At 67.7% G+C, this 112,012-nt stretch carries 106 protein-coding genes, 2 tRNA genes, 2 pseudogenes and 1 riboswitch (1 of these 111 cut by a window edge); of the genes and pseudogenes, 49 read left to right on the top strand and 61 right to left on the bottom strand.

All coding sequences use genetic code 11. From position 1 onward, the window contains the following. From pruA to MLE42_RS06465, 3 genes are all read right to left on the bottom strand, one after another. Positions 1-1,436 carry the 5' portion of an L-glutamate gamma-semialdehyde dehydrogenase gene (gene pruA, locus MLE42_RS06475; protein ID WP_243287069.1) on the bottom strand. 196 nt of this gene lie to the left of the window's left edge, so 1,436 of the gene's 1,632 nt are visible here — the first part of the coding sequence; the start codon lies at positions 1,434-1,436; its stop codon lies off the left edge, out of view. Between the two features lie 23 nt (positions 1,437-1,459). After that, complete coding sequence (locus tag MLE42_RS06470; RefSeq protein WP_243287068.1) at positions 1,460-2,296, bottom strand: ABC transporter substrate-binding protein; 837 nt, start codon at positions 2,294-2,296, stop codon at positions 1,460-1,462. A 77-nt stretch (positions 2,297-2,373) separates the two neighbouring features. After that, a complete protein-coding gene (locus MLE42_RS06465) occupies positions 2,374-2,733 on the bottom strand; it encodes a winged helix-turn-helix domain-containing protein (protein WP_243287067.1) in 360 nt (119 codons plus the stop codon). 62 nt (positions 2,734-2,795) lie between these two features. Between MLE42_RS06465 and MLE42_RS06460 the strand changes: the two genes are divergently transcribed. From MLE42_RS06460 to MLE42_RS06450, 3 genes are read left to right on the top strand one after another with little or no spacing between them, the layout of a single operon-like run. Further along, entirely contained in the window at positions 2,796-3,239 is a 444-nt protein-coding gene (locus MLE42_RS06460) for a hypothetical protein (protein ID WP_243287066.1), read from the top strand. Further along, positions 3,239-4,474, top strand: a complete 1,236-nt coding sequence (locus tag MLE42_RS06455; protein ID WP_243287065.1) for a molybdopterin molybdotransferase MoeA — start codon at positions 3,239-3,241, stop codon at positions 4,472-4,474. The genes MLE42_RS06460 and MLE42_RS06455 overlap by 1 nt, the downstream gene beginning before the upstream one ends. A gap of 35 nt (positions 4,475-4,509) precedes the next feature. After that, positions 4,510-4,896 carry a DUF488 domain-containing protein gene (locus MLE42_RS06450; RefSeq protein WP_243287064.1) on the top strand — a complete coding sequence of 129 codons (387 nt, stop codon included), beginning with the start codon at positions 4,510-4,512 and terminating at the stop codon, positions 4,894-4,896. Here MLE42_RS06450 and MLE42_RS06445 read toward each other — a convergent pair. Then, on the bottom strand, positions 4,886-6,088 hold the full coding sequence (locus MLE42_RS06445) for an amidohydrolase family protein (protein ID WP_243287063.1): 1,203 nt from the start codon (positions 6,086-6,088) through the stop codon (positions 4,886-4,888). The two genes, MLE42_RS06450 and MLE42_RS06445, sit on opposite strands and share 11 nt — an antisense overlap. A 72-nt stretch (positions 6,089-6,160) precedes the next feature. On the opposite strand from MLE42_RS06445, the gene MLE42_RS06440 reads away from it, so the two are divergent. The 3 genes from MLE42_RS06440 (at position 6,161) to MLE42_RS06430 (ending at position 9,976) form a co-directional block, all read left to right on the top strand. Beyond that, positions 6,161-7,525: an MFS transporter gene (locus tag MLE42_RS06440; RefSeq protein ID WP_243287062.1), complete on the top strand. Its 1,365-nt coding sequence runs from the start codon at positions 6,161-6,163 to the stop codon at positions 7,523-7,525. Between the two features lie 156 nt (positions 7,526-7,681). Continuing rightward, complete coding sequence (locus tag MLE42_RS06435) at positions 7,682-8,902, top strand: homogentisate 1,2-dioxygenase (RefSeq protein ID WP_243287061.1); 1,221 nt, start codon at positions 7,682-7,684, stop codon at positions 8,900-8,902. 156 nt (positions 8,903-9,058) lie between these two features. Continuing rightward, positions 9,059-9,976, top strand: coding sequence for a mechanosensitive ion channel family protein (locus MLE42_RS06430; RefSeq protein WP_243287060.1), 918 nt, complete (start codon positions 9,059-9,061; stop codon positions 9,974-9,976). A gap of 6 nt (positions 9,977-9,982) precedes the next feature. Here MLE42_RS06430 and MLE42_RS06425 read toward each other — a convergent pair whose 3' ends face one another. From MLE42_RS06425 to MLE42_RS06410, 4 genes are read right to left on the bottom strand one after another with little or no spacing between them, the layout of a single operon-like run. Next, a complete protein-coding gene (locus tag MLE42_RS06425) occupies positions 9,983-11,449 on the bottom strand; it encodes an amidohydrolase family protein (protein WP_243287059.1) in 1,467 nt (488 codons plus the stop codon). A gap of 26 nt (positions 11,450-11,475) precedes the next feature. Continuing rightward, positions 11,476-12,333, bottom strand: coding sequence for a flavin reductase family protein (locus MLE42_RS06420; RefSeq protein ID WP_243287058.1), 858 nt, complete (start codon positions 12,331-12,333; stop codon positions 11,476-11,478). An 8-nt stretch (positions 12,334-12,341) separates the two neighbouring features. Then, the gene (locus MLE42_RS06415; protein ID WP_243287057.1) at positions 12,342-13,376 is read right to left on the bottom strand and encodes a proline iminopeptidase-family hydrolase; all 1,035 of its coding nucleotides are present in this window, start codon (positions 13,374-13,376) and stop codon (positions 12,342-12,344) included. A gap of 32 nt (positions 13,377-13,408) precedes the next feature. Next, on the bottom strand, positions 13,409-14,428 hold the full coding sequence (locus tag MLE42_RS06410; RefSeq protein WP_243287056.1) for a fumarylacetoacetate hydrolase family protein: 1,020 nt from the start codon (positions 14,426-14,428) through the stop codon (positions 13,409-13,411). A 90-nt stretch (positions 14,429-14,518) separates the two neighbouring features. Here MLE42_RS06410 and MLE42_RS06405 point away from each other — a divergent pair, with 90 nt between their 5' ends. Continuing rightward, the gene (locus MLE42_RS06405) at positions 14,519-15,415 is read left to right on the top strand and encodes an MBL fold metallo-hydrolase (RefSeq protein ID WP_243287055.1); all 897 of its coding nucleotides are present in this window, start codon (positions 14,519-14,521) and stop codon (positions 15,413-15,415) included. A 4-nt stretch (positions 15,416-15,419) separates the two neighbouring features. Here MLE42_RS06405 and bioA read toward each other — a convergent pair whose 3' ends face one another. The 4 genes from bioA to MLE42_RS06385 all read right to left on the bottom strand — a co-directional run bounded on the left by bioA (position 15,420) and on the right by MLE42_RS06385 (position 20,113). Further along, the gene (bioA, locus tag MLE42_RS06400; protein WP_243287054.1) at positions 15,420-16,790 is read right to left on the bottom strand and encodes an adenosylmethionine--8-amino-7-oxononanoate transaminase; all 1,371 of its coding nucleotides are present in this window, start codon (positions 16,788-16,790) and stop codon (positions 15,420-15,422) included. 24 nt (positions 16,791-16,814) lie between these two features. Next, positions 16,815-18,680 (bottom strand): cache domain-containing protein, encoded by a 1,866-nt coding sequence (locus tag MLE42_RS06395; RefSeq protein WP_243287053.1) that lies wholly within the window; start codon positions 18,678-18,680, stop codon positions 16,815-16,817. Between the two features lie 147 nt (positions 18,681-18,827). Next, the gene (gene bioD / locus MLE42_RS06390; protein ID WP_243287052.1) at positions 18,828-19,448 is read right to left on the bottom strand and encodes a dethiobiotin synthase; all 621 of its coding nucleotides are present in this window, start codon (positions 19,446-19,448) and stop codon (positions 18,828-18,830) included. A 17-nt stretch (positions 19,449-19,465) separates the two neighbouring features. After that, complete coding sequence (locus MLE42_RS06385) at positions 19,466-20,113, bottom strand: tetratricopeptide repeat protein (RefSeq protein ID WP_243287051.1); 648 nt, start codon at positions 20,111-20,113, stop codon at positions 19,466-19,468. Between the two features lie 150 nt (positions 20,114-20,263). On the opposite strand from MLE42_RS06385, the gene MLE42_RS06380 reads away from it, so the two are divergent. Further along, complete coding sequence (locus MLE42_RS06380) at positions 20,264-22,864, top strand: PAS domain S-box protein (RefSeq protein WP_243287050.1); 2,601 nt, start codon at positions 20,264-20,266, stop codon at positions 22,862-22,864. A 25-nt stretch (positions 22,865-22,889) separates the two neighbouring features. Here the strand turns inward: MLE42_RS06380 and MLE42_RS06375 are convergent, their stop codons facing one another. Continuing rightward, entirely contained in the window at positions 22,890-24,032 is a 1,143-nt protein-coding gene (locus MLE42_RS06375; RefSeq protein WP_243287049.1) for an aminotransferase class I/II-fold pyridoxal phosphate-dependent enzyme, read from the bottom strand. An 89-nt stretch (positions 24,033-24,121) separates the two neighbouring features. Between MLE42_RS06375 and MLE42_RS06370 the strand changes: the two genes are divergently transcribed. From MLE42_RS06370 to MLE42_RS06345, 6 genes are all read left to right on the top strand, one after another. After that, positions 24,122-24,802: a Bax inhibitor-1/YccA family protein gene (locus tag MLE42_RS06370; RefSeq protein ID WP_243287048.1), complete on the top strand. Its 681-nt coding sequence runs from the start codon at positions 24,122-24,124 to the stop codon at positions 24,800-24,802. A 26-nt stretch (positions 24,803-24,828) separates the two neighbouring features. After that, the gene (locus MLE42_RS06365) at positions 24,829-25,896 is read left to right on the top strand and encodes a peptidylprolyl isomerase (RefSeq protein ID WP_243287047.1); all 1,068 of its coding nucleotides are present in this window, start codon (positions 24,829-24,831) and stop codon (positions 25,894-25,896) included. Beyond that, entirely contained in the window at positions 25,893-26,876 is a 984-nt protein-coding gene (locus MLE42_RS06360) for a peptidylprolyl isomerase (protein ID WP_243287046.1), read from the top strand. Before MLE42_RS06365 ends, MLE42_RS06360 begins: the two co-directional genes overlap by 4 nt. 4 nt (positions 26,877-26,880) lie before the next feature. Beyond that, complete coding sequence (locus MLE42_RS06355) at positions 26,881-27,204, top strand: RNA-binding S4 domain-containing protein (RefSeq protein WP_243287045.1); 324 nt, start codon at positions 26,881-26,883, stop codon at positions 27,202-27,204. Positions 27,205-27,255: 51 nt separating this feature from the next. Further along, positions 27,256-28,242 (top strand): 3'-5' exoribonuclease YhaM family protein, encoded by a 987-nt coding sequence (locus MLE42_RS06350; protein WP_243287044.1) that lies wholly within the window; start codon positions 27,256-27,258, stop codon positions 28,240-28,242. Positions 28,243-28,432: 190 nt separating this feature from the next. Then, positions 28,433-28,918, top strand: a complete 486-nt coding sequence (locus MLE42_RS06345) for a hypothetical protein (RefSeq protein ID WP_243287043.1) — start codon at positions 28,433-28,435, stop codon at positions 28,916-28,918. Between the two features lie 182 nt (positions 28,919-29,100). Here the strand turns inward: MLE42_RS06345 and MLE42_RS16060 are convergent, their stop codons facing one another. Continuing rightward, a complete protein-coding gene (locus MLE42_RS16060) occupies positions 29,101-30,465 on the bottom strand; it encodes a tetratricopeptide repeat protein (RefSeq protein ID WP_275975764.1) in 1,365 nt (454 codons plus the stop codon). A 149-nt stretch (positions 30,466-30,614) separates the two neighbouring features. Beyond that, complete coding sequence (locus MLE42_RS06325; protein ID WP_243287042.1) at positions 30,615-31,466, bottom strand: uracil-DNA glycosylase; 852 nt, start codon at positions 31,464-31,466, stop codon at positions 30,615-30,617. Positions 31,467-31,529: 63 nt separating this feature from the next. On the opposite strand from MLE42_RS06325, the gene MLE42_RS06320 reads away from it, so the two are divergent. Further along, positions 31,530-32,045 (top strand): RNA polymerase sigma factor, encoded by a 516-nt coding sequence (locus tag MLE42_RS06320; protein ID WP_243287041.1) that lies wholly within the window; start codon positions 31,530-31,532, stop codon positions 32,043-32,045. Further along, positions 32,032-32,553: a hypothetical protein gene (locus MLE42_RS06315; protein WP_243287040.1), complete on the top strand. Its 522-nt coding sequence runs from the start codon at positions 32,032-32,034 to the stop codon at positions 32,551-32,553. The genes MLE42_RS06320 and MLE42_RS06315 overlap by 14 nt, the downstream gene beginning before the upstream one ends. Positions 32,554-32,694: 141 nt before the next feature. On the opposite strand, the gene MLE42_RS16055 is transcribed toward MLE42_RS06315, so the two are convergent. The 4 genes from MLE42_RS16055 to MLE42_RS06295 form a co-directional block, all read right to left on the bottom strand. Beyond that, positions 32,695-34,605 (bottom strand): helicase-associated domain-containing protein, encoded by a 1,911-nt coding sequence (locus tag MLE42_RS16055; protein ID WP_275975795.1) that lies wholly within the window; start codon positions 34,603-34,605, stop codon positions 32,695-32,697. A gap of 108 nt (positions 34,606-34,713) precedes the next feature. Continuing rightward, positions 34,714-37,929, bottom strand: a complete 3,216-nt coding sequence (locus MLE42_RS06305) for an IPT/TIG domain-containing protein (RefSeq protein ID WP_243287039.1) — start codon at positions 37,927-37,929, stop codon at positions 34,714-34,716. 139 nt (positions 37,930-38,068) lie between these two features. Then, positions 38,069-38,653: a hypothetical protein gene (locus MLE42_RS06300; protein ID WP_243287038.1), complete on the bottom strand. Its 585-nt coding sequence runs from the start codon at positions 38,651-38,653 to the stop codon at positions 38,069-38,071. 11 nt (positions 38,654-38,664) lie between these two features. Continuing rightward, positions 38,665-41,886: a dockerin type I domain-containing protein gene (locus tag MLE42_RS06295; RefSeq protein WP_243287037.1), complete on the bottom strand. Its 3,222-nt coding sequence runs from the start codon at positions 41,884-41,886 to the stop codon at positions 38,665-38,667. A gap of 193 nt (positions 41,887-42,079) precedes the next feature. Here MLE42_RS06295 and MLE42_RS06290 point away from each other — a divergent pair, with 193 nt between their 5' ends. Then, positions 42,080-43,825 carry a DNA repair helicase XPB gene (locus MLE42_RS06290; protein WP_243287036.1) on the top strand — a complete coding sequence of 582 codons (1,746 nt, stop codon included), beginning with the start codon at positions 42,080-42,082 and terminating at the stop codon, positions 43,823-43,825. Between the two features lie 117 nt (positions 43,826-43,942). Here the strand turns inward: MLE42_RS06290 and MLE42_RS06285 are convergent, their stop codons facing one another. The 6 genes from MLE42_RS06285 to rimO all read right to left on the bottom strand — a co-directional run bounded on the left by MLE42_RS06285 (position 43,943) and on the right by rimO (position 51,383). Beyond that, positions 43,943-44,509 carry a phosphatidylglycerophosphatase A family protein gene (locus tag MLE42_RS06285; RefSeq protein ID WP_243287035.1) on the bottom strand — a complete coding sequence of 189 codons (567 nt, stop codon included), beginning with the start codon at positions 44,507-44,509 and terminating at the stop codon, positions 43,943-43,945. 28 nt (positions 44,510-44,537) lie between these two features. After that, positions 44,538-45,119, bottom strand: coding sequence for a hypothetical protein (locus MLE42_RS06280; protein WP_243287034.1), 582 nt, complete (start codon positions 45,117-45,119; stop codon positions 44,538-44,540). A gap of 559 nt (positions 45,120-45,678) precedes the next feature. After that, a complete protein-coding gene (locus MLE42_RS16275; RefSeq protein WP_243287033.1) occupies positions 45,679-46,923 on the bottom strand; it encodes an ABC transporter permease in 1,245 nt (414 codons plus the stop codon). Further along, a complete protein-coding gene (locus MLE42_RS06270; protein WP_243287032.1) occupies positions 46,920-47,594 on the bottom strand; it encodes an ABC transporter ATP-binding protein in 675 nt (224 codons plus the stop codon). Before MLE42_RS06270 ends, MLE42_RS16275 begins: the two co-directional genes overlap by 4 nt. 168 nt (positions 47,595-47,762) lie before the next feature. Continuing rightward, the gene (locus MLE42_RS06265) at positions 47,763-49,952 is read right to left on the bottom strand and encodes a DUF5916 domain-containing protein (protein ID WP_243287031.1); all 2,190 of its coding nucleotides are present in this window, start codon (positions 49,950-49,952) and stop codon (positions 47,763-47,765) included. A gap of 54 nt (positions 49,953-50,006) precedes the next feature. Then, positions 50,007-51,383 (bottom strand): 30S ribosomal protein S12 methylthiotransferase RimO, encoded by a 1,377-nt coding sequence (gene rimO / locus MLE42_RS06260; protein ID WP_243287030.1) that lies wholly within the window; start codon positions 51,381-51,383, stop codon positions 50,007-50,009. Between the two features lie 101 nt (positions 51,384-51,484). On the opposite strand from rimO, the gene MLE42_RS06255 reads away from it, so the two are divergent. From MLE42_RS06255 to MLE42_RS06245, 3 genes are all read left to right on the top strand, one after another. Continuing rightward, positions 51,485-53,098 carry an adenylate/guanylate cyclase domain-containing protein gene (locus MLE42_RS06255; protein ID WP_243287029.1) on the top strand — a complete coding sequence of 538 codons (1,614 nt, stop codon included), beginning with the start codon at positions 51,485-51,487 and terminating at the stop codon, positions 53,096-53,098. 110 nt (positions 53,099-53,208) lie between these two features. Beyond that, positions 53,209-53,499: a hypothetical protein gene (locus MLE42_RS06250; protein ID WP_243287028.1), complete on the top strand. Its 291-nt coding sequence runs from the start codon at positions 53,209-53,211 to the stop codon at positions 53,497-53,499. A 14-nt stretch (positions 53,500-53,513) separates the two neighbouring features. After that, complete coding sequence (locus tag MLE42_RS06245) at positions 53,514-53,924, top strand: DUF2752 domain-containing protein (protein ID WP_243287027.1); 411 nt, start codon at positions 53,514-53,516, stop codon at positions 53,922-53,924. Here the strand turns inward: MLE42_RS06245 and dcd are convergent, their stop codons facing one another. Both dcd and MLE42_RS06235 read right to left on the bottom strand, forming a co-directional pair. Further along, the gene (gene dcd / locus MLE42_RS06240) at positions 53,925-54,452 is read right to left on the bottom strand and encodes a dCTP deaminase (protein WP_243287026.1); all 528 of its coding nucleotides are present in this window, start codon (positions 54,450-54,452) and stop codon (positions 53,925-53,927) included. A gap of 2 nt (positions 54,453-54,454) precedes the next feature. Continuing rightward, positions 54,455-55,435, bottom strand: coding sequence for an FHA domain-containing protein (locus MLE42_RS06235; protein ID WP_243287025.1), 981 nt, complete (start codon positions 55,433-55,435; stop codon positions 54,455-54,457). 164 nt (positions 55,436-55,599) lie between these two features. Between MLE42_RS06235 and MLE42_RS16365 the strand changes: the two are divergent. The 16 genes and pseudogenes from MLE42_RS16365 to MLE42_RS06155 all read left to right on the top strand — a co-directional run. Next, positions 55,600-56,172, top strand: a pseudogene (locus MLE42_RS16365) (GTP-binding protein); the annotation flags it as partial. A 412-nt stretch (positions 56,173-56,584) separates the two neighbouring features. Then, positions 56,585-58,057, top strand: coding sequence for a glutamate--tRNA ligase (gene gltX, locus MLE42_RS06225; protein ID WP_243287024.1), 1,473 nt, complete (start codon positions 56,585-56,587; stop codon positions 58,055-58,057). Further along, on the top strand, positions 58,057-58,401 hold the full coding sequence (locus MLE42_RS06220) for a hypothetical protein (RefSeq protein ID WP_243287023.1): 345 nt from the start codon (positions 58,057-58,059) through the stop codon (positions 58,399-58,401). Before gltX ends, MLE42_RS06220 begins: the two co-directional genes overlap by 1 nt. A gap of 184 nt (positions 58,402-58,585) precedes the next feature. After that, positions 58,586-59,401, top strand: a complete 816-nt coding sequence (gene proC / locus MLE42_RS06215) for a pyrroline-5-carboxylate reductase (protein WP_243287022.1) — start codon at positions 58,586-58,588, stop codon at positions 59,399-59,401. A gap of 59 nt (positions 59,402-59,460) precedes the next feature. Continuing rightward, on the top strand, positions 59,461-61,170 hold the full coding sequence (locus tag MLE42_RS06210; RefSeq protein ID WP_243287021.1) for a glutamine--tRNA ligase/YqeY domain fusion protein: 1,710 nt from the start codon (positions 59,461-59,463) through the stop codon (positions 61,168-61,170). 223 nt (positions 61,171-61,393) lie between these two features. Then, positions 61,394-62,455, top strand: a complete 1,062-nt coding sequence (gene nuoH, locus MLE42_RS06205; protein ID WP_243287020.1) for an NADH-quinone oxidoreductase subunit NuoH — start codon at positions 61,394-61,396, stop codon at positions 62,453-62,455. A 10-nt stretch (positions 62,456-62,465) separates the two neighbouring features. After that, positions 62,466-63,029, top strand: coding sequence for a NuoI/complex I 23 kDa subunit family protein (locus tag MLE42_RS06200; RefSeq protein ID WP_243287019.1), 564 nt, complete (start codon positions 62,466-62,468; stop codon positions 63,027-63,029). A 10-nt stretch (positions 63,030-63,039) separates the two neighbouring features. Further along, complete coding sequence (locus MLE42_RS06195; protein WP_243287018.1) at positions 63,040-63,534, top strand: NADH-quinone oxidoreductase subunit J; 495 nt, start codon at positions 63,040-63,042, stop codon at positions 63,532-63,534. Between the two features lie 19 nt (positions 63,535-63,553). Further along, a complete protein-coding gene (gene nuoK / locus MLE42_RS06190; RefSeq protein WP_420843083.1) occupies positions 63,554-63,874 on the top strand; it encodes an NADH-quinone oxidoreductase subunit NuoK in 321 nt (106 codons plus the stop codon). Between the two features lie 7 nt (positions 63,875-63,881). Then, the gene (gene nuoL, locus MLE42_RS06185; protein ID WP_243287016.1) at positions 63,882-65,786 is read left to right on the top strand and encodes an NADH-quinone oxidoreductase subunit L; all 1,905 of its coding nucleotides are present in this window, start codon (positions 63,882-63,884) and stop codon (positions 65,784-65,786) included. A gap of 8 nt (positions 65,787-65,794) precedes the next feature. After that, complete coding sequence (locus tag MLE42_RS06180; protein WP_243287015.1) at positions 65,795-67,423, top strand: complex I subunit 4 family protein; 1,629 nt, start codon at positions 65,795-65,797, stop codon at positions 67,421-67,423. Next, complete coding sequence (locus tag MLE42_RS06175) at positions 67,420-68,919, top strand: NADH-quinone oxidoreductase subunit N (protein WP_243287014.1); 1,500 nt, start codon at positions 67,420-67,422, stop codon at positions 68,917-68,919. Before MLE42_RS06180 ends, MLE42_RS06175 begins: the two co-directional genes overlap by 4 nt. A gap of 113 nt (positions 68,920-69,032) precedes the next feature. Then, positions 69,033-70,529, top strand: a complete 1,497-nt coding sequence (locus tag MLE42_RS06170) for an efflux RND transporter periplasmic adaptor subunit (protein WP_243287013.1) — start codon at positions 69,033-69,035, stop codon at positions 70,527-70,529. Positions 70,530-70,541: 12 nt separating this feature from the next. Beyond that, positions 70,542-71,759, top strand: coding sequence for an ABC transporter permease (locus MLE42_RS06165; RefSeq protein WP_243287012.1), 1,218 nt, complete (start codon positions 70,542-70,544; stop codon positions 71,757-71,759). Between the two features lie 6 nt (positions 71,760-71,765). Beyond that, positions 71,766-73,013 (top strand): MFS transporter, encoded by a 1,248-nt coding sequence (locus MLE42_RS06160; RefSeq protein ID WP_243287011.1) that lies wholly within the window; start codon positions 71,766-71,768, stop codon positions 73,011-73,013. 118 nt (positions 73,014-73,131) lie between these two features. After that, positions 73,132-74,868: a nitrate- and nitrite sensing domain-containing protein gene (locus MLE42_RS06155; RefSeq protein ID WP_243287010.1), complete on the top strand. Its 1,737-nt coding sequence runs from the start codon at positions 73,132-73,134 to the stop codon at positions 74,866-74,868. Between the two features lie 52 nt (positions 74,869-74,920). Here the strand turns inward: MLE42_RS06155 and tpx are convergent, their stop codons facing one another. Then, positions 74,921-75,418: a thiol peroxidase gene (gene tpx / locus MLE42_RS06150; protein WP_243287009.1), complete on the bottom strand. Its 498-nt coding sequence runs from the start codon at positions 75,416-75,418 to the stop codon at positions 74,921-74,923. A gap of 186 nt (positions 75,419-75,604) precedes the next feature. Between tpx and MLE42_RS06145 the strand changes: the two genes are divergently transcribed. Continuing rightward, the gene (locus MLE42_RS06145) at positions 75,605-77,026 is read left to right on the top strand and encodes an FAD-binding oxidoreductase (RefSeq protein WP_243287008.1); all 1,422 of its coding nucleotides are present in this window, start codon (positions 75,605-75,607) and stop codon (positions 77,024-77,026) included. An 11-nt stretch (positions 77,027-77,037) separates the two neighbouring features. Here the strand turns inward: MLE42_RS06145 and MLE42_RS06140 are convergent, their stop codons facing one another. Then, on the bottom strand, positions 77,038-77,583 hold the full coding sequence (locus tag MLE42_RS06140) for a DUF4136 domain-containing protein (protein ID WP_243287007.1): 546 nt from the start codon (positions 77,581-77,583) through the stop codon (positions 77,038-77,040). A gap of 195 nt (positions 77,584-77,778) precedes the next feature. Here MLE42_RS06140 and MLE42_RS06135 point away from each other — a divergent pair, with 195 nt between their 5' ends. The 4 genes from MLE42_RS06135 to MLE42_RS06120 are packed head-to-tail and all read left to right on the top strand — an operon-like array spanning position 77,779 to position 82,218. Beyond that, positions 77,779-79,242 (top strand): aminotransferase-like domain-containing protein, encoded by a 1,464-nt coding sequence (locus MLE42_RS06135; protein WP_243287006.1) that lies wholly within the window; start codon positions 77,779-77,781, stop codon positions 79,240-79,242. Positions 79,243-79,275: 33 nt separating this feature from the next. Continuing rightward, positions 79,276-80,376 carry a branched-chain amino acid aminotransferase gene (locus MLE42_RS06130; RefSeq protein ID WP_243287005.1) on the top strand — a complete coding sequence of 367 codons (1,101 nt, stop codon included), beginning with the start codon at positions 79,276-79,278 and terminating at the stop codon, positions 80,374-80,376. Positions 80,377-80,401: 25 nt separating this feature from the next. Next, positions 80,402-81,784 carry a hypothetical protein gene (locus tag MLE42_RS06125; RefSeq protein WP_243287004.1) on the top strand — a complete coding sequence of 461 codons (1,383 nt, stop codon included), beginning with the start codon at positions 80,402-80,404 and terminating at the stop codon, positions 81,782-81,784. A gap of 59 nt (positions 81,785-81,843) precedes the next feature. After that, positions 81,844-82,218 carry a cytochrome c family protein gene (locus tag MLE42_RS06120; RefSeq protein ID WP_243287003.1) on the top strand — a complete coding sequence of 125 codons (375 nt, stop codon included), beginning with the start codon at positions 81,844-81,846 and terminating at the stop codon, positions 82,216-82,218. A 35-nt stretch (positions 82,219-82,253) separates the two neighbouring features. Here the strand turns inward: MLE42_RS06120 and MLE42_RS06115 are convergent, their stop codons facing one another. After that, positions 82,254-83,324, bottom strand: coding sequence for a radical SAM protein (locus tag MLE42_RS06115; RefSeq protein WP_243287002.1), 1,071 nt, complete (start codon positions 83,322-83,324; stop codon positions 82,254-82,256). A 418-nt stretch (positions 83,325-83,742) separates the two neighbouring features. Then, positions 83,743-83,832: transfer RNA gene (locus tag MLE42_RS06110), tRNA-Ser, on the bottom strand. An 83-nt stretch (positions 83,833-83,915) separates the two neighbouring features. Between MLE42_RS06110 and MLE42_RS06105 the strand changes: the two genes are divergently transcribed. Both MLE42_RS06105 and MLE42_RS06100 read left to right on the top strand, forming a co-directional pair. After that, positions 83,916-84,008: transfer RNA gene (locus tag MLE42_RS06105), tRNA-Ser, on the top strand. Positions 84,009-84,382: 374 nt separating this feature from the next. Next, complete coding sequence (locus MLE42_RS06100; protein WP_243287001.1) at positions 84,383-85,882, top strand: Sapep family Mn(2+)-dependent dipeptidase; 1,500 nt, start codon at positions 84,383-84,385, stop codon at positions 85,880-85,882. A 274-nt stretch (positions 85,883-86,156) separates the two neighbouring features. On the opposite strand, the gene radC is transcribed toward MLE42_RS06100, so the two are convergent. From radC to MLE42_RS06085, 3 genes are read right to left on the bottom strand one after another with little or no spacing between them, the layout of a single operon-like run. Next, positions 86,157-86,837, bottom strand: coding sequence for a RadC family protein (gene radC, locus MLE42_RS06095; protein ID WP_243287000.1), 681 nt, complete (start codon positions 86,835-86,837; stop codon positions 86,157-86,159). After that, positions 86,837-87,337: a pilus assembly FimT family protein gene (locus tag MLE42_RS06090; protein ID WP_243286999.1), complete on the bottom strand. Its 501-nt coding sequence runs from the start codon at positions 87,335-87,337 to the stop codon at positions 86,837-86,839. The genes radC and MLE42_RS06090 overlap by 1 nt, the downstream gene beginning before the upstream one ends. A 9-nt stretch (positions 87,338-87,346) precedes the next feature. Beyond that, positions 87,347-87,661: a ComEA family DNA-binding protein gene (locus MLE42_RS06085; RefSeq protein ID WP_243286998.1), complete on the bottom strand. Its 315-nt coding sequence runs from the start codon at positions 87,659-87,661 to the stop codon at positions 87,347-87,349. Positions 87,662-87,918: 257 nt separating this feature from the next. Further along, positions 87,919-88,007: riboswitch (S-adenosyl-L-homocysteine riboswitch) on the top strand. Between the two features lie 62 nt (positions 88,008-88,069). Here MLE42_RS06085 and ahcY point away from each other — a divergent pair. Continuing rightward, positions 88,070-89,479 carry an adenosylhomocysteinase gene (ahcY, locus tag MLE42_RS06080; RefSeq protein WP_243286997.1) on the top strand — a complete coding sequence of 470 codons (1,410 nt, stop codon included), beginning with the start codon at positions 88,070-88,072 and terminating at the stop codon, positions 89,477-89,479. An 82-nt stretch (positions 89,480-89,561) separates the two neighbouring features. On the opposite strand, the gene MLE42_RS06075 is transcribed toward ahcY, so the two are convergent. After that, positions 89,562-90,440, bottom strand: coding sequence for a caspase family protein (locus MLE42_RS06075; protein WP_243286996.1), 879 nt, complete (start codon positions 90,438-90,440; stop codon positions 89,562-89,564). Positions 90,441-90,656: 216 nt separating this feature from the next. Here MLE42_RS06075 and MLE42_RS06070 point away from each other — a divergent pair, with 216 nt between their 5' ends. Together MLE42_RS06070 and MLE42_RS06065 are read left to right on the top strand one after the other, a co-directional pair. Further along, positions 90,657-91,187 (top strand): DUF4337 domain-containing protein, encoded by a 531-nt coding sequence (locus MLE42_RS06070; RefSeq protein WP_243286995.1) that lies wholly within the window; start codon positions 90,657-90,659, stop codon positions 91,185-91,187. Beyond that, complete coding sequence (locus MLE42_RS06065; RefSeq protein ID WP_243286994.1) at positions 91,187-91,630, top strand: NUDIX domain-containing protein; 444 nt, start codon at positions 91,187-91,189, stop codon at positions 91,628-91,630. Before MLE42_RS06070 ends, MLE42_RS06065 begins: the two co-directional genes overlap by 1 nt. A gap of 20 nt (positions 91,631-91,650) precedes the next feature. On the opposite strand, the gene MLE42_RS06060 is transcribed toward MLE42_RS06065, so the two are convergent. The 3 genes from MLE42_RS06060 to MLE42_RS06050 are packed head-to-tail and all read right to left on the bottom strand — an operon-like array spanning position 91,651 to position 93,506. Then, entirely contained in the window at positions 91,651-92,187 is a 537-nt protein-coding gene (locus MLE42_RS06060; protein WP_243286993.1) for a DUF4199 family protein, read from the bottom strand. A gap of 8 nt (positions 92,188-92,195) precedes the next feature. Beyond that, entirely contained in the window at positions 92,196-92,954 is a 759-nt protein-coding gene (locus MLE42_RS06055; protein ID WP_243286992.1) for an SDR family oxidoreductase, read from the bottom strand. A gap of 51 nt (positions 92,955-93,005) precedes the next feature. Continuing rightward, positions 93,006-93,506 (bottom strand): DinB family protein, encoded by a 501-nt coding sequence (locus MLE42_RS06050; protein ID WP_243286991.1) that lies wholly within the window; start codon positions 93,504-93,506, stop codon positions 93,006-93,008. A gap of 43 nt (positions 93,507-93,549) precedes the next feature. On the opposite strand from MLE42_RS06050, the gene MLE42_RS06045 reads away from it, so the two are divergent. Next, positions 93,550-94,461: a glutaminase gene (locus MLE42_RS06045; RefSeq protein WP_243286990.1), complete on the top strand. Its 912-nt coding sequence runs from the start codon at positions 93,550-93,552 to the stop codon at positions 94,459-94,461. 47 nt (positions 94,462-94,508) lie between these two features. On the opposite strand, the gene MLE42_RS06040 is transcribed toward MLE42_RS06045, so the two are convergent. The 7 genes and pseudogenes from MLE42_RS06040 to MLE42_RS06010 form a co-directional block, all read right to left on the bottom strand. Further along, complete coding sequence (locus MLE42_RS06040) at positions 94,509-94,841, bottom strand: hypothetical protein (protein ID WP_243286989.1); 333 nt, start codon at positions 94,839-94,841, stop codon at positions 94,509-94,511. Between the two features lie 49 nt (positions 94,842-94,890). Then, the gene (gene rlmF, locus MLE42_RS06035) at positions 94,891-95,856 is read right to left on the bottom strand and encodes a 23S rRNA (adenine(1618)-N(6))-methyltransferase RlmF (RefSeq protein ID WP_243286988.1); all 966 of its coding nucleotides are present in this window, start codon (positions 95,854-95,856) and stop codon (positions 94,891-94,893) included. Position 95,857: 1 nt separating this feature from the next. Next, positions 95,858-96,412, bottom strand: a complete 555-nt coding sequence (locus MLE42_RS06030) for a hypothetical protein (protein WP_243286987.1) — start codon at positions 96,410-96,412, stop codon at positions 95,858-95,860. Positions 96,413-96,437: 25 nt separating this feature from the next. Further along, positions 96,438-96,911 (bottom strand): methyltransferase family protein, encoded by a 474-nt coding sequence (locus MLE42_RS06025; RefSeq protein ID WP_243286986.1) that lies wholly within the window; start codon positions 96,909-96,911, stop codon positions 96,438-96,440. Position 96,912: 1 nt separating this feature from the next. Beyond that, positions 96,913-97,734, bottom strand: coding sequence for a class I SAM-dependent methyltransferase (locus MLE42_RS06020; RefSeq protein WP_243286985.1), 822 nt, complete (start codon positions 97,732-97,734; stop codon positions 96,913-96,915). Positions 97,735-97,909: 175 nt separating this feature from the next. Next, a pseudogene (locus tag MLE42_RS06015) lies at positions 97,910-98,411 on the bottom strand (GNAT family N-acetyltransferase). Positions 98,412-98,476: 65 nt separating this feature from the next. Further along, the gene (locus MLE42_RS06010) at positions 98,477-98,665 is read right to left on the bottom strand and encodes a hypothetical protein (protein ID WP_243286983.1); all 189 of its coding nucleotides are present in this window, start codon (positions 98,663-98,665) and stop codon (positions 98,477-98,479) included. Positions 98,666-98,875: 210 nt separating this feature from the next. Here MLE42_RS06010 and MLE42_RS06005 point away from each other — a divergent pair, with 210 nt between their 5' ends. Beyond that, entirely contained in the window at positions 98,876-99,235 is a 360-nt protein-coding gene (locus tag MLE42_RS06005) for a hypothetical protein (RefSeq protein WP_243286982.1), read from the top strand. Between the two features lie 76 nt (positions 99,236-99,311). Here the strand turns inward: MLE42_RS06005 and MLE42_RS06000 are convergent, their stop codons facing one another. The 5 genes from MLE42_RS06000 to MLE42_RS05980 all read right to left on the bottom strand — a co-directional run bounded on the left by MLE42_RS06000 (position 99,312) and on the right by MLE42_RS05980 (position 102,202). Next, positions 99,312-99,818 carry a hypothetical protein gene (locus MLE42_RS06000; RefSeq protein WP_243286981.1) on the bottom strand — a complete coding sequence of 169 codons (507 nt, stop codon included), beginning with the start codon at positions 99,816-99,818 and terminating at the stop codon, positions 99,312-99,314. Between the two features lie 174 nt (positions 99,819-99,992). Next, complete coding sequence (locus tag MLE42_RS05995) at positions 99,993-100,436, bottom strand: GNAT family N-acetyltransferase (protein ID WP_243286980.1); 444 nt, start codon at positions 100,434-100,436, stop codon at positions 99,993-99,995. Positions 100,437-100,593: 157 nt separating this feature from the next. After that, the gene (locus MLE42_RS05990) at positions 100,594-101,013 is read right to left on the bottom strand and encodes an SgcJ/EcaC family oxidoreductase (RefSeq protein WP_243286979.1); all 420 of its coding nucleotides are present in this window, start codon (positions 101,011-101,013) and stop codon (positions 100,594-100,596) included. Positions 101,014-101,112: 99 nt separating this feature from the next. Further along, entirely contained in the window at positions 101,113-101,430 is a 318-nt protein-coding gene (locus tag MLE42_RS05985) for an SdpI family protein (protein ID WP_243286978.1), read from the bottom strand. A gap of 205 nt (positions 101,431-101,635) precedes the next feature. Then, positions 101,636-102,202, bottom strand: a complete 567-nt coding sequence (locus tag MLE42_RS05980; RefSeq protein WP_243286977.1) for a TetR/AcrR family transcriptional regulator — start codon at positions 102,200-102,202, stop codon at positions 101,636-101,638. Between the two features lie 170 nt (positions 102,203-102,372). Between MLE42_RS05980 and MLE42_RS05975 the strand changes: the two genes are divergently transcribed. Further along, on the top strand, positions 102,373-103,386 hold the full coding sequence (locus MLE42_RS05975; RefSeq protein WP_243286976.1) for a saccharopine dehydrogenase NADP-binding domain-containing protein: 1,014 nt from the start codon (positions 102,373-102,375) through the stop codon (positions 103,384-103,386). A 113-nt stretch (positions 103,387-103,499) separates the two neighbouring features. Here the strand turns inward: MLE42_RS05975 and MLE42_RS05970 are convergent, their stop codons facing one another. From MLE42_RS05970 to MLE42_RS05920, 11 genes are all read right to left on the bottom strand, one after another. Next, positions 103,500-103,997 carry a TspO/MBR family protein gene (locus MLE42_RS05970; protein WP_243286975.1) on the bottom strand — a complete coding sequence of 166 codons (498 nt, stop codon included), beginning with the start codon at positions 103,995-103,997 and terminating at the stop codon, positions 103,500-103,502. A 152-nt stretch (positions 103,998-104,149) separates the two neighbouring features. Next, complete coding sequence (locus MLE42_RS05965; RefSeq protein WP_243286974.1) at positions 104,150-104,746, bottom strand: hypothetical protein; 597 nt, start codon at positions 104,744-104,746, stop codon at positions 104,150-104,152. 159 nt (positions 104,747-104,905) lie between these two features. After that, complete coding sequence (locus MLE42_RS05960) at positions 104,906-105,445, bottom strand: DinB family protein (protein WP_243286973.1); 540 nt, start codon at positions 105,443-105,445, stop codon at positions 104,906-104,908. 319 nt (positions 105,446-105,764) lie between these two features. Beyond that, on the bottom strand, positions 105,765-106,541 hold the full coding sequence (locus MLE42_RS05955; protein ID WP_420843082.1) for an alpha/beta fold hydrolase: 777 nt from the start codon (positions 106,539-106,541) through the stop codon (positions 105,765-105,767). 377 nt (positions 106,542-106,918) lie between these two features. Further along, positions 106,919-107,671 carry an SAM-dependent methyltransferase gene (locus MLE42_RS05950; RefSeq protein ID WP_243286971.1) on the bottom strand — a complete coding sequence of 251 codons (753 nt, stop codon included), beginning with the start codon at positions 107,669-107,671 and terminating at the stop codon, positions 106,919-106,921. A gap of 181 nt (positions 107,672-107,852) precedes the next feature. Further along, on the bottom strand, positions 107,853-108,476 hold the full coding sequence (locus MLE42_RS05945) for a methyltransferase family protein (protein ID WP_243286970.1): 624 nt from the start codon (positions 108,474-108,476) through the stop codon (positions 107,853-107,855). Between the two features lie 148 nt (positions 108,477-108,624). Beyond that, a complete protein-coding gene (locus MLE42_RS05940; RefSeq protein ID WP_243286969.1) occupies positions 108,625-109,092 on the bottom strand; it encodes a GNAT family N-acetyltransferase in 468 nt (155 codons plus the stop codon). A gap of 131 nt (positions 109,093-109,223) precedes the next feature. Further along, entirely contained in the window at positions 109,224-109,847 is a 624-nt protein-coding gene (locus tag MLE42_RS05935; protein WP_243286968.1) for a TlpA family protein disulfide reductase, read from the bottom strand. A gap of 139 nt (positions 109,848-109,986) precedes the next feature. Next, the gene (locus MLE42_RS05930) at positions 109,987-110,571 is read right to left on the bottom strand and encodes a hypothetical protein (RefSeq protein WP_243286967.1); all 585 of its coding nucleotides are present in this window, start codon (positions 110,569-110,571) and stop codon (positions 109,987-109,989) included. A 159-nt stretch (positions 110,572-110,730) separates the two neighbouring features. Next, on the bottom strand, positions 110,731-111,153 hold the full coding sequence (locus tag MLE42_RS05925) for an energy transducer TonB (protein ID WP_243286966.1): 423 nt from the start codon (positions 111,151-111,153) through the stop codon (positions 110,731-110,733). Positions 111,154-111,299: 146 nt separating this feature from the next. Then, positions 111,300-111,854, bottom strand: coding sequence for a hypothetical protein (locus MLE42_RS05920; RefSeq protein WP_243286965.1), 555 nt, complete (start codon positions 111,852-111,854; stop codon positions 111,300-111,302). Between the last annotated feature and the right edge of the window lie 158 nt (positions 111,855-112,012).

Genomic DNA, 112,012 nt, shown 5'->3' with positions numbered 1-112,012 from the left:
GCGGTGTTGGCCAGGGCGTCCGTGAGGTGGTTGATCACGTAGCGGTCGCGGGCGAAGATGGCGCCGGTCAGCGCGTAGGGCGAAGTCTCGTCCAGCACCTTCAGGGTCTCGTCCAGCCTGGCGTCGTCGTAGACGTAGAGGGTGACCACCGGCGCGAAGATCTCCTCCTGCATGGTGACGAACCTGGGATCCGTGGTGACGATGATGGTGGGCTCCACGAACCAGCCCTTGGACTTGTCGCCCTTGCCGCCCACGAGGATCTCGGCGTCCTTCGAGGCCTTCGCCAGCTCGATGTACTTCATGGCGTTGTCGAAGGAGGCCTCGTCGATCACCGCATTGAAGAAGTTGCGGAAGTCGCGCACGTCGCCCATGCGGATTTCGCCCATCAGGCCCAGCAGGCGCGCCTTCAGCTCTGCCCAGCGGGAGGCGGGGGCGTAGACGCGGGAGCAGGCCGAGCACTTCTGGCCCTGGTACTCGAAGCCCGCGCGCACGATGGCCGCGGCGGTCTCGTCCACGTCCCCGGAGGCGTGCATGAAGACATAGTCCTTGCCGCCGGTCTCGCCCACCAGGCGCGGATAGCTCCGGTAGCGCTCCAGGTTGGCGCTGATGGTCTTCCACATGCCGTTGAAGACGCCGGTGGAGCCCGTGAAGTGGAGGCCCGCGAAGTTGGGGTCCTCCAGGGCGATCTTGCCGATCATGGAGCCGCGGCCGGGGATGAAGTTGATGACGCCGTCCGGCAGGCCAGCCTCCTTGTAGAGCTGCATCAGGTAGTGGTTCGACACCACGGAGGTGGAGGCGGGCTTCCACACCACGGTGTTGCCCATGAGGGCCGGGGCCGTGGGCAGGTTGGCGGCGATGGCCGTGAAGTTGAAGGGCGTCACGGCGAAGACGAAGCCCTCGAGGGCGCGGTAGTGGACGCGGTTCCACACGTGGGGATCGGAGATGGGCTGCTGCTTGTAGATCTCCTCCATGAACTTCGCGTTGTAGCGGAAGAAGTCCGCCGTCTCGCAGGTGCTGTCGATCTCCGCCTGGTAGGCGCTCTTGGACTGGCCCAGCATGGTGGCGGCGTTCAGGATGTAGCGGTACTTCGTGGAGATGAGGCTGGCCACCTTGTGGAAGATGGCCGCGCGATCCTCCCAGGGCGTGGCCTCCCAGTCCTTCTTGGCCTTCATGGCCGCGTCGATGGCCAGGCGCACTTCTGCCTCGCCAGCCTCGTGGTAGCGGGCCAGCACGTGCTGGTGATCGTGGGGGCAGACGGCCTTCTGGGTCTTGCCCGTGCGGACTTCCTGCCCGCCGATGATCAGCGGGATGTCCAGTTCCAGGGCGTACTGGCGCTCCAGCTCGGCCTTCAGGAGGGCGCGCTCCTTGGAGCCGGGCGCGTAGGGGAGGATGGGCTCATTGTGTGATTCAGGCAGGCTGAAGATGGCGTTGGACATGGGGTTCCCTCCGTCCGGCCCGCCTATTCCGGCTTGCCGGCATCAGGAAAGAATAACGGTGATCCAAAGGTTCCAATTCCGAATTCTTTGATGGTGGTCTGCACATCTTTCGACACCAGGAAGTCAGCAAAGGCGCGGGCTCCGGGGGTGTTCACCTTGGGATGCCGCGCCGGATTGACCTCGATGACATGGTAGACATTCAAGAGAGCGGCATCGCCTTCGCTGAGGATCTCCAGCCCGAGCTTTTTACGCAGGGCCAGGTAGGTGCCGCGATCTGACAGTGTGTAAGCCCGCTTCTCGGAGGCCACGGCCAGGGTCTGGCCCATGCCGAGGCCGGTCTGCTGGTACCAGGCCTGGCCCTCGGGCTTGAGGCCGGCCACGGCCCAGAGCTTCTTCTCCTGGGCATGGGTGCCGGAGTTGTCACCCCGGGAGATGAAGGGGGCGTGGCCCGCCGCAACGGCCTGGAGCGCCGCGGCGGCGGCCTTCCCGCGCACATGCGCGGGGTCCCCGGCGGGGCCCAGGAGGATGAAGTCGTTGTGCATGACGAGGCGGCGGTTCACGCCAGAGCCTTCGGTCATGAGTGCTTTTTCGGCATCCGGAGAATGCACGAGGAGCACGTCCGCCTCGCCCTTCTTCCCCATGGCGAGGGCCTGGCCCGATCCCACGGCGATGGTCTTCACCACGTAGCCGGTCTGCTTCTCGAAGCGAGGAATGAGCTCGTCCAGCAGGCCGGAGTCCTGAGTGCTGGTGGTGGTGGCGAGGATGACCGCCTTCGTGGCCGGCTGCCCCGCGCCCAGGCCCACACAGGCCAGGGATGCGGCGAGCAGCCAGGTCCAGCCGGTGAATCTCGGGATCCGCATGGGGCCTCCATCCAATATGTCCGAAAGAATACAACGAAAGGTAAAGCCGGACCGGGCCGGCCGGCGGGATTGTGACCTCAGTCCAGCAGCCGCTTCCGGAAGGCCCGCACATCGCCGGCGATGGCCTCGGCAGCCTTGGCCTGGATGACGCGGAAGCGGGCCAGGGCCTCCGCGCCGGTGGGGGTGAGGACCGCCCCGCCACCCCGGTGGCCGCCCTTGGCCGCGGCCACCACGGGTGCATGGAAGCACTGGTTCATCTCGTCCACCAGCAGCCAGGCCTTGCGGTAGCTCATCTCCAGGTGCCGGGCCGCCGCGGAGATGGAGCCCGTCTGGCCGATGGCCTCCAGCAGGTCCGCCTTGCCCTGGCCGATGGCGATGTCGGTGCCGTAGGCGATGCGGATGCGGATGGACGCGGCGGGGGAGGCGGGCTTGGCCATGGGGACCTCGGGGCGAACCCATTTCAGCACGGGCGGGAAGGGGAATCTGCTAGAAGGGAGGGATGGATGACAGGCGCGCGGACAAGCCGGCCCCTCGCACCCTCCGGGCGCGGCTCTTCCCGGAGCGACCCCGCTTCTTCCCCTGGGCGCGGCCGGTCCAGCTCATCCTTCGGAGCCTCCACATCGCCGCCATGGCCCTGGTGGTGGGGGCGCTGCCCTTCGGCGCCGGCTTCGAGGCCCTGCGAACACCCATCCTCGTCGCCGTGGCCAGCGGCGCCCTCCTCTTCGCCATCGACCTGGCCCGGGACGCGGGCATCCTCGTCCAGGGCAGCGGCGTGGCCGTGCTGGTGAAGCTGGTCCTGCTGGGCCTGGGCGCCCTCCAGCCCGCGCACCGCCTGCCCTGGTACCTGGCCGCCACCCTGGTGGCCTCGGTGGGATCGCACATGACCGGAAGCTGGCGGCACTTCTCCTTCGTCCAGTGGAAGGTCCTGAGGTACCCCGACTGATGCCGACCCCTGCCGAAGCCCTCGCCCTGATCCTGGACCGCGTGGCGCCCCTGCCCCCACGCCGCCTGCCCCTCGCGGAAGCCCAGGGTCTGGCCGCCGCCGAGGCCCTGGTGTCCACCGAGCAGGTGCCGCCCTTCACCAATTCCGCCATGGACGGCTACGCCGTGCGGGCTGTGGATCTCGCGGCGGCTTCCGCCGAGCATCCGGTCCGGCTGCACGTGCTGGGGGACCTCGCGGCTGGGGCCACGCCGGGCCGGGCCGTCGCGCCCGGCACGGCCTGGCGCATCATGACCGGCGCGCCCCTGCCCGAGGGCGCCGACACCGTGGTGCCCGTGGAGGACACCACGCGCGGCGAGGACGGCGGGGACTGGGTGGGCGTCCGCGCGCCCCTTCGCCTGGGCGTCCACGTGCGCCACGCGGGCGAGGACATCCAGGCCGGGCTCGCCCTGGTGCCGGCCGGGCGCGCCCTGCGGCCGGGCGACCTGGGTGTGCTGGCCGCCGTGGGGATGCCCGCCGTGCCGGTCCATCCGCGGGTCAGGGTGGCCGTGCTCACCACGGGGGACGAGCTGGTGGATGCCTCCGAGCGGCCCGGTCCCGGCCAGATCCGCGACGCGAACATCCACGCAGTCTGCGCCCAGGTGGCGGCCTGCGGAGCGGTTCCCATGCCCTTCGCCCGGGTGCGGGACGACCGGGCCACGCTGACGGCTGTACTGCGCGAGGCCATGCAGGCCGACGCCATCCTCACCACCGGCGGCATCTCCGTGGGCGACTACGACTTCGTGAAGCCCATCCTGGAGGAGCTGGGAGCGCGCCGCGTCTTCTGGAAGGTGGCCCAGAAGCCCGGCGGACCCCTGGGTTTCTGGATGTTGGGCGAGAAGCCCATCTTCGGGATCCCGGGCAACCCCGTGGCCGCCATGCTGATGGTGGAGGAGTACGTGCGGCCCGCCCTGCGGCGCCTCATGGGCTTCTCCGCGCTGCACCGCCCCGTGGCCGAGGCGGTGCTGGAGGACGGCTGGAGCGGCAAGCCCGGCGACCGCCGCACCACCTTCCTGCGCGTGGTGGCCCGCCGCGAAGGGGACCAGCTCCTGGCGCGCCTCACGGGGCCCCAGGGCTCCGCCATCCTCTCCTCCATGCTCCACGCCAACGCCCTGGCCGTGATCCCTGCCGGCATGGATCGCGTGGAGCCGGGCGGCTCGGTGACGCTCCACCTCACCGAGCTGGCGGAAGACCACTGACCTCATTGGTGCTACAACTGCGCGGGGAGGACGCCATGGCCATCCGCGTGGTGCGACTGGGGACGCCGAGGGTGCCGGGGGAGGGGCTGCGGATCGGCACGGTGCGTCGGCCGCCGCGGGGCGTGCCCAAGGCCGAGTTCGCCTCGCGCGACTTCTACGACGTGTGGCTGCCAGAGGCCGCCCCCAGCGAGGAGCTGGTGAAGCAGGCCCAGGCCGCCGAGAGCGACAAGGACTGGGCGGCCTTCAAGAGGAAATACCGGGCGGAGATGAGCCACCCCGAGAAGGCCCGGCTCCTGGATCTGCTGGCGGCCCTGTCGCAGAGGACGGACCTGGCCATGGGCTGCTACTGCGAGGACGAGGCGCACTGCCACCGCTCCGTGCTGCGGGACCTGTTGGCGGAGAGGGGTGCGGTCATCCGCTGAGGGCGGCCGGATCCCGCTGGAAGATGCTGGCGGCGAACTGCCGGCCGGTGCGGGGGTCCCGCAGGGTGCGCTTCAGCACGAAGTCGAACAGGAGCGGGTTGGCCTTCCAGATCTCGTTGAGGGCCTTCCGCTCGGCCGCCGTGATCAGCTTGAGCTGCACGAGGCCGCGGGTCCAAACGACGAGGTCCACGCCGGGCAGGGGGTAGTCGCTGCCGTTGAGCAGGCGGCCGTCCAGGTCGCGGGCCAGCAGGGTCCGGAGCGGGCGGGGCAGCCGGTTGACTTGGGTGATGGCGGAGAGGTCGCCGAAGAGGCGGCCCTGGTACTTCGGCTCGTCCATCAGGCGCAGGAACAGGTCGAAGTTGGCGGCCGTCTTCCCGGGGTGGTCCAGGTCCTCGTTGCGGCCCAGACTGGCGCAGTGGGCCACGATCACCGTGACGCCCAGGTCCAGGGGCCGGCGCAGGCGCAGGGGATTGCCCAGGGCCTGGGCGCCCTTTACGGCCACCGCCTTCTCCTCGCCGGCGTGGGTGAGCAGCACCACGCCCAGCTCCTTCATGCGGCGGTAGAAGGCGTCGTAGCGGGGATCGGCGGGGTCGATGGCCTGGGCGTTGGGCAGCCACTTGAGCATCCGGACCCCCTTCGCCGCGCAGGCCTCCAGCTCCTGGAGGGCATCCAGGCGGGCCGGGTGGATGGAGGCCACGGGGATGAAGACGTCCGGGTATGTCGCAGCGGCCTCCAGGACGTAGGCGTTGGGCACATGGAACTCCGTGCGCGCGGGATCGGGCGTGCCGTCGGCGTGGTAGGCGCGGTCCATGGCCAGGAGGTGGATCCGCACGGGCCTGGGGAAAGCCCGGGCCCGGGCGGCGAGGACATCCAGGTAGTCGCGGTCGAAGTGATCGAGCCCCTTCACGCCGGTGGCCTTCAGGTAGAGGTTCGTCTCCAGTCGCTTCGCGGGATGCCGGAAGCTCAGCTTCGCGGGGTTTACGAAGGTCCCATCGCCGTCCTGCCCGAGGCCGAGAGCATGGACATGGACGTCCACCACGGGATGGGCGGGATCCAGATCCGCGAAGGCACGGTCGACGAGGGCCCGGGCGTCAGGGGGGAGAGGCGGAGGGGCCGCGGCCAGGCAGGCCGAGGCCAGGACCAGGGCCAGGGCAAGGCGGGACCGGAACCAGCGGGATGGGCGGGGAGACATCCGCCAGAGATACCAGAATCCAGGAAACGGGGACACCTCGCCATGCGAGACTAATCCGACCCTGAGGTATCCATGACCGCCGAGCCCTCCTTCCGCGAGAAGTACTCCTTCCCTGCCAGCTACTGGAACGCCAACCTCACGGAGCTGTTCGAGCGGGCGGCCTACTACTCCATGGCGAGCTTCATCGTCATCTACCTGGGGCGGCTGGGGCTCGGCGACTACTGGCCCAGCACGCTGAACGGAGTGCTCTGGTTCCTGGTCTACTTCCTGCCCATCCTGAGCGGCACCATCGCGGATCAGATCGGCTTCCGCCGCAGCCTGCTCCTGGCCTGCGTGCTGCTGGTGGGGGGCTACTTCCTCATGGGCTATCCCGTCTGGTTCGGCGGGCAGACCCTGGCCCTGCAGGCCGGGAAGGAGGTCACGGCCGGAATGGGCGTGATGGTGCCCGTGGCGGCAGCCATCGTGCTGGTCGGCATCGGCGGCTCCTTCGTGAAGCCGTGCATCGCCGGCACCGTGCAGCGCACGCACCTGGGCAAGGCCACCCTGGCCTTCGCCATCTTCTACATGGTCATCAACATCGGCAGCGTGTTCGGGCGCCTCACCGCCTTCTTCGTGCGCACCAAGCTCGGCAAGCTCGACACCATCTTCCTGGTGTCCATGGCGGCCTCGGTGCTGGCCTTCCTGGTGGTGGCGCTGCTCTACCGTGATCCAGAATCCACCGTGGACCCCGCCAAGCCCAAGCGCACGATCTCCGAGATCCTCCTCGGCATGTTCAAGGTGCTGGGCAGCGGCCGCTTCGCGCTGTTCCTGCTGGTGAGCAGCGGCTTCTACTTCATCTACAACCAGGTCTACAACGTGCTGCCGCTCTACGTGAAGAAGACCGTGGAGCTGAGCCCGGCCATGGACCTCTACACCATGGCGAACCCCATCACCATCGTGCTGTTCCAGCTCCTCATCACCAAGCTCTTCGGCAAGCTGCCGCCCATCAAGTCCATCATCGTGGGCACGGTGATCATCGGCCTCTCCATGCTGATCAACGTGGCGCCCCTCTTCATGACGGGCGGCGTGACCGCGAAGGTGCTGCTCCCCGTGGGCAGCCTCTTCATCGTGATGACCGTGGCCCTCATCGCCTTCGGCGAGCTGTTCGCCTCCAGCCGCCTCTACGAGTACATCGGCTCGCTGGCCCCCAAGGGCCAGGAGGGCCTCTACCTCGGCTATTCCAACCTGCCCATGGCCATCGGCAGCCTGGTGGGTGGTCCCGCCGGCGCCTGGCTCTTCAACCAGGTCATGTGCGCGGGCGCCGTGAAGCAGCCGGACGGCCTGCTGAAGCTGGACCCCAAGGCCGCCGCCACCGGCTGGATCATCCTCACCCTCTTCGGTCTGGGCAGCGCGCTGAGTCTGTGGTTCTACAACCGCTGGCTGCAGAAGCAGGGCTGAAATAACAAAGAACTGATGTAAGCGGAGGAGAGCGGAGACAGGGAGGAAGCGGAGAAAGATCGGCCGATCTTTTCTCCCTTCTCCTCAGCCTCTCCGCTCTCCTCCGCTTATTAAATTCATTTTGAGAGATAATGGCTCCTCGTCCCGAGGTCTTCCATGTCCAAGAAGGAAACACCGCTCTTCCCCCTGCGCAAGGGCCTTCACACGCGCCAGGCGCATGTGGACCTACCCGCGGGCACCTTCGAGGAGGAGCACGCGCGCAACGGGTTCTTCGGGCGCACCACGCACCTCTACCGCCTGCACCCAGTGACGGACTGGACGCGCATCGAAGGCCCCTTGCGACCCCACAGCTACGACCTGAACGGGCTGAAGCCGGTCGGTGGCGTGGGCTTTGACCGCGCCACCGGCGGGGGGGCGGGGGTGGGCGCGCCAGCGCGGGACCCCCGGGGGAATGCGGCCGACGAGGCGATCCGGGCCTCCATGTTCGGTTCAGTGGAACCGTCCTTCGCGCCCATCTGCATCCTGCACAACGCGGATGTGGCCCTGCACTGGGTGGCGCCTTCGGCCATGGATTTCTTCTACCGCAACGCCGACGGAGACGACGTCTACTACATCCACGCGGGCGGCGGGAAGCTGGAGACGACCTTCGGCGTGATCCACTACGCCACCGGCGACTATCTGGTGATTCCGAGGGGCACCACGTACCGCTTCCTGCCCGCTGAAGGAGAGCAGCGCTACCTCCTCATCGAGGGTTTCAGCGAAGTCACCATCCCCGACCGCAACCAGCTGGGCCCCAACGCCATCTTCGATCCCGCCATGGTGGACACGCCGGAGCTGGAGGCCTACGACGCGGCACCGCGGGAATGGGCCGTCCACATCAAGCGCGAGAACCAGATCACGAAGGTGTTCTATCCCTTCAACCCGCTGGACGTGGTGGGCTGGAAGGGCGACCTGACGGTCTGGCGCATCAACGTGAAGGACATCCGGCCCGTCGTTAGCGCCCGCTATCACCTGCCGCCCAGCGCGCACTCCACCTTCATCGCCAATAATTTCGTCATCTGCTCCTTCCTGCCCCGGCCCTTCGAGGAGGAGGAAGGCGCCATGCGCGTGCCCTTCTTCCACTCCAACATCGACTACGACGAGGTGCTGTTCTACTCGGCGGGCCACTTCTTCAGCCGCGACGGCATCGGCGCGGGCATGGTGACCTGGCATCCCCAGGGCATCCACCATGGGCCGCACCCCAAGGCCATTCCCCTCAGCCGCACCAAGGACCGGACCGACGAAGTAGCGGTCATGGTGGACGCCTTCCGGCCCCTGAAGGCCACGCCGGCTGCGGGGCTGGTGGAGAACGTGAACTACTGGGCATCCTGGAAGTAGCTTCGAGCCCGCGTTGGCCATGGTGATTCACTTCCCGCGGGACCCCGCACCAGGCGCGGCGGGAGAGGACCTGGTGCGGCCCGCATGCATGAAGGCGCCCTGAAAGCAGGCGACGCCGGGCTCCCGCGCCTGTTCCGCTTCCAGTAGACTGAGGACGTGATCGACCTGTCCCTCCAGCCTCTTCTCAAGACCGAGACCCGCCGCTTCGACCATTTCCTGGCGTGGATGGACCGCACGGGCTGGTCCCGGCTGGAGCATCTCCTCATGGTGGCCCTCGCCTGCCTGGCCATCCTGTGGAGCGTGAAGCTGGTGTCCCGCGCCGTGCGCCGGGCCGTGGACGACGGAAACGCGGAAGTGACCTCGGACGCCGAGCGGCGGGCGGACACCCTGGGTTCCGTGCTCAACAACACGGCCCGCGTCCTGGCGGTGGTCTTCTTCCTGCTCATGACGCTCCAGGAATTCGGCGTGAACATCGGGCCCCTGGTGGCCGGCGCCGGCATCGCGGGCGTGGCCCTGGGCTTCGGGGCCCAGAGCCTGGTGAAGGACGTCATCAGCGGGTTCTTCCTGCTCATGGAGAACCAGTTCGGGGTGGGCGACATCATCAGCGTGGACGAGAAGCACACGGGCACCGTGGAGCGCATGACGCTGCGGGTGACCCAGATCCGCGACTCGGAAGGCAAGGCCCACTTCATCCCCAACGGCTCCGTGGTGCGGGTGGTGGTGCTCTCCAAGGAGTTCGCCCGGGCCAAGGTCGAGGTGGGCGTCGGCTACGACACGGACATCGATGCGGCCATCGCGCTGCTGACGCGCATCGGCCAGGAGCTGGCCGAAGCCTGGCCGGACCGGGTGCTGGAGCCCACCCAGGTGCTGGGTGTGGAGGACCTGGGAGAGAGCGCCGTGACCCTGCGGACCCTCACCAAGACCGCCCCGGCCAAGCAGTGGGAGGTGGCCCGGGAGCTGCGCCGCCGCATCCTCATGGCCTTCCGGGAGGCCGGCATCGACATCCCCTACCCCCAGCGCGTGATCCATCACCGGGGGGATGCGGCGCCCTCCACCGCGGGAACGAAGGACTAGGCGCTCTTACCGGATGCCCACGTGCCCCCGCACGGAGTCGAGGAGCTTCACGGGGTCGTAGCCGAGGCCATCCTTGAAGACGGTGACCACGTTCTCGATGTCCTCGATCCTCCGCGTGGGGTCGCCCTTCACCACCACCAGGTCCGCCTGCTTGCCGGGCTCCAGGGTGCCGATGCGGTCCAGGCGGCCCAGGAAGGCGGCGCCGTTGGCGGTGTAGATGCGGATGGCCTCCAGGGGCGTGAACCCGGCCTCCACGAGCAGCTCCAGCTCCCGGTGGTCGCCGAAGCCCGGCAATACGCCGCCCATGCCCGTGGGATCAGGCCCGGCCAGCAGCTGACCCCCTGCCTGGGCGAAGGCCCGCTCGAAGGCCATCTCCTTCCGGAGCAGCTGCTCGGCGCGGCTGTTCGGGACCGCGGGGATCCTGGCCCGGGCGGCGAGATAGCTGGCCTTGGATTCCGCGGACATGGCCGCGAGCATCCGCGCCTGCAGGGGCGGGCGCCCGGGCACCCCCAGCTCGAAGACCGGCAGGGTGGAGGTGACCGCCACTTTCCTCGCCACCAGCTCCCGGATGAGTCCCCGCACCTCGGGGCTTGCGATGTCCACCTTCAGCCAGGAACCCCAGGAGGCAGCCACCGCGGGGCCCGCATCGGGCTTCTTGCCGGGCGTGAACTCGGTGTCGGTGAATACGGGGCCGTGCTCGAAGTTGTCGATGCCCAGGGCCATGGCCTCGGGCCAGGTGACGGAGCCCAGGTGCCCGGTCACCTTGAGGCCCCGGGCGTGGGCCGCCTGGATGGCGGCGCCCAGATCGGCCCGCCGGATGTTCATGTAGGCCTTGAAGGAGGTCACGCCCGCGTCGGCCCAGAAGTCCACGAAGCGGCGGGCATCCTCGGGGCCCCGCAGGGCGTACATCTGCGGCGTCATGGGCTCGAGGCCCTCAAGGTAGGGCCCCGTCACGTCCATCTTCGGCCCGGGCAGGAGGCCCGCATCGATCTGGCGCTTCACATTGAGGTCCGTGTAGGGCTCCAGGCTGCCCGTGGTGCGGATGGTGGTGACGCCGCAGGCCAGGTAGAGGCGCGGGGCCGAGTAGGCGATCTCGGCGAAGAGCCGCCCCGGGGCCGGGGCGCCGCCCTTGTCGTCGCTGTGGATGGAGTGGGTGTAGAACAGGTGGTTGTGCATGCCCACCAGGCCCGGAAGCACCGTGTGGCCCGCGAGGTCCAGAACCAAGGCCTCCTTCGGCGCCGCCAGGTTGGCGCTGGCCCCCAGGGCCTCGATGCGGCCGTTCCGCAGGATCAGCGTCTGGTCCTCACGGGCAGGCGAGCCGGTGCCGTCCACCACCCGCGCATGCATCAGGGCCACCACGGGCGCCTCGACCTTGAGGTACTGCCGAAGCTCGGCCGATGGTGTGGAGACCTGGGCTCCCAACCGGAGCGCGAGGAGGGCGAGGAGAACCGTGATTCGCGTGCGAGGGCTCATGCAGTCTCCGGGATCGTGAGTGCCAGTTAGGGATGCAGCCGCAGGCCCGCCAGGCGCCAGGCCTCGCCCAGGTCGTTCCGCGCCAGGGCCGCCTGCAGGGCCCGCTCCAGGCCCTCGGCATCCGCGGGGTCGCCGAGTCGCCGCGTCATGGCGGCCAGGTCCGGCAGGCCGGGGCTGTTGGCGAGCTGGCCCAGGTCGTTGGCGGTGAGGATGCGGCTTTGCTTCAGGGCCCCGGGCAGGGCGTCGTAGCCCAGGGGCTTCCCGGCGGGCTTGGGCACCTGGAAGACGGCGGCTCCGCTGGCCCGGGTGTAGAAGGCGCCGCCGTTGCGGCCGATGAGGTCGAGGGCGTCCGCATGGAGGAGGCCGTCCACGAAGCAGTCCTCCCGCACATGGAAGGCCAGCACCTCGCCGAGGAGCATAAGGCCGGAACCGGGGCCAGTGCCGAGTTCCACCACCTGCTGGAGGCGGCACTCCATCTGGAAGGGGCTCTCCGCCACCAGGGCCGGCTGCACGAGCCGTGCGGGAAGGGGCGTGAGGCCGCTCTTGGGGAACTCGTCCACGCCGTCCGGCCACTCGGCGCTGGCCACGTTCATGGGGTGCAGCATGGCGTGGCTCACGGCGGCGATGACGAACTCGCCCGTGGCCACGGCGTTCAGGTAGGTGTGCTTCACGGTGCCGTCGCGGCCCCGGCGGTTGGGCGCGAAGGCCACCGTGGGCGGATTCGAGCCGAAGGCGTTGAAGAAGCTGAAGGGCGACAGGTTCCGGATGCCGTCCTTCGAGATGGTGCTGGCCAGGGCGATGGGGCGCGGGGCCACGCCGCCGCAGAGGAGGGCGTTGGTTTCGATGGGCGAGAGGTCGCCGGGGAGGATGGTGCGCAGGGCCATACGCCGGCTCAGGGCTTCCCGAAGGCGACGGTCGTCCGGCCCGCGTCCGTCTCCTTGAGGAACCGGATGAGGCCCTCGCAGTAGGTGCGCTGGTCGTCCCACATGGACATGTGGCTGCCGTGGGGGCAGAGCAGGAAGCTGCCGTGCTGCACCTGGGTGGAGACCCACTTCATGTGGGCGGGATCCATGGTGTCGTAGGTGCCGCCGATGACCAGCGTGGGCATGGCCAGCTTCGGCAGGTCGGCCTTGCGGTCCCACTTCTCCAGGCGGCCCGAGGCGCCGAACTCGCTGGGGCCCTGCATGAGCACGTAGATGTCGTTGTTTGAGTGGGCGCCGGCCCGCTTGAAGGCGTCGGGCCACTCGGGCAGGCGGCAGAGGTGCTGGTTGTAGAAGTTCGGGATCAGCAGCTCCATGTAGCGCGGGTTCTCGTACTGGCCCTTGGCCTCGAGCTCCTTCACTTCCTTCACCACGGCGGGATCCATCTGCTTGGCCAGCACCTCGGTCGCGTAGCGGTTGTAGTCGGGAATGCTCATCATCATGTTCGAGATGATCAGCCCCTTGAGGTTGGCGCCGTACTTCAGCGCGTACTCCGCGGCCAGGATGCCGCCCCAGGAGTGGCCCAGCAGGTAGAAGTTGGAGCGATCGAGGCCCAGCGCCTTCCGCACCTGCTCGACCTCCTCCACGAAGCGCTCGGTGGTCCAGAGGTCGCGGTCCTTGGGCTGGTCCGAGTAGGCCGAGCCCAGTTGGTCGTAGTAGATGAACTCGATGCCCTCGGCGGGGAGGTAGCCCTCCAGCGACTCGAAGTACTCGTGGGTGGAGCCGGGCCCGCCATGGAGCAGCAGCAGCTTGATGCGCGGATTGCTCCCGAAGCGCTTGGTCCAGACCTTGAACGTGCCCTTGGGCGTCTGGATGGGGATGAGCTTCACGCCGCCTTCCCGCACCTTTGCCGTGTCCGCGAAGTAGGCCTTCAGGGTGGGCTTCTGCGCGAGGACGGGGCTCGCGGCGGCCAGCAGGCCGAGGAGGAGGGCGAGGGCGCGGCGCATGGTCACTCCGGAGGGGGGATGCCCCAGTCTAGTCAGTCCCCGGCCTCGCCGGAGGGCGTGCCGGCATAGAGATCCGGAAGGGTTCCACCCACTAGGTGCGCCGACATGTCCACCAGCCGCTCGGGCACGTGGGTGACGGTGTTCACCAGCCGGCCCAGGCCCTCGATCTCCAGCACCACCTCGTCGCCGGCCTTGAGCCAGAGGTTGTCGGTGATCTTGGAGCCGTTCAGCTCCAGCAGGCAGCCCGTCCCCACGGTGCCGCTGCCGATGACCTCGCCGGGCTGTATCTGGATGCCGTAGCTGGTGCGCTGGAGGATCTGGGCGAAGGTCCAGTTCATGCTGTCGGCGTTGCCGTCGGACAGGCGGTGCCCGTTCACGTCGCAGGTCATGCGGGCGTGGAGCAGCTCGCCCGTGGCGGTCCGCTCCAGGCTCAGCTCGTCCTTGGTCACCAGCCAGGGGCCCAGGCTGGTGGCGAAGTCCTTGCCCTTGCAGGGGCCCAGGGAGAGCTTCATCTCCTCCATCTGGAGCATGCGGGCGCTCCAGTCGTTCATCACCATGTAACCGAAGATGGCGTCGTCCGCCTCCTCCAGCGTGGCGTTCTTCAGGGGCCGGCCCGTGACGACGGCCACCTCCAGCTCGAAGTCCAGGCGCGTGAGGTGGTGGTCCTGCACCCGCACCTCGCCGGGGCCCGTCACGGCCAGGTGATTGGTGAAGTAGGTGACGGGGAAGAGGTCGAACTCGGGGATCATGTCCAGCCCGCGGTTGCGGCGGGCCGTGGCCACGTGCTGGCGGAAGGCGTAGCCGTCGCGCATGGACACGGGCCGGGGCACGGGGGCCAGCAGGCGCACGGACGCAGCCTCGATCAGGGCCCCAGCCCGCGGGGCGTCCGCCAGGGCCCGGGCCAGGGGCATGAGTTCGTCCTGGCGGCGGATGACGGTGAGCATGTCCACGGCCAGGCGAGGCTCGGCGGCGGCGAAGTCGAGGATGCGGCCGTCCGCCATGACGGCGCCGATCCTCTCCGCGTCGGCCTTCAGGAACGTCACCAGCTTCATCGGATTCTCCGCAAAGACCCAGTGTAATGCCGGAAAAACACGACTCCTGCATCGTCATTCGCGGCGGGTGGAACGGGGTACACTCGGGCCATGCGCGCCCTCCTCCTCGCCACGACCCTCCTGCTGCCGGGAACCGCCATGATGCCCTCCGCCCCGACGACCGCTGCCCGCCTCGAGCCCCTGCGCCTGGGCCAGCTGCAGGTGTGGAAGCTGCAGGACGGGCGGATCTCCCTCGCCGCCTCGCTCCTCAAGGGCCTCGATGCGGCGGAGGCGCGGCGGATGCTGGGCGGCCAGGATGCGGCCGACACGCCGGTGAACGCCTTCCTCGTGCGGATGCCGGGGCACACCGTCCTGGTGGACACGGGCATCGGCAAGGATCCCGAGGAGGACTCGGGCCACCTGGCAGAGCAGCTCGCTGCCGCGGGTGTGGCGGCCTCGGACATCGACCTCATCCTCATCACCCACGACCACTTCGACCACATCGGCGGCCTGCTGAAGGCCGATGGCACGCGGGCCTTCCCCAAGGCGGTCCTGCGGGTGGCCCGTCGCGAGCACGCCTTCTGGACCGAGGACCCCTCGCGCCTGCCCGAACGCCTGCGGGACCGGGCGCCGAAGCTGAAGGCGCTCTTTGAGGTCTACGGGAAAGCCGGCGCCTTCCGCCCCTTCGAGGACGGCGAGGAGCTCGCCCCGGGCCTCCGCGCCATCCCGGCCCACGGCCATACGGGTGGCCACACGGTCTACGCCTTCAGCTCGGAGGGCCGTGAGCTCTGGTGCATCGGCGACCTCATCCACTTCGGCGCGGTGCAGTTCCAGCATCCGGAAGTGGGCGTCGCCTTCGACCTGGATGGGGACCGCGCCGTGAAGGTCCGGCAGGAGCTCTTCCGCGAAGCCACCCGCCAGAAGGCGGTGCTGGCAGGCGCGCACCTGCCTCAGATCGTGCGGATCACGCCGAAGGGTGCGGGCTACGAGGCGGTGCCGGTACCCTGAGGCCTCAGAGCAGGTCCAGCAGCGTCTCCGCGGCCTCGTGGATCCGCGCGGGGGGTGTGCTGAGGGGCGGCAGCAGGTAGAGGCAGTCGCCCATGGGGCGCACCAGCAGACCGTGGTCCAGGGCCCGGCGGTGGAGGCGCCAGCCGAAGCGGTCCTCCGTGTCGTGGGCCTGGCCGGTGGCGGGATCCACCAGGCGGCAGGCGCCGATGGCGCCCAGCACACGGGCCTGGCGCACGGCGGGATGGGCGGCCAGGGCCGTGAAGGCATTTTTCATCGCTTCGTGCAGGGCGGCGGCGTTCGCCAGCACGGGCTCGTCGTCGAAGAGGGCGAGGCTGGCGCAGGCCACGGCGCAGGCGGCGGGGTTGCCGGTGTAGCTGTGGCCGTGGAGGAAAGCCCGGCCCGAGGCGGGCGTGCCCCAGAAGTGCCCGTAGAGCTCCTCCGTGGCCCAGGTCATGGACAGGGGCAGGGTGCCGCCCGTGAGGCCCTTGGAGAGGCAGAGCAGGTCTGGCGCCACGTCCACCTGTTCGCACGCGAGGAAGGTGCCGGTGCGGCCAAAGCCCGTGGCCACCTCGTCGAGGATGAGGTAGACGCCGTGGGCGTCGCACTGGGCGCGCAGCTCCCGCAGCAGCTCCGGCGGCCACATGCGCATGCCGCCCGCGCACTGGATGAGGGGCTCGGCGATGAAGGCGGCGAGGCGCTCCCCGTGGGTGGCGAAGAAGGCGGCCATGGACTGGCGGGCCGCCCCCAGGCGTTCGGGCCAGCCGGCCATGTCGGAGGTCGGATCGGGCACCACCTCGAGCCGCGGATCCTCAGGTACCTCCAGGCGCTCGCAGGCCAGCAGCAGGGGGCGGAAGAGGCCGGTCATGAAGTTGTCCAGCTCGCCCACCCCCACGGCGCCGAGCGTGTCGCCGTGGTAGCCGCCGCGCAGGGCGCCGAAGCGGTCACGGCCCTTCTGCCCCCGCTGCAGCTGGGCCTGGAAGGCCATCTTGAGGGCCACCTCCACGGCGGTGCTGCCGTCATCCGAGAAGAAGGCGCGGGTGAGGTTCGGCGGGAGCTTGGGTCGCAGCCGGACCACCAGCTCCAGGGCGGGCTCGTGGGTGAAGCCCGCGAACATCACGTGGTCGAGTTTCGCCGCCTGGCGCTCCAGGGCGCTCACCAGCTTCGGGTGGCCGTGGCCGTGCAGGCAGGTCCACCAGCTGGAGACACCATCCAGCACCCGTTCCCCGTTGGCCAGCAGCAGGTCGCAGCCCTCGCCGCCGATCACGGGCACCGGCGGGTCGGCCTCATGCACCTGCATCTGCGTGAAGGGATGCCACACATGGGCGCGGTCCAGGGCGAGGCGATCGGTCCAGTCGGGGGGCAGGGGCGTCGGCATGGCTCCAGTCTAGGCCAGCCTTGTTCAGGTCTTGGGATCGGCGCGGGGGACTTCGGGGTAGAGCTTCCGGGCACACTCGGGGCAGATGCCGTGGCTGAAGTCGGCCTCGGTGTGCTCGGAGATATAGGTCTCCAGCTGGTTCCAGGAGCCCTTGTCGTCGCGGATCTTCTTGCACGAGGCGCAGATGGGGATGATCCCGTGGAGCGTCTTGATGGTGTCCAGGGCGGTCTGGAGCTCCTGGGTGCGGAGGGTGACCCGCTGCTCCAGCGTGTCCTTCAGATCGTTCAATTCGCGGAAGGAGACCCGGAGCGCGTCGGTCATCTGCTGGAAGCGGTCGTTGAGGTGCTGGATCTCTTCGATGCGGCTGGGGGCGAGGGCCAGGTCGGCGCCTGGAGTTCCGCTGAGGCGTCCGGGGAAGGCGCGAGTGGCCTCCTCCAGGCGGGCGATGGCCCGGGTGAACCTCCGGCTGAACAGGTGGGCCAGGGCGATGGTCAGGAGAATGAGGAGCAGGAGCGTGCCGAGGCCTTGGATGGTGATCCGGCTCAGGCTCGAGATCAGCGGGGCCTGGGGGGATTCCACCACCAGTTTCCAGGGGAGCTGCGGGCTCAGGAGGCCTTCCTGGACGATGAAGGATTCGCTCCACCGCTGCAGGGCGCTGCGCCCCGGCCTGGCCGGGGGGATGACGTGCCAGACCCCCTCGCCGCGCGGACGGCGCTCGCCGGGTGGGGGCGCGAAGGCCGACATCATGGCCAGGTCCTTCCGGGTGCTGGCGACCACGTGTCCGGAGCGGTCGAGGAGGGTCAGCTGGGCGTCGGCGGAACTGGCGACGATGGCGAGGACCTCCTGGATCAGGCTGGCATCCACGATGCCGATGCAGTAGCCGTCGTACCGTCCATCCCGGACCACGGGGACCACGAGGGAGATGACCGGCTCCGGTCTACCGATGCGGCCCATGACCACGTCGGCCACCCAGGGTTTGAGGGACTCCCGCAGGATCGGGATGTAGGGCCGATCGGCGAAGTTCCGTCCGAGGGTGGGATGCCCCAGGGCATCGACCAGGGGGCTGAAGACGATGACGTTCGCATGGACATCCAGCACGCCCGCCCGCTTGAAGGCCGGCATGGCCGTCCGGATGGCCTCCACCGTGCGCTGCAGATCCTCCCGCCGCTGGTTGGGTTGGGAGGCCAGGCTCGCCAAGGTGGCGATGCTCTGGTGGCGGTCCTCGATCCAGGTCTGGAGCACCTGGCGGGCCACCAGATCCAGTCCGGCGCTCTGGCGGATCATGTCCTGCTCGCCCCGACGGACCTCCTGGTGGACGAAGGCCGTCAGGTAGAGGAGGGCCGGGAAGGTCACCAGCGACACCATCGTGACGAAGACCACGGATCGGAAGGCCGGACGGGCCGCCTCGGTTCCACGGGAGCGCGCCCGCCAGGCCAGGTGGAGGATGCAGGCCAGCAGCGCGTTGATGATGCCGTTGGTGGCCTGCTTCAAGAAGACCAGCGCCGTCGTCTGGACCGGGGTCCGCAGCACGAGGTGATAGAACACCCAGATCAGGGGGATCCCCAGGGCGCCCCAGAAGACGAGGTCCGCCAGGAGGAGATCCCAGGAGCGGCGCCGCACGAGCCAACCCACGAAGAGGGCTTCGCCCACGAGGATCACCATGGCCCATGGGTGGTTCCAGAGGATCCAGGTGGCGCTGCCCGCGATGAGGGCCGCCACCACGCCGGGCCCCTCGCCGACGTGGAGGATCACGAGCATCACGAGGACCGATCCGAAGATGAAGTCCACGTTGAAGAAGATCTCGTAGCGCAGCAGGTTGACCAGCAGCCCGGCGACTCCGAACAGAAGCGGGAGCCACAGCCGGCGTCGCAGAAGAGTGGGGGCTGGCATGGGGTCCTTTCCGAGGGGAGAGGGAAAGGCTGAAGGGGGTGCCGGAAGGCTGTTTCAACCGAGGCGCGACGTACCCGAAGACGAAGACCTCAGTTGGCGCGGGCCGCCTGAAGATAGCGTATGGATCGGTTTGAGGTGCCCTGGAAGTTATTTCAGGGCATGGACAGGCATGGGAAGAAATCCCTGCAGAACAGTCGCATTCTCGTTTGCCGCGTCCTGAGTCGCGCCATCGGCGCCTGGGTTGAGGAGCACGGCCTCGATCCGCCAGCCGCGAAGCATGAGGGCCTCGGCACTGAGCAGGGTGTGGTTCAAGGTGCCGAGGCCGCCCAGGGCCACCAGCACGCAGGGGATCCGCAGGCCGGTGGCCCAGGCCAGGAAGTGGGTGTTCGGCCCCAGGGGCACCATGAGGCCGCCCACGCCTTCCAGCAGGATGCGGCCTTCGCCGGGATGAGGGGCGGGGCGCAGGCACCAACGGGCCGTGGCTTCCAGATCGAGGGTGCGACCTTCCCGCAGGGACGCGGCCAGGGGCGAGAGCGGCGCCCGCAGCAGGACATGGCTTTCAGCGGTGATGCCCGGTCCGGCCACCGCGCTGGCATCGGCTTCGGGGTGATCCGCGCGATCCACACCCGTCTGGAAGGGCTTGCGATAGCTGACCGGACCCCGCTCCGCCCAGGCCCGCGCGATGCGTGAAGCTACGAAGGTCTTCCCCACGCCCGTTCCGGTTCCGAGGACCCAGAGCGGGCTGGGGAGGGCATCGAGGTTCAGCATGGATTCAGCAGGGCGGATCAGCGGGGCGCGGCGCCCTTGTTGAGCTGGGCGAGCAACTGGCGGGCCTGGGTGGCCTGCTCGCTGTTCGGAGCGAGGACCAGCACCTTGTTGAAGGCCTTGGCCGCTTCATCGGGCTTGTTGAGGTCGCCGGCGTACACGATGCCGAGGTTGAAGACGCTGGGCACGTGGGAGGGATTGATCTTGCCCGCCTTCTGGAAGTTGGCGATGGCCTTGTCGAACTGGTTGAGCTGGCGGTACATCACGCCCTGGTCCGTGAGGATGTCGGGATCGTCGGGCTTCAGGGCCAGGGCCTTGGCGTAGGCGTCCACGGCCTTCTGGGGCTGATGGCTGTCGAAGTAGTCGTTGCCGAGGCCCACCCAGGCGTCGTGGTTCTTGGGCTCGGCCTTCACGACGGCCTCCAGCTTGATGATGCGGGCCTGCATCTCCGCGTTGGGAAGGCCCATGCCCGGCGGGATCTGCCCGGGGGCCGGGGCTCCCGCGGCCATGCCGCCGCCCAGGGAGGGCGCCGGCATCACCACGCCCCCAGTGGGGGTGGCGGCGGTGGGGGTGGCGGCATTCCTGTCGCCGCTGCCGCCGACGACGTAGCCCGCGAGGAATCCCACGGCAAGGCCTCCGATCAGGGCGAACACGATGTTCCGATTCAAAAGCCACCTCCTGAAGACCCTCCGGTCCCCTAGAATTCTCCCACAGGTTGCGCCCACAGCCCGGGGCTGATGGGAAAGACATGAGCCTCCCGGAATGGGGCGCGCCATGCCAGGATAATTCCGATCCCAAGCTACCTGAACGAGGTGTCCGTGGCCGACCCCATGCCCAGTCCAGCCACCCCGGGCCGGTACCCCGCCGCGCTCGTGCTGGCCGTCGGGGTGGTGCTCAGCCTGGTGGGATTCTTCGTGGCCCGGGACGCCAACTACCGCCAAGTGGAGGCGCAGTTCCACGAAGCGGCCCGCGACCGCGCGGAGAGCGTGGCCGAGGGGCTCCGGCACAGCTTCGAGGATGTCGGCGTGCTGCGGAGCTACTTCGAAGCCAGCGATGACGTGAGCCGGGCGGACTTCGAGGCCTTCACGGCGCCCACCCTCGCCCTCCATCCCTACATCCAGGCCTTCCAGTGGCTGCCGGAGGTGGGTCCGGAGAACCGGGGCGCCTTGGAGGCCGAGGGCAAGCGCTTCCAGCCGCAGTTCCACTTCTTCGGAAAGGGCGAGGGCGATCGGAATGTCCCCTTGCGTCCGGACCACCGCTTCTTCGCGATCCAGTTCGTGGCGCCCTACCGGGGCAACGAGGTGACCCTGGGTTATTCGGCAGAGCACCTGATCACCCGCCAGGAGACGCTGGCCCGCGCGTTGCGCACCGGGGACGTCTCCGCCAGCGGCCGGATCCGCTTGCTCCAGGAGACGGCTGCCCAGGCGGGGATCCTCGTCATGGCCGCGGTGCGGGACCGGCAGGGTCGGCCCGTGGGCGTGGTGCAGGGAGTCTTCCGCGCCGGAAACCTGGTCCAGAAATCCATCGCCATCCTGGAGCCTCGCGGCGTGGACCTGCGGCTCCTGGATGCCAGCGCGCCGCCTTCGGAGGCCCTCCTGCACCTGGAGCCTTCGCCGTTGCCTCCGGCCGGCCCGCCAGGACCCTCCAGGCTCCAGCATGTCCTGGGCTTCGATCTGGCTGGCCGGCGTTGGCAGGTGGTCGTGACGCCGGCCCCGGGCTACTACGGCCTGGCGGCCGGCTGGCGGGCCTGGGGCGTCCTGGCCGGGGGGCTCGCCTTCAGCCTGGTGCTCTCGGGCTATGTGCGCGCCCTGCTGGCCGGCCAGGCGGAGATCCGAACCCAGGTGGAGGTCCGGACGCGCGAACTGGCGCAGGAGACGGAGAGCCACCGGCGGGATGCGGCGGCGCTGAGGGAGAGCGAAGCGCGGTTCCGCCACCTGGTGGAGGTGATGGGGGAGGGCATGTGGGTGCTGGATCCGGAGGGGAGGACCACCTTCGTCAACCGGCGCATGGCCCAGATCCTGGGCTATGCCCCGGAGGAGATGATCGGCCGCCCCCTGTCCGACTTCATGTTCGAAGAGGACCGCGAAACCTCAGACCGCAACATGGCGCAGCGGAGGAACGGGATCAGCGCCCAACACGACTTCCGCTTCCGGAAGAAGGATGGCGAGGAGGTCTGGACCATCGTCACCGGCAACCCCGTGATGGACGAGGACAAGCGCGTGGTGAGCGTGCTGGGCATCATCACGGACATCACGGAGCGCCGCCGGGCCGAGCAGGCGCAGCTCCAGAGCCAGAAGCTGGAGAGCCTCGGCGTGCTGGCGGGCGGCATCGCCCACGACTTCAACAACCTGCTCACGGCCATCCTGGGGAACATCAGCCTCGCCCAGATGTGCACGCCGCCCCTGTCGCCCGCGCGGCCCTACCTGGAGAACCTGGAGAAGTCCGTCCATCGCGCCACCGGCCTCACTCGGCAGATGCTGGCCTACTCCGGCCGGGGCCGCTTCCTGGTCGAGCCCCTGGACCTGAACCAGGCCGTGGAGGAGATGTCCCACCTGCTGGGGGTCTCCATCTCCAAGAAGGTGGCGCTGCGGTTCCAGCTCCAGCCGGGCCTGCCGGCCCTCATGGCCGAGGCCTCCCAGATCCAGCAGGTGGTCATGAACCTCGTCACGAACGCCTCCGAGGCCATCGGCGACGGGGAGGGCATCGTCTCGATCCGCACGGGCACGCAGGCCTATTCGGAGGAGGACCTGGTCCGGGACTTCCCCGGGCAGGCCATCGCGCCCGGCACCTTCATCACCCTGGAAGTGTCGGACACGGGACAGGGGATGAGCCCGGACGTGCAGGCCCGCATCTTCGAGCCCTTCTTCACCACCAAGTTCACGGGCCGGGGTCTGGGGCTGTCCGCCATGCAGGGCATCGTCCGCGGCCACAAGGGCGGCATCCGCGTCTACAGCGAGGTCGGAAAGGGGACCACGTTCAAGCTGATCTTCCCGGCGGGGCTGGAGGCGGAACCGGGCCCGTCCGGGGAGGATGCCTCCGTGAGCTGGAGCGGGTGCGGGACCATCCTGGTGGTGGATGACGAGGAGAGCGTGCGGGGTGTGGCGGGCGCCCTCCTGCGTTCCATGGGATTCGACGTCATCGAGGCCAGGGATGGCCAGGAGGGCCTGGAACGGTTCAAGGCCGAGGGCAGCCGGATCAAGGCCGTGCTCCTGGATCTCACCATGCCGCACATGGATGGGGTCGAGGCCTTCCGCAAGCTGAGGGCTCTCGATCCCACCTGCCGGGTGGTGCTGATGAGCGGCTACAACGAGCAGGAGGCCGTCCACGAGTTCCTGGGCAAGGGCCTCGTTGCCTTCGTCCAGAAGCCCTTCCGGCGCGCGGGCCTGATGCAGGCCATGCAGAAGGCCTTGGGAGGCTGATCCGCGTTCCCCGACGTCCGCCGGATCAGGCCCCCGGGGCTTCCAGGGCCAGGGCCTCCAGGAGGGCCAGGATCTGCGCGTCCTCCAGGTGGGCGCCGGTGGTGATCCGCAGGCGCGCCGAACCCTCCGGCACCGTGGGGGGACGCACGGCCCGCACATCGAGGCCCCGGGCCTGGAGGCGGCCGGCCAGGCGCACCGCCTCGGCATCCGGCCCCAGGGGCACCGGCACGATGGCCGAAGGGGTCTGGGCCTGCCCCAGGGCCCGCCGGAGGAACGCCGCGTGGGCCCTGGCCCGTTCGCGCCGCCAGGGCTCCGCCCGGGCGAGGCGCACGCCCGCCAGGGCCGCGCCGACGACGGGCGGGGGCAGGGCCGTGGAGAAGATGAAGCCCCGGGCGGTGTTCACCAGGTGCTCGCGCATGGGGCCGTCGCAGCAGATGAAGGCGCCGAAGGCGCCCAGGGCCTTGCCGAGGGTGCCCATGACCAGCGGCACGCGGCCGTGGACACCCTGGTGCTGGGCCAGGCCGGCGCCATCCGCGCCGAGGAGGCCCGTGGCGTGGGCCTCGTCCACCAGGAGCAGGGCGCCGTGGCGGTCGCAGAGCACCAGCAGGGCGGGCAGGTCCGCCGCGTCGCCATCCATGCTGAATACGGCGTCCGTGGCCACCAGGGCCAGGGCCTGTGCCGGGGCCGAGGCGCGCCAGAGCTCGAGCTGCCGCGCGAGGTCCGCCAGGTCGAGGTGCCGGTAGATGCCCAGGTGGGCGCCTCCGGCGCGGGCCATGCGGCAGCCGTCCACCAGCGAGGCGTGGTTGAGGGCGTCGGAAAAAACGGCGTCGCCGGAGCCCGCCAGGGCGGGGATGAGGGTGGCGTTGGCCTGGAAGCCGGTGTTGAAGAGGAGGCAGGCCTCCGCGCCCTTCCAGGCGGCGAGGGCCGCCTCCAGCTCGTCGTGGAGGGGCGTGGTGCCCCGGAGGAGCCGCGCCCCTCCCGCGCCGGCTCCGTGCTCGCGGGCCGCCGCCGCCGCGGCCTCCGCCAGCCGCGGGTCCCGCCGCAGAGCCAGGTAGTCGTTGGAGCAGAAGTCCACGCCCGTGGCCGGGTGGATGGCCCGGTCCCGGCCCAGGGCACGGCGGCGATCCGCCTGATGCCGGAGGCGTTGCAGCCAGGGAGAGGGGATCACGGAACCTCGGGGTCCTTGGAGGCAGGGTAAGGGTGGGGGGAATGTTAGGATCTGAGGGGGATCCACGCGGATCCCCCTTGGAGCGTGGCATGGATTATCAGCAGTCGTGGCAGGGAGCTTCCACCGGAGCGCAGTCCCGCGTCGATTTTGTCCGAAGCGTCTACCTGTGGCTCATGGGCGGGTTTGCCGTGGCGGCGCTGGGCGCCTTCAGCGCCCCCCTGGTGGGGACCGCCCTGATCTCCGTGGCGGGCCGCTTCTGGTTCTGGGTGCTCTTCGGCATCCAGTTCGGATCGCTGATGTTCGCCTCCCGGGTGAGCCGGCGGAAGCCCCTCAACCGGGTGGCCTATGTGCTGTTCACCTTCATCTCGGGCGTCATCGCGGGCATCGTGGCCCTGGCGGTGGCCCAGGGAGCGGGGTTCATGCCCGTCTTCACCGCCTTCGGCCTCACGGGCGTGGTGTTCCTCACCCTGACGGTCACGGCCTTCGTGTCCAAGAAGGACTTCAGCTTCCTGCGGAACTTCGTCATCGTCGGCATCGCCGTGATGTTCTTCGGAAGCCTGGCGGCGGCCATCTTCCACCTGGAGACCTTCAGCCTGATCATCTCCGGCGTGGCGGTCATCGCCTGCTCGGCCAAGCTTCTCTGGGACACCTCCGCCATGCTCCGCACCAGCGATTTCGGTGATCCCGCCGGGTTCGCCCTGGCGCTGTTCGTGAGCCTCTACAACATCCTGATCTCCCTGATGAACCTTCTCGGCGGACGCCGCCGCTAGCGCCTTCCCGGCACCCAAGGAATCCCATGCTCCGTGCTTCCCTGATCTCCATGATCGCCCTCGGTGTCGTCGCACAGGAGCCCGCCAAGGCTCCCGCGCCGGCTCCGGCCCAGACTCAAGCCCAGGCCGCGGCAGCGTCGGCTCAGGCCGCGGCCCCGAAGCCCCAGGCCCCCGCGCCCAAGCCTGAAGAGGTGGTGCTGGCCAAGGTGGGCGGCGAGCCCATCACCGAGGCCGATTTCCAGGCCGCCTTCCGCCTGCTGAACCAGCAGGAGCAGATGCAGATCCTCATGATCCAGGGCGGCAAGGAGGAGTTCGTCAAGCGCATGGCCGAGAGCAAGCTCCTGGCCGTGAAGGCCAAGCGCATGGGGCTGGACCAGACCCCCGCCTTCCGGCAGGCCGTGGAGCGCACCAAGGACGATCTGCTCGCCCGCGAGTACCTGGCCAAGGAGAGCGAGGTCCTCCAGAAGAAGCTCGCGGTTTCCGACGATGATGTGAAGGCGTTCTACGAGAAGCACAAGGACCGCTTCAAGCAGCCCGAGCTGGCCAGCGTGCGCCACATCCTGGTGTCCGTGAAGCGCGAGGGTGAGGAGAAGGGCCTGAGCGAGGCCGCGGCCAAGGCCAAGATCGCGAAGATCCAGGCCGAGCTGAAGAAGGGCGCCAAGTTCGAGGCCCTGGCGAAGAAGTACAGCGACGACCCCGGCAGCAAGGAGAACGGCGGCCTCTACGAGGATGCCGACCCCTCCACCTGGGTGCCCGAGTTCGGCGCGGCCGCCCGCACCCAGCCCATCGGCAAGGTGGGGGCGCCTGTGAAGACCCAGTTCGGCTACCACCTGGTGAAGGTGGAAAGCCGCAAGGCGGCCCGGGAAGTGCCCTTCGAGGAGGCCAAGCAGGTGGCCGAGCAGGGTGCCCAGCGCGAGCGCCAGGCCGTCATCTGGAACGAGCTGATGGACAGCCTCCGCAAGGAGATCCCCTTCGAGCTGGCCAAGCCTTCGCCTTCGGAAGCCCCCGCGCCCAAGGCCCCGGCGGCGCCGAAGGCCGAGGATCCCAAGACCGCCCCCCAGGCCGCTGAAGCCCCCAAGGGAGGTGCCCGTTGAAGGCGCTGAACCCTGTCCTCGCCCTGGCGCTCCTGGCGCCTGCGGGGCTGACCGCCGAGGTGCGCGAGGAGATCCTCGTCATCGTCAACAGCCACATCATCACCCGCCGCGACCTGACGCAGGCCGTGGAGCAGCAGAACGCGGCCCTCTACCGCCAGTTCTCCGGCAAGGAGCTGGATGAGAAGCTGCAGACCGCCCGGGAGAAGACCCTGCAGGGGATGATCGACGCCTACCTGCTGGAGGACAAGGGCGACGAGCTGGGCTCGCCCATCACGGACGACTACGTCCGCGCCAGCATCGACGGCATCAAGAAGGAGAACAACTTCGCCACGGACGCCGACCTGGAGCGGGCCCTGAAGACCAGCCTCGGCATCGGCCTCCCGGAGTTCATGAAGCGCCAGAAGCAGCAGGCCACCCAGCAGTACGTCCTGCAGCGGGAGGTGTTCTCCAAGGTGGCCGTGGAGGACAACGAACTGCGGGCCTACTACGAGGACCACAAGGATGAGTACCGGCTCCCCAGCCGCTTCCGCATCCGGGAGCTGGTGCTGGCCAAGGGCGCCACGCCCGAGGAGCAGGCGGCGACCCGCGCGAAGCTGACGGAGATCCAGGCGGCGCTCAAGGCCGGGAAATCCTTCGAGGAACTGGCCCGTCAGAACTCCGTGAGCCCCAGCAAGGCCACCGGCGGTGACCTGGGCTGGATGAACAAGGGCTTCCTCCGCGCCAGCATCGAGGACGCCGCGGTGAAGCTCAAGCCCGAGCAGGTTTCGGCCCCCATCGAGACGGACAAGGACATCTACCTCATCCAGCTCATCGCCCTGGAGGACGCCCCGGTCAAGGACTTCGCGGAGGTGAAGGCCAAGATCCTGGAGAAGCTCCAGGAGCCCAAGGCCCAGAACGCCATCGAGCAGTACCTCGCCAACCTGCGGATGCGCGCGAACATCCGCTACCTGGTGCCCAAAGAACAGATCCTGAAAGGCTGATGCCGTGCGCCTCGACGCCTTCCTCAAGAAGAGCCTGCTCATCAAGCGGCGCGAGCTGGCCAACCAGCTCTGCGACGAGGGGATGGTGCGCGTGAACCAGGTGCCCCGGAAGGCCAGCCACGAGGTCAAGGTCCAGGACGAGCTGGAGTTCCCCCTGTACAACCGCGTGCTGAAGGTCCGGGTGCTCTCGCTGCCCGAGGGCAATGTGAAGAAGGCCGACCAGTGGTCGCTCTTCGAGGTGCTGGAGGACAAGCGGCTGCCCCTGGACCTGGGCTACGGCGACGAGGATCCCTTTGCGCCCCCATCCAAGCCGCCGCGCAGCCATTGACAGCCGTTGTCGCTGCGCTGGCCCCACCCTGATGCGGCGAAGGGAGTTCCCATGTCCGACCAGCCGCTCCTCCGGAGCCTGAAAGAAGGCGCAGCCTTCCAGGGTTTCCTCCTGGCCCAGGAAGCCGCCTACAAGGTGAGCGCCAAGGGCAGCGAGTACCTGGAACTCAAGCTTTCGGATGCCTCCGGTGACCTCAAGGCCTTCCTCTGGGACGTGCGGGCCATCGAAGGCGACATGGATGCGGTGCAACCCGACGCCTTCCTATGGGTGAAGGGCGCCGTGACCAGCTACAACGGGCGCCTCCAGATGAAGCTGGACAAGGTGCGCTTCGCCGCGGACGTGGAGGTGGGCGACTTCTCCCGCTTCTTCCCCGTCAGCGCCCGCCCCGTGCCGGACATGCTGGCCGAGCTCGATGCCCTCATCGCCTCCGTGGAGGACCCCTGGATCCGCCGCCTGCTGGAGGCGCTGTTCGTGGTGGACACGGACCTGCGGGCGGCCTTCGCCCAGGCCCCGGCCGCCAAGTCCATGCACCATGTGTTCCTGGGCGGCCTGCTGGAGCACACCCTGTCCGTGGCGGCCATGGCCGACCGGGCCTGCGGCCACTACCGGGCCTTGAACCGGGACCTGGTGCAGGCGGGCGTCCTGCTCCACGACGTGGGGAAGACGGCGGAATTGAGCTACCAGCGCAGCTTCGGCTATACGGACGCGGGCAACCTTCTGGGCCACATCGCCTTGGAAACCGACTGGATCAACCGGGCGGTGGGCAAGATCCCCGGATTTCCCGAGGACCTCCGCCTGCAGATCCTGCACATTGTCCTCTCCCACCACGGCCGGCTGGAATTCGGCTCACCCGTGCTGCCCAAGACCCCGGAGGCCCTGCTGGTCCACTACCTGGACGACCTGGACGGCAAGCTGGAGGTGATGTTCCGGGCCGCGCAGGACGAGTCGGACAGCGGGTCCTGGAGCCCCTACCACCGAGCCCTGGACCGCATGATCTACCGACGGCGGTGGCCCAAGGTGGACCCTGTCGAAAAGTGATCAATACGGCGAATAGACTGGCCATATCTGGACGCATCTGAGCGGATTTGTCTTCATGTGGGCAGGTCTGGCTCGGCAGAAGGTGAAAGGAAGTCCTGCCGATTCAGATGATGTGCTAAACCTGCCCTGAGCGTGATGCTCTGGCACGCCTCTGGCCCTATCGGAAGATCCCACCCTTCCGAGGTGCGCCATGAAGCTGTCCCGCAAGGCCAAACGCTACGACGAATCCGTGCTGCCCGGCGAGTTCCAGGGTTTCGTGCCCTTCCGCCAGGCCGACGCGGAGCTGGACAGCACCCTGGAGGGATTCCTCCGCCGGGACGATGATGGCGTGCAGCTGGGCGAAATGGTCCTGGAGTGCCACGCGCCCAAGCGCCTCAGCTTCGCCAAGCTGAAGACGAAGGCCGAGATGCTCTCCGAGAAGGTGGACTACCTGAAGGAGCGCCTGGAGATCGTGGACCACGACCGCCGGGGGATGTACATCCAGCTCCGCAGCCTGCCGCCCTACAAGGACGACACCCAGATCCAGTTCAACGAGATCAGCCTCGGCAAGAACAAGGTGGTGGTGAAGCGCATCGCCTTCTTCCGCAAAGAGGAGGTGAAGCAGCAGGTGCCCCTCAACCTCTCCGAGCTGGAGCTCAAGCGCCTCCTGTTCGATATTCGACAGGCGATTGCGTAGGGGGTATAAGTCTTTTCATTGCGTTTCATGAGATCAAAAAGGGCGCCCATGGCGCCCTTTTTGATCTCGCTGTGCTGGAACGGTGCAGCGCAAAGCCTGGGATGGGTGGCCGACCTGGTTGTGATGCTCTGCTCGACGGGTGCCCAAAGATGACGCTGCATTGCAGCGCCATTTTTGACCCGTCAGAGCATCGCCATCCAGCTCCCCGATTCTCCCCGGACGGGGTTCTCGGGCAGATCGCTTTCCTTGAAGAGGAAGTGGCTGCTGTTCCAGCTGCCGCAGCTGTCGCAGCGGTCCACGTAGTCCTGGGTCTTGTGGCCGCAGACGGCGCACTCGAAGCGGAACTTGAGGACGCCCAGGTTGCGCAGCAGCTGGCGGTACTCGTTGAGGGCGGCGTCCAGGCGGGCCCGGCGGCTGTGGATCTTGGCCATGAAGAAGAACAGGATGGGGCTATAGACCACCTGGCTGCGCACCTCCTGGAACAGGTCCAGGGCCTCGTCGAGGATCTCCAGGCGGTAGAGCATCTTGCCCAGGAAGAACTTGGCCGTGGTGGCGTGCTTGGAGGTGGCGGCCACCTTCCGCATGAGGGCGAGGCCGTCCTCGGGGCGGCCCAGCTGGATGAAGTAGTCCTCGATCTCCTGCAGGAAGGTGCCTTCGCCGGTCTTGCGGAAGCCCTCCAGCCAGATCTCCAGACCCTGGGCCTCCTGGTCCTGGAGGATCATGCAGCGGCCGAGGCTGAGGTAGGCGGGCACGAAGTCCGGCTCGTCCTTGATGACCTGCTGGAAGATCTGGGCGGCGTCCTTGAACTGGTCCGCCTCGACCTTGGCCAGGCCGGCTTGGTAGGCCAGGGCCGCGCCCTGGGCCTTCTCGCCCTGGGTGAGTTCGGCGGGGAAGTTCGCCTGCAGCTTCTTGTGGGTCTCCACCGCCTCGTCCCAGCGCTGGGCATCCATGTGGATGGCCCGCATGCGCCGCAGCGCGCGCAGGGCCTTCTTGGGTTCATCGGAGGCCAGCTTCTTGAGGACGCCCAGGGCCGCCTCGGGATTCCGCACGGCCATCAGGGCCTCGGCCAGCTGGTAGCGGGCCTCCACCTGATCGTGGTCCTCCTCGCAGAGGTCCCGGAAGAGCTTCACCGCCTCTTCGGGGTGGCCCGTCTTCAGGAGCACCTCGCCCATCAGCATGCGGGCCGGCACGTGCTCCTTGCGCTGCTCCAGGATGCCCTCCAGGATCGTCTTCGCCTCGCGCGGCAGGCCGTGGGCCACGAGGTCGCGGGCATCCTGCACGCGCTCCGAGATCCGCTTCACCAGGCGGGTGTCGGCGGATTCGCTCAGGCCTCGGATCAGGCGCACCAGCTCCATGATGCCGGTGTAGAGCACGTTCAGCAGGAAGCCGAGCAGGAAGGCCAGGAGGATCACGCTCTGGATCTTGATGTCCTCGCCGAAGATGACGACTTCGCGCACCAGCAGGTCGTGGTTCGTGAGGTACAGGTTGCCCAGCACGAAGAGCACGAAGGCCAGGAGCACGAAGAAGAACACGTTCACAAGACGCATGGGCCGACCTCGAAAGCTGGGCCTAGCATGACACAGGTGGGGACAGGCTCTCAGCTGTCGGCTGTCGGCTTGATCGATCCACGCCTTCGCCGCTTTCTTCGCCCTTCGGGCTCAGGCCTCTCCTCTGGCCGGGCCGGAGAAGTGGATGATTACGCGTCTGCGGCCTTATCCACCCACTCCTTCGCCGCTTTGAGGTCCTCCCACACGGCGCGGCGGACATCCTGGGTGTACTGGCGCAGCACGTAGGCGGGGTGGAAGGTGGGCATGACGGGGATCTCGCGGCCCCCGACCCGCACGCGCTTCCACTGGCCCCGCACCTTCGTGATGCCTTCGGCGACGCCCACCAGCTCCCGCAGGGGCGTGGCGCCGAGGGTGACGATGACGGCGGGCTGGATCAGTTCGATCTGGCGGTGCAGGTAGCCCAGGCAGGCCCGGGCCTCGTCGGGGGCGGGCGTGCGGTTGTCGGGGGGGCGGCACTTCACCACGTTCGCGATGTAGGTCTCTTCGCGTCTCAGCCCGATGGCGCCGATCATCTTGTCCAGCAGCTCGCCGGCCTTGCCCACGAAGGGGCGGCCCTGCAGATCCTCGTCCCGGCCGGGTCCCTCGCCCACGAACAGGAGCCGGGCCCTGGGGTCCCCTTCACCGAACACGAACTTCAGGCGCCCCGGGCCCAGAGGGCAGGCCAGACAGCCCTGGATGGCCCGCTCCAGGTCCGCCAGGGAGGCCGCTGCGGCCACCGCCTCCGGAGGCGGGCAGCCGATGGGATCCGTGGGGCGGACATAAGGTGCCGATGGGGCCGCCGACGGGGCCCCGGACCGGGGAGAGGCCGCGGCCGGCCGCGTGGGCGGCAGGGGGGCCGGCCGTGGAGTCGGGCGGGAGGCCGGGCGCGGCCCGGGGGCCGGAAGGGCCGGTTCCGGGGTGGCGGCCGGTTCGCGGATAAGGCCCATCACCCCCAGGTCCTCCAGGGTGTCGCGCCAGGCTTGAAGCGGGTGGTCCGTCACCCTTCCAGCCTAGCCCGGAACTTCGCCTCCGGTTGGGGCATCCTAGAGCGTCGGAGCCCTTGCATGGAGCAGTCCCCCCAGGAAACCCCGTTCGGCAGCGAGGAGGCCTTCCATGGCGCCTTCGCGGAGCTCTATCCCCGGCTGGTGAGCTATGCCCGCCGCTATGGAGCGGTCTTTCCCGAGGACATCGCCCAGGAGGCCTTCGTCATTCTCATGCAGCGGGAGGAGCGCGTGGAACACCCCACCGCCTTCCTGTATGGCACCGTCCGCACCCTGTCCCTCACCGAGCGCCGCCCCATGAAGAACCAGAACCTCAGCCTGGAGGCTGTATCCGAGCCCGGCCTGGCCGGCGGCGCGGACGACCTGGTGCTGAACCAGGAAGTCCGGGAGCGGATGCGCCTGCTGTCACCCACCTTCCGCGAGGCCCTGTGGCTCTTCGTGGTGGAGGGCCTGTCCATCCGGGAGATCGCGGACATCCTCGGCATTCCCGAGGCCACCGTGAAGACCCGCATCCACCGGGCCAAGGCCCAGCTCAAAGATCAGCTCAACCCCTCTGGAGGCGTGCATGTCCTGGTCTGATCCCGCCCGGCGTTTCGAACCCGCCGAGGATGTCCAGTTGCGGGCGGAACTCCGCGACCTTCTGGGCCTTGGGCCCGTCATCGCCAGCGCTCCCGCGGCCCCCACGGCCGAGCTGACCGCCCTGGCCAGCGACCTGCGCCGGGAGGCCCAGCGCCGCCGCCGCACCGAGCGCAAGCGGCCCACCTGGGGCTTGCTGGCCGCCGCGGCCCTGCCCCTGCTGGCCGTCCTGACCGGCCTGGGCGCCTGGGGCTTCCAGCAGAAGCACCGGGCCGACGGGCTCGCGCTCCAGGCCCAGCGCCAGGAGCAGGAAATGACCCGCATGGCTGCCGTCCACGCCGCCGAGGTGGCCAAGGAACGTCAGGCGAAGGAAGAAGTCCAGCAGCAGCTTCAGTTGGCATCGAAGCAGGGTGGCCGGAAGGCCGAACCCTACCTGGTCATTCCCGTGGAGAAGCCCCTGAGGTTCCAGGGTGACGACTACCAGCGGGTGAAGGGCAAGCCCCAGCAGTAGCCGCAGTACGGAGTCGATGGGGATGGGGGAAGAGAAGAGCCGGCCAAGCCGGCTCTTCTCTTGGGGGCCGGGGGCGTGCGCGAAGCGGGCCTCTAGACCCCAGCCACCCATGCGTGGCGGGGAGAGAGCCCCCGGAGAAGATCAACCTGCCTGGCTGTGATTGGCCGGAGTCCAGCCCCGCTCGTTGAGCAGCTTCACGCCCTGGATGCGGGTGAGCCGGAAGGCCATCTCCTCCTGGTGGAGGTGGCAGAAGGCCAGCAGGTGGTCCTCCTGGATGGTGCGGGGCGAGACCCTCCGCAGCTGCGTGCGGTGGGCGGCCGGGGGCAGGTAGGTGAGCTCCACCATGAGGGTGTGGCCCGCGGCGTATTCGAGGATTCGCTGCACCTCCTCGGCCAGCTGATCCTCGCCGCCCAGATGCAGCATGGGGATGCGCCGCTGGACCTCCTGGTAGAGGGCCGGATCCTCGTCGTGGAGCTTCTGGAGGGCCGAGCGCACCATCTGTTGCACGGGCTCCAGGTGGTGGTTCATGCCCTTCTCGTCCACGAAGGCCAGGGCCGCCAGGGCCCAGAGGTAGAACTTCTCGTCCGCATCCACGCTCAGGGCCAGGAAGCGGCCGGGCTTGGGCATGAAGCCTGCCTGCTTGAGCAGGGCATGGGCGTTGCCGTCGCCGCGCACCTCGAGCACCGTGTCGGACAGCGAGGCCAGCTTGAGCGGGGCCAGCTCGGGGCGCAGCTTCAGCTCGTCCGCCAGGTGGGTCGTGCGGGCCCGCACGAGGCGCACGCCCTGGTGCACCTCCACCTCGCCCACGCGGCGGGAGAGATCCTCCAGCAGCTGGAGCAGGGGCTGGGGCAGGGTCTGGGTGGAGGCGCCCAGGCGGCGGCCCAGCTCCTCCAGCGGCACGCCGGCATCCAGGGCGCGCACCAGGGTGGCGTGGGCCACGCGGAAGGTGCCCATGGCATCCAGGGCCTCCACGTCGGCCAGCTGGGCCAGCTGGAGCAGGCGGTGGGGATTCTGGAGCAGGGGCGTCAGAAGCTCCAGGGTGGGCTGGAGGATCATCGGCTGATCGATCTCCAGCGGCTGCCAGTGGGCGGCGGTGCCCTTCAGGTCCCGCAGCAGGTACTCATGGGCCAGGGCCTCGCCGTGCTCCGTGAGCTTCAGGTGCGCGAAGCCCTCGTCACCCTGGATGATGCCCATGCGGCCCAGGAAGGGCAGGAACACGGCGCGGGTGCGCTCCTCGTCGAGGGGATGGAGGGTCTTCAGGAAGGCGAGGAAGGGCTGGACGGCCAGGGCCTGGCCCCGCCGCTCCAGCAGGTGCTGCATGAGGAAGTGGCGGTCCTCCGCCGGGGGCATGCCCCAGGCCTTGAGGTCATGTTCCAGGAGGCTGGCGAAGGCGCGCTCGGCTACCCAGCGGGGCGGGTGGCTGGTCACTGCGGGGAGCAGGGTCTCCACGCGGCCCTCGCGGCTCCACAGCAGGCCCAGGCGATGCAGCAGGGTGAACAGCAGGGTGGCGTCCTGCTCTTCGTGCAGCATGGCGTTGCGCTGCATGAGCTGGCCCAGCTCCTTCTTGGCGGGGAGCCCGCCCTTCAGCACCCGGAGGCCCGCCACGCAGCGGAGCAGCACGCTGGTGAGGGCCAGGGAGAACCGGAAGGGTTCGGCGGGCCGCAGCTTCACGCCCTCCGGGGCCTGGAAGTTCAGGGCGCCGTCGTCGAAGTCGTCGAGGGCGTCGGCCACACGCTCGGCCACGGCCCAGTCCTCGCCATCGGGAAGGATCAATCCGAGGGCGTGGAGAGACTCGACCACCGGCGGGGCTGGCATGACGCCCTCGCCTGCCAGGTGCTTGAGGGCCACCAGGGATCCGCTGTCCAGGTCCGCGAGGGTGTCCGCCAGGCGCTTGTGGTCCTCCAGGTGGAACACCATGGTCTTGAGCAGCCGCACGCGCCCCTCGGCCTCATCCTCCCACCGGAGGGGGATGGGCAGCCGGCGTCGCTCACAGATGGTCCTGAGCTGCTCATCCGAGCAGTTCGAGAGGAGCTGGTAGTGGGTAAGCGCCATGGACACCTGAATACAGATGATCCTCCAGTGTCCCACGGAACCCCTGAACGCTCACGCGGAAAAAATGTCCGCCACGCTGGATGGTTTTTCTGCGTGAGCGCAGACGCCCTATTCAGGGGCCTTGAGATGGAGCGTCCGCCCCGCCACGCCATCGCTGAGGACCAGATCGAACCGCTTCGACCGGGTCGCGAACGTCTGACGGCCTCCCGAGAGGATGGCGACGACTTCGCCGGAATCCGCCTCCCGGACCAGGATGGCCGGATGGACCGACACATCCCAGGTGACCTGCACCTTTCCGTCCTGCAAGCGCCGGAATTCGGGTGCCGGCGCTTCCGCGGACGTGGCGCGGAGGCTGGTGAGGATCTTGCCCTCCTTCACCACTCGCAGCCCAGTGATGGCGTCCAGGGTGGCCGCCTCGAGCGGCAGCGCCATGACGAAGTGGCGTTCCCGGCCCTTGGGCCAGCAGCCGAGATCCATGAGCTCGACGGGCGTGGTGAAGACCGTCTGGTTCTTCGGATCCACGCCTTCCAGCGAGTAGTCCCCCGAGCGGGGAGCGATGGTGGGGAGCGACCGGGTGCGGAAGGCTGGAAGGAGGTCGACCTGCCCGTCCGCGTGGACGATCCCCCGGACGATCAGGCACTCCCGGGGCGTGGACTGGGTCTGAGGAAGCGGCGCGTCCTCGTCGGTGCCCCTGATGAGGCCGCCGGGGCCGCTCCTGAAGTCGAGGATCTTCTTGTAGACGTAGTCGCTGACCCAGTTGGGCGAGCAGTAGCCCATGATGTCTTTGTAGGTTGCCGGAGCCTTCAGCAGGCCCGCCGTGGTGTCGTAGCCCCATGCGCCGATGTTCCCGCCCGCGTAGGGGTAGTCCGGATCGACATCGGCCGCATTGCCGCAGGGGCTGTGGTGCCGGCCCATGTTGTGGCCGGTCTCGTGGGCGAACACTTCGGGGAAGTTGCCCCCGTCCTGGTAGCCGGTCTTGTCCCACCCGATGGCGGTGCGGTACTGGAAGGGGCTGCTGGCGTAGGGTGCCCACCCGACACCGGCGACGCCGGAGCTGTAGGAGATGTCCAGGGCGCCGAAGTAGTAGCGGCCGCTTACGGTGGGGTCGATAGCGGCATCGGCCAGGTGCTTGGCCGTGAGGTCGCTGAGCAGCGTGTCCCAGCCGGTGCCGTCCTCCTTGAGGGTCACCGAGGAGGTGAAGGTGGCGCCCACGGCGACGTCCACGCCGGCCACGGGATACATCTTGGCGAGCCGGGCGACCCATGTGCCCTTGTTGGCCTCGGTGATGTTCCCGGTGCCGGTGGAAAGCGCGACCGGGAAGATGGTGGTGCGGAAGATGGGGACGGCGATCCCGCTGAAGCTGCGCACCTGGGTGTTGTTGGATTTGTCGGCCTCCGGGATGGCGCCGGCCGCGTCCACCTCGGCGCTGATCAGGTAGACACCGTTGGGTCCCGTGGTCGTGAGATCCGTCCCCGGAACGGCCAGGTTCCAGCTGGAGGTGAGGCTGGATTCATCCAGCGCGGTGGGGACACTGGACCGGACGGGCGTGACGACTTTCGGATAGCCCGGGACGGCCACCGCGTTGTTGTCCATGATCGAGATCTTCACGGAGGGGGCCGCGGTGTTGGCCTGGTTGGCCAGCACGAAGACCCGGATGAGGGCATCCTTCCCGGCCACGATGGGGACGGATCCGTTCAGGTCCTGGGTGCTCTGGGTGAGTTGCACGGCCTCCACGTGGAGGTCGAGGGTGGTGCTGGCAGTGTTGACCGTGAATGGCTGCGTCACCGTTCCGCCCGGGGTGGTGATGACGAGGTTGCCGCTCGTGGCGCCGGGAGGCACCGTGAACGTGATCTGGGCGGGGCTGAGGCTGGTGGGCTGGATGGTCTGGCCGCTCAAGGTCAGCGTGGTGCCCGGATAGCCCAGGTAGCTGCCCGTGATGACCACCGGCGTTCCGACCGGGCCCTGGGTGGGGTTCATGCCGGTGACGGCCGGGGTGCCATAGACCACCGAGAAGGGTTGGGCGGAGGCGCCCGTGCCCTGGGCGTTGGTGATGAGGATGGGCGCGCTCCCGACGGCGGCGTTGGTCGGCACCGCGGCGGCCAGGCTCGTCCCGTCCGTGAGCGTCGGAACCACGCTGGCGCCCCCGATGGACACGCCCGTCACCCCAAAGAAGTTCATGCCCGCGATCTGGACGGTCGCTTCCCCGGGGACGCCGGAGGCGGGCGTGAAGCTGGAGATGATGGGAGCGAGATCCGCGCCCGGCGCCTGGATATTGGCCACGACATCGTCCAGGAGGAAGCTGGTGGCCCGCTGGGAATCCTCCTGGCTCTTGAAGGACAGGCGGAGGATCCGGCCCTTGTAGGGGAGCAGGTCCACGGCATAGGCCTTGTAGTCGGACGCGTCCAGGTTGGTCTTGCTGAGCAAGGTTCCCAGGAAGCTGCCGGAGGCATCCAGCGCCTCCACGAAGACGTAGTCCTTGGCCCCGCCGGCGCTCGGCTCCGCCGTGACGATCTTCATGTAGAACGTGGCGGTGGCGCTCAGGGCGGTCGCCGGGACATAGAGATCCTGGGTGATCCGATCCGATTGCACGGATCCGTATCCGCCCAGCCAGGAGAATTGGGTGCCACTGTGCGGCACCACCTCGGGCTGACTGCTCGACGCGCCCTGGATGGTGCCGGTGTCTCCTTTCCACACGACGGGGGAGGCCTGCTCGAAGCCCGTGTTCATGAGCACCTGGACCTTGCTGCTCACGGTGTACGAGGTGGCGGAGGTGGCGGTGCCGCCGGGCGTGGTCACCGTCAGTAAGCCCGCGGTCAGGCCGGCGGGCGCGGTGGCCCGCATCCCGCTGTCGCTGGTGACCGTGAAGGCGGCGGCATCCACGCCGTTGAACTGGACCCGGGAGGCGCCTACGAGGTGCGTGCCCGTCAGCGTCACCACGGTGCCCGTCTGGATGCTGGAGGGCGTGAACGACACGATGGTGGGGGCCTGGAACGCGTCGACCGTGAAGGCCGGCGAAGTGGCCGAGCCATTGGCTGTGGTGATCGTGATGGCGCCGGTCGTCGCATTGCCGGGCACCACCGCATCGATCTCGGCGGCGCTCACCACGTTGTAGGAGAAGGCGGGGTGGCCGTTGAAGGAAACCGCGGTGGCGCCGAGGAGGTTGGCTCCGGAGAGGGCCACCGTGGTTCCGGGGCTGCCATGGCTGGGAGTGACGCCGCTGATGGACGGTCCCGCGGGTGGCGGGGTGGAGGAGCCTCCCCCGCCTCCGCAGGCCAGGAAGATGGCCAGGGCCAGGAAGCAGGTACATCGGACGAGCAGGTCCATGGCGGCTCCGGAACCAGGGCGTCGCGGATCCGGAATGGCTGGGTCCGGGAGAACCGTGGGGCGATTCGATTACTGCATGAGTTGATGCAGGAGGCACCTGATGATACACGCGGGCCGGATCGCGGGGCCTCAGGTCCGTTTACTGGGCGGCGAGGGCCCCCACGGTCACGGCGATGGGGGCCACGATGGCTCCGGTCCCGTCGATCATCTGGCACTTGGACCCGTCGGCGCCGAGGGAGACGGCCCCCGGCGACTGGGAGGCCCGGAGGTCCAGGGCCACCCGCAGCAGGGGGGCGTTCAGGGAGACGGGGCTGGCCGTGCCCTTCTGCGCCGCGGTGACCTGGAGGGTCCCACCGGAGACTTTGCCCTTGAGGATCGGGAGCCCGGTTCCGAGGCTGAAGGCCGTTCCGTTCTGCACGAAGGTGTTAGCAGGGTCGCCGGCGGCGACATTGGCCCAGGCCACCCGGGTGGCATCGGCGGTGAAGGTGGCCGTGATACCGGTGCCTGTGGTGGACGCGGGTCCCACCAGGTCGAGCACGAGGTGCGTGGCGGTGGAGAGGGCCGCGTTCTTCTTGAGCAGGTAGGTTCCGGAAGTCGGGTCCGTGTAGCCCAGGCTGGTGGCCGTGGCCGGGGCGGAGGATCCGCCGCCCCCGCCGCCGCAGGCGAGCAGGGCCATCAGCGCCAAGGCGGCGGAGCCGGAGAGGAGCTTGGTCATCGGGGTCATGGGCTTCTCCATCACAGGCCGCCGAGGAGGATCGCGAGGTCCTTGTCATCCACCGTCCCATCGCCGTTCAGGTCGCAGGTGGGGTTGGTGGTGCCGTAGAACTTGGCGAAGAAGAGCAGGTCCCGCAGATCCACCACGCCGTCGCCGTTCAGATCCAGGGACTTCACCGTGACGGAGGCGGTCCCGGGGGTGGTGCCGGGCCAGATGCTGGTGGCGGTGATGGTGTAGGTCCCGGCCGCGGCAGGAGCCGTGTAGACTCCGCTGGCCGTGATGGTGCCTCCGCTGGCGGACCAACTGACCCCCTGGCTCGGGGCGTTCGTCACCGTGGCAGTGAAGGTGGCCGTGCCGCCCATCAGGAGGGACGCCGTGGCGGGGGAAACGGATACGGTCACGGACAGGGGGTTGTAGACCGATACGGTGGCGGAGGCAGAGGCCGAGGGGACTTCGTTGCTCGCGGCGGTGACGGTATAGACTCCGGGCGTGGCCGGGGCCGTGTAGGTGGCGGCGCTGCCGCTGGTGGTCTGGGCGGGGCTGACGCTGCCGCCTCCGCTGGACACGGTCCAGTTCGCCTTGTTGTCGGTGGCGTAGTTGGTCACGGTGGCGGTGAAGGTCGTGCTGGCGGAGGGGCTCACCGTGGCCGTGGTCCGGTCCAGCGACACGGTGACCTGGGCGGTCTGCAACTCCCACACTCCGCGGCCGAAGGTGGCGGCGCGGAGGAAGCTGCCGTCCGGCGCGATGTAGAGGTCGCGGGTGGCGACCAGGGGCAGGTTGCTGCCGAACCGGCTCCAGGTGGCGCCCCCATCGCTGGTCACGTAGACGCCGAAATCCGTGCCCACGTAGACCTTGTTGGCGACCAGGGGATCGGCCTTCACCACGTGGACCGGGATGCCGAAGGGGAAGCCGTTGCTGGCCGCTGGGCTGCCGTCGATGGCTGTCCAGCTGCCTCCGCCGTTGGTGCTCTTCCAGAGGTGGTTGGCGGTGCTGCTGGGGGCCACCGATCCCACGTACACCGTCGTGGGGGTGGTGCGGTCGAACTCGATGCAGCTGAGGTAGGACGCGCTTCCCGGGAGGGTTCCGCCCTTGGTCCAGGAACTACCGCCGCTGGACGTCAGGTAGACCCGCGACTGGTTGGCCGCGATGCCCAGGGTGTTCGGATCGCTGGCGGAGGCAGCCAGGTTGCGGATGAACAGCTCGTTGGTCGTGGTGGTGGAGGACATGTCCAGCGGCGCCGGAAGGCCGCCGGTGCCGAGAGCCACCCAGCTGGATCCGAAGGTGGTGCTCTGGTAGACCTTCCCGTTGGTGGAGGTGTAGACGGTCGAGGCGTGGGCCGTGTCGCCGGGGACGAGGTAGGGTGCGAAGGGGGCCAGGTCCTTGTTGTTGGCCTCCACGATGCCCGAGATGGATTCGGAGAACGACGTGCTCCCGTTGGTGTTGGGATAGCCGCCGTTGGTGCTCTTGTAGATGTCGGTGTAGTAGATGCTGCCGAGAACCTGGTTGCCGTCCACCGGATGGAAGAGGGTGGCGAACCCGTCGCCGCCGATCTCGTCTTCGAAGATCCCCTCCGTGCCGGTGAGGGTGCCGCCGGACACCGCCGGCTGGCGCAGCCGGGTGCCGTTGTCCTGCATGCCCAGGGAGATCCGCCACTTCGAATCCGAAGGGCTGGCGGCGGTGGTGGAGCCCACGTTGTAGGTCAAGTGCGAGGCCAGACCCTTGTTGCGCCGGTTGTCGAGGAAGGAGGTGTCGAAGGAGATGGTGGGGATGATCGCGCGGAAGGGATCCCGCACCACGGCCAGGCCTCCGTCGTTGCCCACGTAGAGGGTGGCCCCATTGGGCGACCAGGCGGTGGCGTGGAAGTCCGCGTGCGCGTAGACGTGGCCGCTGCCATACCAGTGGGTGAGCTGGACCCAGCTCAGGCCACCGTCCGTCGAGCGGTAGAGGGCGAGGTTGGCCCCCACGAAGACCCGCAGCGGGTTGTTGGGATCCACCGCCAGCCCGTGGTTGTACCAGCCCTGGCCGCCGTCACTGCCCATCTGGGGGCCCGTGCCCTGGAAGAGGCCGCCGCTGATCGTAGGGGCGGCCTGCCAGGTCCAGGTCACGCCCTTGTCGACGCTCTTGAGGACGCCCCGGGCCACGGTCGTGCTGCTGCTGTTGGTGGTGGTGTCCTCCAGGATGGCGTAGGCGGTAGCGCCGTCGCCCGCGGCCCGGATGGTGATGCGGCCCGGCGTGAAGGTGAGGCTGGGCAGGGTGGCCAGGGTCCAGGAGGCGCCGGCATTGGTGGAGTAGTAGATGCTGCCGGTGCCGTTGGTGGCACCAGAGGGGGTGACCTCCACGGAGCAGAGGAGATCGGTGCCCGTCACCTTCTGGAGGGACCAGGCCTGGCCTGTGGCAGGACCGCCCCCGGCCGCGGTGAAGGTGGATCCCCCGTCGGTGGAGATCCGCAGGCCGGCGTTGGTGGCCCAGAGGATCCGGTTGGCGTCCAGGGGCAGGATGGCGTAGGAGCGGGTGGCGGTGCCGAGGCTGCTCAGGGGGGCGGCGGTCCAGGTGGCGCCGCCGTCCGTGGTCTTGAAGAAGCCGCGGCCTTCGGCATCGAAGAAGTCCCCGGCCCCCATGTAGAGGGTGTTCGGATCCACGGGGCTCATGGCCAGGGCGCCCACGGAGACGTTGCCTCCGCTGCTGCTGGTGGGGAGGGCATCCGTGACCGAGGTCCAGGTCCAGTCCGTCGTGGAGGTCGGGTCCGCGTTGTCGCAGCGGAACACGCCCCCGCCGCTGGTGGCCAGGTAGAGGGTGGGGGCCGTGGGGTGGGCCACGATGGCCACGGGGCGCCCGCTGTCGATGTCGGGCGTGGTGCTGGTGAGCTGTGAGAAGGGACCCAGGTTCGTCCAGGCGCCTCCGATGCCGGCCGGCCCGCTCGCCAGGGCTGCGGGAAGTGTGCCTGCAAGGGGCTGGACGAGCGGGCCCGCGCTCTGGAGGCGCCGCGGCGCCCAGAGGCGGGTCTGCTGCTCGGCGAGCTGGTTCTTGTAGTCCAGATAGGCCGGGCTGGCCTTTCCGCCGAACCAGAAAAGGTTCCACTCCCTGCGCAGATCCGCCCGGTCGTGCCCGCCGAGGGCGTGGGGGCTCCGGCGATAGGGCAGGTCCAGGCGCCGCTGGCCGGGGTTCCCCTCCTGGGCGGCGAGTCCCGACAGGGAAGCCGATAACAGGAGGAGAGCGAGGAACTTGGTCGCCCGGTGGTTCATGGCGTCTCCAGGAAGAATCCCCGGGGGCCGGGATGGAAACGAGATCGGGGGCCTTGGGGGATCCCAAACTATACGACACTCAAAGGACCGCGCCAGTTGGCTTTTAGATGGTTCCGCCGGGGCCTCCTCCGCTGCCTCACGTTGACCCTGCCGCCCGGGGCCCCTAGGCTGGAGGTTTGGGTCTGCCGCCACCGTGATCGCCCTCCGTCCCGACAATCCCCTGATCGTCCAGAGCGATCGCACCCTGCTGCTCGAGGTGGCCCATCCCGCCTTCGAGCAGGTGCGCGACGAGCTGGCTCGGTTCGCGGAGCTGGTGAAGAGCCCCGAACATATCCACACCTACCGCATCACCCCGCTGAGCCTGTGGAACGCCTCGGCCTCCGGCGTGGCCTGCCAGGACATGATCGAGACGCTGAACACCTGGTCCAAGTACCCGGTACCCCAGAACCTGCTACAGGAGATCGAGGATCACGGCACGCGCTACGGCAAGCTGCGCCTGGTGGCCAAGGGGGACCGCCTGGCCCTGGAGATGGACGACCGGGGCCTCTTCTGGGAGCTGGAGAACCAGAAGTCGCTGCAGGGAATGCTGGCGGAGCCCTACCCGGACGAGAAGGGCATCTTCCTCCAGACGGGCATGCGGGGCGAGGCCAAACTCCAGCTCATCCGCCTGGGCCATCCCGTGCAGGACATGGCCGGCTACAAGCCCGGCGATCCGCTGCCCTTCGAGTTGTCGCCCATCACCAAGCAGAACGGCAAGCCCTTCGGCCTGCGCCACTACCAGCAAGCGGCCGTGGATGTCTTCCACGCCGGAGGCGGGCCGGATGGTGGCGCCGGTGTGCTGGTGCTTCCCTGCGGAGCCGGCAAGACCGTCATCGGCATCGGCTGCATGGGCAGCCTGCAGACCCACACCCTGGTGCTCACCACCAACGGCACCGCCGTGAAGCAGTGGAAGCAGGAGCTGCTGGACAAGACCACCCTCACGGAAGACCAGGTGGGCCTCTACACGGGCGACACCAAGGAGATCAAGCCCGTCACCATCGCCACCTACCAGATCCTCACCTACCGCAAGAGCAAGACCGGCCCCTTCGAGCACTTCAAGCTTTTCGAGGCCGCCAACTGGGGCCTGGTGATCTATGACGAGGTGCACATGCTGCCCGCCCCGGTGTTCCGGGCCGTGGCCGAGCTCCAGGCCAAGCGGCGCCTGGGTCTCACGGCGACCCTGGTGCGCGAGGACGGCAAGGAGGAGGACGTCTTCAGCCTCATCGGCCCCAAGCGGGTGGACGTGCCCTGGAAGATGCTGGAGAAGGACGGCTTCATCGCCACGGCGCACTGCCTGGAGATCCGCGTCCCCCTGCCCACGGACGAGCGGATGGAATACGCCGTGGCGGACCAGCGCCAGCGCTTCCGCATCGCCTCCGAGAACAGCCTGAAGATGGTCGTGATGGACGAGCTGTTGGCGGGGCATCCGACCGACAACATCCTCATCATCGGGCAGTATCTCGAGCAGCTCCGCATCATCGGCGAGCGGCTGGGGGCGCCGGTGCTGACCGGCCAGACGCCGGAGAAGGAGCGCGAGACACTCTTCCGGCAGTTCCGCGAGGGGGACCTCCGCATCCTCATCGTCAGCAAGGTGGCCAACTTCGCCATCGACCTGCCGGATGCCAGCGTGGCCATCCAGGTGAGCGGCACCTTCGGCTCGCGGCAGGAGGAGGCCCAGCGCCTGGGCCGCATTCTGCGCCCCAAGGGCGAGCGCAACGTGAGCTATTTCTATTCGCTCATCAGCCGCGACACCACCGAGCAGGAGTTCGCCCGCAACCGCCAGCTCTTCCTCACCGAGCAGGGCTACCGCTACCTCATCGAGAGCCGCCACTTCGACGAAACGGGGCGGCTGAGCGAGCCCGCCGTGTGGAAGCGGCTGTTGGAAGAAACCGCAGGTTGAAGCTGGACTGAAAAACTCGTGCGGAGCGCGCGGAGGATGGCGGAGGCACGCGGAGAGAGGCGTTCATGCTCCGCGTTCTCTGCTCCCTCAGCGATCTCTGCGAGAGTGGTTTTGTTGCTACCGCCACAGCCCCGGATGCAGGAGCGACTGGGCGCCCAGCCAGCGGTCCAGGGGCCAGACGATGAGCGCGGCCAGCAGGCCGGCCAGCACGTCGTCCATCACCACGCCCCAGCCCCCCGGGAGCTGCTGGGCGCGGTCCACGACCCCGGGTTTCCAGATGTCGAAGAGGCGGAAGAGCAGGAAGGGGGCCACCAGCCGCGCCGCCCACAGGCTCCAGGCCTGGGGCTGGGCCGTCACCGTGAACAGCAGGGGGGTGAGGGCGACCCAGAGGCCGGCCCATTCGTCGATCACGACGAAGGAGGGATCCTCCTGGCCGGTTTCCTTCACCACCTCATCCGCCGCCCACACGGCCATCAGGGCGAGGGCCGGCGGCGCCGCCAGGAGGACCCAGGACGGGAGGGACCAACCGCGGACGATCCACACCAGCAGGAGCCAGGCCACCAGTCCCGCCAGGCTGCCCCAGGTGCCCGGGGCGGGTTTCAGGTAGCCGCTGCCGAAGCCCGTGGCCAGCCACCAGGCGGGGCGAGGGGCCCTCCGGGTTGATCGGGGTTGGGTGGCGTCCATGTGTCATCCCCTTCAGGGGTCGCAACCTTCAAAGGCGGGAAGGACGGCCGAACCGCATGCCGAACTGGACGGAGGCCTCCCATCGCGGAGCCATTCGGCGAAGCAGGCCATTGGGGCCCTCACCCCCCTGACGCCAGAGGGGCACGGCCAATTCCAGACGGGTGAAGGGGTGCGCGTAGGTGCCGCCCCGGGTGAGAAGGGCGAGGAGGTCACCCGTTCGGCCAGGAAGGAAGGGGATGAGAATGCCGCGGAACCCCGCTTGGGCCCGCAGCCAAGGTCGGACCATCCAGGCGCGGTCGCCTTCCAGCGGGGAGGGGCCGGTCGCGAGGCTGCTGTGGCCCTCGTATCGCTCCAGGCGGAGTTCGGCCCCCAGGGCCCCCTGGAGGCCATGTTCCTCCGTCCACCAGCTTCTCTGCCATCCGGCGCCTGCCATCGCGTACTGGAGGTCATGGCTGGATCCGGCCTGGGCCAGCGCCTGCCACTGATCCATCTCGATCTGGGAGGCCGCATGGTCCCAGCCCACCCGTGCCTGGAACGCGGTCGTGTTGTCGCCCGAACTCCCCGGGGCCGCCCCCCGTGCCGTGGGACCCACGGAAACGCCGAGGGCCACCTCGACACCGTCGGCCCTAAGGGGGAGGCCGAGGAGAAGAGTCAGGAATGCGATTCGAGGCGACATGTCAACAGTCTAAGGTAATAGCGCTTCCACTCAGGTCGACGCGCGATGGATCGGCTCGAATACCGGTTTCCCAGCCTGTCGCGTCCCCGCCATCGTGACTCTGGGCCTCCTCGGGTCCCGACTTCGCAGGCTGTCGCAGCCTGCTCCGACCCACACCGTCGTGACTCTGAGCCTCCCCGGGTCCCGACTTCGCCGGCTGTCGCAGCCTGCTCCGACCCACACCGTCGTGACTCTGAGCCTCCTCGGGTCCCGATTTCGCCGGCTGTCGCAGCCTGCTCCGACCCATACCGTCGTGACTCTGAGCCTCCTCGGGTCCCGACTTCGCAGGCTGTCGCAGCCTGTTCCGACCCATACCGTCGTGACTCTGAGCCTCCCCGGGTCCCGACTTCGCAGGCTGCCGCAGCCTGTTCCGACCCATACCGTCGTGACTCTGAGCCTCCTCGGGTCCCGACTTCGCAGGCTGCCCCGCAGCCTGCGAAGTCACCCGAGGGGCTCAGACATGTCTCAATGCCTCCACGATGCGGAGCTTCGCGGCCTTCAGGCCGGGGAACAGGGCGCTCACCTGGAGCGTGGCCTGAAGGCCCAGGGCCACCAGGGCGTAGACGCCGGGCACGAGGTGGATGTCCAGCTCGTAGCCGTGGCTGGTGCCCGGTGGAGCGGGCATCTGGAGGTGCAGGGCATTGAGGCCCGCCCGCAGCAGTAGGGTGGCGGCCAGGCCCAGGGCGCTGCCGAAGAGGCCCAGGAAGGCGCCCTCCCACTGGAGCAGGGCCAGCAGCTGGCCGGGCCGGAGGCCCATGGCCCGCAGCACGCCGAACTCGCGGACGCGCTCCATGACGGACATGAGCAGCGTGTTGGCCGTGGCCAGCAGCACCACCAGGAAGAGCACCAGGCCCATGAAGCCGAAGATGGCGTAGTAGAGGAGCTTCACCTGCCGATAGAAGGAGGCCAGCTCGAACCAGGGCTTCACCGTGGTTCCGGGTAGCAGGGCCTGGAGCCGCGCCTGCTCGGCGGCCGTGTCGCCGGGACGCTTCAACACGACCGAGAGCCGCGAGCGGGCCGGGCCCGCGTCCAGCAGCTGGGTGGCCGTGGCGAGGCCCACGGTGAGGACCCGGTCGTTCAGCTCCTTCAGGCCTTGGTCCTGGAGGCCGACGACTTCCACATCCAGGGCGTTGAGCGCGCCGTCCCTGGTGGTGGACATGAGGGTGAGCAGGCTGCCCACGGAGGCCCCCAGGCTCCGGGCCAGGCCCGTGCCGAGAATCACCTCGCGGGCGGCCGGATCCGTGGACAGCCAGCGCGAGCCCCCGCCGCCGCGGGCCTTGGCTCCATCCTTCAGGGCGTCCAGACAGGCCATGTGCTTCGGCTCCAGGGCCGGATCCACGGCGGTGCCCAGGAAGGCCACGCTCTTCGGGCCGCTGCTGAGCAGGCCCATGAACTGGATGCGGGGTAGCACCTCCGCCACGGCGGGGTCCTGCCGGAGCTGCGCTGCCAAGGCCTCGCCTTCGGGCAGGGCCTTCTCCAGGCTCTGGGCCTCGTCACCCTCCAGTGCGCCGGGGGCCATCACCTGCAGGTGGCCCAGGCCCCCGCGGATGGCGCCATCGGCAAGGCCCTGGAAGGTCTGCGCCATGAAGCCTCCGGCCAGGCTCAGGGCCAGGAAGCCCGCCACCACCACCATGAGCGTCAGCGCCGTGCGCCGCCGCTGGCGCAGCAGGTTCCGGAGGGCCAGGCGGGCGAGGATCACCGGTGCTCCTCCTCGATGAGCCGCCCGTCGGCGAGGCGGAAGACATGATCGGCGCGGGCGATGACAGCGGGATCATGGCTGGCCACCAGGAATGTGGCGCCCCGCTCGGCGGCCAGCTCGGCCATGAGGTCCATGAGGGGACCGCCGTGGGCGTGGTCGAGGCTGGCGGTGGGCTCGTCCGCCAGCACCAGGAGGGGATCGGGAGCCAGGGCGCGCGCGATGGCAGCGCGTTGCTGCTGGCCGCCGCTGAGCTGGCCGGGGCGATGGTGCAGGCGGTCCGAGAGCCCGACACGCTTGAGGGCCGCCTCGGCCCGGCGGCGGGCCTCGTCCTCGGGCAGGCCCTGAAGCTGCAGGGGCAGCATGGCGTTCTCCAGGGCCGTGAGCACGGGCACCAGGTTGAAGGCCTGGAACACGAAGCCCAGCCGGGATAGGCGGAGGCCGCAGCGTTCGCGCTCAGAGAGGCTGGACACCTCCTGTCCATCCAGGAGGACGGCGCCCCCGTCGGGCTGGTCCAGGAGGCCCGCCAGCTGGAGAAGGGTGGTCTTGCCGCTGCCGCTGGGGCCCGCCAGCACCGCCAGGCAGCCCTTCGGAACCGCCAGCGACACGCCGAACACGCCGGCGCGCTCGCCGCCGAGTTCGTAGGCGCGGGTGACCTCCCTGAATTCCAGCATCCGCCCAGTGTACCTGGCCCATGGTGCCGGCTCATGGGTGGAAGAGGAATTCAGAAAGCTGAGGAAAGGGTAGGGGCCGAGGAAAGCGGAAATATCTTCATTTCCTCCGCTCTCCTCCGTTTCTCCGCTTTCCTTCGCGTTCCCAAATTCTTGCCTTCGAGAGACCTCTCAAAACTGCATGGCGTAGGCCAGCTTGGCGAACACGCCCCGCTCCACCATGCGCTCGGTGGGCAGGATGGCGAGGGGGTCGCGCCGCCGCTGGCCGGACCAGCCCAGGTAGGCATTGGTGAAGGCATTGGGCTGCCAGCCCAGGAAGGCCTTGAGGAATTTGTCCACGCCGTCGATCTCGGAGCCGCCGTACCGCACCACGAACGCCTGGGTCTTCAGGTAGAAGAACCGCGGCATCTGGTAGGTGGCCGTGGCGGCCAGCTTCCGCGCCCGCACGAGCAGCAGGTCGTCGGACTCGCGGTTCAGCTCGGTCTTCTGTGCGGAGAGGTCGTAGCACACATCCCCGATGGCGCCATGGGAACTGAAGCTGAGGGTGTGGATGCGTGCCGGGGCCCCCGAGGCCAGGTCGATGGTGCGCCCGTGGATGACCCGCACCAGCATCTGGGCCCAGCTGAGCTTCTTCCAGCTCAGGGCCATGTTGATATTGCGGGTGGCGTTGGAGGTCACCTCGTCGTCCGCCCAGGTGCGCCCCGCGATGTCCCAGTCCAGGCTCCAGGCCCAGCGGTCGGCGGTCTCCACATAGGTGCTCAGGCCCACGGCGCGGTCGAAGGGATTTCCATCCCACCACACGAGGCGGCGTGCGCGCAGGTAGAGGTTCGCCTGGGAGAGCTTCCCCCCATTCCAGTTGCTCTGCCAGCCGAAGGTCCCGTTCTGCTGGCGGTAGCCTCGGAGATCGGTGAACCCCGAGACCAGCACCAGGCCGGGGCTGGTGGTCTGGCTGACGGCGGTGGCGAACCAGTGGCGGGTGTTCCAGTCCAGCTCGGCGGAGGTGGAGGTGCCGCGCTGGGAGAGGAGGCTGCCATCGGCCTGGGGGAGGTGCGAGGTGGCGGTCATGGCGCTGCCGATGAAGTGGAATTCGGAGCCCAGGTACTGATCCAGATAGAGGCCGCCGCTCTGGCCGCCGATCAGCCCGCCGGCGGCATCCGGCCCGCCCTGCAGGCGCTTGTCCGTGCCGAGGAAGGAGAGGCCCGAGCCGCGCCCGTCCAACTGGAAGCGCAGCGCGGCCGCCGTGTCCTGGGTGGGCAGACCCTCGACGCCCTGGGCGCCGTTGGCGCTCAGCATGAGGCCGCCATCCTCGTCCTTGGCGTGGAGCATGGTCCAGCTGGCCAGCGAGCCCTGGCCCGAGGCCTTCAGGCCGTAGAGGGGGCTCTGGATGGAGCGGCTGAAGAACTGCCGCTGGGCCGCCGGAGGGGAAAGAAGATCCATGCCCTCCAGGAAGAAGGGCCGGCGCTCGGGATAGAACACCTTGAACCGGCTGTTGATCTGAAGCGGGTCCACATCCGCGTCCGCCGTGGCGAAGTCGGGCCGGTAGGTGCCTTCGAAGGTGAGGGCGGTGGTGGCGTAGCGGACATCCATGCCCAGGCGGGCCTTGGATTCCACGGGGGCCGACGGGTTGGTCTCCAGCGACTGGGCGCGGGTGTAGGTGGCGAAGGGGATCACCAGGAAGGGTGAGCCGGGCTTGTCCACCGGGGCGCCGGAGACCCGGGCCATCTGGCAGATGTCGCACTGCACGTCCTTGCTCATGCGCGGCCAGGAGATGCCGTAGCGCCGTTCCCGGGGGATGATGCGCAGGATGCGGAAGGCCCAGTCGCCGGGTCGCCGGCGCAAGCTGCTGTAGGGAATGCGCATCTTCACGACGTAGCCGTCCGGCGTCAGCACGCCGGTGGAATCCCAGAGGCAGTCGTAGGAGGCGTTCTCGCCGGTGCTGTCTGTCATGATCTCGTCGATCTGGCCGCCCAGGGGCGTCACGAAAAAGCGGACGATGCTCTGGCCTTTGCCGGAGGGGTCCAGGTCCACGCCCACGAAGTCGAAGTCGCCGTTGTTGGTGTCGCGCATGTGGCGGGCGGCGTGGATCTTCGATGGCTCGGGGTCCTTGGCTTCCACGGCGACGTAGAGCGCATCGGGGCCCCAGCCCACGTGGACAATGGTGGGCCAGCGGTTCTCGCCCTGGTCGTCCGGCATGATCATGCCGAACTCGGTGAGGACCTGGGCATCCTTCCAGGTGGAGAGGTCCGCGTCCCGGGCCATGGAAGGCGCCTGGGCCAGCCGGGGGATGGCCAGGTGGGGCGGATGGGGGGCCTGGGAGGCCAGGATGGGCAGGCAGGCGAAGGCCAAGGCCGGATGGCGCATGAAAGATCCCCGGAGAACGGTTCTCAAAGTCCTACGAGACCCTCCGGGGTCCGTTTAGGCCCGTTTCGCCCGGAAGGATGCCTCGTAGGCCACCGTGCTCGCCTCGAGGCCGCCCTCCTCCACTTCGCCGATGAGGTCGTAGGCGTGGGCTTTCACGATGCGCACCCTCTGGATGGTGTTCACCTGCGGCATGCCATCCACCAGCAGCACGTTGCCGTCGATGTCCGGAGCCTGGCCCTGGTGGCGGCCCTTGACGATCAGGTCGGTCTCCTCGTGGGCGCCTTCCACGAGCACATCGATCACCTGGCCCACCTTCTCCTGGTTCTTCTCCCGGGCGACCTTCTGCTGCAGCTCCAGGAGGCGCCGCTTGCGGGCCTCCTTGGTGCGCCTCGGGATGGGATCGCCCAGGTCGTGGGCGGTGGTGCCCTCCTCGGGGCTGTAGGTGAAGACGCCCACATGGTCGAAGCGGGCCTCCTTCACGAAGGCCTTCAGTTCCTCGAAGGCCGCCTCATCCTCGCCGGGGAAGCCCACGATGAAGTTCGAGCGGATGGCGATGCCCGGCACGATGCGGCGGACTTTTTCGATCAGTTTCAGGAACTGGGCCCGGCCGCCGCCCCGGGCCATGGCCTTGAGGATGGCGGCGTCGGCGTGCTGCAGGGGCATGTCCAGGTATTTCGCGCAGTTCGGCGTCTCGGCCATGGCCTGCAGCAGGCCGTCCGTGAGCCGGTTGGGATAGGCGTAGTGGATGCGGAACCAGCGCAGGCCCTCCACCTTCCCCAGGGCGCGCACCAGCTTCTCGAGGGCATCGGGATCGCCGAAATCGCGACCGTAGTCCGTGGTGTCCTGTCCCACGAGGCTGATCTCCAGCACGCCCTGGGCCACCAGGTTCCGTGCCTCGGCCACCACGCTCTCGATGCTGCGGCTGCGCTGGGCGCCCCGGAGCTGGGGGATGACGCAGAAGGCGCAGGCGTGGTCGCAGCCCTCGCTGATCTTGAGGTAGGCGCTGGCCTTGGGGGTGGTGAGCATCCGGGGGCTTTGCTCGGTGTAGAGGTAGTCCGGGTTGGGGTCCAGCTCGTAGGCGGCGCCGGCGCCGATGACTTCGGCGATCTGCTCGATGTCCCGGGTGCCCAGGCAGGCGTCGATCTCCGGCATCTCGGTCATGAGCTCGTCCCGGTAGCGCTCCACCAGGCAGCCGGCCACGATGAGCTTCTCGCAGGCGCCCTCTTTCTTCATGGACGCGGCCTGGAGGATGGCCTCCACGCTCTCCTGCTTGGCGGCGTCGATGAAGCCGCAGGTGTTCACCACCAGCACCTGGGCCTCCTCCAGCACCGGGGTGATCTGGTAGCCCTTGAGGCGCAGGTGGCCCAGCATGACCTCGGAATCGACGAGGTTCTTGGGGCAGCCCAGGGACATGAAACCGACTTTGGTCAACGGACCTCCATCCACCATCAGGTGGAACCTCATAGATTATCGCCACCGGCCGATGAAGTCAGCACCTGCATGCTAGACTCACCCTTCCCCCCGGTTTTCGCATGAAGCTCACCCTCCAGGTTGACGGCGCCCTGCATCCCGTGACGCTCACGGAAGAGGGTGTGACCCTGGGCCGGGGCGACCAGGCCACCATCCGCATCCAGGCCAACGCGGTAAGCCGGGTCCACGCCCGGATCTTCCTGAAGGATGGCCAGCCTCACGTCATGGACATGAAGTCCCTGAACGGCACCACGCTCAACGGAGCGGTCCTGGCCGAGCCCGCGCCCCTGCATCCCGGGGACACGGTGCTCCTGGGCGAGGCCGTGGTGCGCTGGATGCCCGAGCCGGTGCCCGGTTCCCCGACGCAGGGACTGAACCTGGTGGGCCGGACCGCCGGCCCGAAGATCTCCCTCGAGGACCGCGCTTTCGATGCCTCCGGCTCAATCCTGGTGCCTCATGCCAGCCTGGAGGCCATGCTGGCCCAGGCCGGCGGGCAGCACCCTGCGGGCGATGCCGTGACCCTGTTCCAGCGCCTCGCCAGCATGGCCGGCACCCTGCTGCGGGCGGCGGGCCTGGCGGAGCTGCTGGAATCCGTGATGGGCCTGGTGACGGCCCAGATCCCCTGCCAGCGGGGCTTCATCCTCCTGGCGGATGCCAATGGCGAGCTGGTGCCTGAGCTGGTCTGGGAGGAGCAGGCGGGTCAGAACGCCAACCCCATCAGCCGCACCATCGCCCGCACGGCCATGAAGGACCGGGTGGCCATCCTCACCACCGATGCCCGCATGGACCCCCGCTTCAGCGCCGGGGAGAGCATCAAGATCCATGGCATCACCTCGGCCCTCTGCGCGCCCCTCATCGTGGAGAACCAGTCGCTGGGGGTGATCTACCTGGAGACCAGCCTCAGCAAGGGCGGCTTCAAGCGGGAGGACGAGCACCTGCTGAGCGCCATGGCCAACTTCGCCGCCGTGGGCATCCAGCGCGAGCGGGAGGCCAAGTTCCGCCAGCGCCTGGAGCGGTACCACAGCCCGGCCGTGGTGGACCAGATCCTCAAGTCCAGCCAGAGCAAGGAGGCTCCAGCCCTCCAGGCCCAGCGCTGCCAGATCAGCGTGCTCTTCGCCGACATCTCGGGCTTCACGCGCATGAGCGAAGGCATGGAACCTCTGGTGCTGGCGGGCATCCTGAACCGCACCTTCGAGGCCATGACGGACCAGATCTTCAGCCGGGGGGGCACCCTCGACAAGTACATCGGCGATGCCATCATGGCCTTCTTCGGCGCGCCCAACCCCGATCCCGGCCATGCCCGCCACGCGGTGGAGGCTGCCGCGGCCATGCAAGAGACCCTGCGGGCCCTGAACGAAGCTCGGCCCGAGGGCTACCCCGAGCTGAAGATGCGGATCGGCATCAACAGCGGCGAGGCCTTCGCGGGCGACATCGGCTGCGAGAAGCGCATGGACTACACGGTCATGGGCAGCACCGTGAACCTGGCCTCCCGCCTGGAGAGCGGTGTGGCCCGACCCGGCCAGATCGTCATCGGGCCCCGGACGGCCGAGCTGGTGGGCCCGGCCCGCCTGCGGCAGCTGGAGGGATCCCTGCTCAAGGGCATCGAGCATGAGGTGCGCCCCTTTGAGGTGCTGTGGGAAGAGGACCGGCCGACGGTGGGAGCGGGAAAAGCCTGAAGTGATTTGATGGACCGGCCCTGGCCAAGTCCCCTGGAATCCCCTTAGACTGGGCCCATCCCCAACCCTTTCCGGGTCAACCCCGGTCCCATCTGCTCCCAGGAGCCCCCATGAACGACTACACGTCCGCCGCGCCGGTGAAGGCCCACCGGGGCACCATGCTGCTGGTGTTCGGCATCCTCGGCCTCCTCTGCTGCATCATCTTCGCCATCCTCGCGTGGGTCATGGGCAGCAGCGATCTCAAGGCCATGGCCGAAGGCAAGATGGATCCCAGCGGCGAAGGCCTCACCAAGGCCGCCAAGATCCTCGGGATCATCGGCTGCGTGCTGGGTATCCTCGGCCTCATCTGGGCGGTGTTCTTCGGCGGCATGGCCGCCCTCGGAGCGATGAGCCACCACTGATCCGAGACTCCCCGGTGCACTTCCACTGGGAACGATCCCCCCGGCTGCCGCGGCCCCCAGGGTGGGCCGCGGCGCTGGTGGGATGCTGGCTCCTGTTGGTGCTGGGAGGCGTGCTGCTGGAGCGGCGGGGTGCCCCTTCCGTCGAGACCTGCCTGTTCCACCGGCTATCCGGACATCCCTGTCCCACCTGCGGCAGCACCCGGGTGGTGCTGGCCTTCACGCACGGGGACTGGGCCGGCGCCTTGCGCCTGAATCCACTGGTGGCCCTCGGCTTGGGCCTGGCGGCCTTGTGGCTGCTGACGCGGCTGGCCACGGGGCGGACGCTGCGCGTGGCGGCATCCCTGCGGGAACGGGGCGTCCTCTTGGCCGTGGGGGTCACCCTGCTGCTGGCCAACTGGATCTGGGTGCTCCAGACCCAGTCCTGATCATTCCTTCACGAAGTCCTTCCACAGCATCGACGGCTGGATGCCGGAGTTGCGCTGGTACTTCCCGGATTCGTAGCTCTCATACTCGCCGCTGACGGTGTGGTAGAAGATCTGGCAGATGCCCACGCCGGCGTAGATGCGCACGGGCTGGATGCAGCTGATCTCCAGGGTCCAGAAGCCGCAGAAGCCGATGTCGCCGAAGCCGGCGGTGACGTGGACGAAGAGGCCCAGGCGCCCCACGCTGCTGCGGCCCTCCAGCATGGGCACCATGCCGTGGGTCTCCGTGTATTCCAGCGTGCGCCCCAGGTAGAGCGTGCCGGGCTGGAGCAGCAGGCCCTCCGCGGGGATCTTCAGGAACTCGATGCCGTTGGGCTTGGCCATGTCGAGCTCGCGCTCGGTGTAGACGGCCAGGTCATCCCCCAGGCGCAGGTTGTAGCTGTTGGGGTTCAACTGCCGGTCGGACCAGGGATCGATGCGGATCTTCCCCTGGTTCCGGGCCTCGAGGATCTGCTTGCCGGTGAGGATCACCGTCAGCGGTCCACTTTCAGCACTTCGGTCTTGGCCAGCATGTCGCTGAGGCTGATCCGCTCGTCGCCCTTCACGGCCAGGACGATCAGGTTGAGCGCGAGGATGTTGCCGATCTGGCGGAGGATGGCGGGGCCGAACTCGATGCGGCCCTGCGGGTTGCCCTCCGGCACCACCCGCAGCTTCATCATCTTCTTGCCGATGCTGGCGCCATATTTCGAGACGCACCAGGGGATGAAGAGCCAGTAGTAGGCGATCTGGGCGAGGACGCTGACGGGCATCAGGACGCACCCGATCACGGGCAGGTGGGACAGGACCATGAAGGCCATGGAGATGAGCACCGCCGGCACGGCGTCGATGAGGACGGCCAGGAGCCGGTTCACCAGGTCGCCGCGTTCGCCCACGGTCACGGCGTCGTCGGGGATGGAGGGCAGGAGGGAGCCGAGGAAGGACTGTTCGGGAGGCCGGGAGGGAGCCGCGGGCCGGGGCGCCGGAGGCGGAGCCACAGGTGGCACCGGAGGGACGAGCTTCCCCGGGGTGGGCATGGGGCCGGTGGAGGGCTGGATGGGCACCGCGGGATCCTCGGCCGGGGCCTTCCCGGCATGGATGGCGGCCAGCTCATCCGCGGACATCCGCACGGTGCCGAGGGGGGGCTTGGCCGCGCTTTCGCGGGCCACCGCCACCGTGGCGCCGACCTCGGACTGGGGATCCTGGAAGGTGAGCTGCACCTGGCCCAGGGTGATGCGATCCCCGTTCCGCAGGGGCGAGGACTGCACCCGGTTGCCGTTCACGAGCACGCCGTTGCTGCTCTGGAGGTCCTGGATCTCATAGCCTCCGCCCATCTTGCGCAGGACGCAGTGATGGCGGCTGATGCTGGGGTCCGGGAGCCGCAGGGTGTTGTCCAGCTCGCGTCCCATGTGGACTTCCTCGTCCACGATCTCGAATTCGCGGGTACCCGCGCTTTCGTGCACCAGCAGCTTGGCCATGGAAACCCTCGGGGAAGGTGGGATGGCGGGAAGTTTAGCGCATCCCTCCGCCATCGTGGCGGCTCATTGGGGGTGGAAGCCCCATATCGGTTCTTTCTTGACGGGTTTGGGTGGAGCGGCCAATCTTCCCAGAAGATCACGCGAATGAATCGCGAGGGTGCAGCATGGTGCTTTTCAACGCGGCCACGAAGGAGTTGACGGCGAAGATCGTCTACTACGGGCCTGGCCTCTGCGGGAAGACGACCAACCTCCAGCACATCTACGACACGCTGCCCGGCGAGGGGCGCGGCAAGATGCTGTCGCTGGCCACCCAGACGGACCGCACCCTCTTCTTCGACTTCCTGCCCATCGACCTCGGGACCATCCGGGGCATGAAGACCCGCGTCCAGCTCTACACCGTGCCCGGCCAGGTCTTCTACGACGCTACCCGCAAGCTGGTGCTCCGCGGCGCCGATGCGGTGGTGTTCGTGGCGGATTCCCAGGCCCCGGCCCTGGAAAGCAACAAGGAGAGCTTCCAGAACCTCATCGCCAACCTCAAGGAGCAGGGCACCGACCTGTCGAAGATCCCCCACGTCATCCAGTGGAACAAGCGGGACACGCCGAACGCGCTGCCCATCGGCACCCTGGACAAGGAGATCAACCTCTTCAGCGTGCCCACCTTCGAGGCCTGCGCCATGCGGGGCGAGGGGGTCAAGGAGACGCTCTCGGGCGTGGCCCGGCTGGTGCTGAAGAGCCTCGCCGAGAAGTACGGCGGCGGCGTGGTCGAGGAGCCCCAGACTGTCCTGACGGGAGGAGCGCCGCCACCACCACCACCTCCCCCGACCCCCGCCATGGATTCCAAGCCCCTGGAGGTGGAGGAGCTGTCCGCGGGCGAGCTGCTGGAAGAGATCGACGAATTCCCCGTGGACTCCGCCTTCTCGCCGGCCCATGCCCCCGCTCCCACGCACATGCCCCACCGCAGCGTCGTGGAGGTGCCCATCGTGTTGGACCGCAGCCTCTTCAGCGGCGATTCCCCGGTGGAGATCAAGCTGAAGTTGTATATTAAATAAGCTGTCGGCTATCAGCTCTCAGCTTTCAGTCGGGCGCCGATGGCGCCCGCTGTTTTGTCTGATAGCTGACCGCCGATAGCTGATAGCCCGGAGCCCTTCCATGTCCCGCCAGGTCGTCACCCGCTTCGCTCCGTCCCCCACCGGCATGCTCCACATCGGGGGGGTCCGCACGGCGCTGTTCTGCTGGCTCTACGCCCGCCGGCACGGAGGCCGCTTCATCCTGCGCATCGAGGACACGGACCTCTCCCGCAGCACCGACGACAACATCCGCATCATCGAGGAAGGCATGGCCTGGTGCGGCCTGGACTGGGACGAGGGGCCGATCGTGGGCGATCCCGGCCAGTGGAAGGGACCCCACGGCCCCTACCGCCAGATGCAGCGCATGGACATGTACAAGGCCAAGATCCAGGAGCTCCTGGACAAGGGCCTGGCCTACCGCTGCCGCTGTTCGAAGGAGGCCCTGGACGAGCGCCGCAAGGCCGTGGAGGCCGCCGGCAAGGTCTTCCAGTACAACCGCGGGCTGGACGCGGGGAAGGGCTGCGCCGACGCGAACCACGACGCCAGCGAGTCCGCGGCCATCCGCTTCCGCATGCCCGTGGATGGCGACATCGTCGTGCCCGACCTCATCAAGGGCGAGACCCGCTTCCCCGCCGAGAGCCTGGACGACTGGATCATCGCCCGCACGGGCGACGGGCCCGGCGAGATCGGCGTTCCCACCTACAACTTCTGCGTGGTGGTGGACGACACCCACATGGAGGTCACCCACGTCATCCGCGGCGACGACCACCTGAACAACACGCCCAAGCAGATCCCGCTGTTTGCCGCCTTCGGCTACGACCTGCCGGCCTTCGCCCACGTGCCCATGATCCTGGGGGCGGATGGCGCCAAGCTCAGCAAGCGCCACGGCGCCACCAGCATCACGGAGTACCAGGCCATGGGCCTGCTGCCCTCCGCGGTGCGTCTCGCCCTGGCCCGGCTGTCCTGGACGCCCAAGATCGACGGCAGGGCCGTGGAGAGCGCCGAGGAGGAGCTGCTCACGGACGAGCAGATGATCCAGCTCTTCGACCTGGCGGATTGCCAGAAGAGCGCAGCCCGCTTCGACATGGACAAGCTGCAGTGGCTGAACCAGAAGCTCATCCAGAGGGCCACTTGGCAGGAGCTGGAGCCGCATCTCAGACCCTTCGTGCCTGAGAGCTGGGAGCAGAAACCCGAGGCATGGCGCGCCCAGGCCATCCAGGCCACCCAGAAGGGCAAGTCGCTCACGGACATGGCCGAGGCCCTGCGCTTCGCCTTCGAGCGGCCCGCCGCCTTCGACGAGAAGGCCGTGGAGAAGTTCATGACCGCGGCCGTCAAGCCCGCGCTGCGGGAGGTCGCGGCGCTCACGGACTACAGCCACGAGGGCCTGGAGGCCGGCTTCAACGCCATCCTGGAGCGCCACGGCCTGAAGACCAAGGACCTGGCCCAGGCCCTCCGCGTGGCCCTCTGCGGGAAGCCGGTCAGCCCGGGCATCTTCGACACCCTCATGCTGGTGGGCCGGGAGGAAGTGGCCGCGCGGCTGGCGAAGTGGCTCTGATGGACCTCCAGGAGTTCACCCACATCACCCTGGCCGTGCTGGAGGACCAGGGCGCCGAGGCCTACGCCCCCACCATCATCGCGGGCGACGCGGTGCAGGTGATCCAGGGCATTCCCGAGGGCATGGACCAGCGGGAGGCCATCCAGGAGACGATCCTGCGCCTGGGTCTGGAGCAGGCGGACTTCTTCTTCGGCGTCCGCTCGGGGCCCGGCGAGATCACCACGGGCTTCCACACGCCGGTCGGCACACAGTTCCAGCTCATCTCCGAGATGCGGCAGGGCTTCGTGGTCTCAGACCTGGGCGCCTGCCCCTGGTGGACCCTGGATCAGGGCCGGGACCAGTAGCGGTTTCCGCCCGCCGGGAGGTCCGGAAGGGTTATAGTGATCCGCATGATCCTCATTCCGGCCATCCACCCGCGCCCTAGCACCTTGCGTGCGGGGGGGAGTCGCATGATCGGCTGACCTGGATCCAGGTCCCGCCATCCACCCCCGCCCCCTCGGCGGGGGTTTTTCGTTCCAAGGAGCGCGCATGAGCCGCCATCCCCGTCTCGCCATCCTCGGTTTCGGCACCATGGGCCAGGCCATCAGCGCCGGCCTGGTGGAGGCGTCCGGCTATCCCGCCAGCCGCATCCACGCGGCCACGCGGCACCCGGGCGCGGCCCGGGCCCGGGCCGAGGCCCTGGGCATCGCGCTCTCGAGCGATGCGGACGAGGCTGTCCGCCATGCGGAGCTGGTGCTGCTCTGCGTGAAGCCGAAGGAGCTGAAGGGCCTGCTGGCGGGTCTGTCCGCGTCGGGGGCTCTGGACCACCACCCCCTGGTGGTCTCCATCGCGGCGGGCACGACCCTGGACTTCCTGGCGGCCCACACGCCCGCAGGCACGCCCCTGGTGCGGGCCATGCCCAACACGCCCTGCTCCATCCGCCGGGGCATGACGGTGCTGGCGGCGGGGCAGGGGGTCACCGAGGCCCAGCTGGCCCAGGCCCGGGCCCTCTTCGAGCCCCTGGGCCGGGTCATGGACCTGGACGAGCGCCACATGGACGCCGTCACGGGCCTCAGCGCCAGCGGCCCGGCCTTCATGTTCGTCATCCTGGAGGCCCTGGCCGAAGGCGGCGTCCAGTGCGGCCTGCCGCGGGCCGTGGCCGTGGAGCTGGCGGCCCAGATGACCCTGGGGGCCGCCGCCATGGTGCTGGAGACGGGCCGCCACCCCGCCGCCCTCAAGGACGACGTCACCACCCCCGCCGGCTGCACCATCGCCGGCCTCCTGGCCCTGGAGGATGGCCGCATCCGCTCCGTCGTGGCCCGCGGCATCGAGCGCGCCACCCAGGTGGCGGCGGGACTGGGATGACCATTACCGGGGAGGGCCGGCCAGCGGGTATCTTTGAGGTTTGCATCCTGTGAGCCCCGATGTCCGCTGACCTGTCGTCCCCAGAACCCAAGAGCCTCCACTTCATCGAGGAGATCGTGGAGGCGGACCGCGCCTCGGGGAAGCACGGCGGGCGGGTGCTCACGCGGTTCCCGCCGGAGCCCAACGGCTACCTGCACATCGGCCACGCCAAGAGCATCTGCCTGAACTTCGGCCTGGCCAAGGCCTACGGCGGCGCGACGAACCTGCGCTTCGACGACACCAACCCGGTGAAGGAGGACGTGGAGTACGTGGATTCCATCCGGGACGATGTGCGCTGGCTCGGCTTCGAGTGGAAGGGCGAGCACTACGCGTCGGACTACTTCCCCTTCCTCTACGACTACGCGGAATACCTGATCGAGCAGGGCAGGGCCTATGTCTGTGATCTCACGGAGATGGAGATCCGCGAGTACCGGGGCAACTTCCACACCCCCGGCCGCCCCAGCCCGTACCGGGACCGCACCCCTGGGGAGAACCTGGACCTCTTCCGCCGCATGAAGGCGGGCGAGTTCCCCGACGGCTCGAAGGTCCTGCGCGCCAAGATCGACATGGCGAGCGGGAACATGAACCTGCGGGATCCGCTCATGTACCGCATCCGGAGAGCCCACCACCACCGCACGGGCGACGCCTGGTGCATCTACCCCATGTACGACTACGCCCACGGCGTGTCGGACGCCATCGAGACCATCACCCACTCCATCTGCACATTGGAATTCGAGGACCACCGGCCCCTCTACGAGTGGTTCCTCGAGCAGGACGTGGAGGGCAGGTTCTTCCAGCGCCCCCTGCCGCGCCAGATCGAGTTCGCCCGCCTGAACCTCACCTACACGGTGATGAGCAAGCGGCGCCTGCTCCAGCTGGTGCAGGATGGCATCGTGCGCGGCTGGGACGATCCCCGCATGCCCACCATCTGCGGCCTGCGCCGCCGGGGCTACACCCCCGAGGCCGTGCGTGCCTTCGCGGAGAAGGTGGGCGTGGCCAAGCGCGACATGGTGGCCGACGTGGGCCTACTCGAGTTCTGCATCCGCGAGGACCTGGAGAAGCGGGCCCCCCGCCGCATGGCTGTGCTGCGCCCCCTCAAGGTGGTCCTCACCAACATGGCCGAGGCCGATGCCTTCGAGGTGGAGGTGCCCAGCCACCCGGACGATCCCGCCATGGGCACCCGGAAGCTGCCCTTCACGCGGGAGCTCTTCATCGACCAGGACGACTTCCGTGAGGAGGCCCCCAAGAAGTGGTTCCGCCTGGCGCCGGGCGCCGAGGTGCGCCTGCGCGGGGCCTGCCTCATGACCTGCCGCGAGGTGGTCAAGGATGCCGCCGGGAACGTGGTGGAGCTGCGCTGCGAGTGGGATCCCGCCAGCAAGGGCGGCAACGCCCCGGACGGCCGCAAGGTGAAGGGCACCCTCCACTGGGTGAGCGCCGCCCATGCCGTGGAGGCGGAGGTGCGGCTCTACGAGGCACTCTTCACTCAGGAAGATCCCATGGATGTGGCCGAGGGCCAGGACTGGAAAACCCTCCTGAACCCTGGAAGCCTCGAGGTCCTGGCCTCTGCCCGGCTGGAGCCCAGCCTGGCGGAAGCCCGTCCCGGCGAGCGCTTCCAGTTCGAGCGGACCGGCTACTTCGCCGTGGACCCGGACAGCACCCCCGGAAAGCCCGTGTTCAACCGGACCGTGGGGCTGAAGGACAGCTGGAGCAAGATCGAAGCAAAGGGCTGAGAAATCGCGGGCTTCGCCCACGATTTCTCTTGAGCGCGGCCATGCCGCGCGAGATGCCTTGGCTTTTTCCAGGGGGGGGCAAAGCGCGAGCTTTGGCCCGAGGCTGTGACCCAGGTCGCATCGGCTCCCCCGGAGTTCTTTCCCTCCGTGTCGGGAACCTCACGGCTCTGATAGGCTCGATGGGTTGGGCCTCCCCGCGGGTGGCCCTGCCGGGAAGCCGCCCATGGACAAGCTCGCAAGCCTGCTGCACACCACGCCTGCCATCGCTTGGATGGTGGCGAAACTCGTCATCGTCTTCGGTGGCGTCTTCTCGCTGGCGGCCCTCTGGACCTGGGTGGAGCGCCGCGGCGCCGCCATGATCCAGGACCGCATCGGGCCCAACCGCGCGGCCCTCTTCGGCAAGATCAAGATCATCGGCCTGGCCCAGCCCCTGGCGGACGGCATCAAGTTCTTCTTCAAGGAGGACCTGGTCCCCCACGACGCCAACAAGGGCCTGTTCTGGCTGGCGCCCTTCCTGGCCCTGGTGCCGGCCCTCATGGGCTTCGCCGTCATCCCCTTCGGGCGCAGCTTCGTGAGCGGCGGCCATGAATACCACATGGCGCTGCTGGATCCCGGCAACGGCATGGGCCTGCTCTACCCCCTGGCCATCGGGGGCATGGCGGTCTACGGCGTGCTGGTGGCCGCCTGGTCCAGCAACAACAAGTGGGCGATCCTCGGCGGCATGCGCTCGTCGGCCACCATGGTGAGCTACGAGATCGGCATGAGTCTGGCCGTGGTCACCATCTTCATGACGGCGGGCGGCTACGATCCCTCCGAGGTGATCAAGGCGCAGGGGCATCTTCCCTGGGCCTGGAACATCGTCCGCCAGCCCCTCGGCTTCATCGTGTTCTTCACGTGCATGTTCGCCGAGACGAACCGCCTCCCCTTCGACTTCGCCGAGGGCGAGAGCGAGATCGTGGCGGGCTTCAACACCGAATACGGCAGCATGAAGTTCAGCCTGCTGGCCCTCTCCGAGTACTGCCATCTGATGACGGCGTCGGCGCTCATCGCCACGCTGTATTTCGGCGGCTGGCAGGTGCCCTTCATGCAGAACCCTCCGGTGATGCTCTCGGTGGCCAGCTTCCTGGTGAAGATGCTCTTCTTCGCCTGGGTCTTCGTGTGGATCCGGTGGACGCTGCCGCGGTTCCGTTATGACCAGCTCATGCATCTCGGATGGAAGGCGATGCTGCCGATGTCCATGGTCAACCTGGTCTTCCACGCCTGGCGCATGAGCCAGGGCCACTGAGGAGTAGGCGATGGGTGTCGTCGTCAAGAAGGTCGAGCTGAGCTGGCTGGACCGCACCTATGTCTGGCCGGTGATGAAGGGCATGGGCATCACGCTCAGGCACTTCTTCAGGCAGCTCTTCACGCCCACCGCCAAGCGTTACACGATCCAGTACCCGGACATGAAGAAGGAGATGCCCGAGGGCTACCGCGGCCTCCACGAGCTGAAGCGCTTCGAGGACGGGGCCATCAAGTGCGTGGCCTGCTTCATGTGCCAGGAGGCCTGCCCCGCCCGCTGCATCAGCATCGAGGCCGAGGAGTTCAGCGACCTCAACATCACCCAGGGCTTCGAGGAGAAGCGCCCGGCCAAGTTCAGCATCGACATGCTGCGGTGCATCTACTGCGGCATGTGCGAAGAGGCCTGCCCCAAGGACGCCATCTGGCTCCGCAAGGACTACGAAGTGGCCGCCTACGACCGGCTCGCCATGCAGTACGGCAAGTGGGATCTGATGAACACCTACGCCAAGGCCGACGGCAAGGAGCTCATCTCCGAGGATCCCACCCCCTCCGTGCCGCGCCGCACGATCGCGATGTAAGGGAGCGGCCATGTTCATCACCTTTGCCCTCATCACCCTCCTGGGCGCCCTGGGGATGCTACTGCAGAAGAACGTCGTCGTGGCGGGCCTCTGCATGGTGGCCGCCTTCTTCGGCGTGGCCGGGCTCTTCGTGCTGCTGGCCAACCCGGTCGCCGCCGCGCTCCAGATCATCGTCTACACTGGCGCGATCATGGTGCTGGTGCTCTTCGTGATCATGATGCTGAGCAGCCACCAGGAAGAGGCGGCCGCCGTCTCCCACCCCGTCCAGCGCTGGCTGTCCGTGGCCCTGCTCGCGGTGCTGGCCTTCGGCGCAGTGAAGCTGGTGTTCGCCTCCCCCGGGGTGAAGGCCCTGGCGGTGAAGGGGGCGGCGATGCCCCAGGCCATGACCCTGCAGACGGTGGGCACCAACCTCTTTGCCGACCACCTGCTGGGCTTCGAGGTGGCCGGCCTCGTGCTGTTGGCCGCGATGATCGGCGCCGTGGCGCTGACCAAACGGAACCTGTGAGGAGCCAGTGATGACCGGCATGGATGCGATCCTCCACGGCGGCCTCCAGGGGTACCTGGTGGTGGCCCTTCTGCTCTTCTTCCTGGGGCTGGCGACGGTGCTGCTGCGCCGGACGCTCCTCCTCCAGTTCATGGGCGTGGAGCTGATGCTCAACGCCGCCAACGTGGTCCTGCTGGCCTTCGCCCGCTTCCGCGGAGGGGACGCCCAGGCCATGGTCTTCTACCTCTTCATCATCGCCGTCGCCGCCTGCGAGGCGGCCGTCGGCCTGGCGCTGATCATCGGCCTCTACCGCCACCGGGACACCACAGACTCGGACCGCGCCGCCAGCCTGAAGCAGTGAGGATGCGATGAACAAGTATTATTGGCTCATTCCGATCCTCCCCCTGCTGGGCGCGGCCTTCAACGGCATGCTGGGCAAGCGCGCGGGCAAGGGCTCCGTCACCGCAGTGGGCGTGGGCGTGGTGCTCGCCTCGTTGCTGCTGGCCTTCTCCGCCTTCTTCGCCATGAAGGCCCTGCCGGACCATCGGCTGGTGCTGAACTACGGTGAGTGGATGCTGACCGGATCCATGGCCGTCCCCTTCGGCCTGGTGATCGATCCGCTCAGCGGCACCATGATGCTGATCGTCGCCGGCGTGGGTTTCCTCATCCACCTCTACTCCGTGGGCTACATGCATGCGGAGGAGGGCTACGCCCGGTTCTTCAGCTACCTGAACCTCTTCGTGTTCTTCATGCTGACCCTGATCCTGGGCTCGAGCCTGCCCCTGATGTTCGTGGGCTGGGAAGGTGTGGGCCTCTGCTCCTATCTGCTCATCGGCTACTACTTCGAGACGGACTTCGCGCCCCAGGCGGGCCTCAAGGCCTTCCTCTTCAACCGCGTGGGCGATCTGGGCGTGTCCATCGGCATGCTGGTCCTCTTCGCCGCCTTCGGCACCCTGACCATTTCCGACATCCTCACCCAGGCGGGCCATCTGGCCCCCGAGGCGAGCTTCGGCATCCTCACCTTCGCCACGCTGATGCTCTTCGTGGGGGCCACGGGCAAGAGCGCCCAGATCCCCCTCTACCTCTGGCTGCCGGACGCCATGGCGGGCCCGACACCCGTCAGCGCCCTCATCCACGCGGCCACCATGGTGACCAGCGGCATCTACATGATCTGCCGCCTGGCTCCTCTCTACACGCTGACGCCCATCAGCCTGGACGTGGTGGCATGGGTGGGCGCGGCCACGGCCCTCTTCGCCGCCACCATCGGCCTCTTCCAGCGCGACATCAAGAAGGTGCTGGCCTATTCCACCGTCTCGCAGCTGGGCTACATGTTCCTGGGCCTGGGCGCGGCGGGCTTCGCGGCGGGCTTCTTCCATGTCTTCACCCACGCCTGGTTCAAGGCCCTCCTCTTCCTCGGCGCCGGCAGCGCGATCACCGCGATGCACCACGAGCAGGACCTCTTCAAGATGGGCGGCCTGAAGAACAAGACGAAGATCACCTTCATCACCATGGTGGCCGGCACCGTCGCCATCATGGGCTTCCCCGGCACCTCCGGCTTCTTCAGCAAGGACGAGATCCTCTACCTGGCCTACCTGAAGTCCCCGGCCCTGTGGGCGGTGGGCGTCGTCGCGGCCTGCTGCACCAGCTTCTACATGTGGCGCCTCATGGCCCTGGCCTTCTGGGGCGAACCCCGCGACCACCACGCCTACGAGCACGCCCACGAGAGCCCGCTCTCCATGACGGTGCCGCTCATGGTGCTGGCGGTGGGCTCGCTGTTCTGGGGCTTCTGGGGCGTGCCCGAGGCCTTCGGCGGCCACTTCGCCATCGGCGAGTGGCTGAAGCCGGCCCTGACCTACGGGCAGACCCACGCCGCCCACGGCCATCACGAGGGCCCGGCGGTGCTGCTGGCCGCGATCTCCACGACCCTGGGCCTGGTCTTCGGCTTCCTGGGCTGGTCGAAGTACAAGAACGGCCCGGCCTGGGAGCTGGCCTTCGCAGAGAAGTTCCCCACGGTCCACCGGGTGCTGGTGAACAAGTACTACGTGGATGAGGGTGTGGAGCTCTACCTGCTCCGGCCCATCCGCTGGTTCGGCAACCTCATGTGGAAGCTCTTCGACGTCATCATCATCGACGGCGTGGGCGTGAACCTGCCGGGTGCGCTGGCCCGGGTCTCCGGGGATTTCACGGCGCTCTTCCAGACGGGCCGGGTGCGGAACTACGCGCTCAGCATGGCGCTGGGGGCCGCGATCCTCCTCTATGTCTTCCTGAAGTAGGTGGGGCGATGACCTGGCTGAACCTCCATCCCCTCACCTTCCTGGTCTTCGCGCCGACCGTCCTGGGCTTCCTCCTCATGGCCCTGCCGCACGCGCTGGGCAAGCTGGCGCGCCTGCTGGGCTTCCTGGGCGCCCTGGCCATCTTCGTCCTGAGCCTCGCCTGGCTGCTGGGCCACGCGCCTGCCGCGGGCGGCACGGTCATGGCCGAGCGCACCCCCTGGTTCACGCTGGTGGGCCTGCCCGTGGACTACGCGCTGGCGGTGGACGGCCTGAACCTGTGGCTGGTCCTCCTCACGACCTTCCTCGTGCCCCTCACCATGCTGGGCACCTGGAACAGCCTCAAGGACCGCCTCGGCACCTTCGCGGCCCTGTTCCTCCTCCTGGAGACCGGCATGCTGGGCGCCCTGGTGGCCCAGGACCTGTTCGTGTTCTACCTGTTCTGGGAAGCCATGCTGATCCCGATGTACTTCATGATCGGGGTCTGGGGCGGCGATGAGCGCCGCTACGCCGCCAACAAGTTCTTCCTCTACACGCTGAGCGGATCGCTCCTGTGGCTGGTGGCGCTGCTCTACCTGGCCAACAAGGCCGGCGGCTTCAATCCCGCCGTGATGGCCCAGGCGGCCTCCGCGCTGCCCTTCGGCGTCCAGGGCTGGCTGTTCATCGCCTTCGCCGTGGCCTTCGCCATCAAGGTGCCGCTCTTCCCGCTGCACACCTGGCTTCCGGACGCCCACGTGCAGGCGCCCACGGCGGGCTCCGTCATCCTCGCCGGCGTGCTGCTGAAGCTGGGCGGATACGGCTTCATCCGCTTCGCCATCCCCATGTTCCCCCAGGCGGCGATGCACTACGCCAAGCCCATCGCCCTGCTGAGCGTCATCGCCATCGTCTACGGGGCCCTGGTGGCCATGGTCCAGCGCGACATCAAGAAGCTGGTGGCCTACTCCTCCGTGAGCCACATGGGCTTCGTGATGCTGGGGCTGGCCTCCATGACCGTCATCGGCACCCAGGGCGCCATGCTCCAGATGCTGAACCACGGCATCAGCACGGGCGCGCTCTTCCTCCTGGTGGGCATGCTCTACGACCGGGCCCACACCCGCATGATCGCCGACTTCGGCGGCGTCGCCGTGAAGATGCCCATCTTCACCACCTTCTTCATGATCGTGACGCTCAGCTCCATCGGCCTGCCCCTCACCAACGGGTTCGTGGGCGAGTTCTGGATCCTCAACGGCACCTTCCTCTCCGGCTTCCAGTGGGGCCGCCTCTACGCGTGCCTCGCCACGTCCGGCGTGGTGCTCGGCGCGGTCTACATGCTCTGGATGTTCATGCGGGTCTTCTGGGGCCCTGAGAACAAGGACGAGGATAGCGGCACCCACCACCTGCACAGCGACCTCAACGCCCGGGAGATCGCCGTGATGCTGCCCGTCGTCGTGCTCATCGTCTGGATGGGTGTCCACCCGAAGACCTTCGTGGCCGCCAGCGAGACGCCCGTGACCGCCCTCCTCCAGGAGGTGAAGGCCCCGGCGCCCCGGACCTTCATCCTGACCCCCGCCGTGCATGAGGCTTCCGAGGCCCATGAGGCTGTCGGCGCCGCCGGCGCCCACGCCCCCGAAGCTCCCACCGCCCACGAGGTGCACCAATGAGCCTCACCCCCAGCCAGTGGGCGGCCCTGCTGCCGCTGCTCATCCCGGCCTTCGGCGCCTGCCTGGTCATCCTGATGTCCATCGACAAGGACCAGGCCACCACCAAGTGGATCCGGGGCGCCATGTACGGCACGGCCCTCCTCGCCGTGGGCGCCAGCTTCTGGTACCTGACCGATCTCTGGAGGACCGGCAGCCAGCCGGCCTTCTTCCAGCTCCACATGGATCGCCTGGCCCAGTTCACGGGCATCTTCGTGGCCGTGGCCGCGGCCCTCACCATCCTGCAGAGCTGGGACCACTTCCACCAGGAAGGCTGGGTGAAGGGAGAGACCCTCGCCCTGCTGCTCTTCGCCGTGGTGGGCATGGTGCTCTTCGCCTCCACCACCCACTTCGTGGTGCTCTTCCTGGGGCTGGAGCTGTTCAGCATCCCCCTCTATGCCCTGGTGGGCACCGTGCGGGCCCGTTCCGAGAGCGCCGAAGGCGGCATGAAGTACTTCCTGACCGGAGCCGTGGCCTCCAGCTGCTTCCTCATGGGCGGGGTGCTCACCTACGGCCTGAGCGGGACCTTCGACCTGGCCGCCGCGGCCTCCATCCTCACGGTCCAGGGACTCACCTTCGATCCCCTGGTGCTGGTGGGCGCCGCCCTGATGCTGCTGGGCTTCCTCTTCAAGGTCTCCGCCGTCCCCTTCCACCAGTGGACGCCGGACGCCTACGAGGCCTCGCCCCATCCCATCGCCGGCTTCATGTCCGTGGCCACCAAGGGCGTGGCCTTCATCGCCCTTCTGCGCGTCTTCCCCGGAAGTTTCGGCTCCCTGGGCCCCGTGGGGGCGAAGATGCAGGCGGTGCTCGCGGTGCTGGCCGTCGCCACGCTGGTGCTCGGCAACCTCACGGCCCTGGTGCAGTCCAACGTGAAGCGGATGCTGGCCTATTCCAGCATCAGCCACGCGGGCTACCTCATGCTGGGCTTCGTGGCCGGAACCCCGGCCGCCTACACGGGCGTGCTGTTCTACCTGGTCATCTACCTGGCCATGAACATGGGCGCCTTCGGCCTCCTGACCGCCTTCGGCCTGGTGGGCGAGCAGACCACCTTCGAGGACCTGCGGGGCCTGGGCTGGAAGCGTCCGGCCATGGGCTTCTCGGCCGCCGTCTTCATGCTGAGCCTGGCGGGCATTCCGCCCCTGGGCGGCTTCTACGGCAAGTACATGATCTTCCGCGAGCTGGTGGGCACGGGCCATGTGGGCCTGGCCATCCTCGGCGTCATCGCGAGCCTGGTGTCCGCCTATTACTACCTGCGGTTCCTGGTGGCCCTCTTCCTCCAGGCCCCCAGCGCCGAGGCCGAGCGTCTGGCCTCGGATCGCCCGGCGGTCCGCGCCCCCCTGGCGGGCGCCGCCGTGCTGGTGTCCGCGGCCATCGTCCTGGCGGGCGGCTTCATCCAGTACGCCCTGGCGGACGGGTTCGCGAAGCGGGCCATCACGGAAGGCCTGGGGCTGCTCCGCTAGATTTCCAGTTTTCCGGCTTCAACCGGGAACCTTCCCTGGTGGTCCATACATCGTTATGCGAAGGTACAGGGCTGGGCCCCTGTTCGGACCCTTGAGAAGCGGAGCGCGGCGTCATGAAACGGAACACCTGGATCGGCCTCGGCATCGGCGTCGTGGTGGTGGCGGGGGGGGCGACCTACCTGCTCACCCGTCCCAAGGAAGAGATCAAGTGGCGCTCAGCCAAGGTGGACCGCGGCAACATCACCCAGCGCATCAATGCCACCGGCGCGGTGAGCCCCGTGGTGCAGGTGGCCGTGGGCACCCAGGTGTCCGGCGTGATCTCGGCCCTCTACGTGGATTACAACAGCATCGTGAAGAAGGGGCAGCTCATCGCCCAGATCGACCCGACCGTCTGGGACACCCAGCTCCAGGATGCCCAGGCCAGCCTGCTCCGCGCCCAGGCCGCCTACGATTTCGCCAAGGCCGACTATGACCGCAGCAAGCGCCTGGCCATGGACAAGCTCCTGGCGGACCAGGATCTCGACACCAAGGAGACGGCCCTCAAGAACGCCCGCGGTAACCTGGAGTCCGCCCAGGCTTCCCTGGCCCGGGCCAAGGCCAACCGTGGCTACTGTGACATCACGGCCCCGGTGGACGGCGTGGTGATCTCCCGGCTGGCCGACGTGGGCCAGACCGTGGCGGCCAGCTTCAGCACGCCGAACCTGTTCCAGATCGCCCAGGATCTGTCGAAGATGAAGGTCCAGGTGTCCATCGGCGAGTCGGACATCGACGAGGTGCAGGTGGGCCAGCGGGCCATGTTCACCGTGGACAGCCTGCCGGACAAGCAGTTCGCGGCCACGGTGAGCCTGGTGCGGCAGGAGCCCATCACCACCAGCAACGTGGTGAACTACGTGGTGGAGATGGTGGTGCCCAACGAGCCTCTCTCCGGGCCCGGTGGTGAACCCGCCACCTCTGGCGCACCGGCGGGCGGCGCGCGGGATCCCGAAAAGGCCTGGGAACGCATGAAGGAGCGCATGGAGGCGCAGGGCGTCACCAAGGAGCAGTTCCTCAAGCGGTTCAAGGATCGCCAAGCCGCGAGCGCCACCCAGACGGCCCGCCCGACGATGAAGCCCAGCGCGGTCCCGGCGGACCGCATGGCCCTCGCCCGGACTCCCGGCGGCGCCAGCCTGCTGGGCGGCCCCAAGTTCACGGGCGACCTGGCCCTCCGGTCCGGCATGACGGCCAATGTCACCATCATCACCAACCAGAAGCGGGATGTGCTGCGGGTGCCGAACGCGGCCCTCCGCTTCAATCCCGCCGCCTTCCTCAAGGAGGAGAAGAAGACCGAGGGGCCGCGGCTGGGCGGGCCCATGATGATGGGGCCGCCGCGCTCCGGCGCCCAGAGCACGTCGGGCAGCAAGGGCGGCGTGGTGGCCAGGCGCGAGGACCGGGTCTGGGTGCTGGAGGCCGGGAAGCCCAAGGCGCTGGTCGTGAAGGCCGGCATCTCGGATGGCCAGTTCACGGAGATCACGGGGGAAGGCCTGCAGGAGGGGATGATGATCCTCACCGGTGTGGAGAACACCAAGCCGACCAACGGCGCCTCCGGCGGAATGAACGGCGGACGGCGGTAGCCGGAGGGGTCCATGCGATTCCTGGAATTCCTCAAACTCGCCCTTTTCGCCATCACGCGGAACAAGATGCGGGCCTTCCTCACCATGCTCGGCATCATCGTGGGCGTGGGGGCCGTCATCGCCATGATCGGCATCGGCGAGGGCTCCAAGCGGGCCTCCATCGCCCTCATCCAGAACATGGGCTCCAACATGCTCACCATCTTCCCCGGGGCCGGCGGCAACCGCTTCGGCCCCATGGCCATGGGCAGCGCCGACATCCTCCTGGAGAGCGATCCCCCGCTGATCCAGCAGGAGCTCGCCCAGAGCAGCGTGGTGGCCGCCACGGCCCAGGTCCAGACCACCCGGCCCATCATCTACCAGAACAGCAACTACGTGACCCAGGTGCAGGGCACCGGCCCCGAGTTCCTGCAGATCCGGGGCTGGGAGGTGGAGAGCGGCCGCTTCTTCACCGACACCGAGGTTCGCGGCATGGCCAAGGTCTGCGTCATCGGCCAGACCGTGAAGGACAACCTCTTCCCCAACGGGGAGGATCCCGTGGGCCTCACCATCCGCGTGGGGGCGCTGCCCTTCCAGGTGGTGGGCGTGCTGGAGAAGAAGGGCGCGGGCATGTTCGGCGACCAGGACGACCTCATCGTGGCGCCCTACACCACGGTCATGCGCAAGATCATGGGCCGCGACAAGATCCAGCGCATCATGGTGAGCGCCCAGGAGGGCAAGGCCGAGCTGGCCGAGGCGGAGGTCACCGCGCTGCTGCGCCAGCGCATGAAGGTCGCCCCCAAGGACGACAACCCCTTCCAGATCCGCAAGCAGGACGACATCGTGCAAATGCAGACCCAGCAGGCGGGCATCCTCACGGCGCTGCTCGCCGTGGCCGCCAGCATCTCCCTGGTGGTGGGCGGCATCGGCATCTCCAACATCATGCTGGTGAGCGTCACGGAGCGCACCCGGGAGATCGGCATCCGCCGGGCCCTGGGGGCGACGCAGCACAGCATCCTCTGGCAGTTCCTCATCGAGGCCATCGTGCTGTCCGTGCTGGGAGGTCTCATCGGCATCGCCTTCGCCTACAGCGCCGTGTTCGTCCTCCAGAAGTTCGCCGTGCCCGCCGTGACCGAATCCTGGGCCGTGGCCCTGGGCCTGGGCTTCTCAGGCCTGGTGGGCGTGGCGGCGGGGTTCCTGCCGGCGGTGAAGGCCGCCAAGCTGGATGTGATCGACGCCCTGAGGTACGAGTGATCCGGCGTGTCTGACGCAGCGGCGACGCACGACCCCTATGCCGCCCTGAGGGACGGGAACTACCGCTGGTTCATCGCGACCATGGGGCTCGTCACGCTCGGCCTGCAGATGCAGGGCGTGGTGGTGGGCTGGCAGGTCTATGACCGCACCGGCGACCCCCTGGCCCTGGGCCTGGTGGGCCTCTCCGAGGCGCTGCCCTTCCTGGCCACGGCCTTGTTCGGCGGCCACGCGGCGGACCGGGCGAACCGCCTGCGCCTCTGCATGGCCGCCACCCTGGGCCTCGCGCTTTGTTCGGGCCTGCTGTGGACCTTCACCTGGCGCTGCTCCACCGGCCCGCTGGCCCGTGCCGTCTGGCCCATCTACGCCGTCATCTTCCTCACGGGCCTGGTGCGGGCCTTCTACCGCCCTGCCAATGTGGCCCTGGGCACGGATCTGCTCCCCAAGGCGCTCTACGCGAACGGCTCCACCTGGCGGGTGTCCGTCTTCCACACGGGCATGGTGGTGGGTCCCGCGCTGGGCGGGCTCGTCTACGCCTGGCGGGGCCCGGCTCTGGCCCACTTCCTGGTGATGCTGCTCCTGGCCTGCGGCACGCTGGGCCTGCTCTTCATCCGCTACGCACCCAGGCCGGTGGCGCCGCGGGTGGGCTCGGTGCTGGCGAGCCTGGGCGAGGGCCTGCGCTTCGTGTTCTCCCAGCGGCTGCTGCTGGGGGCCATCAGCCTCGATCTCTTCGCGGTGCTCTTCGGGGGGGCCGTGGCGGTGCTGCCCGTGTTCGCCAAGGAGGTCCTGAAGGTGGGCCCCCAGGGGCTCGGCGCCCTGCGTGCGGCGCCGGCCGCGGGCTCGGTGCTCATGGGGATCACCCTGGCCCACCTGCCGCCCCTGCGGCGGGCCGGGCGCACATTGCTGCTCTGCGTGGCGGGTTTCGGTGCGGCCATGATCGCCTTCGCCCTGAGCCGGAGCTTCGCGCTCAGTCTGCTGCTGCTGGCCGCCAGCGGGGCCGTAGACAACGTCAGCGTGGTGCTGCGGGCCACCCTGCTCCAGACCCTCACGCCCGAGCACATGCTGGGCCGGGTGTCCTCGGTGAACCAGGTGTTCATCGGCTCCAGCAACGAGATCGGCGCCTTCGAGAGCGGCCTGGCGGCGCGGCTGCTGGGTCTGGTGCCTTCCGTGATCTTCGGCGGCTGCATGACCCTGCTGGTGGTGGCGACCACCGCCTGGAAGGTGCCCGGGCTCCGCCGGATGGACCGCATCGGCTGAAGGCTTGAAGAAACCGGCCCTGGCGGTGATCTTGATCAAATAACTACCCGATGGTCCCCTGAATCGAAGCAAAGCTTCCACACTGGTGGGATCTGCCGCGACCGGCCCCGGGTGACCCATGATCTTCGACCTCCTCCACGTCCGCATCCGCATCAAGCTGCTCGGCCTGGTGCTCCTTCCGGTGGTGGGCGGCGCCCTGCTGTCGGGGCTGGTGGTGGCCAACCAGACCCGGCTGCTGGAGCGGATGCAGCGGCTGCGGGCGGCTTCGAGCCTCTCGGTGGAGGTGGGCAACCTGGTCCATGCCCTCCAGGCGGAATCCTCGGGGACGGCCCTCTTCCTCGGCAGTGAAGGCGTCCTCCAGGCTCCCATGTCGCGCGGCCGGGATGCGGTGGATCGGGAGCGGGCGGCCCTCGACGGCATCCTCTCCGGGACCGAGCCGGAGCTCAAAGCCCTGTTCCCGGCCCAGATCCGGGATGGGGCCCGCATCAGGGATCTCCGGCGCCGCACGGATCTGCGCGGCGCCAGCCTGGAGATGATCGACGGCTACACCCGCGAGGTGGACGCGCTGCTCCGGGTCCAGAACCAGCTCATGCTGCCGGCTGCCGGAACGCCGCTGGAGAGCCGCTTCCAGGCCTTCGGAACCCTGATCCGGGCCAAGGAATCCGCGGGCCTCGAAGGCGCTCTCCTCTCCAACGTCTTCTCCCACGGCACCATGGACGTGGCCACCCAGGAGCGCTTCCTGGCGCTGCTGGACGCCCAGAAGGCCCAGGGTGAGGCCTTCCTCTCCGCGGCTCCGGAAGCGGCCCGCGAGGACTACCGGAAGGCCCTGGCGGGGCCCTTCGCCCCCGAGCTCCAGCGCATGCGCGACCTGGTCCAGGCCGGGCGGGTGATCGAGGATCCGGAGACCTGGGCCAAGGCGGCTTCGGAGGAACTGCAGGCCCTCAAGGGGGTCCAGGACCGGATGAGCAGGGACATCCTGGCCGATGCCCAGGGGCTGGAGCGGGGCGCCCGCACCAAGAGCTGGCTGCTGGCGGCGGGGTTCAGCCTCTTCGGCCTGGTGGTGCTGCTCTGGACCTGGCGCGCCACGGTGCTGCTCACCGAGCCCATCCACGCCCTGGCGGACGGCATGGCCCGCATGACGAACGGCGATCTGCGCGTCCAGCTGCCGGTGCGCAGCCACGACGAGACGGGCCGGATGACCGAGGCCTTCAACGCCATGAGCGCCCACCTCCGGGAGCTGGCGCGGACGCTCCAGGCCCATGCCTTCCGCGTGTCCACCGGCGCCACGGGGCTTTCCGCCAGCGCGGAGCAGGTCTCCGCCGCCACCCAGCAGCTCGCGAACAGTAGCCGGGTCCAGCGCCAGGCTTCCGAGGACGTGGCCTATGCCGTCGCCCAGCTCCAGACCTCGGTCCTCCAGGTGCGGGCGAGTCTGGACGCCATGGTGGACGATGGGCAGGCCGCCGGCCTGGAAGTGAAGGGCGCCTGCGGGCGCGCCCAGACCTTGGTGGACCTCCTGCACGGGCTGAAGGCGCGCTCGGACGCCTCGCTCCACCCGATGATCAGCGAAGGCGAAGGCCAGGCGGCGGCCATCCTGCAGGTGCTGATGCGCGTGAAGGAGACCCTGGGGGCCGTCGAGGCGGTGGCGGCCGAGATCCATCAGGCGGCGGAGGAGCAGTCCAAGGTCAGCGGCGAGGTGAGCCGGCGGATGCAGGCCAGCCAGGCCTCCGCGGGCGAAGTCCAGCTCGCCGCCGCCCAGCTGGCGAACACCGCGCCGGAACTGGCCATCACCACCCGAGACCTGGCCGGCGTGGCCCAGTCCCTCAAGGCCACCGCCGCCGCCTTCCAGGTGGAATAGAAGAGCGGCCCCGAAGGGCCGCTCGCCAACAACTGAAGACTGAAGCCTGAGCCTACAGCACCGCCAGCGCGGCGTTGTAGTCGGGCTCCTGCGCGATCTCGGGCACCAGCTCGGTGTGGATCACCTTGCCGGAGCCGTCCACCACCACCACCGCGCGGGCGAGCAGACCCTTCATGGGCCCGTCCGTCAGGGTCACGCCGTAGGCCTTGCCGAAGTCGGGGGCGCGGAAGACGGAGGCGGGCACCACGTTGTCCAGGCCCTCGGCGCCGCAGAAGCGCTTCTGCGCGAAGGGCAGGTCCGCGCTCACGCAGAGGATGGTCGTGTTGGGCTTCTCGTTGGCGCGGGCGTTGAACTTGCGCACGCTGGCCGCGCAGGTGGGCGTGTCCAGGCTGGGGAAGACGTTCAGCACCACGCGCTGGCCGGCCAGATCCTTGTTGGAGACCTCGGAGAGGTCCGTGCGCACCAGGGTGAAGGCCGGAGCCGCCGAACCCACCTTCGGCAGATCGCCGGCGGTGTTGAATGGATTGCCTTTGAGGGTGACCTTGGCCATGAGAACTCCTCCTAGAGGACTTCCAGTTTACGCCTCCGGAAGGATTCCGAGCGTCCTGGGGACGGTTTTGTCCCATGAGGGGGCCCGTCTGGCCCCATTCATCAGGCTGATCGGTGGAAGCAACGCCTGGGATCCGGCCGGCATCATATGGAAAAATCCGGGCCAATCCCGTCGAGGAGGGACGTCATGGCGATTCAGCTCACCGGTATGGCTGGCGGGAAGGTGGACCTCCCGCCCGAGGGGTTCCAGGCGTTTCGTGGGGCGTTCAGCGGGGCCCTGCTGGTCCCCGGGGACGAGGGCTACGAGGACACCCGGCGGATCTGGAACGGGATGATCGACCGCCGGCCGGGCCTCATCGCCCGGTGCGCGGGCACGGCGGATGTCGCCCAGGCGGTCCGCTTGGCCCGCCGCCACGGGCTCCTGGTGTCCGTGCGTGGCGGCGGCCACAACATCGCCGGACTGGCGGTCTGCGAAGGCGGGTTGATGATCGACCTTTCGACGATGCGGGGCGTGTGGGTGGATCCCGGGGCGCGCCTGGCCCGGGCCCAGGCCGGCTGCACCCTGGGTGACCTGGACCGGGAGACCCAGGCGCACGGCCTGGCCACGGTCCTCGGGTTCGTGTCGGCCACGGGCATCGCGGGGCTCACCGTGGGTGGCGGTTTCGGCTACCTCACGCGCCGCCATGGCTGGACCTGCGACAACGTGGTCTCCATGGAGGTGGTGACGGCGGACGGGGAGATCCGGCAGGTCTCCGCCGGTTCCCACGCGGACCTCTTCTGGGCCCTCCGGGGCGGCGGCGGCAACTTCGGGATCGTCACCTCCTTCGAGTACCGGCTGTTCCCCGTGGGGCCCGAGATCCTGGGTGGGGCCCTCGCCTGGCGCGGCGAGGACGCGCGCCAGGTCCTCGAGGCCTATCGCGCCGTCAGCGCGGCGGCGCCACGGGAGCTGACCTGCGTGGCCGCCCTGCGGACCGCGCCCCCGGCGCCCTGGCTGCCGAAGGAACAGCACGGAAAGCCGGTGGCACTCATCTTCGTCTGCCACACGGGGAGCATCGAAGAGGGCGAGGCCCTGCTGGCCCCCCTGCGCCGGACCGGAAGCCCCATCGCCGATACGGTGACCCGCCGCCCCTACACCCAGATGCAGAGCCTGCTGGACGCCACGCAGCCCAAGGGCCGGCGCTACTACTGGAAGTCCCACTACCTGCCCGGCATCAGCCCGGAGCTCATCGAGATCGGGGTGGCCCACCTGGGGCGCATGGTGTCGCCCCACTCGGCCTTCTTCCTGTTCCACCTGGCGGGGGCCCTGAACGAGCTGCCAGCGGACCATTCGCCCGCGGGGAACCGGGACGCGGCCTACGTGCTGAACATCGCCAGCGCCTGGGAGCGGCCCGAGGACGACGCGGGGAACATCCGCTGGGCCCGGGACTGCTTCGAGGCCTCCAGGCCCTGTTCGACGGGAGGCGCCTACGTCAACTTCCTCACGGAGGAGGAGGGAGCGGACCGCATCGAGGCCGCCTACGGTCGGTCCACCCTGGACCAGCTGGCGGCCATCAAGCGGGCCTACGACCCGGACGACCTCTTCCGCCACACGAAGCGGATCTCGGTCTGATCGGGGACCGGCTACCGGGGCGGGAACTTGGCCAGGATGTCGCGGACGGCCTTCGGCACCACTTCGTCCGCGTCCTCGGGGTTGTTCAGGCCCGTGAGCGCGCCGGCGGCGGCGCCCTGCCAGATCATCTGGTTGGTCTTGAAGTCCACGATCTCGATGACGATGGTGCCTTCCTGGTAGGTGTGGACCTGGCTCATGCTGGTGCCCACGCCCCCGTAGAAGGGCCGGTAGCCCCATCCCCATCCCCAGCCCATGTGGGTGGTGGTGCGGTACCGGCGCTCATGGACGATGGGGTAGTAGGTCACGAGGAAGTCGGGATCCGCCTTGGTCTCCATGACGAAGCCCTTGGCCTGGAGCTCCTTCTCGACGGCGGCGCGGACCCGCTTGTCCATGAGGCTGGTGGTGCCGCCGGTGCCCTTCTTGGAGGTGTAGTAGTCGAAGGTCTTGTAGCGGGCGAACGAGGCGGTCACATCGTAGTCGTAGTTCACGCTGTAGCCCGTGCAGGCGCCCAGGGCGAGGAGCGAGAGCAGGGCGGCGGGCAAGGCAAGGCGGCGCATGGAACCTCCGGATCACCATTATGGACGTCCCGAAAAGGCCATGGTTGAGCCCGGGGTTGAGCCCTGGGTTGAGCCCCGGTGACTGGTCTAGGGTGGTCTGAGAGATGGCCTGGCCCCCCGTCACCCCGGCACATGGTCTGTTCTGGGCTGCGAAATTCATCGTTTTCACCCACGAATTGACCGATCCTGATGGGGATGGTTCTCGATCCCTCCCTCGACCCGGGCGCTTCCAGCCCCCTGTATCTCCAGCTCCAACGGCGGCTGAGGGGGCTCATTCAGGAAGGCGAGTGGCGGCCGGGCTCGCGCCTGCCCGCGGTGCCGGAGCTGGCGCAGCGCTGGGGCGTCCATCGCCTGACCGTCCTGAAGGCGCTGGCGGGCCTGAAGCGCACGGGCTGGATCCAGACCGTGCAGGGCCGGGGCAGCTTCGTGGCGCCCCGCCTGCCGGAGGCCCCGGGCCTGCGGGCCACCAGCGAGTTCCCCTTCGAGGGCTCGCCCATGCTGGTCCACGATGGCGAGCTGGGCTCCTGGCTGGGCGAGACCCTGGAGCGGGTCCAGGATCGCCACCTGGTGAGCTTCTCCGCCGGCTTCATCCCCTCGGATCTGCTGCCGGGCGAGCACCTGCGCCGGATCACGGCCCAGGTCCTCAAGGAGATGGGCCCCGAGGTCTGGGTCTACGCCGCGCCGGCGGGCCATCCCCCCTACCTCGAAGCGGTCTCCCGCTGGCTGGCCTCCGAAGGCGAGCCCATCGACGAGGGCTGGGGCATCCGGTCGCTCCCGGGGGCGCAGTCCGGCCTGGCCCTGGCGCTGGAATCCTTCACGGTTCCCGGCGACCGCGTGCTGGTGGAGAGCCCCTGCTACGTGGGCATCCTGGCCCTCATCCGCGCCCTGGGCCGGGAGGCCGTGCCGGTGCCCGTGGACCGCCAGGGCCTGGATCCCGACCGCCTGGCCTCGGCCCTCCAGCGCAGCGAGGCCAAGCTGCTCTTCACGGTGCCCAGCTTCCACAACCCCACGGGCATGACCCAGTCCAAGGTGCGCCGGGAGCGCGTGCTGGCCGTGGCCCGGGCCCACGGGGTGATCGTGGTGACGGACTCCGCCTACGGCGATCTGCGCTTCTCGGGCCACTCCCTGCCGCCCTACCGCCGTCTGGAAGGCGCCGACAACGTCATCCACCTGGGGAGCTTCTCCAAGTCCCTGGCGGCGGGCCTGCGGCTGGGCTACCTCATCGCGAAGGACGATCTGCTCCGGCGCATGGCCCTCATCCAGGAGGTGCAGACCATCGGCCAGCCGCCGCTCCTGCAGGCGGTGGTGGCCCGCTTCCTGGACACCGGGGGCTTCCGCCGCCACCTGGCCCGCCTGCGCCGCGCCCTCAAGGAGCGCCGCGACGCCATGGTGGAGGCCCTGGCGGAGCACTTCCCCCCGGGCACCCAGGTCTCCGAGCCCAAGGGCGGCATGCATCTGTGGGTGGTCCTCCCCGAGGGCTACTCCGCCCTGGACCTGCACCGGGACGCCCTGCAGCACGGCATCGGCTTCGCGCCGGGCCCGCTCTTCTTCGCCGACGGCCGCGGCACCAACTGCCTCCGCCTGAACTTCTCCACGCACGACCCAGCCACCACCCGGGACGCCATCGCGCGCCTCGGGCACCTGGTCCGCCGGGCCTGACTTCATCTCCAAGGAGCGCCTGTGAATCCCGTGATGTCCACCCCCACCCTCGAGATCCACCCCTCGGACCACGCCGCCAGCCCTGAGCAGCGCGCCAAGCTCATGACCAATCCCCGGTTCGGCCAGGTGTTCACCGACCACATGGTGGTGATCCCCTACAAGGATGGGCAGGGCTGGGGCAAGGGCGTGCTGAAGGCCTACGGCCCCATCGAGATGTCGCCGGCCTCCTCCGTGCTGCACTACGGGCAGGCCATCTTCGAGGGCTTCAAGGCCTACAAGCAGAAGGACGGCAGCATCGCCTCCTTCCGCCCTGAGGCCAACGCCCGCCGGTTCGCCACCTCCGCCGCGCGCCTGGCCATGCCCGAGCTGCCCGAGGAGCGCTTCCTCGAGGCCGCCAGGGCCCTCATCACCCAGGACCAGGCCTGGGTGCCGGGCGCCGTGGGCGAGAGCCTCTACATGCGTCCGCTCATGATCGGCACCGAGCCCGCCCTGGGCGTCCACGCCAGCAGCGAGTACCTCTTCATCCTCATGGCCAGCCCCAGCGGCGCCTACTTCTCCGGCGGCGTGAAGCCCGTGACCGTGTGGATCTCCGATGACTACGTCCGCGCCGCGCCCGGCGGCACCGGCTTCGCCAAGTGCGCGGGCAACTACGCCGCCAGCCTCGTGGCCCAGAGCCAGGCCAAGGGCGAGGGCTGCGACCAGGTGGTGTGGCTCGACGCCATCCACCGCGAGTACATCGAGGAGATGGGCGGCATGAACATCTTCTTCGTCTACCAGGAGAAGGGCGAGACCGTGGTGGTGACGCCGGAGCTCACGGGCACCCTGCTGCCCGGCATCACCCGCGACAGCCTGCTGCAGCTGGCCCGTGAGCTGGGCTACCGGTCGGAGGAGCGGAAGATCAGCGTGGCGGAGTGGAAGGCCGCGGTCGCCGAAGGCCGCATGACCGAGACCTTCGCCTGCGGCACTGCCGCCGTCATCACGCCCGTGGGCCGCGTGAAGTCCCGCAGGGGCGAGTGGCTCGTGAACAACGGCGAGACGGGCCCGGTGGCCGCCAAGCTGCGCGAGTCCCTCCTCAACCTCCAGCACGGCCTCGCGCCGGACCCCCATGGCTGGATGAAGAAGATCGTCGGATAATCCAGCCGGCATTCCGGAGGGGGCCATGCCCACCGTCCGTCACGGGAGACCCGCCCGGGGAGTTCGCCTCTCCGCGGGTCTCCTGGCCGTTCTGGCCTGGGGCTGCGCCACCCCGCATCCTCTGGCCTACACGCCCGCCGTGCCGGAGCCCGTCCGGAGGGGGGCGGTCGCCGTGGCGGTGGTGCCGGTGGCCCCCGAGCCCGGCACCCAGGCCCAGCTCGGGAGCGAGATCGGCAAGGGGCGCGCGGCGGGGAAGGGGGCCGCCACAGGGGCCGCCACCGGGGCCACGGCCGGATTCCTGGCTTCCCTGCAGACCGGCCCCTTCTTCGTCATCCTCGCCCCCATCCTCGTGCCCGCAGGCACCGTGATCGGCGGTGCGGGCGGGGCCGCTGTGGGCTACGCCCACGGCATTCCCACCAAGGATGCCGAGGCGGCGAAGGCGGTCCTGGCGCGCAACCAGGCGGATCTGTCGGCCGAACTGGCGAAGGGGGTGGTCCAGCGGTTGCCCGGAACGGGGAAGGTTCTGGCGGTCCCGGGCGCGGTGCCGGACCTGCGGGTGGAGGTCTCGGCCCTCTCCTGGGGGCTGTACGGCGGCGTCGGCTCCCATCCCGTGGCCGACTTCCAGCTGACGGTCCTCTACCGTGTGCTGGATCCGAAGGGGACCGCCCTGCTGACGCGGCGGTTCTCTGTCGGCGGCCCCCGGCGCCCCCTCCAGGAATGGGGCGCGGAAGAGGGGAAGCGGCTGCAGGAGGCCGTGGACGCCACGCTGGATTCGGCGGCCGAGGCCGTGGCCGATTCCGCCTTCCTGATCCAGGATTTCTTCATCTCGAAGGAACTGGGCCCGGCGACGTGCGGACTGCTGCCCCGCCGGCCCAGGCCCGTGGCCCTCACGCTCCTCCCCTTCGGGGGGGCCTCGCCCCAGGTCGAAAGCCTCCGGCCTGTCCTGCAGTGGGAGGCCTTCCCCCGCCGGGAGGATCTTGATCACGATGTCGGCGGCCTGTTCGGGCGCATCACCGACGTCCGGTACGACCTCCGGATCTGGGCCTCCGTGGGGGGCGGTCCGGGCGCGCTGGTCTACGAGCGGACCGGAATGCGGCTGGAAGCCCGCCTGGATCCGGCCGGCGCCGCGTCTCCTTCCGAGGGGGAGGCGCCACCGATGCAGAAGACCTACGTGGAGCACGGCCTTGAAGCCGCCCTGGCTCCGGCCACAGAGTACCTGTGGTCGGTGCGGGCCCGCTTCCGCCTCGACGGGGAGGAGCGCGCCTCCCGCTGGTCCATGAACCAGACCCAGGATCCCCGGACCCGGCCCGCCACCGAGCGTTGGTTCTCCCCGCCGATGTCGGCCCGCGGCCTGTGCCTGCACGACGGCATTCCGCCCCTGCGGCACCACCGCTTCCGCACGCCCTGAGCGCGGGTTTTCAATCTGGACCTGTGGGTTGGATGAAATATCCGGCACAGGCGCGTAGCGTGAAGACCTCTTCCAAGGAGGAAGCCATGGTGCTGATCCGTCCTGTGGTGGTGGCGCTCATCGCGTGCGCGGTTGCCAGTGCGGCCCCGACCCGCATCGGCACTGCGTCCTGCAAGCTGTGCCACAAGGTCCAGTTCGAGTCCTGGAGCGCTTCGCCGCACGCCAAGCTGAAGCCCGTGCTGGACTGCGAAGGCTGCCACGGCCCGGGCAGCGAGTACAAGGGCATCCGGGTCATGAAGGATCCCGCCGCCGCCAAGAAGGCCGGCCTGATCATGCCGGACAAGGCCCAGTGCGCCACCTGCCACGGGAAGAAGAAGGTGTCGCCCATGACCGACGCCATGTTCGCGAAGGTCCACGCCCACAAGAAGGCCTGACGCGCCTTGAAATCTGTCGCTGCCCTCCCTGGGGGTCAGCCCATCCTCGCGTGCTTGGCGAGCCAGGTGGGCAGGGACCGCAGGTTGTAGTAAGTGCCCAGGTTGTAGAAGCAGGTGGAGGAGCAGTGGGGCAGGCAGGCCTCCTTCGCGGCCCGCAGCGCCTCGGGGTTGAAGTCGGGCTTCCAGATGCGCCCCCAGTCATAGGGGTGCGTGATGAGGTCGAAGCAGGGCGCGATGGAGCCGTCCGGCTTGATCAGCGCGCCGTTGTGCCCGGCGCGGCAATCCCAGGGCTTGATCCGGCCCCGCAGGCGGTCCTTCATGGCCCGGAGGTGCTCGGGCGCGTTGACCATGCACCAGCCCTGGTCCTGCTTCTCGATGAGCCAGTCCAGCAGCGCGTCCACCTCCTCGTACTGCTCGGGCCGGATGCGCAGGTCGTTGTCGGGGTGGGCGTAGTGCTCCGTGTCCACCGTGGCCTGCGGATCCTCCAGCAGGTGGTAGTCGGTGCCGATGCCGTTCTGGCGCGCGATCTCCGTGAGCATCCGCACGTCCCGCAGGTTCGGGCCGCAGATGTTGATGTTGAAGAAGAGGATGTAGCCGTGCTTCTTCTGCTGGGCCACGAGGTAGCGGAACTGCGGCTCGATGGCCAGGAGCGCCTTCGGCAGGCCCTTCCGCGGTGCCACGCAGTCCACGGCCAGGTTGATGGCGGTGACGCCGGCTTCGCCGGCGGCATCGATGAAGGCCCGGTCCATGAGGTAGCCGTTGGTGGGCAGGTAGACGAAGAACCCGTTCTCGCTGCCGTAGCGGATCACGTCCAGGATGAAGTCCTTCCGCACCAGGGGCTCGCCGCCCATGATGGCGAGGACCCGGCAGCCCACCGTCTTCAGCCAGTCGATGGAGGCGCGTGCCGTCTCGAGGGACATGCCCGGCCGGTGGTTGTCGTACTGGAAGCAGTAGTGGCAATCGATGTTGCACTTCCAGTCGGTGAAGAGGTAGCAGAGCAGGGGCCGGAACTCGTCCGGCCGCAGCCGCGACCCGACATAGGGAACGGCCCAGCGCCGGATGGCGCGGGCCCCGTTGAGACTCCGGTACCGAAGCGTGTCCAGCATCGCCTCCTCCTTTCACCCCCAGACCACCGGGGGCGGTCGGGCCTTGAAAACCGGGAAGACGCCTTGACCAAGATCCGTCCAGATCGCCTGCCATCTCCTTCGAGAGCGCGAAGGCGGATTGGACGCCCCCATGGTACGGCGCCGGCCCGGGGATGAATCCCTTTTTTCTTGATGAAGCTCTGATCCGTCAAGCGATTGAAACCCGTTGAGCCAAGGTGAGGTCGCCGCTGGGCGGGATTTCCTCGGCGTCGCGCTACGTACGACGCCGAGGCCGCACGAATCGCCCGGCTTTCTGTCCCGGGTCCGACAGCCCACTCGGCTGTCCCCCTGAGCCAAGGCGAGCGCCAGGGATTCAGTGACTTCGAATCACGCTCCCCCGCGCATTCATCAAGGCGCCCCGCGTCGCGGGGCGCTGATGTGGCGGAGGGAGCGAGATTCGAACTCGCGGTGAGCTCACACCCACGACGGTTTTCAAGACCGTTGCCTTAAACCGCTCGGCCATCCCTCCGTGCTTCCATCTTGAAGGCTGGGCGCGGCCCTGGGCAAGAAGCCTTGTGCGGAACCGCCCCCAACGGTAATCTGGAAGGCCTTGGAGAGATGCCGGAGTGGCCGATCGGGCTCGCCTGCTAAGCGAGTGTATTGGGTAAACCAGTACCGGGGGTTCGAATCCCCCTCTCTCCGCCACCAAAGCCGCCGCGAGGCGGCTTTGCTTTTGCGGGGAGAGAGGGATTCGAAATCACAGAATCGCCGGCTTTCGTCTTGGCCCGGGGAGACAGCCCGCAGGGCTGTCGGACCCGGGACAGAAAGCCGAACGAATCGTGCGGCCGGAGGGAATCCCCCTCTCTCCGCCACTGAAGCCGCCGAAAGGCGGCTTTGCTTTTGCGGGGAGAGAGGGATTCGAAGTCACTGAATCGTGGGCAGTCTGCTTCGGGCCTCCGCCCCTTGTCGCCTCAAGGCGAAATCTGTCGTTCCGTCAATCCGGGCTGGAATTTCTGTCTGCACACGTATAGTCGGGGATCAGCTGTGCGGAGGTCGTGGTGCGGATGCTGCTTTCCTTGATGATCCCTTCTCTCCTGTGGGCGGCCCAGCCGGCGGGGCCGATCCACGACCACTACGACCGCCGCCTCGCGCCCCGGCTGGTGCCCCTGCTGTCCGAGGTGATCCGCTTCCCCACGGTCGCCGGGAACACGAAGGCCTGGACGGACCAGAAGGCCTGGCTCCAGGCGCTCGCCATGGACCTGGGTTTCGAGGTGCGGGACGCGGGCAAGGTGATGGAGGTGGACCTGCCGGCCACGGGCCCGCGAGCTGGGGCGCCGGTGCTCGGCCTCCTCGTCCATGGCGACGTGCAGCCCGTGGACGACCACTGGAGCATCCCGCCCTTCTCGGGGACCGTGAAGGATGGGCGGGTCCTCGGCCGCGGGGCCGCGGACGACAAGGGCCCGATGATCCAGGCTCTCCTGGCCATGAAGGCCCTGAAGGAGTCGGGCCCCGCCCGGACCAGCACCATCCGGCTCCTGGTGGGAAGCGACGAGGAGAGCACCAACACCGACATCACGGACTACCTGAAGGCGAACCGGCCGCCGGACCTCAGCCTCGTGCTCGATTCCGCCTTCCCCGTGGTCGTGGGCGAGAAGGCCTGGAACGCGCTCACCCTCGCAACCCAGCGACCCACCGCTCCCACGGCGGACCGCCCCTGGACCGTGGCGGCCCTGGAGGCGGGCCTGGCCACGAGCATCGTCCCCGACCGGGCGGTGATCCGCCTGGCCTCCGCGACCGGGACGGATCCCCTGACCGACCTCCGGAAGCGGCTGGAGGCTCGGCCGCTGGATCCCGGATGCCGGGCGGCCTTCAGCCTCGCGCCGGAAGGGGCCGGGGCCTCCCTGACCGTCACCGTCCAGGGCAAGGCCGCCCATGGCGGCGTCAACCTGGAGGGGGGTCGCAATGCGCTCGTGGCCCTGGCGCGGCTGCTGGACGGCGAGCTGCCCCCGGGCGGGGCGGACGACCTCCTGGCCTTCGCCCGGAAGGCGGGCACGGACCTGTACGGGACCGGGCTGGGACTCACTGAAACCGACCCGCTCTGGGGCCGATGTGCGGTGAACGTGGCCACCCTCAAGCCGGAGACTGACGGGGGCCTGAAGCTCACCCTCAATATCCGCGCGACGCCGAAGCGTTACGGACCCGCGCTGGAGGCGCACCTTCGGCAGGTGGTCTCCGAGTTTGCCACTGCCCGGCACGCGACCTTCAGCTTCGGGGGCTTCTTCGGGGACACGCCGCTGGCCTTCGATCCCCAGTCCCGGCTGGTGAAGCGCCTCATGGCCGACTATGCCCGCGCCACCGGAAGGGTCGATCGGCCGGCCATCTCCGGAGGCGGCACCTATGCCAAGCGCATGCCCCACGCCATCGCCTTCGGCATGTGGTTCCCCGGCCAGCCCTACCCGGGGCACGACGTGGACGAGCAGGTGCCGATCGAGGATCTGCACCGCGGCGTCCACGTGCTCATCGAGACCCTGACCGACCTCGCCTGCGGCGAGCCGCTGAAGGAGCCCTTCAAGCCCTGAGCCCTCGGAGCGTGTCCAAATCATGGGTGGGGGCTGCACAGGGGTGCCAGCCGAGGGAGGCAAGGAAAGCGACGAAGGCCTTGGTGGTTCCAAGGACGAGGAGCTTGACACCGTATCCCGACGGCTGCCACTCCTGCCCGAAGGGTTGATGGCAAAGGGCCCCCAGGCTGCGTCACCGGGCTTGAACGGTGAACCCGTACCGCCCTGCGCCCGCTTCCTTGCCTGATGGCCCTTTGCCGTCAATGCAGCCCCTATCGATGACTTGGACACGCGCCTACCCTCGCTGATCCCAGCCTTCGGCCGCGCGGAAGCTGTGATAGCGCTCGCTCCCGAGGATGAGGTGGTCCGCCAGGGGCACGCCCAGGGACTCGCCCGCGGCCTGGAGGCGGCGGGTGAGCTGGATGTCCTCGCGGCTGGGAGCGGGGTCGCCACTGGGGTGGTTGTGGAAGGCCAGGGCGGTGCTGGCGCCGTAGCGCAGGGCCTCGCGGAAGAACTCGCGGGGGCTGATGAGCGTGGCGGTGGCCGTGCCCTGGCTGAGGATGCGCTCGGCCAGCAGGTCGCCCTTGGCGTTGAGAGCCAGGAGGCCGAAGCGCTCCTCGGTCCAGCCCTGGCAGCGGGGCAGCAGGTAGCTGCCGGCGGCGCGGGGGCTGGTGATGCGGGGCCGGTCCGAGCCGCGCTGGGCGCGCCGGGAGAGCTCCAGGGCAGCCCAGAGCTGGCCTGCCTTGGCGGGGCCGAGACCGGGCTGGCCCAGCCAGTCGTCGAGGCCCAGGGACAGGAGGCCCGCCAGGCCGCCGGTGCGGCCCAGCACGGCCTGGGCCAGCTCCACGGCGCTGTGGCCCCGGAGGCCCGTGCCCCAGATCAGGGCCAGGAGGTCCGCGTCCGAGAGGGTCTCGCCGTGACCGGCGAGGAGGCGCTCCCGGGGGCGCTGGTCGGGGGAGAGGTCGAGGATGCGCATCAGACCCTCACCCACTTCTGGCGATCCCGCCGCCACCGGAGCACCTGGAGCCGGCCCTGGCCGGAGAGCCGCATGCAGAGCGCTTCCTGGCCATCGTTCAGGAACCAAGTGCTGGCCAGGGCCGTGTGACGGGGGGTGACCGTGAGGATGGGGTGGGCCTCGCCCGTGCGGGCCGCCACCGTGGGCGCGTCCATGCCCGGCGGCAGGGGGATCTGGGCGGGCTTGCCCCACTTGATCCGGCGGCTGAGCTGCACCGGAAGGTGCTCTCCGGCGCCGGAGGCCTGGCCCAGGGCCACAGTGACGTTCGTGCCCCGGGCCCGGGCCAGGCTGAAGGCCTGCTCCAGGCTGCCGCGGATCTCCTGGTGGGCCACCGAGAGCTCGGCACTGCCGGGGTCCCACTGGGCCAGGCAGATCATGGTCATGACGGCGGCCACGGCCATGGAGACGGTGAGGTCCAGCAGGGAGGTCCCCCGCTGGGAGAGGCGGCAGCTCCGGAGCATGGCCACCCCCTACTTCGCCGCGGCCGCGGGGCGCGGCGCGGTCGTCAGGGCCAGGTGGGGCTTGAGCTTGGCGTAGGACTTCTCGCCGATGCCCTTGACGTTCATGAGCTCCTCCGGCCGCTGGAAGCCGCCGTGCTGCTTGCGGAAGGCCACGATGCGCTCGGCGGTCTTCTGGCCGACGCGGGGCAGCTGCATGAGCTCGGTGACCGAGGCCGTGTTGAGGTTCACCGGCCGCTGGGGCGCCCGGGGAGCGCGGCCGGCTGCCGCGGAGAGGGGAAGGGCCAGGGCGAGTGCCAGGGCCAGAGAAGTGAAGGGGTTGGACATGGTTGCCTCCTTTCAGGCAGCCATGTCTCATCGAGGGTTGTGCCAGTTCACAAGTCGTGTATTTGCAAGTGGAAAATTTTTTTTGATAAATAATTTTGTTATATAAAAATGACAAAAAATCATTAAAAATAAGTAATTTAAATTATTTCATCTTTTATTTCTTGTATCAAAATTTCAAAAAAATTTTGTAAAGCAACACAATATGAATCAAGACCAAACCAATCCACCACCCCCATGTCGTCACCGCTATCCTGGAGAGGTCCGAGGAGCGCTGCAGGACCCGGCAGATCGGCTGTGCGGGATCTCAGGCTCGGACCCATCCTTCCAGGAACGGCGCTCACCTCAACCCTGAACCGGGCGATGGGGTGGATGCACCCTCCTGTCGATCCGGCCCTTCGTGGAGGTCCCATGACCGTCGCCACCACCGACTTCATCGTCGCCGATCTCACCCTTGCCGCCTGGGGCCGCAGGGAGATCGCCATCGCCGAGGGCGAGATGCCCGCCCTCATGGCCATCCGGCGCCAGTACGCCGCGCAGCAGCCGCTGAAGGGCGCGCGCATCGCGGGCTCGCTGCACATGACCATCCAGACCGCCGTGCTCATCGAGACGCTGAAGGCGCTCGGTGCCGAGGTGCGCTGGGCCAGCTGCAACATCTTCAGCACCCAGGACCACGCCGCCGCCGCCATCGCCGCGGGCGGCACACCGGTCTTCGCCGTCAAGGGCGAGACGCTGCCGGACTACTGGGAGTACACGCACCGCATCTTCGACTTCCCCGCTGAGATGGGCGGGGGCGCGAACATGATCCTCGATGATGGCGGCGACGCCACCCTGCTGCTGCACCTGGGCGCCCGCGCCGAGCAGGATATCCACGTCCTCGATCACCCCGACAGCGAGGAGGCCACCGTGCTCTTCGCGTCCATCAAGAAGCGGCTGGCCGAGCAGCCGACCTGGTACTCCACCCAGCTGGCCAAGGTCCAGGGCGTGACGGAGGAGACCACCACGGGCGTCCACCGCCTCTACGACATGGCCAAGAAGGGCGAGCTGAAGTTCCCCGCCATCAACGTCAACGACAGCGTCACCAAGAGCAAGTTCGACAACCTCTACGGCTGCCGCGAGTCCCTGGTGGACGCCATCAAGCGTGCCACGGACGTGATGGTCGCCGGCAAGATCGCCGTGGTCTGCGGTTATGGCGACGTGGGCAAGGGCAGCGCCCAGGCTCTGCGCGCCCTGAGCGCCCAGGTGTGGGTGACCGAGATCGACCCCATCTGCGCTCTGCAGGCGGCCATGGAGGGCTACCGCGTGGTGACCATGGAAGAGGCCTGCGAGCAGGCCGACATCTTCGTCACCTGCACCGGCAACTTCCACGTGATCACCCACGACCACATGAAGCGCATGAAGCACAACGCCATCGTGTGCAACATCGGCCACTTCGACAGCGAGATCGATGTCGCCAGCCTCGAGAAGTACACCTGGGAGGAGATCAAGCCCCAGGTGGACCACGTGATCTTCCCCGACCAGAAGCGCATCATCCTGCTGGCCAAGGGGCGCCTGGTGAATCTGGGCTGCGGCACGGGCCACCCCAGCTACGTGATGAGCTCCTCCTTCGCCAACCAGACCCTGGCACAGATCGAGCTGTGGACGAAGAAGGGCGAGTACAAGGTCGGCGTCTACACCCTGCCCAAGCACTTGGACGAGCAGGTGGCGCGGCTGCAGCTGCAGACCCTGAACGCGAAGCTCACGGCCCTGCGCCCCGACCAGGCCAAGTACATCGGCGTGCCGGTGGAAGGGCCGTACAAGGCCGACCACTACCGCTACTAGGCTGAAACGCTCTGCGTTTCAGGAAGCACGGCGCCGCAAGGCGCCGTGCTTCCTGTACGAATGGTAGAACCACACCCATCCGTCAGGTGGGCATCTCCGTGGGGAGCGGGGCCAGGTTGGGGGGAACCTCCACCGCCTTCATCACGGCATGGCGGGTGACGGCTTCGCAGTCCAGCTGGGGCGTCTGCGTGAAGTGGGCGGCGCTGAGGTCGGAGCGGATCTTCGCCAGCACCTTGGCCCGGGTGAGGTGGTTGCCACTGGCCCTCGCCTCGCGGCAGAAGTGCCAGCTGAAGGCGCCGTGCCAGTCGCCCTGCATGAAGGCGTCCGCAGCCGTCTGGCTCTCCTTGCAGGCAGTCCAGAGGATGTGGTGCGACAGGCCCTTCTCCAGCAGCTTGAGGTGCCCGGGGCGGGCCCGGCGATACTCGATGTCGCGGAAGGCCTCGATCGAGGGCGGCGGCAGGTAGCGGGGCTTGCGGTCCATGAGCAGGTCCGCCGCCCGCAGGCCCGCGCCGCTGTGGCAGGTATCGAGGAGGATTTCCAGGATCACGCTCTGGGGAAGCTGCACGAACAGATCGTGAAGCTCGTCGTCCACGATGAGGTGGTCGCGGTCCCATTGGGGGCCGCTCTGGGCCAGGTCATGGGGGCAGAAGGCCTCATCGGCCCGGTCGAACTCATCGAGATTCAGGTCCGGAACCTGGGTGCCGTGGCCCGAGAACGTGAAGACCAGGTGGTTGTAGCGGCCGGCCAAGGCGCCTTCCACCATGCGTCGCAGCTCGCGCATGATGTTGGCCTTGGTGGCGGCTTGGTCCGTCAACTGGGTGATATCGGAATCCTCGAAGCCCAGCAGATCCTTCAGCAGCGAAGCCATGTCGTGGGCGTCGTTCACGCACCCGTTCAGGTTGGCCGCGGGGAAGTTCTGGTACTGGTTGATCCCGATGCAAAGCGCGGTGCGGTGCAGCATGGGAGCCTCCTAGGCTTTGCTTGGGAACGTGGGGACGGACGCGCCGAGCCCGCCCCCGGGGAAGGGTGGCGGATCCTGGTCGGATCGGAGGAGGACTGCGACATTCGGCGCACATCCCGGAGGACTCCAATCCTTCACGATAGGCCCAAGTCCCGCCGGTTCAAGCAACGGGGCCTTTTTCCGTAGAATGGTTGGTGCCAATTGCGGCGGAGACCCATGAGCGACGACAAGAAAGAACCCTGGCTGAACCTGCTGGCCCTGACGACCGTGATCCTCGCGGTCTGCGCCACCTTGGCGACCTTCAAGGGCGGCGGCCACTCCACACGGGCGGTGCTGAGCCAGAGCCAGGCCTCGGACCAGTGGGCCTACTACCAGGCCAAGGGCATCAAGGGGAACCTCTACGAGGTGGAGGCCATGCGCCTGCGCCGGGAGCTGGAGCTGGCGCCGAAGACGGCCCTGCCCACCCTGGAGAAGAGCCTCGCGGACGTGGAGAAGAAGGTGGCCAAGTACGACGGGGAGAAGGCCGACATCCAGAAGGAGGCCCGCCGCTTCGAGGATGCCAAGACCGATGCCCAGAGGCACGGTGCGGCCTTCGGCCTGGCGGTGATCTTCCTCCAGATCGGCATCCTGCTCTCCTCCATCGCCGCCCTGCTCAAGCAGAAGCCCGTCTACTACCTGGGCCTGCTGGTGGGCGTGGTGGGGATCATCTACTTCATCAACGGCTTCTACCTGTTCCTGGGCGCGTGATGTGGGAGCTCACGGTCGCCGCCATCATCGAGCGGGAAGGTCGCTACCTCGTCGTGGAGGAGACCGACGGCGCCTCGCCTGAGCGCGTCTTCAACCAGCCCGCGGGGCACGTGGAGCCCGGCGAGGACATCCTCGCCGCCGTGCGTCGCGAGGTGCGCGAGGAGACAGGCCTGGCCTTCACGCCCGAGGCGCTCGTGGGCATCTACCAGCTCCTGGCGCGGAACGGGAAGGACTATTGCCGCCTCTGCTTCCGGGGCAGCGTTCCCGAGGGCGCGGAAGCGGCTCCGGAGGATCCGGACATCCTGGGGTGCCGCTGGCTCACCCGCGACGAGCTGGCCGCCGCGCCCCTGCGCTCGGGCCTCGTCCTGCGCTGCGTGGACGACGTCATCGCCGGCGTGGCCCACCCGCTCTCCCTCGTCACAGCCCTTAGGCAGGAGCGCTGAGGAGGGAGCGCGGACAGGCCCTACGCGCCCGTCGGACCCTCGTGCGGACGGTCGGCACCCGCAGGCGGCATGGCCGCGAGCGGCCGGCGCCGGTGGTACTTCACCGCGGCGGCCAGGGACGTGACCAGGCCCGTGATCCAGGTGCCCAGGGCCCAGGAGAAGGCCCGGCCCAGGGAGGTCTGCATGGGGCCCTTGGCCTTCATCACCGCCTCGATCTGATCGGGGGTGAAGCCCTGCTGGACCATCTTCAGGCGGCCCAGGGCCTCCATCTCGGCGAAGTAGCTGGGGAACACCACCAGGGTGAAGAGCAGGCTGCCCACGAAGATGACGGCGGAGGCGATGAGGGTGGCCCCCACGCCGTCCTGCACCTGGCGCAGGTAGCCCTGGCTCGAGGCGGTGCCTCGGAGGGCCAGGATCAGGAGGCCGATCTGCAGGGGGATGGCCAGCCAGAGGAGGAAGAAGAGGCTGGGATGTCGGTACCAGCCCGTGAAGCCCATGACGAAGATCCAGAGCACCACCAGGATGCCGAGGAGGAGACCTGTGCGAACCGCCGCCATGAAAGCTCCTAGAAGGTGTGCCCGCCGCCGTTCACGGGGATCGTGGCGCCGTTGACGAAGCCGGCGCGGAGGACGCCGACCACGGCCTCGGCAATGTCCTCAGGCTGGCCGTTGCGGCGGAGCGGCGTATGCTCCGCCGCTGCCAGCTTGTTCTTCTCCGGCAGGTCCGCCGTGGCGTCCGTCAGCGTGAGGCCCGGAGCCACGGCGTTCACGCGGATGCCCATGGGGCCGAGCTCGAAGGCCAGCGCCCGCACGAGCCCCTCCAGGCCGGCCTTGGCGGCGCTGTGGGCGGCGAACCCCCAGCCGGGGTTGCGGGCGAGGCCGCTGGTGATGGCGATGATGGCGCCGCCCCGGCCATCCAGCTTTTGGCGCTCCAGCATCTGGGGCACCACGGCCTGGCAGCCGTGGAAGGCCGCCCCCATCTCGCCCAGCACCTTGGCCTCGAAGGCCTCCCAGGGGTATTCGAGGATCCCCTTCATGGGGAAGCCGATGGCGGCGTTCAGCACCAGGATCCCGATGGGGCCCAGCTCCGCCTTCACAGCGGCGGCCATGGCCTCCACCTGGGCCCGGTCGCGGGCATCCGCCTTCACGGCCATGGCCCGGCCGCCCGCGGCCTGGATCTCGCCCACCACGGCCTTCGCGGCGGCCTCCGAGCCGAAGTAGTTCACGGCCACCGCGGCGCCCTCGGCGGCCAGGGCCCTGGCCACGGCGGCCCCGATGCCACGGCTGGCGCCGGTGACGAGCGCGACAGATCCATTCAAGGACATGAGCCCTCCTTCAGGCATGATGTTCGATTCTCCGCCGGCCCCGCCGGTGGCTCAACCCTCGGCCAGGTCCTGGATGGCCATGCCGCCGGCGCTGGCGGCATCCCCCGTGAGCACGCGGCGCAGGTACCCGACCTGACCGAGGTGGAAGGCGAGGTGGGCCTCCAGGTGCAGGAGGAAGCGCCGGGTGGACATGCGGTGCCCGCCGATGGGGGTGGGGAAGGGCGTCTGGAGGGAGGCGTCCGTCTGAGCCGCCAGGCCCGCCTCCACGGCGGCGATGGCGGCCTCCAGCTCCGCGGCGACCTCGGCCCGCGCGCCTTCCCGCTGGGCGAACTCCCGCTCCCGCTGGCGCACGTAGCTGGTGCCGCCCAGCACGGCGCCGATGAAGTGCCGGAGGTTGCCCGCCGCGTGCAGGGCCACGTTCCCGGCGCTGTTGGCGATGCCCGGCACCGTGCGCCAGAGCGTCTGGTCATCCGGGAACAGCTCCACTTCGTGGATGAGGCAGCGCAGGTCACGCTGGAACAGCAGGAGGAGGTCGGCGGCGAGGGGCGTCATGGCGACCATCCTATACCCACGGCTCCTGTGGGATTCTGGGGGCATGGACCTCCAAGCCCTCCTCGATGATCTGGCAGCGGAAGCCGCGCCCCTGGCGGCACAGGGAAAGGTGGCGGACTACATCCCGGCCCTGGCCTCCGTGCCCGCCGCGCGCTTCGGGCTGGCCCTGGCCACCACGGACGGCCAGCTCTTCGGCACCGGCGACTGGCGCACACCCTTCTCCATCCAGAGCGTGTCCAAGGCCTTCTCCCTGGCCCTGGTGCTGGCCCGGGACGGCGAGGCGCTGTGGAAGCGCGTGGGCCGCGAGCCCTCGGGCAACCCCTTCAACTCGCTGGTGCAGCTCGAATACGAGAAGGGCATCCCGCGGAACCCCTTCATCAACGCCGGGGCCCTGGTCCTCATCGACCGCCTGCTCACGCTCACCGGCGATTCCCTGGGCACGCTGCGGGACTTCCTGCGGGCCGAGAGCGGCAACCCGGCCGTGGACGTGGATCCCGAGGTGGCGGCCTCGGAGGCTTCCCACGGCCATCGCAACGCGGCGCTGGCCCACTTCATGGCCAGCTGCGGCAACCTGGAGAACCCCGTGGACCGGGTGCTGGACCACTACTTCCGCCAGTGCAGCCTCGCCATGAGCTGCGCGGACCTGGCCAGGGCGGGGCTCTTCCTCGCCAACCACGGCCTGCGGGCGGACGGCTCGCGCCTGCTCACCCGCAGCGAATCCAAGCGCATCAACTCGATCATGCTCACCTGCGGCACCTACGACGCCGCCGGGGACTTCGCGTACCGCGTGGGCCTGCCCGGCAAGAGCGGCGTGGGCGGCGGCATCCTGGCCGTGCTGCCCGAGCGCGGCGTCCTCTGCGTCTGGAGCCCCGCCCTCGACCCCCATGGCAACAGCATCGCCGGCGTCGAGGCCCTGGACCGCTTCACCACGCGGACGGGGTGGTCGGTGTTTTAGGAGGAACAGGGGTTCCGATCATTGGACCAGCGCAATCGCTGTTGCCCTCATTCCGATGATCCGACCTTCTGATCGGCGCGGATCAGCCAGGCGGCCCATCCCGTGAATGCCGCCACGGCGCCCAGGATGAGGGCCAGGCGCAGCCAGGGCTCGCCGAAGGCCAGGCGCTGGCGGACATCCTCCACCAGGGTCCACAGCCACACCAGGGCTCCCAGGGCCAGGGACCAGCGCACCAGGGCCTGTGTCCAGGGCCGCGGGATGAAGAGGGGCACCAGGAGGGCCAGGCAGAGCAGCACCAGGGGCGTCTGCGCGAAGCGGAGGAAGTGGGCCCCCAGCATCAGCAGGGCGAACAGGGCGGGCAGGCGGCGGAGGGCGAACATGGGAAGCTCCCGGACCGCAAAATCATACCGATTCATCCGAAATATCGGATCACAACCCGGCGGCTTGCGCTGGCCAGGTCCGCCTCGCGCCCACCTCGAGGAAGGTCCAGGCCAGGAAGCGGCTCTGCTTCTGGCCCTGGGCCATGGGCACCGTGCGGATCTCGACGGCCCCGGCTTGGCGCAGGGCCCGCTGCAGGCCGGGCAGGTTCGCGGAGCTGGAGACGAGCGTGGTGAACCAGCGCACGCGGGTTCTGAGGGTGGCGCTCTCGTCGATCATGCGCCGGACGAAGCCCGCCTCGCCGCCCTCGCACCACAGCTCCGAGCCCTGGCCGCCGAAGTTCCGGGCCATCCCGGCGGATCCCCGCCCCAGCTTCCGCCACTTCGCCTGGGCCGCCTCCCGGGCCTCCCGCGCCGAGGCGTGGAAGGGTGGGTTGCAGAGGGTCAGGTCGAAGCGCTCGTCCGGCCCCACGACATTCCGGAAGATGGCCTTGGGATCGGGCTGCCGCCGCAGGGCGATGGCCACCTCCAGGCCGGGATTGGCCGCCAGGATGCGGGCCGCGGAGGCCAGGGCCGCGCCATCCATGTCCGAGCCCACGAAGGACCAGCCGTACTCCCGGTGGCCCAGCAGTGGGTAGATGAGGCTGGCGCCGGTGCCGATGTCCAGCGCCCGCACGGCGGCGCCCCGCGGGACGGGCCCACCCTCCGCCAGCAGGTCCGCCAGGTGGTGCAGGTAGTCCGCCCGGCCGGGGATGGGCGGGCAGAGGGCGCCGGGCGGCAGGTCCCAGCCGCGGATGCCGTAGGCCTCCAGCAGCAGGGCCCGGTTCAGGGCCTTCACGGCCGCGGGATCCGCGAAGTCGATGGTGGGCCCGCCGTGGGGGGCGCGCCGCACGAAGGGGCCCAGCTCCGGGCTGGCGGCGGCCAGGCGCGGGAAGTCGTAGCCGCCACCGTGGCGGTTGCGGGGGTGCAGGCCCGGCTTGGCGGGACGGGCGGCTAGGGCCGATGGCTTGGGGGCCATGTCAGCGGCCCTCCCCGTCCGGGGCGAGGCGAGTGGCCACGAACCAGAAGCCCAGGGCGAGCATGAGCGTGAGGACCGCCACGGTGACGGCCAGGGACCGGCCCTGCCAGAGCCCCTCGAACCAGCGCCGGAACTCCGTGATCAGGACGTTCACCTTCCCTCCGTAAACCTCCAGCTCCCGCAGGTATTTCTTGGTGTCCTCGGGTTCGTAGCCCAGGGGGTTGGCCCCCTGGGGCGCGGCCCGGAGGTAGATCAGGGCCGCACCGCCGAGGCCCGCGGTCAGGATGCCCGCCGTGACGCGGCGGATGCGGTGCTGCCGGACGAGCGGATCGGTCCCCAGCAGGCGGCCGGCCTGCGCGGCCTGCCTCGCCTCCCGCGACCGGAGCGCCTCCCGCACCCGAGCCAGGTCTGCTTCGGGAACCGCCACTCCCCGCCGTCGCAGCTCCGCCAGGGCGGCCTCCACTGCCTCGGCCTTGTAGGCTTGGGGATGGTCCAGGTAGCGGCGAAGCTCGGCGTCGGCCAGCGTGGGGATGCGCGCGAGGAACGAATCGATCATGTCCCCAGCATAGTTTGAGCGCCTGTCAGAACCAGCGTCGGACGGTCCGGAGGTAGGCCTCGTACTCCGTCCCGAAGCGGGCCGCCAGGTGGCGCTCCTCCCGGGCGATGACGTGGAAGCGGATGACGAGCAGGACGGGCAGCAGCATGAGCGCGGGCCAGAGGGCGTCCGCCAGCAGGGCCACGCCGGTGTGGAGCAGTGACAGGCTGAGGTACAGGGGATTCCGGGTGAAGCGGAAAGGTCCCTCGGTGAGGAGCGCCGAGGCGGAGCGGTCGGGCCGCACCGTGGTGCGGGCCCTGCGGAAGGTGAGGAAGCCCCAGAGCGCCAGGGCCCCTGAGCTGAGGACGAGTGCGGCGCCCAGCAGCCGCGGAAGGAGGTTCCCCGGCGCGGCGATGGGCAGCGGAAAGCGGCGCTGGAGCAGGAAGCCGAGGCCCAGCCCCGCGAGGAACACGAGGGGCGGCGGCAGCCGGACCCCGGGGCTGGTGCGGTCCGCGTCCATGTCAGGCCCGGCCGAGGCCGATGCAGGCCTCCGCCCTCATGACGGGCATCCCGCGGCGGGACTGGGCGCGGAGGGCCTCGATGTACTCGCGGCCCACGGCTTCGGTGGCTTCGGGCCCGAGCTGGCTGAACAGGTGGGCCAGGGGCGGCGCCGACCGTGTGAAGCCCGACCAGTAGGCCTCTGGTTCGTCGATCTCCTGCACGGCCGTGGAGGTCACGATCTCCACCTCACGGAACCCCGCGGCCTCCATGCGGGTCTTGAGCGCCCCGGCGCCGGCGAGCCGCGCCCACGCAGGGGGAGCGGCGTGGGCCTGGAACTCGGGAACGACCTTGTGGACCGCCTGCCGCACCAGCGTCATCAGCTGCAGGTTGGCGGGGTCGCGCCAGCAGACGATCGCGGCGCGTCCGCCTCCGCGCAGGGCGCGCCGAAGCTCGGCCAGGCCCCGGTCCATGTCCGGGAAGAAGATCAGGCCCAGCACTGAGGCGCCGGCGTCGAAAGCTCCGTCCGGAACGTCCAGGGCCTGCCCGTCCATCACCTCGGCGGAGATGCCCGAGAGCTGTTCCTCGGCGATGCGCTCGCGGAGCCGGGCCACCATGCCCGGCGCAAAGTCCGTCGCGAGGACCTTCGCGCCGGCCCGCGCGGCCATCAGGCCGAAGACCCCCGTGCCCGCGGCCACGTCGAGCACGCGTTCGCCCCGCCGCAGGCCCAGTAGCCGCAGCGCGTGCGCCGCGAACTGGCCGCTCAGGCCCTCGAAGGCCCGCTCATAGTCCGAGGCGATGGCGCCCCAGTTCCCGGCCACTTGGTCTGGACTCAGCTCGGCCATGGGAAAGCTCCCTGAGGGACCCGGCGGGGGCAGGATGGGTCCGCGATGTGAGATAGAGACTGCATCTTTATGAATGCCACGGACATGAAGATAGCCCGGTTTCCCCCGGGTGCCAGAGCCGATCGCTTGGTAAAAAAATGGACTTTGCCTCGGTCGGAGGCAGGCGGGCGGAGGATCAGGCCGTTGTGAAGAAGGCCGGGTGATGCGTGACGAGCCCGCTCGGGATGTCCCCGGAGAAGGGAAGGCACATGACATACTCCGGCGGCACTTCGTGGATGCGAAGCCGAGGGACCTGCCTGAAGCCAAACCGAACCTGGTAGGCAGGATCGCCGACGAGCAGGCAGCTGCCTGCGCCGAGGGCGCGAAGGCCATCCAGGCCGGTCCTGATGAGCGGAGCGCCGATGCCCTGCTTCTGGCGGGAAGGCAGGACGGCCACGGGGCTGAGCGTATACCAGCCGAGGCCCTCGCCATGGATGAAGGCCGGGGAGAAGGCGATATGGCCCACCACCTGGCCTTCCCATTCGGCCACGAGGGTATAGGGTGAGAGCGCCAGAAGCCCGCAGGGCCCTGACGATGAGGTGTTCTGTGTGGTGGCCGTAGGGGTGGTTCTGGAAGGCTTCCAGGTTGATCCGGTCGATGGCGGAAATGTCCGCTTCGGTTTCCGGCCTGATGATCATGGGAACTCCCATGGCCTGGCTTTGTGATGGATGTCATCCAGGGCCGATCCGTGATCCATCTGCGATCAATCCGCGCGGCTTTCCCGGTAGAGCATCGTCGCCAGGGCGCCACAGAACAGGAACGCCGCCAGGCTCATCCAGGAGGGGATGAGGGCCCGGCCGATCTGGACCTCCAGCCCGAGAATCACCCGCACCAGGTGGGCCAAGGCGACGATTCCGAGAAAGGCCGTGGCGAGGAACGAAGCAGGTTTCATGGGCACCTCCGCATGGCTCCGGCGCCTGGTCCAGGATCGGGCCCCGGAGGTGGTCCCGCCACCTTCCCAGGTCATGAATGCCGCGATCTCTTCCTTGCCGGCCTCTGATCGCGGCTCGCGCCCGGGTTGGAAAGCCGGGAATCCGGCCCTTTCCGCCCGGAGTATGATCGTCCTTCTTCTCCGTCACGCGACAGGCCGAGGAGGGTGGTCATGCTGCGCACCAAGGTGATCAGGGATCTGGATGAGATGCGCGGCCAGGCCTTCCCGCCGCCGTACACGCTCATGGAAACCCTCGAGACCACGGAGGGCCGGGGCGAGGCTTGGTGGGTCCTCGTCGCCTACGAGCGGTACGGCACCCAGGCCCGATGGGTCGCCGTGTTTCCCGAGGCCGGGGAGGCCAGGTTCTTCACGGATGGCGATGAGCTGCGCGGGCGCTGGGACCCGGACCACGAGATCTTCATCCCGGATGAGGGTTCGCCCCTGGACCTGCGGGGCAACCCCGTGTCCTTGGCTGCCATCGAGGAGGATGAAGAGGATGAGGATGCCGAGGCCGAGGAAAGACGGCGATAGGGGGAGGCCCGGACCCCACCGGACCGAAGGGTATGTCGAAGGGAATCACGCCCCCCGGAGCCTGTTCAGGGCCGTGTCATCGGTCCGGCGTGACCATCATGACGATCTTGAGCACCCCGTGGTTTCCACCCTCGAAGAGACTGTCGAACTCGTCCTTGGACATCACCAGAGTGGAACTGTCGGACCTGTATTTCTTCTCCTTTGCCGAGATCTCCTGCTCCGTGAAGGTTGCCAGCGCCTGCCCGGAGCGGATGATCGAATAGCGAAGGACCACCTTCCGGTCGAAGGAAGGGCGCACGTAGGCCGTGGACTGGATCTTCAGCTCCACCCGTTTGGCTTTCTCATTCACGGTCTTCTTCACCACGATCAGGGGAAGGGAGACGTCATCACAGACGAATGTCCCCTGGTCCGTGAACGAGTACATGCCCGCGGGTTCCGCGACGTGGAGCCTGTCCATCGGAAGCTCGAGGACCATCGGGGACGAGAACTCGCTTTGCTGAACATCGACCATCGTCCCCTGCCGAGCGGCCACCGCCCCCTGCCGGGTGGCCACCTGACCCATCAAGGGCAGGAACAGCAGCATTCCGAATGCGCATCTGGTTCCTAGGCTCATCACGACTCCATGAAGGGCAGAAGAGAAGGCAGGTGGGAGCCCGGGGTGGAAGGAGCAGCCACGGATAGCGGATCGCTGCTTCATTCTGCCCAGGCGGGCAGGGATGCGGAAGGCTAAGCAGGCCGGGTCGCAGTTGAGCGAGGGTCAGGCCGACAGGCTCTTGTGGTAGACGTGTTGGCTCTTCTTGCGGAGGTATCCGAGCGACTCGTAAAACCCATGAGACTCGGGACGCAAGACATTCGATCTGACACCGAGGCTGGCCCCCGATTGGTCTAGGACCCACGCCTCTGCGGCTCGGACCAGCGCTTTGCCAATGCCTGACCGCCGGACCGTTCCGTCCACGACCAGACCCACGATCTCAAACTTGATTCCAGATTCCAGAGTGATGCGCCGCTCTGCGGCAAGCCAGCCGAGGAGGCCATGGCCCTCCAGGGGTTCTGCCACAAGGACCAGATGGGAAGGATTGGGCAGCAGCAGGGCCAAGCGCCGGACGATCTCCTCGCGTCCCGCGGGGTATCCAAGCGCGTCAGAGAGCCGGGCGATTTCAGAGGCATCGGACAGATTGGCCGATCGGATTCGGTGGCTCATGGGCTGCCTATCGAATGAAGGTTTGGCGCCGCCGGCGCGCCGATCAAGGCCGGAGGACGCGGGAGGTTGAGAAAGGGCGAAGGACCTGGCAGGCAGAGGTTGGACTTGAGCGGAAGGCCGAGCATCATCGGCCGATTCGGCGACATGGCGTTTGCCGCTACTGCGGTCTGGACGCGACTCCTTCAATGATGTCGGTGTTCTGCGAATCGATGATGAACCATCCGCCGTCTTCCTGACGCAGCACGTTCAGCAGGATGCCGTTGCGCTCTGGCAGTGGCGCTCCGCCGGGCGTGACGTGGCCCTCGAGCTTCCAGCGGCATCGCGCGATCGCGATGTGCGGCGCTGGGAACCGCGTGAAGACTTCCGCGATGGTCAACCGGCTGTTCCTGAAGAGGGTTTGGTGCGTGAATTCGTGGGCTGCCTTGATCTCCCCGCGCCCCTTCCACCACAGGCCGACCACATTCACGAACTCGGCGTCCGCCGAGAACAACTCTCCAAAGGCGTTCATGTCGTGCCGGTTCCAGCATTCGGCGAAAGATTCGACCACGCGCGTGACGGCTGTGACTTCTGCTGACATGGTGGGTGCTCCTTGATGAGGCAACCGTCGTTGGGAGGGGTGAATTCAAGGCTTGCCAGACAGTCGCGCCAGGTAGCCCTTGCTTCAATAAGCCGCAAACTAGACCGCAAGATGGGCGTAGGTCGTTGACATGACCAGAGCGACAAGAAGTGCTGCCACAAAAAGGAGCCAATTGAAGCTGGCAGAGAACCCGAGGACTGTCGAACCGACCATGGAGAGGCCGGCCCCGAACAGGGCCACCGCCACCAGCAGCCAACCGCCAAACGTGTTGGTCTTGAACCAGAGCCGCTCGTTCTGGAGACTTCTGCGGATTCGAACTCCGTACCGCGGATTCGGGCGAACCCATCTCATGGCCAGGGGAAGGGCGAGGACGGCGAGGACCAGGGAGGCGATCAGCAGCGAGAAGTTCGGGTGCATGTGAACCTTGGATGCGGTCTTGCGAAGGATGCTAGCCGGTTCCGCCTGCCCCGCGACGCTGGACGAAGCCGAGGAGGACAAATGAAGGGAGAGCGCCAAGGGCCAAGCGAGCGGGGCCGGGGTGAGCCAGATGTGGGCCGGCGCCGGGTCTCGCCAAGGGAGGTGCCGGACCAGCCGGAGGTGATGGGAGGCCAGGCCGCCACACTCACCTGCCAGCGCGCGCGCCCGCCAGCAGCGCCTTGAGGCATCCGAGCAGCACCTCGGTGGCTTCCTCTGGGTTGAGCAGCGCCCAGCTGACGAAGGCGCCATTGACCAGCACCGCGAGCTGTGCGGCCAGCTGGTTGGGTCGAGGCCCGTCCAGCCGCTTGGCGATGTCCTGCAGACGGCCTCTCAGCGCCTGCATGTGTCGCCGGGAGACCTCGCGGGCAGGGTGGTCCTGGTCGGCAAATTCGGCGGCCACATTGATCTGGGGGCAGCCGCGGTAGTTCGAGCGAGCCAGGCGCGCGCCAATCCAGCGCATGTGGGCTTCCAGCTCACCGGCAGGGTCGTGAGGGTGTTGTTGGGCCACGCCGTCCCATAGCGCCCAGAACTCGCGATCCTCGCGCTCCAGGAAGGCGACGATGAGGTCGTCCTTGGTGGGGAAGTAGCGGTACAGGCTGGTCTTCGCAACCGCGGCTTCCTGCACGACCAGATCGACGCCGACGGCACGCACGCCGCGCTGGTAGAAGAGGGTGGAAGCCGTTTCGAGGATGTGTTCGCGGAGGTCGGCCACCGGTTCGGGCGCAGCTCTCCCGGAGCGCCTCGACGCGAGGGTGCGGCCGGTCGGTGCAGGGCTTCCCGGAGAACGATGAGAGGATTTGGAGCGCATGCTTGACAGAGTACAGACCTGTCTGTAACGTGTGAAGAACAGACAGGTCTGTATTATATTTTTGGAGGGCACTCATGCATCCCACAGCCAAGGACATCGCCGTGTATGGCGCCAGCGGCCACACCGGTCAATTTGTCGTCCAAGAGGCCCGGCGGCTGGGGCTTCCGGTGGTGGCCATCGGGCGCAGCCTCGCGCAACTCGATGCCGCGTTTCCCTCGGGCGTTGCCCGGCGCGTGGCGATGCTCGACGATCCCGCCAGCCTCGAGCAGGCCTTCGCGGGCTGTGCGGTGGTCATCAACTGCGCCGGCCCGTTTCTCGATACCGCAGCGCCCGTGGCACAGGCGGCGCTACGCGCCGGCTGCCACTATATCGACGTGACGGCGGAGCAGCCCAGCGCTCAAGCCACCTTTGCCGACTTCGACGCCCCGGCGCGCGAAGCAGGCCGGGTCGCGATTCCGGCGGCCGGATTCTATGGCGGCTTGGCCGACCTGCTGGCCGGCGCATTGGCCTCTGAGGGCGACATCGACGAGATCACGGTGGCGATCGCACTCGACCACTGGTGGCCCACCGCCGGCACGCGCAGGACCGGCGAGCGCAACCAGGTGCCCCGTGTGGTGGTGAAGGGCGGGCGGCTTGAGCCTCTGGTGCCATCACCCGAGGTGCCGGACTGGAGCTTCTCTCCGCCGCTGGGTCATCAGCCCATGGTCGAGCTGCCGTTCAGCGAGATCATCACCATGGCCCATCATCTGAAGGCCGGCACGATCCGCTCGCTCATCAACCGCGCCGCGCTTGCGGACATCCGTGATGCCTCGACGCCACCGCCCACTGCTGTCGACGAGTGCGGACGTTCGGCGCAGCGTTTCGAGCTGCAGGTGCGGCTCGCGCAGGGCAGCGCGACCAAGACGGCCAGCGTGCGTGGGCGGGACATCTATGCGGTGACGGCGCCCATTGTGATCCAGGCCGCCCTGCGTCTGCGCTCACCCTCGTACCTACACAGCGGCGCGTTGGCGCTGGCCGAGGCGGTCGACCCCGTCGAGCTGTTGCGCGCGTTGCACGGTCGGGCGTTCGAGGTGTCCGGAGACGCCTGACGAATGGACCTGGCCGGATCCGCCCGCACCAAGATGCGGAGCGAAATCTGAGGAGGCCGGGAGGTGAGAGCGCGCAGAAGGCAATGCAGGCGAGGCCAGAGTTGAGCGGGGGGTCAGGTGAAGATGCGGGGGTTGCCTTTCCATGCGGCCCAGGTGAGAACAGAGGCGAACGATACCCAAGCCAGGTAAGGGAGCAGCAGGGCACCGGCGACACGATGATGGCGCCAGAACATAAATACAGTGGCGATGATCAACAACCACAGAAACAGGATTTCAACAAATGCAAGACAGCCCAGGTGCCAGACAAAGAACAACCAGGTCCACAAGGCGTTTACGGCCAGCTGAAAAAGAAACAGGGAGAGGGCGGAGCCAGCCTTTTGGAAGCCGCTCTTCCTCCAGACAAGCCAGGCGGAAATGCCCATGAGGGCATAGAGAACCGTCCATACGGGCCCAAAGAGCCACCCAGGTGGTGCCCAATGCGGGCGAACGAGCGACTGATAGAGCGCTCCAGCCTGAGCAGAGGCCAGAGCACCCAGCGCCGCGGCTGCAAAGCAGACACATAGCCACCCAAGGAGGCCGAGGATTTGCGTGGACATCGGGTAGCGGGCCATTGGACTTCCGAGGAAGCGCCTAGCGATGGAAGATCTCCGGTCCCGCTGGCGCCAAAGGGCTGAGCGGGGCCCGGGAGGTGGAATATTGAGAGAGAGCGGAGGGCAAGGCGGAGTGGGCCTGAGTTGAGGGGAGGGTCAGGCCGATGCCGAGTTTAACGAAAGCAGCTGGTTGACTGCTTGCGCTTTCGGCCCCGCGAGGCCAGCACCGCGAGGGAGGCGTTGAGGATGAACACGTAGGCCACAAAAGTGATATTTTCGAAGTTGTAGGTTTGAACCGACAATAGGCTTATTCCGAAGCCGAGGGCGCTGACAGCATAGGCAATCCAACTCTCGGAATGAGGATGATGATACGACTTGATGAGTGTCGGTATGCCCGCCAGCATGTCGGCCAGCAGCGAGAACAGCAAAGCCAGGTTGGGCTTGTCGGTCATGGCCCAGAGGATGATGCCGAGGAACGCCGCCGCCATCAGGTAGTAGTCGCGCGGTTCGCTTTTCCAATAGGCTTTCTTGTTGAAGAAAGACACAGCGACGATAAGCAGCGGCGTAAAGCCGGCGGCAAATGACGCCCACGATACGCCCTCGACGCCCTGCGCCCTTTGCGCCACGAAGATGACCATCGGGAAGATTCCCCAAAGCAGCCACGTGATGCGGTTGGGCTGGGCCTTGCCGGCGATGGTCTCATATAGGTAATAGAAGCCGCCGAGTGAGCCGATGATGGCGCCGATGATTGCGAAATATTCGGGGAGCACGGGTGGCCTATATCATTGGCGCTCCCGGGCACGTCTGCACCGAGGCGACGAGCGGAGCCGAGGAAGCGGGATGGTGGGAGAGAGCGGAAGACAGGGTAGACGGGGTCCGACTTGAGCGGAGGGCTAGGCCAAGATCGACCCTGCTCGTTGTTGAGTCGGCTAATGCTGACGATCCTTCAAAATCGATAAAACATTTGACCAAGGTCCGACGGCGCTGGCGCAGGTCTTTGCCATGGTGCGAGCAATCTGCCCAAGGTGGTCAAGATCATGGACGGTCCAGGTTGCCAATAGGTGTGCGAGAGTCACCTGACCGAATTCTGGATGTAAACCGACGCGGTCAAGGTCGGCATTTGTAAGATTCATCCCACGAAGAATGGCTAGGTTATCTCGTCGAAGCGATGCGAAGGTCGAGAGCAATTCTGATAGCGGTTTACCCTGGCTCTGGGTGAACTGTGCGGTCCGGTCAAATGGATCAAAAGCTCGGGTCTCCCCGGCCAAGATGTGTCGTGCTCTGGGGATCCAGTTGGCCTGTTCGCCATAAATGAGATGGCCGATGACATCATAGGGAGACCAGGTGTTGTCACCTTCGGTCGCTGTCACCCAGGTTTCAGGCAGTCCTTCAAGCAGCTTCGCGAGACCCGCTGGCGTTCGTTCCAATACCGCCAGAAGGTCGTTGAGAGAAGGCTTGGAAGGGCTCATGGCAAACATTCTACTGCTGCAGGATTTCGGTGAGCGAAACCTTGTACTGAGTCCTTAAGGATGGCCCAACGAAGGAAGCTAACCGGACCCGCCTGCACCGAGTCGACGAGCGGAGCCGCGGGAGCGGGACGCTGAGAGAGCGGAAGACAATGCAGGCGGTGTCCGAGTTGAGCTGAGGGCTAGGCAGGCTTCTGGGCCGAGCTGATGGCAACGCCACAACAATGAAGGTGCTTATGGACGTGGGTTGATGTGTCCAGCGAGTCGCGTGGCGAAGGCACGAGCGTCATCGGCGCGATCCCAACTGGCGGGGCGGCGGCGGTCACTTGATTGCCCGTGCATCGAGAAACCCGCCGATCATGGACGCCAGCCACCTGGTGCGCGTCGTCACCTGCATGTGATCGGTGCCGGGGAGCACCGCCAGCTGTGCGTGCGGAAGGAGCCGAAACGTCTCCACGGCATGTTCGGGGCGGATGACGTCGGCATCGCCGATCACCACGAGCGTCGGTGCAGTGATGCTTCGGAGGGCATCGGCCGGGATATCCTTAAAGTGGCGCATGCGCTGGACGGCCTTGTCGTGCATCATCCGCAGGTTCTCGGGCTGAGGTGCGACCTTGAGATACTCCTTTTGCAGCACTTGCGGCATGTTCTCCACCTTGGCGTTGGCCATCGCATCCCAGAGCCATGGATAGGCGCCATCGTGTTTGACGAGAGCCGACGCTACCACCAGCTTGCGTATGGCTTTCGGATGCCTGATCGCCATCTGCAGCGCGATGGTGCCGCCGTTGCTGTATCCGAATAGGTCCGCTCTCTCGATGTGCAGGTACTCGAGCAGGGCCGCGGCGTCGTCCGCGGATTGCTCGAAGCTGAACGGCCGGTCGGCGATGTCCGCAGTGTGTCCATAGCCCTGCTGCTCGAAGGCGATGACCTGTCGCCCGCTCGCCAGCGCTGGTAGGATCTGGCCGAACGATGTCTGGATGGTGTCGCCGCCGCCATGCAGAAGCACGAGCGGTGGTTGCGTGGGGCTCGCGACGCCGTGTATCTCGAAATAGATCTGCAGGCCGTTGACGGGAGCGAAACCCGTCCGGACGGTTTGCATGTTCTGATTCTTCCCTGGTTGCTCCGAGTGTTGCGCTGCCGCTTGCGTGACGGTGCCCAAGGTGAGGAGGAAGGCCGCTGTGGCCAGAGGCAAAAGGAATGCGGCAATGCGCTTGTTCCTGATTCGAATGAAGTTCCTCATAAGACCCTCCGGTTGGCGGGCGGACGCCTCCGGGTGATCTCCCCCGGCTAGCTCTCCGCCTCGCCTACGTAGTCGAACGAGGAGGCGCGAAATCGACATGACCTGAGGCTGGTATGCCTAATGAACAGGGTTAACCGGCGATGCCGAGGCGGTGCGGTAAGAGGAGACGAGAGTTCCGGTACGCTTGTGTGAGAGGGAAGTGGCTCACAGAGGCAACATCCGGGTTGAGCGAGAGGTTAGGTCCACCGCGGCATCAGCGCGAATACACCCCAGCCCAGGTATTCACGCGTGTAAGCGGCGTAGCGCTCGGGTTCCGAGGTCAGTTTGGCTCGAACATCTTTCGCGAACTCGTCGTCGGGATTGGCTTCAAGCCATCGGCGCATGGTGAACCACTTGGCGGCCTCGTACCTGTCCCAGTCATCCTGGTCAGCCAGAACCAATTCAACGAGGTCGTAGCCAAGCTGGCCGAAAGATGCGAGAAGTTTGGGAAGCACGAGGAAGTCGGAGAGCGAGTTGGCAAGACACCCCTTGGCAACATCTTCCGTCGGCGGCAACTGCCGCCAGTAGGGCTCACCGATGAGGATGACCCCTCCGCTGCGCAGGCTCCGCGCCAGAAGCTCGATAGTGCCGGCAACTCCCCCGGCGATCCAGGTGGCACCGACACAGGCTGCAACATCGACCTTCTCGTCAGAGACGTAGCCCGCAGCATCGCCATGGATGAACCTGACTTGATCGGCGACGCCGAGTTCTTCAGCACGGAGTTTCGCTTGTTCGGTGAACAACTGGCTCATGTCGATGCCGGTGCCGATAACACCGTGATCGCGTGCCCAGGTGCACAGCATCTCCCCCGAGCCGCTGCCGAGGTCAAGCACTCGGGCCCCCGATTCCAGACGCAGCGTCTTGCCGAGCGTGGCGAGCTTTTCGGGTGTGATCGGGTTGTGGATGCGGTGAGCACTTTCAGTGATGGCGAATATTCGTGGGATGTCCATGGTGGAAAATTCCCTTACGGGTGCGAATAGATTCGGTCAGGGCCTGACGAATGAAGCTAGCCGGACCCGCCTGCGCCGAGGCGGCACGCGGAGCCGAGATGGCAGGATGTTGAGAGAGAACGGAAGACAATGCAGGCGTGGTCCGAGTTGAGCGAGAGGTTAGGCGTCAGGTCGTGGGCGTTCATAGTCGCGGAATTGGGAACAGCGCCCGAACCTGCTGACGGTAATCCGCGTAAGGCTGGCCGAGAGCGCCAACGAGCATTTTGTCCTCGACACGGATCCGGTAGGTGTAGGCGAGAAGGGTAGCAATGAGTGAAGAGACAAACACCACCCAATTGCCCGAAGCCAGTGCAACTCCGTTGAGGATCAAAAGCGAGCCCAAGTAGCCCGGATGCCGAACCCAGCGGTAAGGCCCACCGCGCTCGACCGCATGACTGGCATGGACGAGAAGCGTTTTCGTATATCGCTCACGAAGGGTCAGAACCGCCCATAGGCGGGTGGCCAAGCCGAGGAAGCCGAAAGCAACGCCGGCCCAGGCGATCGACGGTAGCCCAGGTATAACGGCGGCTTTGAACCATGCGGGAAGCGACGATGTCGACTTGATTGCCAGGGAGAGGCCGAAAACGGGAACTGTCGCTGAGAGCGACACGATAAGCGTGCTGTAGTGATCGGAGGCCTCCGTTCGGACGCTACGGGCGCGCCTGCCGAAGCGGACCTCCGATTGCACCGCATAGAGCAACAGGAGGATGACGGCCGAGATGCCGTGGGTGGGTAGGTTGGTGAAACTTGCTATCAAATCAGACATTGGGTGAATCCCGATTGGTCTCTCGGACGCCTAACGAATGAAGGTAACTGCCCCGGCCTGCATCGAGGCGCTGAGCGGAGCCGAGGAAGCGAGAAGTTGAGAGAGAGCGGAAGGCAACGAAGGGGCGGGGCCCGACTTGAGCGGAGGGTTAGGCGAGCATCGATTTACGCATGGTTGCGTTGAACATTTTCACACCCCGGAGAAGGAATTCGTTGCGCGCCTCGACATGGAACCCGTATTTCGAAAAGAAGGGCTCTGCGGTGAGGCTGACCTTCGACCAAAGTTCGTTGACTTGGTTGGTTTTCGCCACTGAATGAATATGACTCATCAGAACCCGTCCAATCCCGCGATTGGCATAGGCCCCAGCTACGTAGAAATGGTCGATGTAGCCGGAGGGTTGTAGGTCGGCGTACCCAACCACGGCGCCATCCATTAGGACCAGAAAGGGCTGAATATCTCTGATCCGGTGAGCCCATGCAGCCTGGTCGTATTCGAAGGGAGCCCAGGCAGATTGTTGCTCCAGCGTGTACTGCCCTCCAGTCAGATCGTGTACCGAGGAAAAAAACACTGATCTCAGAACCGGTTCATCGCCAACCTCGAAGCTGCGAATCAACATGTACTGGCGCCTAACGAATGAAGCCAACCGGACCCGCCTGCGCCGAGGCGATGAGCGGAGCCGAGGAAGCGAGAAGTTGAGAGAGAGCGGAAGGCAATGCAGGCGGGGTCCGAGTTGAGCGGAGGGTTAGGCTAGTTCGTTTCTGTGTAGTAGTCGTTCAAGAGACTAGGCAGGAAGTTCGATCGGTAACCAGAATATGAAGCTGCAATGCGACCTTTTCTATCAATAATGTAGATCATGGGTAGAGCAATAATTGGGTCCCCTAACACATGCATTCCATGCTCGGCGAAACCTGCTTTATAAATTTTTATACCTTCGTATTCAGGTTTCTTTCTTCGGATGAAAGATAGTACCCATGGCCATCCTTCATTGTGAATTGGCCAAACAAGAAAATCACCTCGTTTTTCTTCAACCTGAAAACTTTTCATGGACTTGAGTGCGCGGAGCGAACCTTGGCAAGACGGCGTCCAAAAGCATAGAACTATAACTTTGCCTTTGTGATCTGAAATGGTCTGCTTAACACCATTTTCATCTGTGACCCCAAAAGCTGAAATATCAATGCGTTGATCTTTAGGAACTCGCGCAAGGGGGGGCGCATCATTTAAAGCTCTTGTACCCAGAGATGAGTGTGCCGCAGCGCTGTCGTTGTTAGCCGTGATGCAAATTTCTTCTCCAATTTTTAATGAGGACCCTGTATTGGTTTGAGCGGCTAGTGAGAGGGCCGAAATGACTATCAGGAGAAACGGCTTAAACAAGGGACCTCCTAGGTGGTTGAAGCCTAACGAATGGGGCTAACCGGCCGCGCCTGCACCGAGACGATGAGCGGAGCCGAGGAAGCAGGGAGATGAAAGAGAGCGGAAGACAATGCAGGCGGGGTCCGAGTTGAGCGCAGGGTTAGGCATTCTCGTCTGGCAGAGGGGTGAAGTGTTGTGCGTAAATCGCCTGTTGACGCTTTTCATTGAAGGTTGGAAGTGAGTCGGTGCAGCATTTTATGAAGAACTCGGTCTCTTTGCTCAACCTGTGCTTTTCGGCGGCGAGCTTGAGAAGACCGACCGGTCCGTCTGATGGAGCGAGCGTAACAATTTCCGAATACAACTGATCGAGCTGAGAGATAGATGATTCAATCTGTGGCAAGTAATCAAAGATCTGAGAAAAATTCTTCAGCATGGCTTTGACGGCCTGACTGTCGGCGTCGTGATTTGCCTTCAGGACGCCAAGTTCTAGGCCGGTAGTCATCAGTTGTGCTTTCTCATTGCTGATTGCACACAATAGTTCGAAACGCTTTTTTTCTGTTTCGAGTCTTTCTGACTTTGCGGCCTCTGCTTGAGCATGTACAAGGGCTTGATGGCTGGTTTGTGCCGCCCTTCGTGTCCAAATTAAGCCAATCGTAGAAATGCCAAAGGCAGAAAAGGCAACGCCATTGGCGAAATTGGAATTTGCCAGAAGCTCTTCGATGAATTTCGAAATGGATTCCAGCATCTTGGCGATCCCTTCATAAGATGCCTAACGAATGAAGCTAACCGGCCCCGCCTGCACCGAGGCGCTGAGCGGAGCCGAGGAAGCAAGAAGTTGAGAGAGAGCAAAAGGCAATGCAGGCGGGGTCCGAGTTGAGCGAGAGGTTAGGCGTTACGGGCCGCATTATTTGGAATCAGGCGGTCGAAACTGCTTGTTGTTGTTAGTACGTAAGTAGATTTCATGATTATGAGTGTTGAAGATAACTTTGATTCTAAAAGTACAATCCGTCCACTTGCCATCCAATTTGGCTGGTTGAAATATACAGGCCATAACATATTCTTCAGCGGCTGATGCAAAGGCTGAGGATTGGGCCGTGGCTTTTGCCCCGATTGGGAGGCCCTGTTTATCAATCTGGGTATCGACATCGATGACCACCTTCTCCGAGGTGGCCGAGTTTGATGGGAACTTGAATCCAATCGGAGCGGATTTCAATGTTGGTTCCCAGTAATCACGGGAATCAACGTTCAGTGGCCGATATGGCTCTGATGAAGGAGTCGGTGGCGTACAAGCCATGAGTAGAAGGGCCATCACGAGGAGCGATTTCATGGGTAACGCCTAACGAATGTGGCTAACCGGCCACGCCTGCACCGAGGCGACGAACGAAGCCGAGGAAGCAAGAGGTTGAGAGAGAGCGAAAGGCAATGCAGGCGGGGTCCGAGTTGAGCGGAGGGTTAGGCGCATCGATACCTTGGTTAAGAAATCCACATTTGTGATTGCTTGTAAAAGCGAAAGCCGAGCCCCTTCCAGATGTAGATATCTGTATGGCCCCCGCCGCTCAAAATACCCGACCAAGAAGAGGTGCTGATTTTCACAATTCCAGGGTAAACCTTGATTGAATACCCCAATACAAACCCATTGATAGGTTCACCATTGGCGTCGAAGTGCTTGATGGGAATATTACCCTTTCCCCAATAGACCTGTGCAAAGTAAGATTTGAGCGACTTTTCCAGTATCATCCGTTGAGCTGGGGTGAAGAGATTCTTGGTTGTGTCATCAAGACAAATAAAGCCAGAAGGCCGATTTTCCATAGAAGAAATCAGGTTTTGAATATATATCTGATTTGCATAACCATCAACCGTAGGTACTTCCTTTTTTAAGTGGGCAAGCATCTCTTCATCGTCAGCTTGATTTCTGGATGCAAGAGTATTGAGTTCTTGAAAAACCGCGCTAATGGCGAACCTTCGTCCAGCAACATAGCTCGCCACACAAAGTGGTCCGGAAACCACGAGTGCAATTCCGACAGCCATCAACCAGGGTCTGTATCGAAGCATATGCAGCGCCTAACGAATGAAGCTAACCGGACCCGCTTGCACCGAGACGATGAGCGGAGACGAGAAAGCGGAACGATGAGAGAGAGCGAAAGGCAATGCAGGCGGGGTCCGAGTTGAGCGGAGGGTTAGGTGGC

It is taken from the genome of Geothrix terrae, assembly GCF_022808775.1.
GTDB classification, from domain to species: Bacteria; Acidobacteriota; Holophagae; order Holophagales; family Holophagaceae; genus Geothrix; species Geothrix terrae.
The sequence above is the reverse complement of the archived record's forward strand: the minus strand, read 5'-3'. Positions and strand labels throughout refer to the sequence as shown.

Coding starts and splice junctions, on each gene's coding strand:
- MLE42_RS06405 (WP_243287055.1), top strand. CDS start 14,519: ATGCGCGCCCTCCTCCTCGCCACGACCCTCCTGCTGCCGGGAACCGCC.
- MLE42_RS06170 (WP_243287013.1), top strand. CDS start 69,033: ATGAAACGGAACACCTGGATCGGCCTCGGCATCGGCGTCGTGGTGGTG.
- bioD (WP_243287052.1), bottom strand. CDS start 19,448: ATGCTGAACCTCGATGCCCTCCCCAGCCCGCTCTGGGTCCTCGGAACC.
- MLE42_RS06305 (WP_243287039.1), bottom strand. CDS start 37,929: ATGGACCTGCTCGTCCGATGTACCTGCTTCCTGGCCCTGGCCATCTTC.
- MLE42_RS06420 (WP_243287058.1), bottom strand. CDS start 12,333: ATGGCCCTGCGCACCATCCTCCCCGGCGACCTCTCGCCCATCGAAACC.
- bioA (WP_243287054.1), bottom strand. CDS start 16,790: ATGCCGACGCCCCTGCCCCCCGACTGGACCGATCGCCTCGCCCTGGAC.
- MLE42_RS06180 (WP_243287015.1), top strand. CDS start 65,795: ATGACCTGGCTGAACCTCCATCCCCTCACCTTCCTGGTCTTCGCGCCG.
- MLE42_RS06315 (WP_243287040.1), top strand. CDS start 32,032: ATGTCCTGGTCTGATCCCGCCCGGCGTTTCGAACCCGCCGAGGATGTC.
- gltX (WP_243287024.1), top strand. CDS start 56,585: ATGTCCCGCCAGGTCGTCACCCGCTTCGCTCCGTCCCCCACCGGCATG.
- MLE42_RS05950 (WP_243286971.1), bottom strand. CDS start 107,671: ATGGACATCCCACGAATATTCGCCATCACTGAAAGTGCTCACCGCATC.
- MLE42_RS05995 (WP_243286980.1), bottom strand. CDS start 100,436: ATGAGCCACCGAATCCGATCGGCCAATCTGTCCGATGCCTCTGAAATC.
- proC (WP_243287022.1), top strand. CDS start 58,586: ATGAGCCGCCATCCCCGTCTCGCCATCCTCGGTTTCGGCACCATGGGC.
- MLE42_RS06460 (WP_243287066.1), top strand. CDS start 2,796: ATGGATGACAGGCGCGCGGACAAGCCGGCCCCTCGCACCCTCCGGGCG.
- MLE42_RS05970 (WP_243286975.1), bottom strand. CDS start 103,997: ATGGCCCGCTACCCGATGTCCACGCAAATCCTCGGCCTCCTTGGGTGG.
- MLE42_RS06020 (WP_243286985.1), bottom strand. CDS start 97,734: ATGGCCGAGCTGAGTCCAGACCAAGTGGCCGGGAACTGGGGCGCCATC.
- MLE42_RS06055 (WP_243286992.1), bottom strand. CDS start 92,954: ATGTCCTTGAATGGATCTGTCGCGCTCGTCACCGGCGCCAGCCGTGGC.
- MLE42_RS05955 (WP_420843082.1), bottom strand. CDS start 106,541: ATGCAAACCGTCCGGACGGGTTTCGCTCCCGTCAACGGCCTGCAGATC.
- MLE42_RS06140 (WP_243287007.1), bottom strand. CDS start 77,583: ATGCGCCGCCTTGCCTTGCCCGCCGCCCTGCTCTCGCTCCTCGCCCTG.
- MLE42_RS06455 (WP_243287065.1), top strand. CDS start 3,239: ATGCCGACCCCTGCCGAAGCCCTCGCCCTGATCCTGGACCGCGTGGCG.
- MLE42_RS06135 (WP_243287006.1), top strand. CDS start 77,779: ATGGTTCTCGATCCCTCCCTCGACCCGGGCGCTTCCAGCCCCCTGTAT.
- MLE42_RS06060 (WP_243286993.1), bottom strand. CDS start 92,187: ATGGCGGCGGTTCGCACAGGTCTCCTCCTCGGCATCCTGGTGGTGCTC.
- MLE42_RS06000 (WP_243286981.1), bottom strand. CDS start 99,818: ATGCTGCTGTTCCTGCCCTTGATGGGTCAGGTGGCCACCCGGCAGGGG.
- MLE42_RS06270 (WP_243287032.1), bottom strand. CDS start 47,594: ATGCTGGAATTCAGGGAGGTCACCCGCGCCTACGAACTCGGCGGCGAG.
- MLE42_RS06200 (WP_243287019.1), top strand. CDS start 62,466: ATGGGTGTCGTCGTCAAGAAGGTCGAGCTGAGCTGGCTGGACCGCACC.
- MLE42_RS06195 (WP_243287018.1), top strand. CDS start 63,040: ATGTTCATCACCTTTGCCCTCATCACCCTCCTGGGCGCCCTGGGGATG.
- MLE42_RS06250 (WP_243287028.1), top strand. CDS start 53,209: ATGAACGACTACACGTCCGCCGCGCCGGTGAAGGCCCACCGGGGCACC.
- MLE42_RS06350 (WP_243287044.1), top strand. CDS start 27,256: ATGTCCGACCAGCCGCTCCTCCGGAGCCTGAAAGAAGGCGCAGCCTTC.
- MLE42_RS06175 (WP_243287014.1), top strand. CDS start 67,420: ATGAGCCTCACCCCCAGCCAGTGGGCGGCCCTGCTGCCGCTGCTCATC.
- MLE42_RS06450 (WP_243287064.1), top strand. CDS start 4,510: ATGGCCATCCGCGTGGTGCGACTGGGGACGCCGAGGGTGCCGGGGGAG.
- MLE42_RS06300 (WP_243287038.1), bottom strand. CDS start 38,653: ATGACCCCGATGACCAAGCTCCTCTCCGGCTCCGCCGCCTTGGCGCTG.
- MLE42_RS06255 (WP_243287029.1), top strand. CDS start 51,485: ATGAAGCTCACCCTCCAGGTTGACGGCGCCCTGCATCCCGTGACGCTC.
- MLE42_RS06155 (WP_243287010.1), top strand. CDS start 73,132: ATGATCTTCGACCTCCTCCACGTCCGCATCCGCATCAAGCTGCTCGGC.
- ahcY (WP_243286997.1), top strand. CDS start 88,070: ATGACCGTCGCCACCACCGACTTCATCGTCGCCGATCTCACCCTTGCC.
- MLE42_RS06220 (WP_243287023.1), top strand. CDS start 58,057: ATGGACCTCCAGGAGTTCACCCACATCACCCTGGCCGTGCTGGAGGAC.
- MLE42_RS05925 (WP_243286966.1), bottom strand. CDS start 111,153: ATGAAATCGCTCCTCGTGATGGCCCTTCTACTCATGGCTTGTACGCCA.
- radC (WP_243287000.1), bottom strand. CDS start 86,837: ATGCGCATCCTCGACCTCTCCCCCGACCAGCGCCCCCGGGAGCGCCTC.
- MLE42_RS16055 (WP_275975795.1), bottom strand. CDS start 34,605: ATGGCGCTTACCCACTACCAGCTCCTCTCGAACTGCTCGGATGAGCAG.
- MLE42_RS06465 (WP_243287067.1), bottom strand. CDS start 2,733: ATGGCCAAGCCCGCCTCCCCCGCCGCGTCCATCCGCATCCGCATCGCC.
- rlmF (WP_243286988.1), bottom strand. CDS start 95,856: ATGGCCCCCAAGCCATCGGCCCTAGCCGCCCGTCCCGCCAAGCCGGGC.
- MLE42_RS06395 (WP_243287053.1), bottom strand. CDS start 18,680: ATGCCAGCCCCCACTCTTCTGCGACGCCGGCTGTGGCTCCCGCTTCTG.
- MLE42_RS06025 (WP_243286986.1), bottom strand. CDS start 96,911: ATGGACGCGGACCGCACCAGCCCCGGGGTCCGGCTGCCGCCGCCCCTC.
- MLE42_RS06365 (WP_243287047.1), top strand. CDS start 24,829: ATGCTCCGTGCTTCCCTGATCTCCATGATCGCCCTCGGTGTCGTCGCA.
- MLE42_RS06115 (WP_243287002.1), bottom strand. CDS start 83,324: ATGCTGGACACGCTTCGGTACCGGAGTCTCAACGGGGCCCGCGCCATC.
- MLE42_RS05960 (WP_243286973.1), bottom strand. CDS start 105,445: ATGAGCCCTTCCAAGCCTTCTCTCAACGACCTTCTGGCGGTATTGGAA.
- MLE42_RS06005 (WP_243286982.1), top strand. CDS start 98,876: ATGCTGCGCACCAAGGTGATCAGGGATCTGGATGAGATGCGCGGCCAG.
- MLE42_RS06130 (WP_243287005.1), top strand. CDS start 79,276: ATGTCCACCCCCACCCTCGAGATCCACCCCTCGGACCACGCCGCCAGC.
- nuoK (WP_420843083.1), top strand. CDS start 63,554: ATGGATGCGATCCTCCACGGCGGCCTCCAGGGGTACCTGGTGGTGGCC.
- MLE42_RS16060 (WP_275975764.1), bottom strand. CDS start 30,465: ATGCGTCTTGTGAACGTGTTCTTCTTCGTGCTCCTGGCCTTCGTGCTC.
- MLE42_RS06445 (WP_243287063.1), bottom strand. CDS start 6,088: ATGTCTCCCCGCCCATCCCGCTGGTTCCGGTCCCGCCTTGCCCTGGCC.
- MLE42_RS05975 (WP_243286976.1), top strand. CDS start 102,373: ATGCATCCCACAGCCAAGGACATCGCCGTGTATGGCGCCAGCGGCCAC.
- MLE42_RS06415 (WP_243287057.1), bottom strand. CDS start 13,376: ATGCGCCGCGCCCTCGCCCTCCTCCTCGGCCTGCTGGCCGCCGCGAGC.
- MLE42_RS06085 (WP_243286998.1), bottom strand. CDS start 87,661: ATGTCCAACCCCTTCACTTCTCTGGCCCTGGCACTCGCCCTGGCCCTT.
- MLE42_RS06090 (WP_243286999.1), bottom strand. CDS start 87,337: ATGCTCCGGAGCTGCCGCCTCTCCCAGCGGGGGACCTCCCTGCTGGAC.
- MLE42_RS05945 (WP_243286970.1), bottom strand. CDS start 108,476: ATGTCTGATTTGATAGCAAGTTTCACCAACCTACCCACCCACGGCATC.
- MLE42_RS06045 (WP_243286990.1), top strand. CDS start 93,550: ATGGACCTCCAAGCCCTCCTCGATGATCTGGCAGCGGAAGCCGCGCCC.
- MLE42_RS06030 (WP_243286987.1), bottom strand. CDS start 96,412: ATGATCGATTCGTTCCTCGCGCGCATCCCCACGCTGGCCGACGCCGAG.
- MLE42_RS06165 (WP_243287012.1), top strand. CDS start 70,542: ATGCGATTCCTGGAATTCCTCAAACTCGCCCTTTTCGCCATCACGCGG.
- MLE42_RS06440 (WP_243287062.1), top strand. CDS start 6,161: ATGACCGCCGAGCCCTCCTTCCGCGAGAAGTACTCCTTCCCTGCCAGC.
- MLE42_RS06235 (WP_243287025.1), bottom strand. CDS start 55,435: ATGGCCAAGCTGCTGGTGCACGAAAGCGCGGGTACCCGCGAATTCGAG.
- MLE42_RS06100 (WP_243287001.1), top strand. CDS start 84,383: ATGATCCCTTCTCTCCTGTGGGCGGCCCAGCCGGCGGGGCCGATCCAC.
- MLE42_RS06075 (WP_243286996.1), bottom strand. CDS start 90,440: ATGCTGCACCGCACCGCGCTTTGCATCGGGATCAACCAGTACCAGAAC.
- MLE42_RS06370 (WP_243287048.1), top strand. CDS start 24,122: ATGGATTATCAGCAGTCGTGGCAGGGAGCTTCCACCGGAGCGCAGTCC.
- MLE42_RS06145 (WP_243287008.1), top strand. CDS start 75,605: ATGGCGATTCAGCTCACCGGTATGGCTGGCGGGAAGGTGGACCTCCCG.
- MLE42_RS05990 (WP_243286979.1), bottom strand. CDS start 101,013: ATGTCAGCAGAAGTCACAGCCGTCACGCGCGTGGTCGAATCTTTCGCC.
- MLE42_RS06320 (WP_243287041.1), top strand. CDS start 31,530: ATGGAGCAGTCCCCCCAGGAAACCCCGTTCGGCAGCGAGGAGGCCTTC.
- MLE42_RS06010 (WP_243286983.1), bottom strand. CDS start 98,665: ATGAAACCTGCTTCGTTCCTCGCCACGGCCTTTCTCGGAATCGTCGCC.
- MLE42_RS05930 (WP_243286967.1), bottom strand. CDS start 110,571: ATGCTGGAATCCATTTCGAAATTCATCGAAGAGCTTCTGGCAAATTCC.
- MLE42_RS06070 (WP_243286995.1), top strand. CDS start 90,657: ATGAGCGACGACAAGAAAGAACCCTGGCTGAACCTGCTGGCCCTGACG.
- MLE42_RS06050 (WP_243286991.1), bottom strand. CDS start 93,506: ATGACGCCCCTCGCCGCCGACCTCCTCCTGCTGTTCCAGCGTGACCTG.
- MLE42_RS05920 (WP_243286965.1), bottom strand. CDS start 111,854: ATGGCTGTCGGAATTGCACTCGTGGTTTCCGGACCACTTTGTGTGGCG.
- nuoL (WP_243287016.1), top strand. CDS start 63,882: ATGAACAAGTATTATTGGCTCATTCCGATCCTCCCCCTGCTGGGCGCG.
- tpx (WP_243287009.1), bottom strand. CDS start 75,418: ATGGCCAAGGTCACCCTCAAAGGCAATCCATTCAACACCGCCGGCGAT.
- MLE42_RS06425 (WP_243287059.1), bottom strand. CDS start 11,449: ATGAGCCCTCGCACGCGAATCACGGTTCTCCTCGCCCTCCTCGCGCTC.
- MLE42_RS06285 (WP_243287035.1), bottom strand. CDS start 44,509: ATGGACGCCACCCAACCCCGATCAACCCGGAGGGCCCCTCGCCCCGCC.
- MLE42_RS06210 (WP_243287021.1), top strand. CDS start 59,461: ATGTCCGCTGACCTGTCGTCCCCAGAACCCAAGAGCCTCCACTTCATC.
- MLE42_RS05985 (WP_243286978.1), bottom strand. CDS start 101,430: ATGCACCCGAACTTCTCGCTGCTGATCGCCTCCCTGGTCCTCGCCGTC.
- MLE42_RS05940 (WP_243286969.1), bottom strand. CDS start 109,092: ATGTTGATTCGCAGCTTCGAGGTTGGCGATGAACCGGTTCTGAGATCA.
- MLE42_RS06065 (WP_243286994.1), top strand. CDS start 91,187: ATGTGGGAGCTCACGGTCGCCGCCATCATCGAGCGGGAAGGTCGCTAC.
- MLE42_RS06410 (WP_243287056.1), bottom strand. CDS start 14,428: ATGAAGCTGGTGACGTTCCTGAAGGCCGACGCGGAGAGGATCGGCGCC.
- nuoH (WP_243287020.1), top strand. CDS start 61,394: ATGGACAAGCTCGCAAGCCTGCTGCACACCACGCCTGCCATCGCTTGG.
- MLE42_RS06345 (WP_243287043.1), top strand. CDS start 28,433: ATGAAGCTGTCCCGCAAGGCCAAACGCTACGACGAATCCGTGCTGCCC.
- MLE42_RS06125 (WP_243287004.1), top strand. CDS start 80,402: ATGCCCACCGTCCGTCACGGGAGACCCGCCCGGGGAGTTCGCCTCTCC.
- MLE42_RS06040 (WP_243286989.1), bottom strand. CDS start 94,841: ATGTTCGCCCTCCGCCGCCTGCCCGCCCTGTTCGCCCTGCTGATGCTG.
- MLE42_RS06265 (WP_243287031.1), bottom strand. CDS start 49,952: ATGCGCCATCCGGCCTTGGCCTTCGCCTGCCTGCCCATCCTGGCCTCC.
- MLE42_RS06295 (WP_243287037.1), bottom strand. CDS start 41,886: ATGAACCACCGGGCGACCAAGTTCCTCGCTCTCCTCCTGTTATCGGCT.
- MLE42_RS06435 (WP_243287061.1), top strand. CDS start 7,682: ATGTCCAAGAAGGAAACACCGCTCTTCCCCCTGCGCAAGGGCCTTCAC.
- MLE42_RS06470 (WP_243287068.1), bottom strand. CDS start 2,296: ATGCGGATCCCGAGATTCACCGGCTGGACCTGGCTGCTCGCCGCATCC.